The organism is Aeromonas sp. Y289-2 (assembly GCF_027705925.1).
In the GTDB taxonomy this organism is placed as follows: domain Bacteria; phylum Pseudomonadota; class Gammaproteobacteria; order Enterobacterales; family Aeromonadaceae; genus Aeromonas; species Aeromonas veronii.
In genome coordinates this window covers 1-115,343 of record NZ_JAPDCH010000013.1, presented here as the reverse complement: position 1 = coordinate 115,343, position 115,343 = coordinate 1, and the positions used below count along the sequence as shown (strand labels likewise).

At 60.6% G+C, this 115,343-nt stretch carries 96 protein-coding genes and 1 pseudogene; 54 read left to right on the top strand and 43 right to left on the bottom strand.

From position 1 onward, the window contains the following. Window positions 1-46 precede the first annotated feature (46 nt). From OKC43_RS17450 to fldA, 3 genes are read left to right on the top strand one after another with little or no spacing between them, the layout of a single operon-like run. A complete protein-coding gene (locus OKC43_RS17450; protein ID WP_005334296.1) occupies window positions 47-268 on the top strand; it encodes a DUF2788 domain-containing protein in 222 nt (73 codons plus the stop codon). Window positions 269-288: 20 nt separating this feature from the next. Beyond that, on the top strand, window positions 289-585 hold the full coding sequence (gene ybfE, locus OKC43_RS17445) for a LexA regulated protein (protein WP_005334297.1): 297 nt from the start codon (window positions 289-291) through the stop codon (window positions 583-585). Window positions 586-624: 39 nt separating this feature from the next. After that, window positions 625-1,149 (top strand): flavodoxin FldA, encoded by a 525-nt coding sequence (fldA, locus tag OKC43_RS17440; protein ID WP_005334298.1) that lies wholly within the window; start codon window positions 625-627, stop codon window positions 1,147-1,149. 91 nt (window positions 1,150-1,240) lie between these two features. On the opposite strand, the gene OKC43_RS17435 is transcribed toward fldA, so the two are convergent. After that, window positions 1,241-1,714: a DUF4442 domain-containing protein gene (locus tag OKC43_RS17435; protein WP_005334300.1), complete on the bottom strand. Its 474-nt coding sequence runs from the start codon at window positions 1,712-1,714 to the stop codon at window positions 1,241-1,243. 242 nt (window positions 1,715-1,956) lie between these two features. On the opposite strand from OKC43_RS17435, the gene fur reads away from it, so the two are divergent. Then, on the top strand, window positions 1,957-2,385 hold the full coding sequence (gene fur, locus OKC43_RS17430; protein WP_005334301.1) for a ferric iron uptake transcriptional regulator: 429 nt from the start codon (window positions 1,957-1,959) through the stop codon (window positions 2,383-2,385). A 117-nt stretch (window positions 2,386-2,502) separates the two neighbouring features. Here the strand turns inward: fur and glnS are convergent, their stop codons facing one another. The 3 genes from glnS to nagE form a co-directional block, all read right to left on the bottom strand. Continuing rightward, window positions 2,503-4,164 carry a glutamine--tRNA ligase gene (gene glnS, locus OKC43_RS17425; protein ID WP_064336856.1) on the bottom strand — a complete coding sequence of 554 codons (1,662 nt, stop codon included), beginning with the start codon at window positions 4,162-4,164 and terminating at the stop codon, window positions 2,503-2,505. Window positions 4,165-4,519: 355 nt separating this feature from the next. Continuing rightward, window positions 4,520-7,183, bottom strand: a complete 2,664-nt coding sequence (locus OKC43_RS17420; RefSeq protein WP_257124652.1) for a beta-N-acetylhexosaminidase — start codon at window positions 7,181-7,183, stop codon at window positions 4,520-4,522. Between the two features lie 121 nt (window positions 7,184-7,304). Further along, window positions 7,305-8,783 (bottom strand): N-acetylglucosamine-specific PTS transporter subunit IIBC, encoded by a 1,479-nt coding sequence (gene nagE, locus OKC43_RS17415; RefSeq protein ID WP_021231106.1) that lies wholly within the window; start codon window positions 8,781-8,783, stop codon window positions 7,305-7,307. Window positions 8,784-9,056: 273 nt separating this feature from the next. Here nagE and nagB point away from each other — a divergent pair, with 273 nt between their 5' ends. From nagB to nagC, 3 genes are read left to right on the top strand one after another with little or no spacing between them, the layout of a single operon-like run. Continuing rightward, window positions 9,057-9,857, top strand: a complete 801-nt coding sequence (nagB, locus tag OKC43_RS17410; protein WP_005334308.1) for a glucosamine-6-phosphate deaminase — start codon at window positions 9,057-9,059, stop codon at window positions 9,855-9,857. 9 nt (window positions 9,858-9,866) lie between these two features. Then, window positions 9,867-11,012 (top strand): N-acetylglucosamine-6-phosphate deacetylase, encoded by a 1,146-nt coding sequence (gene nagA, locus OKC43_RS17405; RefSeq protein WP_021231107.1) that lies wholly within the window; start codon window positions 9,867-9,869, stop codon window positions 11,010-11,012. Between the two features lie 4 nt (window positions 11,013-11,016). Then, on the top strand, window positions 11,017-12,231 hold the full coding sequence (nagC, locus tag OKC43_RS17400; RefSeq protein ID WP_257124651.1) for a DNA-binding transcriptional regulator NagC: 1,215 nt from the start codon (window positions 11,017-11,019) through the stop codon (window positions 12,229-12,231). Between the two features lie 71 nt (window positions 12,232-12,302). On the opposite strand, the gene OKC43_RS17395 is transcribed toward nagC, so the two are convergent. Continuing rightward, window positions 12,303-13,919, bottom strand: a complete 1,617-nt coding sequence (locus OKC43_RS17395) for a phosphoethanolamine transferase (RefSeq protein ID WP_270660480.1) — start codon at window positions 13,917-13,919, stop codon at window positions 12,303-12,305. A gap of 230 nt (window positions 13,920-14,149) precedes the next feature. Here OKC43_RS17395 and OKC43_RS17390 point away from each other — a divergent pair, with 230 nt between their 5' ends. The 9 genes from OKC43_RS17390 (at window position 14,150) to OKC43_RS17350 (ending at window position 25,207) form a co-directional block, all read left to right on the top strand. Beyond that, window positions 14,150-15,385: an HD-GYP domain-containing protein gene (locus OKC43_RS17390; protein WP_257124650.1), complete on the top strand. Its 1,236-nt coding sequence runs from the start codon at window positions 14,150-14,152 to the stop codon at window positions 15,383-15,385. Between the two features lie 353 nt (window positions 15,386-15,738). Then, window positions 15,739-17,409, top strand: coding sequence for a sensor histidine kinase (locus OKC43_RS17385; RefSeq protein ID WP_216954170.1), 1,671 nt, complete (start codon window positions 15,739-15,741; stop codon window positions 17,407-17,409). Continuing rightward, on the top strand, window positions 17,406-18,110 hold the full coding sequence (btsR, locus tag OKC43_RS17380) for a two-component system response regulator BtsR (protein WP_216979111.1): 705 nt from the start codon (window positions 17,406-17,408) through the stop codon (window positions 18,108-18,110). Before OKC43_RS17385 ends, btsR begins: the two co-directional genes overlap by 4 nt. A gap of 140 nt (window positions 18,111-18,250) precedes the next feature. Beyond that, on the top strand, window positions 18,251-19,672 hold the full coding sequence (locus OKC43_RS17375; RefSeq protein WP_005350521.1) for a carbon starvation CstA family protein: 1,422 nt from the start codon (window positions 18,251-18,253) through the stop codon (window positions 19,670-19,672). A 336-nt stretch (window positions 19,673-20,008) separates the two neighbouring features. Beyond that, window positions 20,009-20,347, top strand: a complete 339-nt coding sequence (locus OKC43_RS17370) for a DUF3302 domain-containing protein (RefSeq protein WP_257124649.1) — start codon at window positions 20,009-20,011, stop codon at window positions 20,345-20,347. A gap of 3 nt (window positions 20,348-20,350) precedes the next feature. Beyond that, window positions 20,351-21,388: an HlyD family secretion protein gene (locus OKC43_RS17365; protein ID WP_075115488.1), complete on the top strand. Its 1,038-nt coding sequence runs from the start codon at window positions 20,351-20,353 to the stop codon at window positions 21,386-21,388. Between the two features lie 115 nt (window positions 21,389-21,503). Then, complete coding sequence (locus OKC43_RS17360; RefSeq protein ID WP_257124648.1) at window positions 21,504-23,264, top strand: DEAD/DEAH box helicase; 1,761 nt, start codon at window positions 21,504-21,506, stop codon at window positions 23,262-23,264. Between the two features lie 112 nt (window positions 23,265-23,376). Continuing rightward, window positions 23,377-24,816, top strand: a complete 1,440-nt coding sequence (dacB, locus tag OKC43_RS17355; RefSeq protein ID WP_270660479.1) for a D-alanyl-D-alanine carboxypeptidase/D-alanyl-D-alanine endopeptidase — start codon at window positions 23,377-23,379, stop codon at window positions 24,814-24,816. 94 nt (window positions 24,817-24,910) lie between these two features. Next, the gene (locus OKC43_RS17350; protein WP_223849348.1) at window positions 24,911-25,207 is read left to right on the top strand and encodes a GrxA family glutaredoxin; all 297 of its coding nucleotides are present in this window, start codon (window positions 24,911-24,913) and stop codon (window positions 25,205-25,207) included. A 106-nt stretch (window positions 25,208-25,313) separates the two neighbouring features. Here the strand turns inward: OKC43_RS17350 and OKC43_RS17345 are convergent, their stop codons facing one another. Next, window positions 25,314-26,159: an endonuclease/exonuclease/phosphatase family protein gene (locus OKC43_RS17345; protein WP_005337873.1), complete on the bottom strand. Its 846-nt coding sequence runs from the start codon at window positions 26,157-26,159 to the stop codon at window positions 25,314-25,316. A 107-nt stretch (window positions 26,160-26,266) separates the two neighbouring features. Between OKC43_RS17345 and OKC43_RS17340 the strand changes: the two genes are divergently transcribed. Next, the gene (locus OKC43_RS17340; RefSeq protein WP_005344394.1) at window positions 26,267-26,491 is read left to right on the top strand and encodes a hypothetical protein; all 225 of its coding nucleotides are present in this window, start codon (window positions 26,267-26,269) and stop codon (window positions 26,489-26,491) included. Here the strand turns inward: OKC43_RS17340 and yciA are convergent, their stop codons facing one another. Next, window positions 26,492-26,896 (bottom strand): acyl-CoA thioester hydrolase YciA, encoded by a 405-nt coding sequence (gene yciA / locus OKC43_RS17335; RefSeq protein WP_033113469.1) that lies wholly within the window; start codon window positions 26,894-26,896, stop codon window positions 26,492-26,494. A gap of 59 nt (window positions 26,897-26,955) precedes the next feature. Further along, window positions 26,956-27,804 (bottom strand): NAD-dependent epimerase/dehydratase family protein, encoded by an 849-nt coding sequence (locus tag OKC43_RS17330; RefSeq protein WP_270660484.1) that lies wholly within the window; start codon window positions 27,802-27,804, stop codon window positions 26,956-26,958. A gap of 191 nt (window positions 27,805-27,995) precedes the next feature. Here OKC43_RS17330 and OKC43_RS17325 point away from each other — a divergent pair. After that, a pseudogene (locus OKC43_RS17325) lies at window positions 27,996-29,075 on the top strand (IS4-like element ISAs18 family transposase); the annotation flags it as partial. A 182-nt stretch (window positions 29,076-29,257) separates the two neighbouring features. Here OKC43_RS17325 and nifJ read toward each other — a convergent pair. The 3 genes from nifJ to OKC43_RS17310 all read right to left on the bottom strand — a co-directional run bounded on the left by nifJ (window position 29,258) and on the right by OKC43_RS17310 (window position 35,405). Next, window positions 29,258-32,833, bottom strand: a complete 3,576-nt coding sequence (gene nifJ / locus OKC43_RS17320; protein WP_270660478.1) for a pyruvate:ferredoxin (flavodoxin) oxidoreductase — start codon at window positions 32,831-32,833, stop codon at window positions 29,258-29,260. After that, window positions 32,830-34,476 carry an NAD(P)-binding protein gene (locus tag OKC43_RS17315; RefSeq protein ID WP_257124646.1) on the bottom strand — a complete coding sequence of 549 codons (1,647 nt, stop codon included), beginning with the start codon at window positions 34,474-34,476 and terminating at the stop codon, window positions 32,830-32,832. The genes nifJ and OKC43_RS17315 overlap by 4 nt, the downstream gene beginning before the upstream one ends. Before the next feature lie 176 nt (window positions 34,477-34,652). Then, window positions 34,653-35,405, bottom strand: coding sequence for a substrate-binding periplasmic protein (locus OKC43_RS17310; protein WP_270804040.1), 753 nt, complete (start codon window positions 35,403-35,405; stop codon window positions 34,653-34,655). Between the two features lie 76 nt (window positions 35,406-35,481). On the opposite strand from OKC43_RS17310, the gene OKC43_RS17305 reads away from it, so the two are divergent. Then, the gene (locus OKC43_RS17305; protein WP_270804039.1) at window positions 35,482-37,332 is read left to right on the top strand and encodes an MOSC N-terminal beta barrel domain-containing protein; all 1,851 of its coding nucleotides are present in this window, start codon (window positions 35,482-35,484) and stop codon (window positions 37,330-37,332) included. 222 nt (window positions 37,333-37,554) lie between these two features. Further along, on the top strand, window positions 37,555-39,267 hold the full coding sequence (locus tag OKC43_RS17300) for a methyl-accepting chemotaxis protein (protein ID WP_270804038.1): 1,713 nt from the start codon (window positions 37,555-37,557) through the stop codon (window positions 39,265-39,267). Between the two features lie 76 nt (window positions 39,268-39,343). Here OKC43_RS17300 and htpX read toward each other — a convergent pair whose 3' ends face one another. The 5 genes from htpX to bioB all read right to left on the bottom strand — a co-directional run bounded on the left by htpX (window position 39,344) and on the right by bioB (window position 44,156). Then, window positions 39,344-40,216, bottom strand: coding sequence for a protease HtpX (htpX, locus tag OKC43_RS17295; RefSeq protein WP_005337890.1), 873 nt, complete (start codon window positions 40,214-40,216; stop codon window positions 39,344-39,346). Between the two features lie 113 nt (window positions 40,217-40,329). After that, a complete protein-coding gene (gene bioD, locus OKC43_RS17290) occupies window positions 40,330-41,007 on the bottom strand; it encodes a dethiobiotin synthase (RefSeq protein ID WP_005337893.1) in 678 nt (225 codons plus the stop codon). Between the two features lie 59 nt (window positions 41,008-41,066). Continuing rightward, a complete protein-coding gene (gene bioC / locus OKC43_RS17285; protein ID WP_257124643.1) occupies window positions 41,067-41,882 on the bottom strand; it encodes a malonyl-ACP O-methyltransferase BioC in 816 nt (271 codons plus the stop codon). After that, entirely contained in the window at window positions 41,875-43,071 is a 1,197-nt protein-coding gene (bioF, locus tag OKC43_RS17280) for an 8-amino-7-oxononanoate synthase (RefSeq protein WP_270660477.1), read from the bottom strand. Before bioF ends, bioC begins: the two co-directional genes overlap by 8 nt. Next, window positions 43,068-44,156: a biotin synthase BioB gene (bioB, locus tag OKC43_RS17275; RefSeq protein ID WP_270660476.1), complete on the bottom strand. Its 1,089-nt coding sequence runs from the start codon at window positions 44,154-44,156 to the stop codon at window positions 43,068-43,070. Before bioB ends, bioF begins: the two co-directional genes overlap by 4 nt. 193 nt (window positions 44,157-44,349) lie before the next feature. Here bioB and bioA point away from each other — a divergent pair, with 193 nt between their 5' ends. Together bioA and OKC43_RS17265 are read left to right on the top strand one after the other, a co-directional pair. Further along, window positions 44,350-45,624, top strand: coding sequence for an adenosylmethionine--8-amino-7-oxononanoate transaminase (gene bioA, locus OKC43_RS17270; RefSeq protein ID WP_270660475.1), 1,275 nt, complete (start codon window positions 44,350-44,352; stop codon window positions 45,622-45,624). Between the two features lie 176 nt (window positions 45,625-45,800). Then, complete coding sequence (locus tag OKC43_RS17265) at window positions 45,801-46,613, top strand: HAMP domain-containing protein (protein WP_270660474.1); 813 nt, start codon at window positions 45,801-45,803, stop codon at window positions 46,611-46,613. A 9-nt stretch (window positions 46,614-46,622) separates the two neighbouring features. On the opposite strand, the gene OKC43_RS17260 is transcribed toward OKC43_RS17265, so the two are convergent. Further along, complete coding sequence (locus OKC43_RS17260) at window positions 46,623-46,967, bottom strand: hypothetical protein (RefSeq protein WP_005359354.1); 345 nt, start codon at window positions 46,965-46,967, stop codon at window positions 46,623-46,625. 200 nt (window positions 46,968-47,167) lie between these two features. On the opposite strand from OKC43_RS17260, the gene asnS reads away from it, so the two are divergent. From asnS to OKC43_RS17240, 4 genes are all read left to right on the top strand, one after another. Beyond that, on the top strand, window positions 47,168-48,568 hold the full coding sequence (gene asnS, locus OKC43_RS17255; RefSeq protein ID WP_043818544.1) for an asparagine--tRNA ligase: 1,401 nt from the start codon (window positions 47,168-47,170) through the stop codon (window positions 48,566-48,568). A 110-nt stretch (window positions 48,569-48,678) separates the two neighbouring features. Further along, a complete protein-coding gene (locus OKC43_RS17250) occupies window positions 48,679-49,434 on the top strand; it encodes a substrate-binding periplasmic protein (protein ID WP_270804037.1) in 756 nt (251 codons plus the stop codon). Window positions 49,435-49,808: 374 nt separating this feature from the next. Continuing rightward, window positions 49,809-51,152, top strand: a complete 1,344-nt coding sequence (locus tag OKC43_RS17245; RefSeq protein ID WP_005337916.1) for an anaerobic C4-dicarboxylate transporter — start codon at window positions 49,809-49,811, stop codon at window positions 51,150-51,152. Window positions 51,153-51,325: 173 nt separating this feature from the next. Then, window positions 51,326-51,982, top strand: coding sequence for an adenine nucleotide alpha hydrolase (locus tag OKC43_RS17240; protein WP_257124639.1), 657 nt, complete (start codon window positions 51,326-51,328; stop codon window positions 51,980-51,982). Between the two features lie 141 nt (window positions 51,983-52,123). On the opposite strand, the gene OKC43_RS17235 is transcribed toward OKC43_RS17240, so the two are convergent. Both OKC43_RS17235 and dcuC read right to left on the bottom strand, forming a co-directional pair. After that, a complete protein-coding gene (locus OKC43_RS17235; protein ID WP_270804036.1) occupies window positions 52,124-53,263 on the bottom strand; it encodes a M20 family metallopeptidase in 1,140 nt (379 codons plus the stop codon). Window positions 53,264-53,397: 134 nt separating this feature from the next. Further along, window positions 53,398-54,774 carry a C4-dicarboxylate transporter DcuC gene (gene dcuC / locus OKC43_RS17230; protein ID WP_270657327.1) on the bottom strand — a complete coding sequence of 459 codons (1,377 nt, stop codon included), beginning with the start codon at window positions 54,772-54,774 and terminating at the stop codon, window positions 53,398-53,400. Between the two features lie 285 nt (window positions 54,775-55,059). On the opposite strand from dcuC, the gene OKC43_RS17225 reads away from it, so the two are divergent. The 8 genes from OKC43_RS17225 to OKC43_RS17190 all read left to right on the top strand — a co-directional run bounded on the left by OKC43_RS17225 (window position 55,060) and on the right by OKC43_RS17190 (window position 62,417). After that, on the top strand, window positions 55,060-55,374 hold the full coding sequence (locus OKC43_RS17225; RefSeq protein WP_005337929.1) for a hypothetical protein: 315 nt from the start codon (window positions 55,060-55,062) through the stop codon (window positions 55,372-55,374). A 320-nt stretch (window positions 55,375-55,694) separates the two neighbouring features. Further along, complete coding sequence (locus tag OKC43_RS17220; RefSeq protein WP_064341502.1) at window positions 55,695-56,045, top strand: ArsC family reductase; 351 nt, start codon at window positions 55,695-55,697, stop codon at window positions 56,043-56,045. Window positions 56,046-56,064: 19 nt separating this feature from the next. Beyond that, window positions 56,065-57,192 carry a succinyl-diaminopimelate desuccinylase gene (gene dapE, locus OKC43_RS17215; RefSeq protein ID WP_270657326.1) on the top strand — a complete coding sequence of 376 codons (1,128 nt, stop codon included), beginning with the start codon at window positions 56,065-56,067 and terminating at the stop codon, window positions 57,190-57,192. Beyond that, window positions 57,189-57,878 (top strand): M15 family metallopeptidase, encoded by a 690-nt coding sequence (locus OKC43_RS17210; RefSeq protein WP_047437525.1) that lies wholly within the window; start codon window positions 57,189-57,191, stop codon window positions 57,876-57,878. Before dapE ends, OKC43_RS17210 begins: the two co-directional genes overlap by 4 nt. Further along, the gene (locus OKC43_RS17205) at window positions 57,875-58,021 is read left to right on the top strand and encodes a hypothetical protein (protein WP_005337933.1); all 147 of its coding nucleotides are present in this window, start codon (window positions 57,875-57,877) and stop codon (window positions 58,019-58,021) included. Before OKC43_RS17210 ends, OKC43_RS17205 begins: the two co-directional genes overlap by 4 nt. 279 nt (window positions 58,022-58,300) lie before the next feature. Then, window positions 58,301-60,028 (top strand): potassium/proton antiporter, encoded by a 1,728-nt coding sequence (locus tag OKC43_RS17200; protein WP_270804035.1) that lies wholly within the window; start codon window positions 58,301-58,303, stop codon window positions 60,026-60,028. Window positions 60,029-60,071: 43 nt separating this feature from the next. Next, the gene (locus OKC43_RS17195; protein ID WP_021231132.1) at window positions 60,072-61,175 is read left to right on the top strand and encodes a beta-N-acetylglucosaminidase domain-containing protein; all 1,104 of its coding nucleotides are present in this window, start codon (window positions 60,072-60,074) and stop codon (window positions 61,173-61,175) included. 33 nt (window positions 61,176-61,208) lie between these two features. Further along, window positions 61,209-62,417: a cation:proton antiporter gene (locus OKC43_RS17190; RefSeq protein WP_270657323.1), complete on the top strand. Its 1,209-nt coding sequence runs from the start codon at window positions 61,209-61,211 to the stop codon at window positions 62,415-62,417. 93 nt (window positions 62,418-62,510) lie between these two features. Here OKC43_RS17190 and OKC43_RS17185 read toward each other — a convergent pair whose 3' ends face one another. Continuing rightward, window positions 62,511-63,143: a LysE family translocator gene (locus tag OKC43_RS17185; protein ID WP_005344345.1), complete on the bottom strand. Its 633-nt coding sequence runs from the start codon at window positions 63,141-63,143 to the stop codon at window positions 62,511-62,513. Between the two features lie 232 nt (window positions 63,144-63,375). Here OKC43_RS17185 and OKC43_RS17180 point away from each other — a divergent pair, with 232 nt between their 5' ends. The 3 genes from OKC43_RS17180 (at window position 63,376) to OKC43_RS17170 (ending at window position 65,997) form a co-directional block, all read left to right on the top strand. Next, on the top strand, window positions 63,376-64,998 hold the full coding sequence (locus tag OKC43_RS17180; RefSeq protein ID WP_257124632.1) for a methyl-accepting chemotaxis protein: 1,623 nt from the start codon (window positions 63,376-63,378) through the stop codon (window positions 64,996-64,998). Between the two features lie 175 nt (window positions 64,999-65,173). Further along, window positions 65,174-65,704, top strand: a complete 531-nt coding sequence (locus tag OKC43_RS17175; RefSeq protein WP_005350438.1) for a DUF1523 family protein — start codon at window positions 65,174-65,176, stop codon at window positions 65,702-65,704. Further along, the gene (locus tag OKC43_RS17170) at window positions 65,701-65,997 is read left to right on the top strand and encodes a winged helix-turn-helix domain-containing protein (protein WP_005337957.1); all 297 of its coding nucleotides are present in this window, start codon (window positions 65,701-65,703) and stop codon (window positions 65,995-65,997) included. The genes OKC43_RS17175 and OKC43_RS17170 overlap by 4 nt, the downstream gene beginning before the upstream one ends. A gap of 185 nt (window positions 65,998-66,182) precedes the next feature. Here the strand turns inward: OKC43_RS17170 and OKC43_RS17165 are convergent, their stop codons facing one another. Then, a complete protein-coding gene (locus OKC43_RS17165; RefSeq protein WP_179903520.1) occupies window positions 66,183-66,650 on the bottom strand; it encodes a hypothetical protein in 468 nt (155 codons plus the stop codon). A 33-nt stretch (window positions 66,651-66,683) separates the two neighbouring features. After that, the gene (rihA, locus tag OKC43_RS17160; protein WP_270804034.1) at window positions 66,684-67,619 is read right to left on the bottom strand and encodes a pyrimidine-specific ribonucleoside hydrolase RihA; all 936 of its coding nucleotides are present in this window, start codon (window positions 67,617-67,619) and stop codon (window positions 66,684-66,686) included. A gap of 222 nt (window positions 67,620-67,841) precedes the next feature. Here rihA and OKC43_RS17155 point away from each other — a divergent pair, with 222 nt between their 5' ends. Beyond that, complete coding sequence (locus tag OKC43_RS17155; RefSeq protein ID WP_270804033.1) at window positions 67,842-68,570, top strand: RluA family pseudouridine synthase; 729 nt, start codon at window positions 67,842-67,844, stop codon at window positions 68,568-68,570. 140 nt (window positions 68,571-68,710) lie between these two features. Here the strand turns inward: OKC43_RS17155 and udp are convergent, their stop codons facing one another. Then, on the bottom strand, window positions 68,711-69,466 hold the full coding sequence (udp, locus tag OKC43_RS17150; protein ID WP_005337975.1) for a uridine phosphorylase: 756 nt from the start codon (window positions 69,464-69,466) through the stop codon (window positions 68,711-68,713). 382 nt (window positions 69,467-69,848) lie between these two features. Here udp and yiaY point away from each other — a divergent pair, with 382 nt between their 5' ends. From yiaY to OKC43_RS17135, 3 genes are all read left to right on the top strand, one after another. Next, window positions 69,849-71,000 carry an L-threonine dehydrogenase gene (yiaY, locus tag OKC43_RS17145; protein ID WP_270804032.1) on the top strand — a complete coding sequence of 384 codons (1,152 nt, stop codon included), beginning with the start codon at window positions 69,849-69,851 and terminating at the stop codon, window positions 70,998-71,000. 137 nt (window positions 71,001-71,137) lie between these two features. Further along, a complete protein-coding gene (bamE, locus tag OKC43_RS17140) occupies window positions 71,138-71,476 on the top strand; it encodes an outer membrane protein assembly factor BamE (RefSeq protein WP_005337980.1) in 339 nt (112 codons plus the stop codon). A gap of 171 nt (window positions 71,477-71,647) precedes the next feature. After that, window positions 71,648-72,277, top strand: a complete 630-nt coding sequence (locus tag OKC43_RS17135; RefSeq protein ID WP_270804031.1) for an NAD(P)H-binding protein — start codon at window positions 71,648-71,650, stop codon at window positions 72,275-72,277. Window positions 72,278-72,435: 158 nt separating this feature from the next. Here OKC43_RS17135 and OKC43_RS17130 read toward each other — a convergent pair whose 3' ends face one another. Both OKC43_RS17130 and OKC43_RS17125 read right to left on the bottom strand, forming a co-directional pair. Next, a complete protein-coding gene (locus OKC43_RS17130) occupies window positions 72,436-74,130 on the bottom strand; it encodes a pyridoxal phosphate-dependent decarboxylase family protein (protein WP_270804030.1) in 1,695 nt (564 codons plus the stop codon). Between the two features lie 222 nt (window positions 74,131-74,352). Beyond that, window positions 74,353-75,369, bottom strand: coding sequence for a lipoate--protein ligase A (locus OKC43_RS17125; RefSeq protein WP_113738799.1), 1,017 nt, complete (start codon window positions 75,367-75,369; stop codon window positions 74,353-74,355). A 430-nt stretch (window positions 75,370-75,799) separates the two neighbouring features. Between OKC43_RS17125 and OKC43_RS17120 the strand changes: the two genes are divergently transcribed. Then, complete coding sequence (locus tag OKC43_RS17120) at window positions 75,800-78,262, top strand: diguanylate cyclase domain-containing protein (RefSeq protein WP_442865560.1); 2,463 nt, start codon at window positions 75,800-75,802, stop codon at window positions 78,260-78,262. A 51-nt stretch (window positions 78,263-78,313) separates the two neighbouring features. Here OKC43_RS17120 and OKC43_RS17115 read toward each other — a convergent pair whose 3' ends face one another. The 9 genes from OKC43_RS17115 to OKC43_RS17075 are packed head-to-tail and all read right to left on the bottom strand — an operon-like array spanning window position 78,314 to window position 88,027. Further along, window positions 78,314-79,513 (bottom strand): ABC transporter permease, encoded by a 1,200-nt coding sequence (locus OKC43_RS17115; protein ID WP_270804029.1) that lies wholly within the window; start codon window positions 79,511-79,513, stop codon window positions 78,314-78,316. Continuing rightward, entirely contained in the window at window positions 79,513-80,727 is a 1,215-nt protein-coding gene (locus OKC43_RS17110; RefSeq protein ID WP_236370078.1) for an ABC transporter permease, read from the bottom strand. The genes OKC43_RS17115 and OKC43_RS17110 overlap by 1 nt, the downstream gene beginning before the upstream one ends. Further along, window positions 80,728-81,417 (bottom strand): ABC transporter ATP-binding protein, encoded by a 690-nt coding sequence (locus OKC43_RS17105; RefSeq protein WP_270804028.1) that lies wholly within the window; start codon window positions 81,415-81,417, stop codon window positions 80,728-80,730. Continuing rightward, the gene (locus tag OKC43_RS17100) at window positions 81,410-82,549 is read right to left on the bottom strand and encodes an efflux RND transporter periplasmic adaptor subunit (RefSeq protein ID WP_270804027.1); all 1,140 of its coding nucleotides are present in this window, start codon (window positions 82,547-82,549) and stop codon (window positions 81,410-81,412) included. Before OKC43_RS17100 ends, OKC43_RS17105 begins: the two co-directional genes overlap by 8 nt. 27 nt (window positions 82,550-82,576) lie before the next feature. Next, window positions 82,577-85,741, bottom strand: coding sequence for an efflux RND transporter permease subunit (locus OKC43_RS17095; protein ID WP_270804026.1), 3,165 nt, complete (start codon window positions 85,739-85,741; stop codon window positions 82,577-82,579). Further along, the gene (locus tag OKC43_RS17090) at window positions 85,734-86,774 is read right to left on the bottom strand and encodes an efflux RND transporter periplasmic adaptor subunit (RefSeq protein WP_270804041.1); all 1,041 of its coding nucleotides are present in this window, start codon (window positions 86,772-86,774) and stop codon (window positions 85,734-85,736) included. Before OKC43_RS17090 ends, OKC43_RS17095 begins: the two co-directional genes overlap by 8 nt. 41 nt (window positions 86,775-86,815) lie before the next feature. Beyond that, window positions 86,816-87,286, bottom strand: coding sequence for a YeeE/YedE family protein (locus tag OKC43_RS17085; protein ID WP_270804025.1), 471 nt, complete (start codon window positions 87,284-87,286; stop codon window positions 86,816-86,818). Between the two features lie 13 nt (window positions 87,287-87,299). Further along, a complete protein-coding gene (locus OKC43_RS17080; protein WP_069554757.1) occupies window positions 87,300-87,713 on the bottom strand; it encodes a YeeE/YedE family protein in 414 nt (137 codons plus the stop codon). Next, window positions 87,713-88,027 carry an ArsR/SmtB family transcription factor gene (locus tag OKC43_RS17075; protein WP_005338008.1) on the bottom strand — a complete coding sequence of 105 codons (315 nt, stop codon included), beginning with the start codon at window positions 88,025-88,027 and terminating at the stop codon, window positions 87,713-87,715. The genes OKC43_RS17080 and OKC43_RS17075 overlap by 1 nt, the downstream gene beginning before the upstream one ends. An 88-nt stretch (window positions 88,028-88,115) precedes the next feature. Here OKC43_RS17075 and OKC43_RS17070 point away from each other — a divergent pair, with 88 nt between their 5' ends. From OKC43_RS17070 to OKC43_RS17055, 4 genes are all read left to right on the top strand, one after another. After that, window positions 88,116-88,301 carry a YgaP family membrane protein gene (locus tag OKC43_RS17070; RefSeq protein ID WP_270804024.1) on the top strand — a complete coding sequence of 62 codons (186 nt, stop codon included), beginning with the start codon at window positions 88,116-88,118 and terminating at the stop codon, window positions 88,299-88,301. A gap of 55 nt (window positions 88,302-88,356) precedes the next feature. Further along, on the top strand, window positions 88,357-89,628 hold the full coding sequence (locus OKC43_RS17065) for an NAD(P)/FAD-dependent oxidoreductase (RefSeq protein ID WP_201991632.1): 1,272 nt from the start codon (window positions 88,357-88,359) through the stop codon (window positions 89,626-89,628). Between the two features lie 380 nt (window positions 89,629-90,008). Beyond that, window positions 90,009-90,413 (top strand): hypothetical protein, encoded by a 405-nt coding sequence (locus OKC43_RS17060; RefSeq protein WP_201936887.1) that lies wholly within the window; start codon window positions 90,009-90,011, stop codon window positions 90,411-90,413. Window positions 90,414-90,631: 218 nt separating this feature from the next. Beyond that, window positions 90,632-91,360 carry an MgtC/SapB family protein gene (locus OKC43_RS17055; protein WP_201936888.1) on the top strand — a complete coding sequence of 243 codons (729 nt, stop codon included), beginning with the start codon at window positions 90,632-90,634 and terminating at the stop codon, window positions 91,358-91,360. Between the two features lie 91 nt (window positions 91,361-91,451). Here the strand turns inward: OKC43_RS17055 and OKC43_RS17050 are convergent, their stop codons facing one another. The 8 genes from OKC43_RS17050 to grpE form a co-directional block, all read right to left on the bottom strand. Continuing rightward, window positions 91,452-92,462: a LacI family DNA-binding transcriptional regulator gene (locus OKC43_RS17050; RefSeq protein WP_064336901.1), complete on the bottom strand. Its 1,011-nt coding sequence runs from the start codon at window positions 92,460-92,462 to the stop codon at window positions 91,452-91,454. Between the two features lie 27 nt (window positions 92,463-92,489). Beyond that, window positions 92,490-93,905 carry a glycoside hydrolase family 32 protein gene (locus tag OKC43_RS17045; RefSeq protein WP_201936890.1) on the bottom strand — a complete coding sequence of 472 codons (1,416 nt, stop codon included), beginning with the start codon at window positions 93,903-93,905 and terminating at the stop codon, window positions 92,490-92,492. After that, window positions 93,905-95,269, bottom strand: coding sequence for a sucrose-specific PTS transporter subunit IIBC (locus OKC43_RS17040; protein ID WP_042657031.1), 1,365 nt, complete (start codon window positions 95,267-95,269; stop codon window positions 93,905-93,907). Before OKC43_RS17040 ends, OKC43_RS17045 begins: the two co-directional genes overlap by 1 nt. 83 nt (window positions 95,270-95,352) lie before the next feature. Beyond that, complete coding sequence (locus OKC43_RS17035; protein ID WP_270657313.1) at window positions 95,353-96,309, bottom strand: aminoimidazole riboside kinase; 957 nt, start codon at window positions 96,307-96,309, stop codon at window positions 95,353-95,355. 115 nt (window positions 96,310-96,424) lie between these two features. Next, window positions 96,425-97,915, bottom strand: coding sequence for a carbohydrate porin (locus OKC43_RS17030; RefSeq protein WP_270657312.1), 1,491 nt, complete (start codon window positions 97,913-97,915; stop codon window positions 96,425-96,427). A gap of 264 nt (window positions 97,916-98,179) precedes the next feature. Next, on the bottom strand, window positions 98,180-99,322 hold the full coding sequence (dnaJ, locus tag OKC43_RS17025; protein WP_005338032.1) for a molecular chaperone DnaJ: 1,143 nt from the start codon (window positions 99,320-99,322) through the stop codon (window positions 98,180-98,182). 101 nt (window positions 99,323-99,423) lie between these two features. Next, window positions 99,424-101,352, bottom strand: a complete 1,929-nt coding sequence (dnaK, locus tag OKC43_RS17020) for a molecular chaperone DnaK (RefSeq protein ID WP_005338034.1) — start codon at window positions 101,350-101,352, stop codon at window positions 99,424-99,426. A gap of 297 nt (window positions 101,353-101,649) precedes the next feature. Next, window positions 101,650-102,225 (bottom strand): nucleotide exchange factor GrpE, encoded by a 576-nt coding sequence (gene grpE, locus OKC43_RS17015; RefSeq protein ID WP_005338036.1) that lies wholly within the window; start codon window positions 102,223-102,225, stop codon window positions 101,650-101,652. Window positions 102,226-102,516: 291 nt separating this feature from the next. On the opposite strand from grpE, the gene nadK reads away from it, so the two are divergent. After that, window positions 102,517-103,401: an NAD(+) kinase gene (nadK, locus tag OKC43_RS17010; RefSeq protein WP_270657311.1), complete on the top strand. Its 885-nt coding sequence runs from the start codon at window positions 102,517-102,519 to the stop codon at window positions 103,399-103,401. Here nadK and OKC43_RS17005 read toward each other — a convergent pair. Further along, window positions 103,398-104,330 (bottom strand): LysR substrate-binding domain-containing protein, encoded by a 933-nt coding sequence (locus tag OKC43_RS17005; RefSeq protein WP_270657310.1) that lies wholly within the window; start codon window positions 104,328-104,330, stop codon window positions 103,398-103,400. The two genes, nadK and OKC43_RS17005, sit on opposite strands and share 4 nt — an antisense overlap. 162 nt (window positions 104,331-104,492) lie before the next feature. Between OKC43_RS17005 and OKC43_RS17000 the strand changes: the two genes are divergently transcribed. The 7 genes from OKC43_RS17000 (at window position 104,493) to OKC43_RS16970 (ending at window position 114,887) form a co-directional block, all read left to right on the top strand. Further along, window positions 104,493-105,806, top strand: coding sequence for a 6-phospho-beta-glucosidase (locus tag OKC43_RS17000; protein ID WP_270657309.1), 1,314 nt, complete (start codon window positions 104,493-104,495; stop codon window positions 105,804-105,806). A gap of 158 nt (window positions 105,807-105,964) precedes the next feature. Beyond that, on the top strand, window positions 105,965-107,629 hold the full coding sequence (recN, locus tag OKC43_RS16995; protein ID WP_270804023.1) for a DNA repair protein RecN: 1,665 nt from the start codon (window positions 105,965-105,967) through the stop codon (window positions 107,627-107,629). Window positions 107,630-107,943: 314 nt separating this feature from the next. Next, on the top strand, window positions 107,944-108,834 hold the full coding sequence (locus OKC43_RS16990; RefSeq protein WP_182970716.1) for a manganese-dependent inorganic pyrophosphatase: 891 nt from the start codon (window positions 107,944-107,946) through the stop codon (window positions 108,832-108,834). Between the two features lie 281 nt (window positions 108,835-109,115). Further along, window positions 109,116-110,234 (top strand): RNA-guided endonuclease InsQ/TnpB family protein, encoded by a 1,119-nt coding sequence (locus OKC43_RS16985; RefSeq protein ID WP_182939237.1) that lies wholly within the window; start codon window positions 109,116-109,118, stop codon window positions 110,232-110,234. Between the two features lie 152 nt (window positions 110,235-110,386). After that, window positions 110,387-111,550, top strand: coding sequence for a macrolide transporter subunit MacA (gene macA, locus OKC43_RS16980; protein ID WP_270804022.1), 1,164 nt, complete (start codon window positions 110,387-110,389; stop codon window positions 111,548-111,550). After that, window positions 111,547-113,520, top strand: a complete 1,974-nt coding sequence (locus tag OKC43_RS16975) for a MacB family efflux pump subunit (protein WP_270804021.1) — start codon at window positions 111,547-111,549, stop codon at window positions 113,518-113,520. Before macA ends, OKC43_RS16975 begins: the two co-directional genes overlap by 4 nt. Before the next feature lie 2 nt (window positions 113,521-113,522). Beyond that, complete coding sequence (locus OKC43_RS16970) at window positions 113,523-114,887, top strand: efflux transporter outer membrane subunit (RefSeq protein ID WP_270804020.1); 1,365 nt, start codon at window positions 113,523-113,525, stop codon at window positions 114,885-114,887. Window positions 114,888-115,343: the final 456 nt, after the last annotated feature.

The following is a 115,343-nucleotide window of genomic DNA, read 5'->3' as shown; positions in this document are numbered from 1 at the left end:
ATCCTTTGTGATATAGTGCGCCCGTCATAAGGAGTGTGCGCAATCCATGCTAAGTGAACATATCGACCTGATCGAAAGTTTGGGCCTCAAGTTATTCTTTGTGGCCATTTTCATATTGATTGGCCTGGCCATTCAGGACGTGCTCAAGCGCGGCAACGTGCCCCGTTTCGGTCGTTTTATCGTCTGGTTGGTACTGTTTCTGGGTTGTGCGGGTTTTGTCGCCAAGGGGCTGATCGAACTGGGCTGGGAAGGCTCAGGACTCGGCTAACTTATTTTCATCTGTGATGTATGGCCAAACAGCAAACTGATCGAACAACACTGGATCTGTTCGCAAATGAGAAGCGCCCCGGCAGGCCAAAGACCAATCCACTCCCCCGCGAGACCCAGCTCAAGATCAACAAGCGTAACCAGCTTAAGCGCGATCGGGAAAATGGGCTGAAGCGGGTAGAGTTAAAGGTGGAGGCCGAGTTGCTGGAGCGCCTGAACCAACTTGCGTTACAACAGAACATCAGCCGAGCCGAGCTGATCCAATCTATCCTGAAACAACAGATTGAGTCCGCCTTTGCGGTGGACATTGCAGTCTGAGCGTTGAGCATTAACACCAAATACGGGTAACTAAACACTATGGCAAGTGTAGGTCTGTTTTTTGGCAGCGATACCGGTAACACCGAAGCTGTCGCCAAGATGATCCAGAAAGAGCTGGGCAAAAACCTGATTGAAGTCCGTGACATCGCCAAGAGCAGCAAGGCCGACATCGAGAGCTTTGATCTGCTGATGTTCGGCATCCCGACTTGGTACTACGGCGAAGCCCAGGCCGACTGGGACGACTTCTTCCCCGATCTGGGCGAAATCGACTTCACCAACAAGCTGGTCGCCATCTTCGGTTGCGGTGATCAGGAAGACTATTCCGAGTACTTCCTCGACGCCATGGGCACCCTGCGTGACATCGTCGAAGCAAAAGGCGCCATCATCATCGGTCACTGGCCGACTGCCGGCTACGAGTTCGAAGCCTCCAAGGCACTGGTCGATGACAAGCACTTTGTCGGTCTGGGTATCGATGAAGATCGCCAGCCGGAGCTGACTGCTGAGCGCGTCAAGGGCTGGTGCAAGCAGCTGCACGAAGAGATGTGCCTGGGCGAGCTGGAGTAATCCACCTCCCCCTCATACCTCTGACAACAAGGGCCCCGACGGGGCCCTTGTTGTATCTGCTTGTTGCGATGCCTGCCTTTATTCTTCCCTGTTATTCACCTCTGTGCTCCGGTTTGGCCCGCACATAGAGGGTGCGCTTGACCTGCGCCACCAGCTCGCCGCTCTTGTCTTGCACCGTCACCTCGAATTCGGGGAAGTGCTTGTTGCCACCTTCGGTCGCCGCCACGATTTCGGCCAGCTTGCCCTCGGTCAGGTTGAACTCGGCCACCAGCTTGCCCTTGCCCGGCTTGATGTAGTTGATGCTGCCCGCCTTGTCCCAGACGTAGTAGCGATTCTTGAAGTAGCCCATCAGCATCAGTGGATAGATGGGGTCTGTCATGGCAAACATGCTGCCGCCAAACTGGGTGCGGTTGGCATTCTTGTTCCACCAGCGGGATTTCAGGGTCACCCGGCAATAACGAAAGTCATCGCTCAGGGTCTCTATCTTGATACCGGCACCCCAGAAAGGGGGCCAGGCGTTGAGTGCGCGGCGCACCCAGGCCGCATTGTCAAAAAGCCAATCCATGGATCTCATCCGACCAGAAATATGAAAGTTACATCTTATCAACATCTGCCATGCCAGCAAGTCGGACGACACGATTGATTATTTCAATCCAACCGGCCATTTATGACTAAACCCCTTGAATTGCTGGGTTTATTTTTAGGGAGGCTACGACCTATAATGACAGGCCAAGCGAGTTCAAGGTTGCCATTCCTGCGGCAGTCCATCAGAATAACCCCACCTTCGAGAATGCGAATAAGTAGAATATGGCAGACAACAACCAAGCGTTAAAAAAGGCCGGGCTCAAGATCACCTTGCCCCGGGTCAAAATCCTGGAAATCCTGCAACAGCCGGACTGCCAGCACACCAGCGCCGAGGATCTCTATAAACGACTGATCGACCTGGGTGAAGAGATTGGTCTCGCTACCGTCTATCGCGTTCTCAACCAGTTTGATGATGCCGGTATCGTTACCCGTCACCACTTCGAAGGTGGCAAGTCGGTATTCGAGCTGGCCACTCAGGAGCACCACGACCACCTGGTTTGCCTCGACTGCGGCAAGGTGATCGAGTTCTCCGACGAAGTGATCGAACAGCGTCAGCGCGAGATCGCCAAGAAATTCAATATCCGTCTCACCAACCACAGCCTCTACCTCTACGGTCATTGTGCTACCGGTGAGTGCAAGCACGACGAATAAGTCGCCCGCGACTTGCAGATAACGGACAATAAAAAAAGCCAGCATCAGCTGGCTTTTTTATTGTCCGGCGCAGGCCGCTGGCAGCACACAGGGCAGGGTTTCCCCTGCCCCATCGGCTTAGCCTTCTACCTTGCCCCAGGAGTCGCGCAGGGCAACGGTGCGGTTAAACACCAGATGCTCCGGGCTGGAGAGCTTGTTGTCGGCGCAGAAGTAACCTTCACGCTCGAACTGGTAAGCCTGCTCCGGCTTGGCGTCCTTCAGGGAAGCCTCGACACGGGCCCCCTCGATGATCACCAGAGATTCCGGGTTCAGCGCAGCTTCGAAGTCATCCTCGGCGCCCGGGTTCGGCACCTTGAACAGACGGTCGTAGAGACGCACTTCCGCTGGCAGGGAGTGGGTGGCGCTGACCCAGTGGATCACCCCTTTCACCTTGCGGCCATCGGCCGGATCCTTGCCCAGAGTCTCGGGATCGTAGGAGCAGTAGATGCAGGTGACTTTGCCATCGGCATCTTTCTCGATGCGCTCGGCCTTGATCACATAGGCATTGCGCAGACGCACTTCCTTGCCCAGCACCAGACGCTTGAACTGCTTGTTCGCCTCTTCTTTGAAGTCCGCTTCGTCGATGAAGATTTCACGGGTAAAGTTCAGCTCGCGGGTCCCCATCTCGGCATTGCTCGGGTGGGCCGGGGCAGTCAGCACTTCATCGGCAGCCAGGTTCTCGATGACCACTTTCACCGGATGCAGCACGGCCATGGCGCGCGGGGCATGCTCGTTGAGGTCTTCGCGGATGCAGGCTTCCAGCATGCTCATCTCGACGATGTTGTCCTGCTTGGTGACGCCGATGCGTTTGCAGAACTCGCGAATGGAGGCCGGAGTGTAACCACGACGACGCAGACCGGAGACGGTCAGCATACGCGGGTCATCCCAACCATCGACGTGCTTCTCGGTCACCAGCAGGTTCAGCTTGCGCTTGGACATGACAGTGTATTCGAGGTTCAGACGAGAGAACTCGTACTGACGGGGGTGGCAGTCGATGGTGATGTTATCCAGCACCCAGTCGTACAGACGACGGTTGTCCTGGAACTCCAGGGTGCAGATGGAGTGGGTGATCCCTTCCAGCGCGTCCGAGATGCAGTGGGTGAAGTCATACATCGGGTAGATGCACCACTTGTCACCGGTCTGGTGGTGGTGGGCAAACTTGATGCGGTAGATAACCGGATCACGCATCACCATGAAGGGGGATGCCATGTCGATCTTGGCGCGCAGGCAGGCGGTGCCTTCGGCGAACTCGCCATTCTTCATCTTGGCAAACAGCGCCAGGTTCTCTTCCACGCTGCGATCGCGGAACGGGCTGTTCTTGCCAGCTTCAGTCAGAGTGCCACGGTACTCGCGCATCTGCTCGGGCGTCAGCTCGTCCACATAGGCCAGACCCTTTTCAATCAGCTCGATGGCGTAGCCGTGCAGCTTGTCGAAATAGTCGGAGGAGTAGCAGATCTCGCCGTTCCACTGGAAGCCGAGCCACTGTACGTCCTGCTTGATGGACTCTACGTACTCGATATCTTCCTTCACCGGGTTGGTGTCATCGAAACGCAGGTTGCACTGGCCCTGATAGTCGCGGGCGATGCCGAAGTTCAGGCAGATGGATTTGGCGTGGCCGATATGGAGATAACCGTTCGGCTCGGGCGGAAAACGGGTATGCACGCTGCTGTGCTTACCGCTGGCCAGATCTTCATCAATGATCTGACGAATAAAGTTAGTTGGGCTGTTCGCCTGACTCATGGCTCACCTCAAAAAAGCGTCACTGGCGGAAGTTGTGCCGGCTGGCACCCTCATCCCCCCGCCGTCAAGCCGGATATGATCCCTTATTACGGGCGCTGTCTCAACCTGAATTTGGCACTTCCGGGCCATTTCCCGGCCATTGCGCCACTAAAAACGGCGTGGCTTGGCACATTGCACACCAAATGCATAAAAAAGCCCCGCACTAGGCGGGGCTGAAAGTGATGAAAAACACAAAACAGACAATTACACACAACAAAGGCTCACACGCACAGTCAACCTTTCCCAAACCCGATACGCCATCGCCCTTGGGAAAGGCGGGTCTTGCGACCCACCTCATGTTAACGGTTGACTGCTATCAGTTCAGTTCGGTGACGCGGCTGGTGCGTTTGCCATCGAAGCTAGTGGTACGCAGGTAGACCTTGCCATTCACGCTCGGCTTGGCCGCGGCGTCATAGGCACTCCAGTTGGTACCGTCCAGGCTGTACTGGATGGGCAGACCCGGCAGATCCACGTTCGCTTCCAGCACACCGTTCACTACCTTGGCACCCGGTACGGAGAGGCGGTATTCAACACCGGCCTGATCCAGTTTCGGCAGCACGCGCTGACCCAATACGTTGGCAAACTGGTTCCACTCTTTGTTGAGGGTGGCCTTGTTGACGAACTTGGTCTCGCCGGAGAACTCGCGACCCTTCACATAGTTCAGCTCGAAGCCACCTTTGTGCCAGGCACGCTCGGCCACGGAGAAGATACGCGGGTAGACCATGTACTCATACTGAGCATCGGTACGCACGGTTTCACTCCACTGCTGACCGGAGATCCCCTTGAACTTGACCGGATCCTGGTCACCTTTGGCCACGAAGGCGTTGCCGTCGCGGTCAACCGAGGTCTCGGCGTTCTGTGGCAGGTTTTCCGGGGCGAAGGCAAACACCTTGCGCGTGTCGTTGAAACGGGTTGCCCAGTAGTAGCCACGCTCGGCCGGGTGTACTTCGTTCGGGAAGTCGAAGTAGAGGTAATCCGGGTTGGACAGCACCACTTGGTAACCCTTGTGGGCCCACTTCATCGCTTCGTTGAAGCCACCCCAGTAGAGGGTTTCCCAGAAGTTGACACGGGTGTTGTCGGTGGCGAAGTCCTTGGCACCGCTGGCGTACTTCAGGCCATCTTCCCACGCCTGCAGGGTAGAGAAGCCGCGGTCTTTGACCATCTGGCCCACTTCCTTGGCGAAGTAAACCGGCAGCTCGCCCACTTCCTTGATCTTGCCTTCGTCGATCATCTTCTGGCACATCGGGGACTTGCCAAACGGCTTGTCCTGCTTGCTGGAGTCGACGTTACCTTTCCAGGCGACCAGCTCTTCTTTCTTGGTAACGGCCGGATCCTGATAGCCACCGCCCTGCATGATGTTCTTCGCCTCATCACCACCGTAATGCCATGCGGTCAGCGGCTGACCGGCGGCCTGGTGCATCTGGGCAACTTCATCCATTACCTTGGCCACGAAGGTGGCAGCACCCGGCTGGCAAGGGTTGATGAAGGACATCTTGTCGTAGAACTGGACCGAGGTGACGTTGGAGGTGTCAGCCGGATCAGTCAGACGGAACTGGTTGGCTTCCGCTTCTTTGCCTTCCGCCATCAGACGCTTGTAGCGCGCTTCCATGGAGATCACGGCAGCACGAGCGTGGGCCGGCATGTTGATCTCGGGGATCACGGTCACACCGCGGGCCTTGGCATAACGCACCAGATCCACGTAGTCAGACTTGCTGTAGAAACCGGAACCCTGGTTGTCGCTGGTCGGGCCGGAACCCAGTTGCGGCATCAGGCACTTGGTTTCGGACTCGTCGTGGCAACGCTGGCTACCGACCTGAGTCAGCTCCGGCAGACCCGGGATCTCCAGACGCCAGCCTTCATCGTTGGTCAGGCCAAGGTGCAGCACGTTGAGCTTCATGGCAGACATCTGGTCAACCAGCTTCTTCATGGTATCCAGACTGCGGAAGTGACGGGCCACGTCGGTCTGCATGCCACGGTATTCAAAGCGCGGCGCATCCTCGACGGTCATCGGGCTCACCAGCTTGTCATCAACACCCAGCAGGGAGATCAGGGATTGTGCACCCCAGAATGCCCCGTCGATGTCGCGACCCTGGATCACGGTGCCCTTCTGACCGATGGTCATGTCATAGCCTTCAGCCTGCTTGAGCTTGCTGCCGAGCTTGATGGTCACCGGGTAGCCGGTGTCGGAGAGGGTAACACCCAGCTTGGTCAGTTGAGCCTTCAGGGCCTCGGCGCGATCGCTCGGCAAGTCCAGGGCATTGAGTTTGATGGTAGAGAAGTCAACCTGCGGGCCAGCTTTGACTACCTGCTTCATCGGGGTCGGCAGGATCTGGTTGTCAATCTTGCCAGCCGGCAGCAGGGTGCTGGTCTGGTTGGCCGCGAAGCGGGTCTCGCTGTTCATCAGGATGTTCTTGTCATCCTTGGTACGCTTCCAGCCATCGGCCGGCATCGGCTTCTCGTAGGTGCTGGCATCATTGATGTTGCTCATGCTGGCCAGTACTTTCGGCTCGGCACCTTCGCTGGCGACATACCAGTTCGGCATGATGTCAGATTCGAACAGTACCCAGTATTCCACCACCAGCGGCACTTCGACCGTGGCATCCTTGGCAAAGCCCTGGAACTTCTCGGTTGGCGTCAAACGATAGAGATCGCCGGTCAGGTGAGTGATGGTGAACTGGTCGTTATCCACACGCTGGATACGACGAATGGAAGAGACGTAGATGCTCCAGTCTTTGGAGGTGACGTCCGCACCGGTATTGGTCAGGTGCAGCTTGGCAACGCCACAGCTCGCCCACTCGGAACCGAGCGCCTGGCAATCGAGGCCGGCACCGGCGCCGTCGTTGGTGACCACTTCATACTTGACCACCAGGTTGTTGGCGAGGGAGTCGACCACAGCCTGCTTGGCGGCATCGGCTGCCTGGACCTGGCTGACAAAAACGGTAGACATGGCAATGGCTAACAGAGAATGTTTCAAGTTCATAACTGCTGCTCTCATTTGAAGTAAAGGTTGGATTTTCTTGGCTTTTTTATATGGGGCCCCTGAGCGGGGCCCTTAGTTATGTCAACAATGGACTTAGACTTGAGGTGAGCGAGTCGCTCGATTAACGCAGGGCTTTCATCTCACCGGCGATGATTTCGGCCAATGGACCCAGAATCACCTGCAGGTTCTGCTCACCGAGTTTGACCACACCGGCCGCACCCAGGGCTTTCAGCTTGCGCTCATCGACGATGCTGCGGTCTTTCAGAGTCAGACGCAGACGGGTGATGCAGGCATCGATGGAGACCAGGTTCTCTTGACCACCCAGCACTTCCAGGTATTGCTTGGCCAGCTCGGTACGGTTGGTAGATTGAGCGGCAGCCGGAGCAGTATCTTCGTCATCTTCACGACCCGGGGTTTTCAGGTTCAGCTTGGCAATCACTACGCGGAACACGGTGTAGTAGAGGCCGAAGAAGACCAGACCCTGAGGGATCAGCATGTACCAGTTGGTCGCCAGCGGGTTACGGCTGGAGAGCACCATATCCACCAGACCGGCACTGAAACCGAAACCGGCCATCCACTGCATGGAGGCAGCGATGAACACGGAGATACCGGTCAGCACAGCGTGAATGACATACAGTACCGGCGCCACGAACATGAAGGAGAACTCGAGCGGCTCGGTTACACCGGTGAAGAAGGAGGCAAAGGCAGCTGCGATCATGATAGAGGCAACTTTCTCTTTGTTCTCTTTCTTGGCGGAGTGGTAGATGGCCAGAGCGGCACCCGGCAGACCGAACATCATGATGGGGAAGAAGCCAGCCTGGTACATACCGACCACGCCTTTCACCTGCTCCAGGCTCTTGCCAGCGGCCAGAGCGGCATCGATGGTAGCCTGACCACCCAGGAAGTTCGGGATGTCGTTGATACCGGCCACGTTGAACCAGAACACGGAGTTCAGGGCGTGGTGCAGACCGATCGGGATCAGCAGACGGTTGAAGAAGGCGTAGATACCGGCACCGGTAGAACCCAGGCTCACGATGGACTCACCGAAGGAGACCAGACCACCGTAGATTGCCGGCCATACGGCCATCAGGATGAAAGATACGACGATCATCACTACGGAGGTTACGATCGGTACCAGACGACGACCGGAGAAGAAGGAGAGTGCCTTGTGCAGCTCGACGCTGCTGAAGCGGTTGTACAGCTCAGCGGCGATAACACCACACAGGATACCCACGAACTGGTTGCTGATCTTGGCAAACGCGGCAGGAACCTGCTCCACCGGGATGCTCTTGATCTGGGCCACAGCGCCCGGGCTCAGCAGGGTGGTAACGACCAGGAAGCCGACCAAACCTGCCAGAGCAGCAGAACCGTCTTTATCCTTGGACATACCGTAAGCGACACCGACTGCGAACAGTACGGACATGTTATCGATAATGGCTGCGCCCGCTTTAATCAGGAAGGCAGCCAGCGCACTGTCACCACCCCAACCATTCGGGTCAATCCAGTAGCCAACCCCCATCAGGATCGCTGCGGCAGGCAATACCGCTACCGGCACCATCAGGGCACGGCCGATCTTTTGCAAATAACCGAGAATGTTCACGGTTCCTCTCCTTAGTTAATGTTTTTCTAGAAATTAAGTGCTTATCACGTTTGACGCATAAGCCATCAAGGCTTGATTGGCAGTCTAGGGCTTTTATTTCGCTGCGCAAATTAATAAACCGATAATCGTGATCGTTATCACCCAAACAAGATAAAGGTGGTGGATAGATGTGGCTTAGTTCGCAATCTTTATTTACGCTATAAAACAACTTGAATCCGTCTTAGCCAATTGCCACCGCCAAACCGGTCGCAACCCGACACAGAGGTATCCCATATGCGCCTGATCCCGTTGAAATCTGCCAGCCAAGTAGGCCTGTGGTCTGCTCGTTACATCGTTGACCGCATCAACGCGTTCAAGCCGACCAGCGATCGCCCTTTCGTACTGGGCCTGCCCACCGGTGGCACCCCGCTCAACACCTACAAGCGCCTGATCGAGTTGCACAAAGCCGGTGAAGTGAGCTTCCAGAATGTGGTCACCTTCAACATGGACGAGTACGTTGGCCTGCCGGAAGATCACCCGGAGAGCTACCACAGCTTCATGCACAACAACTTCTTCAGCCACATCGACATTCGTCCCGAGAACATCAACATCCTCAACGGCAATGCCGAGGATCTGGTGGCCGAGTGCAAGCGCTACGAAGACAAAATCAAGTCCTACGGCAAGATCCACCTGTTCATGGGTGGCGTGGGTAACGACGGCCACATCGCGTTCAACGAACCGGCCTCTTCCCTCTCCTCCCGCACCCGGGTCAAGACCCTGACCGAAGACACCCGCATCGCCAACTCCCGCTTCTTCGGTGGCGACATGGAGCAGGTGCCCAAGCTGGCCCTGACCGTGGGTGTCGGCACCCTGATGGATGCGGAAGAGATCATGATCCTGGTCACCGGTCACGGCAAGGCACTGGCCCTGCAGGCCGCCGTGGAAGGCAGCGTCAACCACATGTGGACCATCTCCACCCTGCAACTGCATCCGAAGGGAATGATGGTGTGCGACGAGCCCTCCACCATGGAGCTCAAGGTCAAGACCGTTCGCTACTTCCAGCAACTGGAAGCCGCCAACATCGGCCGTCTGTAAGGAGTCGCCATGTACGCATTGACCAACTGTACCCTCTACACCGGCAGCTGCGTGCTGACCGGCTACGGGGTGCTTATCGAGGGCGACAAGATTGTCGCCATCTCTCACCTGGCCGAACTGCCTGCAGGCATCGAGCAAATTGACCTCAAAGGCGCCAACCTGACCGCCGGTTTTATCGATGTGCAGCTCAACGGCTGCGGCGGGGTGATGTTCAACACCGACATCACGGTCGAGACCCTGGCAACCATGCAGGCGGCCAACCTCAAATCCGGTACCACCAGCTTCCTGCCGACCCTGATCACCAGTCCGGATGCCGACATGAAGCAGGCCGTTGCGGTGACCCGTGACTACATGGCTGCACACCCCAACGAGGTGCTGGGCGTCCATCTGGAAGGGCCTTATACCAACCTCAAGCGCAAGGGGATCCACCCTGCCGCGCAAATTCGTCAGCCAGCGGACGAGATGATCGACTTCTTCTGCGCCAACGCGGATGCCATCACCAAGATCACCCTGGCACCGGAACGCAACGAGCCGGCCCATATCCGCCGTCTGGTGGAAGCGGGCATTCTGGTCTCGGCCGGTCACACTGCCGCCAGTTACGATCAGGCCATGGCCGGGTTTGATAACGGTATTCGCTTTGCGACCCACCTCTACAACGCCATGACGCCGACCCTCAACGGTCGCGAGCCGGGCGTCGTGGGCGCCATCTACGATCGCAAGGATGTCTATGCGGGCATCATCGTCGATGGCCACCACGTGCACTGGGCCAACGTGCGTCTGGCTCACAAGGCGCTGGGGGAGCGACTGGTGCTGGTCACCGATGCCACCGCGGCAGCCGGAGCGCCGGAAGGCTTTGAGAAATTTGATTTTTGTGGCACCACCGTCTTTTTACGCGATGGTCAGTGTGTCGACGAGAATGGTACACTCGGCGGTTCCTCCCTTACCATGATTGAGGGGGTGGAAAATCTGGTCAAGCAGGTCGGATTACCGCTCGATGAAGCACTGAGAATGGCCAGCCTCTACCCCGCTCGCGCCATTGGATGGGACTCACGTCTCGGTAGTATCCAGGTCGGTAAAGTAGCCAACCTCACTGTCTTCGATCAGGACTTCACGGTCCGTGGGACCGTGGTTAACGGACACTACACACAACAGTGACATCATGACTGGCGGACAAATAGCAAACGTAGATCTTATCAAGCAGGTCAACAGTGCAGCCGTGTATCGGCTCATCGACCTGCAAGGCCCCATCTCCCGGGTCAAGATTGCCGAGTTGAGTCAGCTGGCCCCGGCCAGCGTGACCAAAATAACCCGGCAACTGATCGAGCATGGCCTGATCAAGGAGACCTCTCCGCAAGCCTCAACCGGCGGGCGGCGTGCCATCTCCCTGACCACCATCAAACATCGCTTTCAGTTTGTCTCTGCCAAGCTGGGCCGCGGCTACCTGCAACTGAGTCTCTATGACCTCGATGGCAAGGAGCTCGACCAGCACGTCATTCAGGTGACCGAGATCGACCAGCAACCCGTGGTCGACATGCTGCTGCGTGAGATTGGCGCCTTTATCGATGCCAACCGCGAACGTTGTCGCAACCTCATCAGCATCGCGCTGACCATGCCGGGTCTGGTCAACCCGGAATCCGGCATGGTCATCTACACCCCCAAGTACCACATCCGCAATCTGGGACTGGCGAAGCTGCTTGAGAACCACTTCAACCTCCCCTGCTACGTGGGCAACGACACCCGCTCGCTGGCGTTAGCCGAACACTTCTTCGGCGAGTCCCGCGACTGCATGGACTCCATTCTGGTGAGCGTCCACCAGGGGACGGGCTCGGGGATCATCACCAAGGGTCAGGTGTTCCTCGGCCAGAACCGCAACGTCGGCGAGATCGGCCATATCCAGGTCGAGCCGCTCGGCAAGCGCTGTCACTGTGGCAACTTCGGCTGCCTCGAAACCATCGCCTCCAACGAAGCGATCATCGACAAGGTGAAGGAGCTCATCAGCCGCGGTCATCAGAGCGCGCTGCAGGAGAAGCACATCACCATTCAGGAGGTGTGCAAGGCGGCGCTGGCGGGCGATGAACTGGCCCGCAGCGTCATCGAGAACGTGGGTGAGCATCTGGGACGGGCGGTGGCTATTACGGTCAACCTGTTCAACCCGCAGAAGGTGCTGATCGCCGGTGAAATCACCGCCGCCGAAGAGATCCTCTTCCCGGCCATCCGTCGCTGCGTCGAGCATCAATCCCTGCCGAGCTTCCACCGTGGCCTGCCCATCGTGAAAGCCCGCTTCCAGAACCAGCCGACCTATGGCGGCTTTGCACTGGTCAAGCGCGCCCTGCTGGAGGGAGATCTGCTGCAGATCATCATGGAGCAGAAGTAAGACACTGATCTTGCGAGATAACCAAACGGCAGCCACTGGCTGCCGTTTTCTATTGTGTGCTTGCTGGCGATTTAGCCCGCACGACATGGCTTGAACAGATCCAGCTTGTTGTCGTAAACACTCGTCTGCACATCCATGATCCCCAGCATGGAGTGAAAGAGGTTGTCATGGGAGAAGCGCTGGCTGCTCGCCTCCGCCGCCAGGCAACCCATATCAAGCTGGCGATCGGCCTGTAACTGAGGCGAGAACCAGGTCAGCAGCGGCACCCGTGTCTGATCATCCGGCGCAAACTTGTATGGCGTGCCATGCAGATAGAGCCCCATGGCCCCGAGGGATTCACCGTGATCGGAGAGATAGACCAGTCCCACATCATACTGGCTCTCCAGCGACTTGAGCTTGTCGATCAGCAGCCCCACCACTTTGTCGGTGTAGCGGATGGTGTTGTCATAGGTATTGACCAGCTCTTCGTTGCTGCAGTTTTCAATGTCGCTGCGCGGGCAGTCCGGCATAAAGACGCGCTCGCTGGCAGGGTAACGACGGAAATAGGTCGGGCCATGGCTGCCCATCAGGTGAAAAGCCACCAGCTTGTTGCCCTTCATCTCGGCAATCTGCTGATCCAGCCCCTCCAGCAGCACCTCGTCATAGCAAGACTCCCCCTGACAGAGCGCAGGATAGGACTTGGGAAGGATCTCGATGGTCGGCACATTGCGGCACACCCCTTTGCAGCCGCCATCGTTCTCTTTCCACAATACCGAGACTCCGGCATGTTGCAGCACATCGAGCAGGCCGTCACGGGAGCTGGCAAGCTGGTCATCGTAGCCACGGCGCGTGAGGTTGGAGAACATGCAGGGCACCGAAACGGCGGTTGCTGTACCGCAGGAGCGCACATCCCTGAACGACACCACTCCCTGCTCTTTTGCCGTAAAGCTGTTGGTCGCCTTGCCATACCCGTTAAGGGAGTAGTTCTGGCTGCGCGCCGTCTCCCCCACCACCAGGAACATCAAAGTCGGCTTGCTTCCCCGGGCCACCACCCTGGCATCGGTCCCCAGATGCTGGTAGGGGAGCGGCGTGGCAAACAGCACATCCCGCCCATATTTGTAGAGGCCGTGCACATAGTTGGCAGGCACAATCTCTTTGGCCAGCGACTTGTTGTTGCGACCGACCGAGGCGTAATCCTGATAGTAAAGTGCCGCGACGCCCCCGATAAACAGCAGAGAGATAGCCAATACACCTGCCCGCAACGCCAACCCCTGATACCAGCGAGCCGGATAGCGGATCCGCAGTGACCAGAGCACCAGAACAGGCAGCAGCCCGGTCAGCAGAAACCAGAGCGCAACCGAGCCATTCAAATAGGCCCCCGCCTCACCACTGTTGGTCTCCACTATGTTCTGGATCATGCCGGCATCGAAGATGACGCCGTATTTGAGCATGGCGTAACTTACGATGGAGCCAGTCAGAATGAGCACAGTAAAAAAGGGCTTGAGCACAAACCGGAACGTGAAGGGAATAAACACGGCATTGAGCGCCGCGATCAGCACCAGCGGGATCGAGATGGCAAATCCGGCTTTGACATGGGTCAGGGCGCTGAGCACCGTATAGAAATGCAAAAAGATTGGCCAGTTCAGTACCAGGGCGAAAAAGAGCACCAGCAACAGATTGGTTTGCAGTACACCGAGAGTTACACGCATAAACAACTCCTACATACCGGCCTGCAGTGCAGCGGGCCGGCCAAGCCAACAAAAACGACGGGGCCAGCGTAGGAAGTAAAACTTAAGCGCGAATTAAGAAGAGAAGCACGGCGCTCGTGCGCCCCATCACAGCACGGGGTGCTCCGCTGCCCCGAAATGGATTTTTAGTTGTCTATCCATCGGATTTTGCTAGCTTGTTGAGTAGGCATTCATGAAATGCAGGTTAACCGATGGCACTGATCCAAGCCTCGATAGAGCAATTGAGAGTAGGCCACTATATCCATCTCCCCACGGGATGGACTAACCACCCGTTTATGTTCAATACCTTCAAGATCAAGGATCAGCAGCAACTCGACATTCTCCGTCATCTTGATCTCACCCTGCTGATGGTCGACCCCGACAAGAGCGATCTGCCTATCGAGCCACTGTTGCGTGGCGATATCCCCGATGCCGGGCCCGATCTCGAAGAGCTGGAGTCCCTGATTGATGCCGGCCCGCCCCCCTTTGACGAAAAGGCCTTTCGCCGCTCCATGCGCGCCGCCGACAAGGCCTTTGGCCAATCCATGAGCGAGCTACGCGATGCGCTCGGGGCACTCAACCTCAAACCGGATGAAGGGCTGGCCAACACCGCACAGATCGTCCGCAATGCCGCCTTCACCCTCAGTCAGCACGAGGGCCCCCTCGGGCTCCACCTGATCCGCAGTCCCCACACCGATGTCCTGCTGCAGCACAGTCTCAATGTGGCTTTCATTGCCATGTTGATGGCGCGCGAACTGGGGATGAATCCCATCGAGCTGGAAGAGACCGGGCTTGCGGGACTTATCCACGACATCGGCGAACTGAAAATTCCCAGCCAGATCACCCAAAAGCGTGGTGAGCTAAACAAGGCCGAGCAGAACTTCCTCAAGATGCATCCCCAGTACGGATTTGACATGCTGAACCAACTCAATGCCTTTGAGCCCAAAATTCGTCAGGTAGCCCATCTGCACCACGAACGGCTCGACGGTAGCGGTTATCCGCTGGGGATCAAGGGGGGGGAGATCCCGCCGCTGGCGCGGCTGATCGGACTGGTCGACTTCTACGACGAGCTGCTTCATCCCCGCAACAGCGGCACGCCGGCGGCACCGAGTCAGGCCATCAGCCAGCTCTACAAGTTATCCCAGAAGAAGTTCGACCAGAATCTGGTCAAGTTGCTGGTCAAGGTGCTGGGGGTCTACCCGCCGGGATCCCTGGTGAAACTCTCCGACGAGAGCATTGCGCTGGTACTCTCTACCGAACCCACCATGCCCCTCAAGCCGAAGATCCTGCCCTATATCAAGGCCCAGCGGCCGGAAGCGGTCGCCATGATCGATCTGCGGGAAGATGAACGCACCATCAGTGCCTTTATCAAACAGGAGGAGCTGGATGAGGGACAGCGGCAGTTCTTCAATCTGACCCGCCGCTTCTGTTACTACTTTGCATTCTGAGTTATCCCCAGAAGCTGGGGATAACTCATTGGACAAACCGGAATAATTGCACGAATCCCCACCAACAGGTTGCCATCTGATCATGTATAAAAAACGCCCAGCCAGGGGGCCGGGCGGAGCATGCCACTTCCATGTGGCGTATCCGACGGATACATTCATGCTCTATCCATCAATAGCAATCTGTCGCCTCTTACACAAATATCAATTTAACATGCTGATTTAATGTAGTTTTATCCATTTGTTCTGGCAAACTGGCGGTCCGTTGCGACCCGCAGGGCCAACCGAACAAGATCTTGATCACACTTATTCACGGGCTGGTTGTTTTTTAGGCTGGCTGATGAGGCGCGTTTTTTATGCAGTTGGTTCTCTCTTTGTTACAGCAGATGAGCGTCAGCCTGGTGATCGCCTATCTCTTCTCGAAAAGCCCGCTGCTTCGCCCGCTTGCCAACTATTCAGTGAGGATTCCTCACAAGGTACTGATATACATAATATTTTCATGTTTTTGCATCCTCGGAACCTATGTGGGCCTCGATATCGACGATGCCATCGCCAACACCCGGGCGGTCGGCGCCGTCTTGGGGGGATTATTGGGGGGACCGCTGGTGGGCTTTCTGGTGGGGCTGACCGGCGGTCTGCACCGCTATACGCTGGGGGGATTTACCGATCTCGCCTGCGCCATCTCCACCACCTGCGAGGGGTTGCTCGGGGGCATAGTGCACTGGCGACTGATGCGCTCGGGGCGAACGGATGCCCTGTTTGAACCACGCATCGCCTTCTTTACCACTCTCTATGCCGAGATCATGCAGATGGTCATCATCCTGCTGGTGGCGACCCCGTTCGACAAATCCCTGCTGTTGGTACGCACCATCGCCACCCCGATGATTCTGGCCAACTCCTGTGGCGCGGCGCTCTTTATCAGCATGATCCGCGACCAGCAGCGGATGTATGAGAAGTTCTCCCGGGTCTTCTCCGCCAAGGCGCTCAATATCGCCAACCGTACAGTGGGGATCATGAGTCAGGGCTTTACCCCACAGGCAAGCAACAAGATTGCCCGCATCATTCAGGAGGAGACCGGCGTTGGGGCGGTCGCCATCACGGACACCGAGCAGATCCTCGCCTTTATCGGCACCGGCGAAGATCACCATCTGCCGGGCACCCCCATCGCGTCAGCCATCACCATGCAGGCCATCGCCCAGAACAAGGTGCTGTTTGCCGATGGCAACAGCCAGCCCTATCGGTGCAGCCTCTCCTCCGCCTGCCAGCTGGGCTCGGTGCTGGTGATCCCGCTGCAGGGGGACAAGGGGGTGATCGGCACCATCAAGCTCTACGAGCCGAAGAAGCGGCTGTTTCTCAAGATCAACCACACCCTGGGGGAAGGGATTGCCAACCTGCTGTCACAGCAGTTGCTGGCCGGTCGGCTGGAGCAGCATCAGCGGCTGCTGGTGCAGTCCGAACTCAAGCTGATCCAAGCCCAGATCAACCCCCACTTTCTGTTCAACACCCTCAACACCATCAGTGCCATCACCCGGCGCGATCCGGACAAGGCGCGGGATCTGCTGCTGCATCTGTCGCTGTTCTTTCGCAAGAACCTCAAACGCCAGAGCGGCCTTGCGACTCTGCAGGAGGAGCAGGAGCACTGCCAATCCTATCTGGAGATCGAGCTGGCCCGTTTTGGCGATCGGCTGACGGTGATAAACGAGATCCCGCCCCATCTGGCCACACTGCGACTGCCCAGCTTCACCCTGCAACCGTTGATCGAGAATGCCATCAAGCACGGCATCTCGACTCTGCTGGAGCAGGGGCGTATTCGCCTCTGGACCGATGAGCATCCCACCAGCGTCACCATCCATGTGGAAGATAATGCAGGCACCTGGCAAGCACATCCCGCTGGCGACGGTCTGGGCATGACCATCGTAGACCGGCGACTGAAAAGCGCCTTTGGCGAGCGCTATGGCGTGACTATTGCGTGCGAGCCGGAACAGTGGACCCGGGTGTCGTTCACCATCCCCAAGGAGCAACCATGATCCGCACTCTGATAGTCGATGACGAACACTATGCCCGCGAAGAGCTGAGGCAGCAGCTGGCCTGCGATCCTGCCATCGAGATCGTGGGGGAAGCGGCCAACGCCATCGAGGCGCTGCCGCTTATTCAGCGCCTCAAGCCCGACGTGGTGTTCCTCGATATCCAGATGCCCAAGCTGAGCGGCATGGAGCTGGTCGCCATGCTCGACCCCCTGCCCCGCATCGTCTTTGTCACCGCCTTTGACGAATATGCCATTCAGGCCTTTGAAGAGAACGCCTTCGACTACCTGCTCAAGCCGGTGGAGCCCGCCCGGCTCGCCAAGACCCTCGCTCGCCTCAAGCAGGATATCTCCCCGCAGCCCATCGAGCGGCTGGCCCCGACTATCGAACATATTCCGGGCTATCTGCACAATCGGGTCAGGCTGCTGCCCATCGCGCAGGTGGAGTATGCCTTCTCCGATCTGGGCGGGGTCCATGTGGCCTGTCAGGGCGAGCTGTTCCACACCCAGCTCACCCTCAAATCGCTGGAAGAAAAGAGCCCGCTGCTGCGCTGCCACCGCCAGTATCTGGTCTCCCCCAACGCCATCTTCGAGATCCAGCTGCTGGATAACCAGCTGGCAGAGATTGTCACCCCGAGCGGCGCCCGGGTGCCGGTCAGTCGTCGCTATCTCAAGGAGCTCAAAGATCAGCTGGGGCTGGACTGAGCCGCGGAGTGTGCGCCTGATCACAGCCGCCGACCGCTCGGCGCGCCAAAGCGCCGCTCGGGGAATTTCACCTGCCAGTCAGGCGCAACCGTTTTAGACTCGCTCTGCACACTAAAAAATAACAATGCAGGAGCGTAGCAATGATCTGGTTCTTCCTCTGTGTCGGCTTACTTGTGGCCGGCTACTTCATATACGGCAAATTCATCGAACGGATATTCAGCCCGAAACCCGAGCTGAAAACCCCCGCCATCACCATGGCTGACGGGGTGGACTATGTCCCCATGTCGGACAAGAAAGTCTATCTGGTTCAACTGCTCAACATCGCAGGCGTCGGCCCCATCTTCGGCCCGATCCTGGGTGCCCTCTACGGCCCGGTCGCCATGCTGTGGATCGTCTTTGGCTGCATCTTCGCCGGTGCGGTACATGACTACTTCTCCGGCATGCTGTCGGTACGCGCCAAGGGGGCCTCGGTGCCAACCGTGGTCGGTGAGCATCTGGGCACCGCCGCCAAGCACTTCATGAACCTGTTTGCCGTGGTGCTGCTGATGCTGGTGGGCGTGGTATTCGTGCTGAGCCCGGCGGGCCTCTTGGCCAACCTCACCTCCACCGATCTGGTCTACTGGATTGTGGCAATCTTTGCCTACTACATCCTCGCGACCATTGTCCCCATCGACAAGATCATCGGTCGCTTCTATCCCATCTTCGGCGCCCTGCTGGTCTTCATGTCGGTCGGCCTCATCGTTGGCCTGATCGCCTCCGGCAAAGGCTTCTACAACACCGGGATGGACTTCTCCAACCTGCACCCGACCGAACTGCCGCTCTGGCCGCTGCTCTTCATCACCATCGCCTGTGGCGCGGTATCCGGCTTCCACGCCACCCAGTCACCACTGATGGCGCGCTGCATGCAGAACGAAAAATCCGGCCGCTTCATTTTCTACGGTGCAATGATCGGTGAAGGGATCATCGCCCTTATCTGGTGCACCCTGGGTCTCTCCTTCTACGACAGCACCGAAGCGCTCAACGCTACTATGGCCAACGGCGGCCCGGCAGCCGTGGTACACGAAGTCTCCACCAGCCTGCTCGGCACCGTGGGCGGCATTCTGGCCATTCTCGGTGTGGTGATCCTGCCTATCACCTCGGGCGACACCGCATTTCGCAGTGCTCGCCTGATCGTGGCGGACTTCCTGAAGATGACCCAGAAACCGCTGGCCAAGCGTCTGCTGATTGCCATCCCCATGTTTATCCTTGGTTTTATCATCTCCAAGGCTGAATTCGGGGTGATCTGGCGCTACTTCGGCTGGGCCAACCAGACCACCGCCGTCATCATGCTGTGGGCTGCGGCTGCCTACCTCATCAAAGAGGGCAAGCTGCACTGGATCTGCACCATTCCCGCCATGTTCATGACTGCTGTGGTGATCACCTATCTGGCCAACGCCCCCATCGGATTCGGGCTGGAGATGGGGACCTCCACCATCATCGGCCTGACTGCAACGGCGGCCATTACCGTGGCCTTCCTGATGAAGTTCCGCCAGCCGCTGGTCAGCAGTACCAGCGAAGGGTAAAAACAGCAAAAAATGCAGCGAAAGCAGCACAAAAAAGGCGCCTGATGGCGCCTTTTTTAATGACAAAAAGACTAATAAGACAACTGTCGAACGGCTTCAGCTTCAATACAGCGAATAGCTTTAAGGAAAGTGCGAACAAGTATCCCACGAACAAAAAATGAAAATTTTAGTCATTTAATATCAATGGGTTACCAGTAAATGCTCTCGTGCCATATGACTTATTCGCACCTTCCTTAAGATTCCGGGCAAACTGACGATAAATGTGTGATTCTTAATTGCTTTAGTGCTTGTTGGAACCCATGATTAAGCTGTGCGTCATGCCAGTGGAGGTTATAAATGGCCCTTGATTATTTTGCCCTTGGTCTGCTCGTCTTTGTCGGGCTGGTCATTTTTTATGGCGTCATCGTTATCCACGATATTCCTTACGAGATTGCCAAACATCGGAATCACCCTCATCAGGATGCCATTCATGTGGCAGGTTGGGTCAGCCTGTTTACCCTGCACGTGCTGTGGCCCTTCCTCTGGATCTGGGCAACCCTCTATCGGCCGGATCGCGGCTGGGGCTTTAGCCAGCGGCTGCAAGAAGATGAAGAGGAGCTGGCGGCCCTCAAGCAGGAGTTGGCGGATCTGAAGAGCCGTATCAACACTATCGAACAGAGTGAGCAACAGGGATAAACCATGGACCTGCTACTGATCCTGACCTACACGGCACTGTGTGTCGCCATCTTCAAAATCTTCCGCATCCCGCTCAACAAGTGGACCGTCCCCACAGCAGCACTGGGCGGCGTGCTGCTCATCGGCACCCTGATCATGCTGATGAACTACAACCACCCCTACTCCGAGATGGCGCGCAACTACTACGTCTCCACCCCCATAGTGCCGCTGGTCAAGGGCCGGGTGGTTGAGGTGCCGGTACAGGCCAACCAGCCGGTGAAAAAAGGGGATGTGCTGTTTCGCATCGATGACGAGCCGTTCCGCCTGAAAGTGGAGAGCCTCACCGCACGGGTCGAATCCAACCGCGAACACCTCAAGTCCATCGAGGCGAGACTGCGCTCCGCCAGGCTGGATCGGGATCGCGCCAGCGACCTGATGCGCCGTGGCGTGGGCAAGCAGCGCGACCTCGACGTCACCCAAGCCAACGTGGACGACATCGTGGCCCAGATTGACCAGCAGAAAGCCACCCTGAACGATCTGCAGGCCCAGCTGATGGAAGCCAAGTACCAGCAGTCACAAACCGTGGTCTATGCCCCGAGCGATGGTCATGTGGTGCAATTGGCCCTACGCCCCGGCATGATCGCCACCCCCTTCATGTATCGTCCGGTGATGACCTTCATCCACAAGGATGACACCGCCTACGTCGGCTGGTTCTGGCAGAACAGCATGCAGAGACTGGCGGTGGGCGATGAGGCCGAAGTGGTGATCGATGGCGTACCCGGCAAGATCTTCAAAGGCAAGGTGACAGCCGTGGTTCCGGCCATTGCCGCCGGTAACGTGCAGGCCAACGCCGGTCTGCTGGATCAAACCACTGCGGTGCGCCCGGGTCGTCTGCCGGTGGTTATCTCCATCACCGACCCCGAGTGGGCCAAGTATCAGGTAATTGCAGGCTCCAGCGGGCAGGCTGCCATCTATACCCACTACTTCCACCATGTATCTGTGATGCGCAAAGTGCTGCTGCGCATGGCAAGCTGGATGAACTACATCTTCCCGTTCCATTGATCAGCACCCAAGCACCCTGCGGGCCGGCATCATGCCGGCCCGCTGTTTTTGTGACGGCAAGCACCCTATAATGGCGCCATCTTGCACCACCCCACATCGACATACCCAAGCCTGCATGTTCGTTCTCAGACCCTATCAGACCGACGCCGTCAACGCCGTTATCAGCCACTTTCGCAAACACCCGGATCCCGCCGTGGTGGTGCTGCCCACCGGGGCCGGCAAGAGTCTGGTGATCGCCGAGCTGGCCCGCAAAGCGCGCGGTCGGGTGCTGGTGCTGGCCCACGTCAAGGAGCTGGTGGAGCAGAACCACGCTAAATACGAGGCGTGGGGGCTCAAGGCCGATATTTTCGCTGCCGGCCTGGATCGCAAGGAGGCGAGCGCCCAGGTGGTGTTCGGCTCGGTGCAGTCGGTTGCCCGCAATCTGGATGCCTTTGACGGAGCGTTTTCGCTGCTGATCATCGATGAGTGCCATCGGGTCTCGCTCGATGATGACAGCCAGTACCATCAGGTGATCGACCACCTCAAGGCCGCCAATCCGGCCCTCAAGATCCTCGGCCTCACCGCCACTCCCTATCGGCTCGGGCTGGGCTGGATCTACCGGCGCCACTATCACGGCATGGTCAAGAGCCACGGCGAACGGCTGTTTGGCGACTGCGTGTTCGAGCTGCCCTTGCGTTTTATGGTCAAAAACGGCTACCTGACGCCGCCGCGCATGGTGGATGCCCCCATAGTCCACTACGACTTCAGCAAGCTGGTGGCGAGGGAGAACGGCCTCTTCAGCGAGGCGGATCTCAACGGCGAGCTCAAGCGCCAGGAGCGGGTTACCCCCCATATCCTGAGCCAGGTGCTGGAGTATGCCGCCGACCGGCAGGGGGTGATGATCTTCGCCGCCACCGTCGAACACGCCCGTGAAATTCACGGCCTGCTTGGCGCCCGAGGCCAGCAGGCAGCCCTTATCACCGGCGAAACGCCGGGGCCGGAGCGCGATGCCCTCATCAGCGCCTTCAAGGCGCGGGAGCTCAAGTTTCTGGTCAACGTGGCGGTGCTCACCACCGGCTTCGATGCCCCCCATGTCGATCTTATCGTAATGCTCAGGCCCACCGAGTCGGTCTCCCTCTATCAGCAGATTGTGGGGCGGGGCCTGCGTCTCTCGCCGGGCAAGAGCGATTGTCTGGTACTCGACTATGCGGGCAACAACTTCAACCTGTTCGCCCCCGAAGTGGGGGAGCCTCGCCCCCACGCCGGTACCGAGCCGGTACAGGTGCCCTGCCCCGCCTGCGGTTTTGCCAACACCTTCTGGGGCAAGACCGACGAGGATGGCAAGGTGATCGAGCACTACGGCCGCCGCTGTCAGGGGCTGTTTGAAGATGATGAGGGCAACCGCGAAGAGTGTGACTACCGCTTTCGCGCCAAGATCTGCCCCGGCTGCGGTGCGGAGAACGACATCGCCGCCCGCAGCTGCCAGAGCTGCGATCAGCTGCTGGTGGACCCTGACGACAAGCTTAAAGAGGCGCTCAATCTCAAGGATTGCATGGTGATCCGCTGCGCGGGGCTAACCCTCACAGCCGGGCGCGGCAAACAGGGGGAGCGGCTGGAGGTGACCTATCACGATGAGGATGGGTTGACCCTCAGCGAATACTTCGGATTTCACTCCCCGGGCGCACGGCGCTTGTTTCAACAGCACTTTGTGCGTCATCATTGGCCCGCCCCGGGGCTGGAGCCCGAATTTGCCACCCTGGCGAGCGTGCTGGCCGCGCAAAGCCAGTTCCGTCATCCGGATTTTGTCATCGCCCGCAAATCGGGTCGCTTCTGGCAGATAAAAGAGAAAATTTTTGATTATGAGGGTCGCTATCGTACCGCCAACTCGCTGGCATGATGGCGACCGGCATACATGGCATGAATTGCGTTATCCCGTCGATCCCGCATCGGCTGGTTGAATTATCAGGGTCGGCACCACTGCCGGGCCCTTCGTCACGTTAGAGGATGTTATGCAGCGGCTGTTGATTGGTTTTTGTGCTCTCTTTTCTTCTCTGGCGGCTCATGCCGCCCCGCTGACGCCCCCTCAGGGTGGCCAGTACGCCATCATGGTGCAGGGCAATAACGGCGTCGAGTTTGCCCGCCACGCGGATCAGATGATCGCCCCCGCCTCCACCATGAAGGTGCTCACCGCGCTGGCGGCCCGCCTCGAGCTGGGTGCCGACTTCCGCTTCGCCACCGACATTCAGGCCCAACCCGGTGCCAAACAGGGTGACACCATCAACGGCGATATCTGGATCAACTTCGTCGGCGACCCCACCCTCTCCCGCATGGATCTGCTGGCCCTGTTCAAGCAGCTCGGCGTCACCAGCATCAAGGGCAATGTCTACGTCAACACCGGCGCCTACAACGGCTACGAGCGCGGCAACGGCTGGTCGTGGGGGGATCAGCCCCTCTGCTTCGCCGCTCCTGTCTCCTCGGTCATCATCGACAAGAACTGCGCCTACGGCACCATCACTGCCACCCAGATTGGCAAACCGGCGGTCGGCAACGTGGCCACCGGCGTCCCCATCGGCATCGGTGCCGACAACGTGGAGGTGATGAGCTATGGCGACATAGCGCGCCAGTTCTGCGCACTGGAAGTGGACATGGCCAAGGGCAACTTCTACGAGCTCAAGGGCTGTATCACCCCGAACAAGGAGCCGCAGGGGCTGCGTTTCGCCATCCACGACGTGGAAGCCTGGGGCTGGGACAACATCCGCTGGGCGATGAACCGGGCCGGTATCAAGCATGATGGCCTGCTGCGGGTCACCCACAAGGCCCCTGAAGGGGCAGAGACCCTCGGCACCCACTACTCGGTCTCCCTGCCGGTGATGCTCGCCAAGATGCTGAAGAAATCGGACAACCTCTACGCCGATACCTTCCTCAAAACCGTGGGCCGTCACTACTACAACAAGCCGGGCAGCTATCGCAGCGGCACCATGGCGGTGCGCGCCATCCTGACCAAGAACGGCATCGATCTGGGCAATGCCACTCTGGCAGACGGCTCCGGTCTTTCCGCTCACAATCTCATCAGCGCCCGTCAGATGATGTCGGTGCTGAACTTCATCCAGAAAAATGATGCCGAGCTTGGCCTGATCAAGCTGCTGCCAAGCTCTCAGGTGGATGGCACCCTGGCGTGGCGCCGCAGCGTCACCGCCCCCATGATGAAGAACAAGGTCCACGCCAAGACCGGCACCATCACCGGCACTTCCAACCTGGTGGGCTTTATCGACACTGCGGGCGGCCAGCGCAAGGCGTTTGTGATGTTCCAGCGTGGCCTGTCCCAAGATCCGGCCACCCATGAGCGCTACCGTGCCAGCAAGGCGCCGTGGCCCTGGACTGTGTTCGAGAAGGGGGTGCTGGAGAGCATCTATCAGCAGCAGCCGATCCAGATCGCCGATGAGAGCTGATCCAATAGGCCCACTCGAATCAGGGTATCGATAATTTCGGCTTCAAGTCGCCACGAGGCAGGGCTATGCTGTTGCCTGCCTCATATCAACGGCCATACATAAACGGCTTAAAAAACGGAGAGAAAATATGTTTGCAGTGATTTTTGGTCGCCCGGGTTGCCCCTACTGTGTCCGTGCCGTACAGATCGCCGAGCAGCTGACCGAACAGCGCGATGACTTCAAATTCCGCTACGTGGATATCCATGCCGAAGGCATCACCAAAGAAGATCTGGCCAAGAGCGCCGGCAAGCCGGTCAATACCGTGCCGCAGATCTTCCTGGACGAGCAGCACATCGGTGGCTGCACCGATTTCGAAGCCTATGCCAAAGCGAATCTGGGTCTCTACCAGTAATGCCAGCGGGTCATCCCGAGCGGGTTGACCGCCAGATCGTATAAAAAAATCCGGCGCTATCAGGCGCCGGATTTTTTTATGGGCAACACGCGCACATCATCCCCGATCAGGGGGTCACCGACTGGGCGGCAAAGCGCGCAATGATGGGGTTGTGATCCGAGCTGTCGGTGGCCGGTGAACTCACCTCGACCAGATCCAGATTGCGGTAGTAGAGGTGATCCAGCGGGCGACCGAAGGCGGTGCGGCGCAGATCAGGCACCGGCACGGCCTCTTGCAGACCCAGCTCGTCCACCAGTTTGTTCAGCCAGAACTGGCGCTTGTCGCTCCAGGTATTGAAATCACCGGCCAGGATCACCGGCCCCTGATGGCGGCGCACCAAGGCAGTCAGATCGTTGAGCTGCTCGCGGAAGGTGGCCATCCCCAGCTCGAAATTGACCGCATGGATATTGATGACCATCACGCCGTCGGGATCGCCCTGCAGTGGATAGAGGCTCACCAGCCCGGATTTGGGGATGCGCAGCAAAGGTTCGGGGGAGCGCACGCCACATACGAACGCCTGCGGGGTCTTGGCCACCGTCATCACCCCGAACGACACGCCGCCCTGGGTGAAGGCTTGCAGCTGTTGCCACTGGAAATCACCGGCGCGCAGCCAGTCGAGCATATCGGGACGGGTGGCCGACTCTTGCAGCAGCACCAGATCCTGCCCCTTGGCATAACTGTCCATCCCTTCGCGCCAGTTCTTGCGCTGGCCCTTGTAGAGATTCCACACCGTCACCCCGAATTCACGGGGCAGCGCCGTGGTCGCCAACGCTACCAGCGGCGGACGCTGGCAGTCGAGTCCCGGCACAATCCCTTGAGCTGTGACCAGATGGTTCTGATCCGGCACCTCAAAACAGCCTACCAACCCCAGGGTCAGCAGGGAGGTGCCAAGAATGCGATAACTATTTTTCATTGGCTAACAACCGCCCGCCTTTGCTTTTTGTTGCGACCATCACAAACGTCATCCACGCCGACTAAGCTGATAGTCCCTGTTCCACCCAACCAGAAGGAACTTGTCTCATGGCGAAAGAACTTCGGTACAACGTGACGTTTTATGATCAACAAGGAAATTGTCATCAAGTGGAGCTGTCCACCGTCTATCAGATAAGACGGGACCCTCAATGCGATCTCTGCCTGTTCGACACCCTGCAATATGTGGGCTCGGAAGAGATGCTGGAACGCATGATACGGCAAAAAACCGGGCTTGAGCAGGAAATATCCATCATCAATGCCCGGCTGATTTAATCAGGCACTCACCGGAACCGGGCGGGATTTGCCATGTTCGTCGATGGCGACATAGGTGAAGATCCCCTCGGTCACGCAGTAACGCTGGGCATCGTTTTCCCGCAGTACCGGCTTGACCCACACCTCCAGCTTGAGCTTCATGGAACTGCGGCCGATCTTCATGCAGCGGCCGTAGCAGCAGACCACATCGCCCACCTTGACCGGACTGTGAAACGTCATGCCTTCGACGGATACGGTACAAATACGTCCTTTTGCCAGCTCCTTGGCCATAATGCCCCCACCTATATCCATCTGGGACATGATCCAGCCACCAAAAATGTCGCCATTGGGGTTGGTATCGGCTGGCATTGCCAGGGTTCTCAGCAACAACTCCCCATCGGGGTGACGTTTTGTATCTACCATCATTACCGCCTCTCTCTCATGGATGGCGGCATGATAGGGGGCGATCACCCCCTTGGCAAACCTCAATTGCCCGAGGCGGCGAGCTCGGCAAACCAGTGGGCCGGATCGGGCCAGCGATAGTTGAATCCCATCTGCTGGCAAATCAGCTGACCGTCGATGGGCTGAAATTCACCGGCAGGCTCGATAAAAACCGGCACAGGCAACCCCTGCTGGCGCGCCGCAAAGGGGTAAAACTGCTCGCGGCGCGGATGCACAGGCGCGCTCAGGTTGAAAACATCCCCTTCCTTGCCCCGTTCCAGCAGCAACATGCAAGCCGCCACCACATCGTCCAGATGGACCAGATTGACCGACTGGGCGCCGCCATCCAGGGTCTTGCCCGCGAGGAAACGGCCGGGATGGCGATCCGGGCCATAAAGGCCGGAGGGGCGCACTATCATCACCGTCTCGAAACCGGCCGCCAGCACCGCCTGCTCCGCCGCCAGCATCCGCTCGCCACGGGCATGGCGCGGTTGGGGCTCTTCACCCTCCTGCTGCCCCGCGCCCCATACCGAGGTAGCGCTGACAAACAGCACCCGCCGGGTGCCATTCGCTTTGGCCAACGCGCAGGCCTTTGCCACCGCCTGCGGGTAGTCATCGGTCTTGCTGGGCGGTACGCAGATAACCAACGATTCGCAGGGGATGGGCCACGACTCTTGTTGATCAGCAACGGACATCTCGGCAGAGCCCATGTTGGCAGAGATGGTCAGCGGATAGGCGTTGATCCCCTCCCCCTGCAGACGGGCCGCTTTTTCGGCGCTGCTGACCGTCACCGCCACCTGCTTGCCAGCCGCCAACAGGGCTCGCGCCAGCGGCAGCCCCAGCCACCCCGCCCCCAGAATGCCGATCGTCCCGGCGATATGTTGTTCTGTCATCATCCCTTCTCCTGCTTGACGCTATTTGCCCCGCAGCTTACCTGCCTTGGCATAAAAAGAAAGCTTTGGCCTGCAGATAGGGAAGGTGCGAATAAGTCACCAAGTACAAAAATACGCCTTTGTAAGCATTTGAATTAAATCGACTAAAATTTTCAGTTTTGTTGTGGAGGGTACTTGTTCTCACCCTCCCTAAGCGTGTTCTTTCCCTCGCCAATGCTACCCTCGGGGTTATCGAGTCAGGTTCACTGGCCATCCACGCCATCGGTAGTGGCCTCTCCTTGGCCAACGGTCTCGAACGTAAACATGCGGTTAAACAGGTGGATCGCCTGCTCACTAACACCAAGCTCAATGTCTGGAGCCTCTTTGACGATTGGGTGCCCTATGTGGTCGGTGAACGTACCGAGATCGTAGTCTCCATGGACTGGACCGAATTCGATGCCGATGATCACAGTACCTTGGTTATCAGCCTGCAAACCAACCACGGTCGCAGTACTCCGCTGCTGTGGAAAACCCATCGGAAATCGTTGCTCAAAGGGCAACGCAATGCCCATGAGAAAGAGCTGCTCACCAAGCTCAAGCAGACGTTGCCAGAGGGTATCTTCGTGACGGTAGTAGCTGACCGCGGCTTTGGTTACATGGAGCTGTTCGAACGCCTGGAGCAAGAGCTAGGCTTTGCTTATCTCATTAGATTTAAAGGAAATGTTTTGGTTGGTTACCCTGGTGTAGAGCAGGTTCCAGCTCGGGACTGGCTAACGCCGACCGGGCGCACCCGAACCCTCAAAGCGGTGGAGCTAACTGGGCAGCGACAGCCTGTCGAACGGGTCTATTGTTGTCATAAGAGTGGCATGAAAGACGCGTGGTTTCTGGCCAGTAACCGGACCGACCTGAGCGCCGCCAAGGCGTTGCAACTATACGGCCAGCGCTGGGGTATCGAGACCAGTTTTCGTGATATCAAAGATTACAAATTCGGCATGGGTATGGGAGATGTGCACATCAGTAATCCGGTCCGGCGCGACCGACTGTTTTTATTCAGTGCCCTGGCCATCGTCTTGCTGACGCTGCTGGGTAAGGCTGGAGACAGTGTCGGTCTAGAGAGAACGATCAAGGTCAATACCAGCAAGAGCCGAACCTATTCGTTCTTTCGGCAAGGGGTCATCTATTACCAGTTGCTACCTAAAATGAAAGAAGCCAATGCGGTCTTGTTGATGGATAAATTTATCTACTACCTGAAGCAACACCGCTTATATACCCGCACACTTGGAATTATTTGAGTCTCTAAAAATGAGGGGGTCTCTGAGATGCTGCCCCGTTTTTTCTCACATATCAACGCATCATTATCAACACAATAACTGATGCGCTTGTGATGAGACTCCAGCGATAAACACGCCATTTCCTAACAGCAAAACAAGCGGGCCAGTGGCCCGCTTCGTTTTATGCAGAGTTAACCCAATCCTCACACCGGCGGATGGAAATGGCTGGCCTCGCGGGTAGCCATCTCCTCGTAGGTGGCCCACTTCTGCCACGCCACTTGTTGCGCCACCTGCATCAGCCGGTCGGCCTCCTCCGGATGGCTCTGGGCCAGCACCCGATAACGGGTCTCCTCCTGCCGGTATTCAGCAAGGGGAATGGAGGGGCGCAAGCTGTCGAGACTGAAGGGGTTCTGCCCCGCGCTGCGCAATACCGGGTTGTAGCGCATCAGCGGCCAGTGACCGGAGGCGACGGCGCGTTTTTGCTGGGTCAGGCCAAACTCCATATCGATACCGTGGGCGATGCAGTGGCTGTAGGCGATGATAAGCGACGGGCCCGGATAGGCCTCCGCCTCACGCAAGGCCTGCAGCGCCTGCTGCGGGTTGGCACCAAAGGCGATACGGGCAACATAGACATTGCCGTAGGAGATGGCCTGCAAGGCTACATCCTTCTTGGCCAGCGTCTTGCCCCCCGCCGCAAACTTGGCGACGGCACCGAGCGGGGTCGATTTCGACATCTGACCGCCGGTGTTGGAGTAGACCTCGGTATCCATCACCAGCACGTTCACATCGCGGCCGGAGGCGAGCACATGATCGAGCCCCGCCGAGCCGATGTCATAGGCCCAGCCATCGCCGCCGATAATCCAGACCGAGCGGCGCACCAGCTGATCGATGAGTGACAGCAGCTCGCGGGCCTTGCCGGATTTCACCTCTTCCAGCCGCTCCCGCACTTGCGCGACCCGGTTGCGCTGGGCGCGGATCTCCGACTCCAGCCGCTGCGGGGCGTTGATAAGCGACTCGACCAGCGCCTCCCCCAGCTCCCCCTTCATCGCTTCAAGGGCCGCCACCGCCTGACCGTGATGCTGATCGGCGGTGAGACGAAAACCAAAGCCAAACTCGGCGTTGTCCTCAAACAGGGAGTTGGACCAGGCCGGCCCCTTCCCTTCGCCATTCTTGGCCCACGGGGTGGTCGGCAGGTTGCCGCCATAGATGGAGGAGCAACCGGTGGCGTTGGCCACCAGCATGCGATCGCCAAACAGCTGGGTCAGCAGCTTGAGATAGGGGGTCTCGCCACAGCCGGCGCAAGCGCCGGAGAACTCGAACAGGGGTTCGAGGAACTGGGCACCACGCACCGTGGAGAAGTCCACCCGTTCGCGGGCAGGCCACGGCAGACTCTCGAACCAGCGCAGTGCCTGCTTCTGACCAGCCAGATGCGGAGCCTTGTCCATCATGGCGATGGCGCGCTCACCTTCATGGCTCTCATCCGCTCCGGCCCGCACCGGACAGGCCTGCACGCACTGACCGCAGCCGGTGCAATCTTCCGGATAGAGTTGCAGGGTGTAGCGGCTGTCGGGGAAGCCCTTGGCGGTGACGGGCACCGACTGCGCTGCCTCGGGGGCGGTCGCCAGCCAATCCTGATGGTAGAACTTGGCCCGCAGCGCCGCGTGGGGGCAGACAAAGACGCAGTTGCCGCACTGGATGCAGATATCGGAGTGCCAGATCGGGATCTCGCGGGCGATATCCCGTTTCTCGAAGCGGCTGGTGGCGGTGGGGTAAGTGCCATCCACCGGCAGCATGGAGACGGGGATCAGATCGCCGCGCCCTGCCAGCATCTCGCCGGTCACCCGCTGGACAAACTCGCTGCCACCCGGCGCCAATGGCAGCGGATAGTCGCTGATCTGCTCCTCACCGGCCGGGATGGCCACCTGATGGAGGTGGGCCAGGGTGTCGTCCACCGCCGCGAAGTTGCGCTCGACCACTTCGGGCCCCTTGCGGGCATAGCTCTTCTCGATGCTCTCCTTGATCAGCGCAATCGCTTCGTCCCGCGGCAAGATGCCAGCCAACGCGAAGAAGCAGGTCTGCATGATGGTGTTGATGCGATTGCCCATACCGTTGCGTTCGGCCACCCGATCCCCATCAATGCAGTAGAGGCGGATATCGAGGGCACGGATGCGGGCACGCAGTCGCTCGGGCAGCTCGGCCCAGACACGGTCAGGCTCATAGGGAGCATTGAGCAGCAGGGTCGCCCCTTCGGCGGCGTGCTCCAGCAGATCGACCGATTCGACAAAACCCCACTGGTGGCAACCGATAAAGCTCGCCTGCTCGATAAGCCAGGGGGCGTCGATGGGCTCGGGGCCAAAGCGCAGGTGGGAGACGGTGCGCGAGCCCGACTTTTTGGAGTCGTAGACGAAGTAGCCCTGGGCGTGGAACCCCTCCAACTCGCCGATGATCTTGATGCTGTTCTTGTTGGCACCGACAGTGCCGTCGGCACCAAGGCCGAAGAAGAGCGCCCGCACCCGGCTGGCGGGCTCCAGATCGCCGATGGGGTGCCAGGCCAGACTGAGGCCCGACACATCATCGACAATCCCCACGGTAAAGCGGGGGCGCGGCGCATCGGATGCCAGCTCCTCGAACACCGCCGCGCACATGGCGGGGGTGAACTCTTTGGAGGAGAGGCCGTAACGGCCGCCACTGAGCCACGGCAACCGCTTGATAAGGCCGCGCTGCAAGCCGTCGATCAGCGCGCTCTGCACATCCAGCAGCAGCGGCTCGCCACCGGCGCCCGGCTCCTTGGTGCGATCCAGCACCGCCATGCGCCGCACGCTCTCGGGCAACGCATCGAGCAGCGCCTGTACCGGGAAGGGGCGATAGAGGCGAATGACCAGTACCCCGGTCTTGCGATCCTGCCGGTTGAGCCAATCCACTGTGGTGCGGGCGGTGGCCGCCCCCGAGCCCATCAGCACGATGACATCGGTGGCATCGGGCGCGCCGTGATACTCCACCAGCCGGTAGTGGCGGCCAGTCAGCTCGCCGAGATTGTCCATGCACTGCTGCACCCGCGCCGGTACCGCCTCGTAGAAGGGGTTGACGCTTTCGCGGGACTGGAAATAGGTATCCGGGTTCTGGGCGGTGCCACGCATCACCGGATGATCCGGGTTGAGGGCCCGCGCACGGTGGGCCCGCACCCAGTCGTTGTCGATCAGCGCGCGAATTTCATCTTTATGCAGCGCGATGATCTTGTTCACCTCGTGGGAGGTGCGAAAGCCGTCGAAGAAGTGGATAAAGGGCACCCGGCACTGTAGGGTGACGCTATGGGCAACCAAGGCCAGGTCCTGCGCCTCCTGCACCGAGCCGGAGGCAAGCATGGCAAAGCCGGTGCTGCGCGCCGCCATCACGTCCTGATGGTCGCCAAAAATCGACAGCCCCTGCGCCGCCAGCGAACGGGCCGCCACATGGAACACCGCCGAGGTCAGCTCACCGGCGATCTTGTACATGTTGGGCAGCATCAGCATCAACCCCTGGCTGGCGGTGAAGGTGGTGGCGAGCGCCCCCGCCTGCAGGGCGCCGTGTACCGTGCCGGCCGCCCCCCCTTCACTCTGCATCTCCACCACTGTGGGGATGTTGCCCCACAGGTTGGTCTGCCCCTCTGCCGCCCAAGCATCGGCCAGTTCGGCCATAGTCGAGCTCGGGGTAATGGGGTAGATGGCACACACTTCACTCAGCTGGTAGGCCACCCGGGCCGCGGCTTCGTTACCGTCGACCATGATCAGTTCATGTTTCATAGGGACTCCTCCGGTTGGCGCAGCTCGATGGCGTGACAAGGGCACTGATCATGACAGGCACCGCAGCCGGTGCAGCGCTCGGCATCCACCTGATAGCCTTTGCCCGGCCCCAGCTTGGCTATGGCCTGCTCGGGGCAACTGCCATAGCAGCCGTCGCACTCGAAGCAGTTGCCGCAGGAGTAGCAGCGCGCCGCCTCGTAGCGGGCGGCCACCTCATCCAGCCCGCCGATGATCTCGCCAAAGTCATCCCGCGCCCACGCCGGTTTGACCGGCTGACTGCTGGCGGGCGCGTAGGTCTGGAACCAGAGTTGCAACTGCTCCGGCCCCACCAGCGGGTAGGAGAGCGGTTTGTGGTAGTGGCGACCGCGCAGCCAGGCATCCATATGGCGTGCCGCCTTCTTGCCGTGGCCGGTGGCAATGGTAACGGTGCGCTCGGAGGGCACCATGTCGCCGCCCGCAAATAGCCCCGGCACATCCGTCATCAGGTTGCCCGCCACCTGTACGACCCCCTCCTTGTTGACCCGCACGCCGGGAATACTCTCCAGCACGCTCAAGTCCACCTCTTGGCCCAGCGCCAGAATAAGGGAGTCCGCTTCGAGGGTTTCAAACTTGCCGGTGGGCACCGGCTTGCCCTCGGCATCCAGCGCCATCACCTCCACTTCGATATTGGTGCTATCGAGCTGGCGGATAGTGCGCAGCCAGTTGATCTTGATCCCCTCCTCCTCGGCCTCGTCGGCTTCAAAGGCGTGGGCCGGCATATGGTCCCGGTCGCGGCGGTAGATGATCATTGCCTCTTCAACGCCCAAACGGCGGGCGGTACGGGCCGCATCCATAGCGGTATTGCCACCCCCATAAATCGCTACCCGCCGTCCCAGTTTGGGGGGCGGCAAGCCCTGCTCTTCGGCCAGACTGGCCTGCTCTAGGAAACTCACCGCATCGAGGATCTTGCCCGCTTCCCGGGCCGGAATATCGACCCGCTTGGCCAGATGGGCGCCGATGGCCATAAAGACGGCGTCAAAGCCCCCCTCGTCGCGCTCGCGCAGCACATCCTCCACCTTGTGGTTGAGGGTCAGCGTCACTCCGGCCGCCACGATACGGGCTACCTCCCGATCCAGCACATCGCGGGGCAAACGGTAGGCGGGAATACCGAAACGCAGCATGCCGCCAGCAAGCGGCCCCGCTTCGCGGATCTCCACCTGATGGCCGAGCCGGTTGAGGTGCCAGGCGCAGGAGAGACCGGAGGGGCCAGCGCCAATTACCAGCACCTTCTTGCCGCTGGCAGGGGCAGGTGGCGCAGGCTGCCAGCCACGGGCCAGCGCCTCGTCGCCGAGGAAACGCTCGATGGCATGGATGGAGACGGATTCATCCACCTGCCCGCGATTGCAGGCGCTCTCGCAGGGGTGATAACAGACCCGGCCATGAATGGCGGGCAAAGGGTTCTCTTCGATCAGGGTCTGCCAGGCCGCCTCAAAACGGCCGGCCTGCGCCAAAGAGAGCCAGGCCTGGATATTTTCTCCAGCCGGGCAGGCGTGATTGCAGGGTGGCAGGGCCGGCCGCCAGACGGGTAGCCGGGTACGCACCGGGCCTGTTCCCGTTTTCAGGGAGAGATCCGGCAATGGGGTCATGTCCAGTTGTTTGCTCATACATTGCTTTCTTCTTTTTGTGTGACAGGCCCCACCCGATGGCGCTTGATACCGTGTAGCCGAAGCGGACGGTGGCCGGATGGGGAAGAAGCGAAAGCGTTAGAAACTGGGAACTGAGTCGATAATGGCCGCTTTTTTGTACTGATTAGCGAATCAGGATCAAAAAATGTTGCATTTTATGGTTCATAGAGACCAGAACGTGACTCAAGTAACATCTTCTCCAGCTGACCGCTGGCTTTCAGTTTGGCGAGCCCCCGATTGAAGGTTTTGATCAGCTCGTCAGCGTTGGCACGCTTGCGGCTGATCAGCAGGTGACCCTCAACTTTCATCACGGGTTTTGAATGGGTTGCAAAGAGATCGACCGTGCTGGCCGGGTAGAACTGACGCAGGGAGTAGTAGCCGACATCGATGTTCTCCAGGGTCAGGTCGGCGCGGCCGGAAAGCAGCAGATCAAAGCTCTGGCGCAGCCGGGTGACGAACTGCACCTGCAGCGGCACCTGCGCGATGGCTGCAAAAAAATCTGCATTGTAGGTATAGCCACTGACCGCAGCCAACTTGCGATCCGCCAGATCCTGATAGCCACGCCATTCCAGCGGATCTGACTTGAGATAGAACCAGACGTAGGTCTCGCTCAGGATGGGATCGCTGTAGAGATGGGTTTTGTGCCGCTCGCTCGACTCATACCAGTGGACAGTGCCATCCACCACCCCCTCCTCCGACAAGCGAAAGGCCCGCTTCCAGGGAAGAAACTGGAACTTGACGCTCACCCCTTCACTCTTGAATGCCTCGCTCACTATATGGGGGATCAGCCCCTGATATTTCAGCGTCTCGGAGCAGTAAGGGGGATACTCTCCCGTGGTCAGGGTCAGCTCCTGCGCCCAGAGCCCTTGGCAAAAAAGGCTCCCCGCCAGCAACCAGCTTATGTTCATCCCGATGCCCTCTTGTTCTGTTTTCCCAACTATAGACCGCCCCTTGAAAGGATTGCCGGATCGCCGGGGAACCGTTATGTTCCCCTTTTTCCAGGCGATCGCGCCGCGTCACAAGGATATGAAGATGCCCAGGCTAGACAGCATTCACCTCTACCCCATCAAATCGACTGCAGGTATGCCGCTGGCTCGCGCCCGGGTGACCGAAGAGGGACTGGCAGGGGATCGCCGCTACATGGTGGTCAAACCGGACGGCACCTTTATCACCGCCCGAACCCATCCCCAACTGCAACAGGTCGTGGCTACCCCCATCGAAGGTAGCTTGCAACTGCGCTATCCGGGCTTTGAACCGCTCACCCTGCAAGAGACTGACTTCAGCCGCACCCCGCAAGCTACCGGAGTCTGGAGCGACCGTTTCACCGCCCTGCACACCGACCCCAAAGCCGGTGGGTGGCTAAGCCGGGTGGCAGGGGAGACGGTGCAACTGCTCTGGCTGGGTGAAACCTCTGATCGCTTTCGTGAAAAGACCGGCACCCGGGTCAGCTTTGCCGACGGTTATCCGCTACTGCTGATAAGCCAGGCTTCCCTTGAGGATCTCAATCTGCGCTCCGATGCGCTGCACCAGATGAGTCAATTTCGCACCAATCTGGTGGCAAGCGGCACCCGCCCCTTCGAAGAGGACAACTGGGTGCGCATCCGCATCGGCGAGGTGGAGTTTCAGGTGGTCAAGCCCTGCAGCCGCTGCATCATGACCACAGTGGAAGCGGGCACCGATCGTTTCAACGCCCTGAAAGAGCCGCTGGCGACCCTCACCCGCTACCGCCGTGGCGAGGATGGCGAGGTCTACTTCGGCCAGAATCTGGTGGCGCTGAACGAAGGGTGGATTGAGGCGGGCAGCGAGATCGAGGTGCTGGAGACGACGCGACCACCTGTCTACCCCAACGCCGCACCGAAGAAGCGGGAGCTGGTCTGCGTGGCCCGCGAACCGCTGGCGCGGGATCTGGAGACCTTCTGGTTCGAAGCCGCCGATGGCGAGCCCCTGCCCGACTACCTGCCGGGCCAGCATCTGCCCATCAGCCTCGATATCAAAAACGAGCGGGTTCAGCGGCGCTATACTCTGAGTTCTACGCCGGATCACCCGGAGCGTTATGGCATCAGCGTCAAGAAGGTGGAGGGTGGCCGCATCTCCCACTGGCTGCACCAGCAACTGCAGGTGGGCGACCGGCTGCTGTCCGCCAACCCCGCTGGCGAGTTTCACTTAGGGTCCGAGCGCAACCTCCTGTTGCTCTCCGCAGGCTCCGGCGTCACCCCCATGCTGGCGATAGCCCGCACCCTGGCGCTACGCGAGGAGCTGGAAGAGGTTCACTTTATGCACCTGTGCCGCAGCGAAGCGGACATTCCCGCCGCCAGCGAACTGCACGCCATGGCGCAGCAGGGCATGACCCTCACCATTATCCTGAGCCAGCCGGACAATCACTGGCAGGGGCTGCAAGGGCGGCTCAATGATGAGCATCTGCAACTGGTCAAAGGGTTGGCCGAAAAAGAGGTCTTTATCTGCGGCCCCCACGGCTTTATGGCCGATGCAGCCGCCAAAGTGGCAGCCCTCGGCGTTCCGGCCGCGCGTATTAAACAGGAGAGTTTTGGCGGCGCGATTCTCTCGGTGGCTCGCCCCCATCAGGCAGTACAACTGCGTATCGGCGCTCAAGCCTTTACCGGCAACAATCAGGGCACAGTGCTGGATCAGGCCAACAAGCAAGGTGTAGAGCTGCCATGGAGCTGCCGCGCTGGCATCTGCGGCAGTTGCAAACAGACACTGATCTCGGGCGAGGTGGATCACCCCGACGCCCCCGCCATCACCGCCGCCGAGCTGGCCGAGGGCAAGATCCTTGCCTGCTGCGCCGTGCCGCTCACCGACCTTGAAATCCTATGATCGGGTGATCGGGCCGCATTAACTCACGCCACCCCAGATGACCGGGGAATTGACCCCGGTCATCTTTATCCACACTTGTTCACCTGATCCGCCCTTAATTTGTCCCTACCGCCTTCATCTGTAAGTTTCCCTTCCTATACTCTCAGAGCAAAAAGCCTTGCCAGCCATTGACTTGGCGATGCTCCATACGACACTCAGCCATAGGGAAAGAACGCCCATACCATGGAACAGAACAAGCCCGCCTTTCAGCTCAACCTGCTGCTATCCGTCATCACCCTGATCCTGCTGTCACTGGTGTTTTTCGCCTACAGCTGGGCGGGTAAACAACTGGAAGAGAGTTATCGACAACAATATGTCTCCTACCTGCTGGCCGACGAACTGCGCCAATCCTCCGATGATCTGACCCGACTCGGTCGCACCTATGTCATCACCAAGGATCCAGCCTACGAACAGCAGTACATGCGGATCCTGGCCATTCGCAACGGCGAACAGCCGAGACCGGATGGCTACAACCGTATCTACTGGGACTTTGTCGCCGCCAACGGCCAGAATCCCCGCCCCGACAGCAATGTTCGCCGTGGCCTGATCGACCTGATGAAGGATGCCGGTTTCACCGACAGTGAGCTCGCCAAACTGAACGAGGCCAAAAACAACTCGGATGCCCTGGTCAACACCGAGGTCGCCGCCTTCAAGCTGGTGCAGCAGACCGATGGCGATCCGGTTGCCAACCAGCAAAAAGCCATCGCCATGATGCATGACAAGGCCTATCACCAGAACAAGGGGCGCATCATGTCCCCCATCGATGACTTCTACGTGATGATGGAGCAGCGCAACCACGAGGCAGTCGAGAGCGCCATCGCCAATACCGACATGCTGCGCTATCTCTTTATCGCCCTCGGTCTGGTGTTGATGTTCTTCCTCTGGCGCACCTATCGCTCCCTGCTCGATCTGGTGGGCACCTCGGTCGAGCAGCTCAAGACCGATCTCCATATGATGGCGGAAGGGGACTTCTCGCGCCCCATCAAGGTGCCGCCAGGATCGAAAGAGAGCCTGATCGGTCTACTCGGCGGTATGCAGACCACCCTCAAGGGGATCATCGCCAAGGTCTCCCACTCCACCGAGGAGCTGTCCCACTCTGCCGACAGCATCGCCCAAATTGCCGAGCAGACCGCCCAGTTTGCTACCGATCAGCAAACCAGCACCCAGACCATGGCCGCCGCCATCGAGGAGCTGGTGGTGAGCATCAGTCACCTCTCCGACAACGCCACTCATGCCGACGAGCTGAGCAAGGTCTCAGCCAATACCCTGGAGGAGGGGTCAGGGGTCATTAAAGAGACGCTCGGCAGCATCGAGAATATCTCCACCACAGTGGGGGATGCGGCCAGCACCATCTCCGAGCTCAACGGCCATACCCAGCAGATTTCGGAGATCATCGGGGTGATCCGCGGCATCGCCGATCAGACCAACCTGCTGGCCCTCAACGCGGCCATCGAGGCGGCGCGGGCCGGTGAACAGGGTCGCGGCTTTGCGGTGGTGGCCGACGAGGTGCGCAATCTGGCCAGCCGCTCGGCGGCCTCAACCCAGCAGATCACCGGGATGATCAGCAAGATCCAGAGCGGGGCGGATGCCTCCATCCGCAGCATGGAGAACACGGTCAACAACGTCTCTCGCGGGGTCACGCTGGCTAACCAGACCGGCGAGGCGATCGCCAGCATCCAGAGCCACGCCTCCAACCTCACCGGCCTGATGGGGGAGATCAGCCACACCCTGCGCGAGCAGTCCACCGCCGCCAACGAGGTAGTCTCCACCGTCGGCAACATCACCTCTCTCTCCGAGCAATCGGGGGATGCCGCCCGTCACGTATCTCAAGAGGCGGCCAAGCTCAAGCAGCTGTCACGGGTGCTGCGCCAGGAGATGGGGCACTTCAAACTTTAAAAATGCTGCAAAGCAAAACGGCTGCCCGAAGGCAGCCGTTTTTTATGCGGGGTTATCCCCCGTCATTCAGCATCTATCAACCACGCAGGGCGGCGATGCGCTGCTCGATGGGCGGGTGGCTCATGAACAGCTCGCTCATGGAGCGCTTGCCGTTGATACCAAAGGCCATCATGGAGCCTTCCAGCTGCGGCTCGGCACCGCGGGAGAGGCGCTCAAGGGCGGCAATCATCTTGTCGCGACCGGCCAGCTTGGCGGCACCGGCATCGGCACGGAACTCACGCTGACGGCTGAACCACATGACGATGATGGAGGCCAGAATGCCGAACAGCATCTCCAGCACGAACACGGTGATCATGTAGGCAAAACCGCCGGTACTGCTGCTCTCTTCCTCGTTGTTGGAGCTGAAGAAGTTGCTGATGACGCCAGCCACGATCCGGGCGAAGAACATCACGAAGGTGTTCACTACCCCCTGGATCAGGGTCAGGGTCACCATGTCGCCATTGGCCACGTGGCTCACCTCGTGGGCCAGTACCGCTTCCGCCTCGTCACGGCTCATGCTGTAGAGCAGGCCGGAGGAGACCGCCACCAGCGAATCATCGCGGCGGGCGCCGGTTGCAAAGGCGTTCATCTCGGGAGAGTCGTAGATCCCCACTTCCGGCATCTTGATACCCGCTTCGCGGGCCTGACGGGCCACAGTGCTCACCAGCCAGTGCTCGGTCTCGTTACGGGGTTGCTCGATGACCTGGACGCCATAGCTGCGCTTGGCCATCCACTTGGACATCAGCAAGGAGATAAAGGAACCCCCAAAACCGAACACGGCACAGAACACCAACAGCCCGGAAATGCTGGACTTGTTGATCCCCAGAACCGAGAACAGGATATTGAGTACCACCCCCAGCACCAGCATGACGGCCAGGTTGGTCACCAGGAATAGCATAATTCGCTTCATATAGACTCCTTGTGAAGATAAGGGACATGACCGGGGATCACTCGGGATCCCCACCTGATCATGTTAATGTCGACATTCTAGGGAGATTCGATGAATGTTCGCTGAATATGCCGTCAAAGTAGCGGCGAGATATCGAGACGCCCCTGCAAATCGGCTTCAAGTGGATTGTTTATAAACGGAATTTCGCCGAGGAAGGGAGCTGGCAGCAAGCCTCTCAGGGTGTCCAGATTTTCCTGATAATGGCTCATGGAACCATGGAGCCGATTAATTACCCACCCCGCCACCGGCAGCTGATCATTGCGAATGGCGGCAAAGGTGAGCAACGCATGGTTGAGGCAACCCAGCTTGGCCCCCACTACCATGATCACCGCCATGTTCTCCTGCTTGACCCAGTCCGACAGCAGATGCTTGCGATCGAGCGGCAAATACCAGCCCCCCGCCCCTTCCACTACCGCCAGTTCGGCCCCAGCCTGTTCAATCTTGCGTAGCCCCTCGCTCAACCCCTGCATGGTGATAGGCTGGCGCGCCTCGCTGGCGGCGATGTGGGGCGCAATCGGCGGCTCATAGGCGAACGGATTGACCACCTCATAGGGCAGCGGCAGACTCGCCGCCTCCTGCAACAGAACGGCATCCAGGTTGCGCAGCCCGTCCGGAGTGCGAGCACATCCGGCCGAGACCGGCTTGTAACCCGCGCACTTGATTCCCTGTGCGCTGAATTCGCGCAGCAGGGTGCGCGCCACCAGCGTCTTGCCCACATCGGTATCGGTGCCGGTGATAAAGAATGATTTCATACGGTTCTCTCCTTGGCAGGGCCCGTTGACTACCCTGCACACAATGCGATTCCCGGCGCTCAGCGAGGCTTGCTGAGGCGGCCGAGGCACACCCGATAACTGGCGACCAGCCTGCCATCGGGCTGGCGAAACACCTCATACGCCTGCGCCAGCTGCTGCAATCTGGCGCGACCACTCAGACCGGCCGGGGCGGCACTCCCCTGATTGTCATTGATCTGATTGGCCCCAATCCCCTTGAGATCGCGCAACAACTGCGGCAATTCAAGATAGGCGAGATCCCAGGTGATACAACGCAGCTCGGGAGCAGATACCCCGGCGCTAGCCAGCGCCTGCTCCAATTGTGGCAGGCTGAGGAAGCGATTGACATGGGCGCGACCATCAAGCTGCTGCCAAGCGGCTCGCAACTGCCAGAGCGACTCATCGAGCAGGGTCGAGAAAAAGATCTGGCCGCCCGGTTTGACCACCCGCAGCAACTCGCCAAAAGCCTGGGCCGGACGCTCGCACCACTGCAACGCCAGACTGGAGAAAACCCAGTCGAACGCGCTGTCGGCGAAAGGAAGCTGCTCCGCATCACCGCAGAGCAGGCGGGCGCCGCTGCCACGCAAGGCGGCCTGCGCCAGCATGCCGGGGGCGAGATCCAGCCCCACCAGCTGGTGACAACGGTTCGCCAGCTGGGGTAAGAAAAAGCCGGTGCCGCAGCCCAGATCCAGCCCGCTCACCGTCAGATCAGTGCCAACCAGCCTGTCTGGCATCCATTCCAACAGCGCCTGACCCACCTCCTGTTGAAAGCGGGCGTGGGCATCGTAATGACGAGCGGCGGCGCCAAAACGGCGAGCAAGCTGCGCCTTGTCGACCGTTTGAAAACGCTCAGCCATAGTGAGCCTCCCCAAGCGTTGTAACTGCAGGGCAGACCCCCAAGGCATCGAGCAGGCGCTCCACATCCTGCTCGCGGTGAGCCGCGCTCAGGGTAATGCGCAGCCGGGCCGTACCGACTGGCACCGTTGGCGGGCGGATGGCGCTCACCCAGACGCCGCGTTCCCGCAGCCGTTCTGCCAGTTGCAGGGCAACACTGCTCTCCCCCACCAGCAGCGGCTGGATCGGGGTATCGCTCGCGCCAAGCTGCCAACCCTGATCCTTTGCCCCTTGCCGGAAGCGAGCGATCAGCTGGCCAAGATGGGCGCGGGACTCATCAGCCGCGCGCACCAGTTCGATGCTCTTGCTCACCGCGCAAGCCTGCGCGGCGGGCATATGGGTGCTGTAGACATAGTGGCGAGCGAAGTTGACCAGATACTCCACCAGCTCGCGGCTGCCGCCGACAAAGGCGCCAGCGACGCCAAGCGCCTTGCCAAAGGTGCCCATCTGGATATGCACGTTGGCAGGATTTACTCCCTGCGCCGCCAGGGTGCCGCGCCCCTCAGGCCCCAGCACACCGAGGCCGTGGGCATCGTCGATCATCAGCCAGTTGCCGCTCCGGGCGGCGAGGATTGCGAGCTCACCCCAGGGGGCCTGATCCCCGTCCATGCTGAACACCCCTTCCGAAACAATCAGTCCGCGATTTGGCTCAAGCTGCCGTTCAAGGGCCGCCATATCGTTGTGGGCAAAGCGCTTCATCTTGCAGGGGAGCTGGCTGCCCATCTCCTGCAAAGAGGCGTGGTTGAGTTTGTCCTGCCACAGCAGATGCTCCTTGCCAAGCAGCGCTTTGAGCACCGCCTGATTGGCCGAAAAGCCGCAGTTGAACAGCAGTACCGCCTCCACCCCGAGCCACTCGGCCAGGGTCTCCTCAAGCTGTTGGTGGGCACGACTGTAACCGGTCACCAGCGGTGAGGCGCCGGAGCCCGTGCCATAGCACTCAACCCCCGCGTTGAAGGCGGCCTTGATGGCGGGATGATCAGCCAGGCCCAGATAGTCGTTGGCGGAAAAGTTGAGGTAGTCGCGCCCTGCAACCCTGAGCCGCCCGCCACTCGCCCCGTCGGTCGCGATGCGGTTGCGCAGCAGACCCACCTGCTCGCGCTCGGCCAGCGCCGTGCCCAACACAAAGGGGCCCGTTACTGCAGGGCCGTTCATGGCTGCGCGGCCCCGGCTCGGGGACGGGTGGCGTCATAAAACATCTCGGTGGGCTCGCTCTGGCGACTCACCTCGGCCAGCAGCTCCTCTTCTTGAACCTGATCAGGTTTCTGGGCCCGCTGGGCGGGGCGAATACCGAGCCGCTTGAACAGCTGCATGTCGCTGTTCTCGTCCGGGTTGGGGGTGGTCAGCAACTTGCAGCCATAGAAAATGGAGTTGGCTCCCGCCATAAAGCACATGGCCTGCATCTGCTCGTTCATCTTCTCCCGCCCGGCGGAGAGGCGCACATGGGAGGCGGGCATCATGATCCGTGCCACCGCGATGGTGCGGATAAATTCGAACGGATCGAGGTTCTCCTGATCCTCCAGCGGCGTGCCCTTCACCTTGACCAGCATATTGATTGGCACGCTCTCCGGGTGGCGCGGCAGGTTGGCGAGCGCCATCAGCAGGCCCGCCCGGTCTTTCGCCTGTTCGCCCATGCCGACGATGCCGCCGGAGCAGACCTTCATGCCCGCGCCACGCACATGATCCAGCGTATCGAGCCGATCCTGATAGGTGCGGGTAGAGATGATCTCGCCGTAAAACTCCGGCGAGGTGTCGAGGTTGTGGTTGTAGTAATCAAGCCCCGCAGCCCCCAGACGCGCCGCCTGATCGGCGGTGAGCATCCCCAGCGTCATGCAGGTCTCCATCCCTAGTCCCCGCACCTCCTCGATCATCCGGATGATGTAGGGCATGTCCTTCTCTTTGGGATTGCGCCAGGCGGCCCCCATGCAGAAACGGGACGAGCCGTTGGCCTTGGCTTCGCGGGCCCGCTCCAGCACCTTCTCCACCTCCATCAGCCGCTCGGCTTCGAGCCCGGTGTGGTAACGGGCGCTCTGGGGGCAGTATTTGCAATCCTCCGGGCAGGCGCCGGTCTTGATGGAGAGCAAAGTACTCACCTGCACTTCATTCGGGTCAAAGTGAGCGCGGTGGACAGTCTGAGCCTGAAACAGCAGATCGTTGAACGGCAGGGCAAACAGAGCCTGAACCTCGGCGAGGGTCCAGTCATTGCGAAGGGCGTGACCGCCCGCGGTGAGAGCATTCATACATGGCTTCCGGTTGTTATTAGTGGGATCCTGCGCCCGCCATCTTGGGATGGACAGCCACAAAACCCGTCGCCAGGCCCGCGCGCTCAGGGTGATGCGCAGTGCCAAGTGGCTGAAATTGTTGGCTAGTGTAGAGAGCCCGCGTAGACTGTCAACACCGACCAGATCAAACCAATTGACAACAGAACAATAAATGACCAACCAAGAATTTGACCTGCACCATGTGTGGCACCCCTACACCTCTCTCACTCACCCCCTGCCCTGCTATGAAGTGGCCAGCGCCAAAGGGGTGAAGATCAGCCTCAGCGATGGCCGTGAACTGGTGGATGGCATGAGCTCCTGGTGGGCTTGCGTGCACGGCTATCAGGTGCCGGAGTTGGACGCCGCCGCCACCGCCCAGCTCGGCAAGATGTCCCACGTGATGTTTGGCGGCCTCACCCACGCCCCGGCGGTCGAGCTCTGCCGCAAGCTGGTGGAGATCACTCCAAAGGGGCTTGATCGGGTATTTCTGGCCGATTCCGGCTCGGTGGCAGTGGAAGTGGCGCTCAAGATGGCGCAGCAGTACTGGCACGCCAAAGGGACGCCCAGAGCCAAATTTGTCGCCCTGCGCAGCGGCTATCACGGCGACACCTTTGGCGCCATGAGCGTCTGCGATCCCGATGGCGGCATGCACGAGCTCTACAAGGGGTTTCTGCCGGAACACTATTTTGTCGATGCGCCGAGCTGTCGCTTCCACGCCGAGTGGGACGAGCAGTGCGTGGTGGAGCTGGCGACACTCATGGCCGATCATCACGAGGAGATTGCCGCCATTGTGCTCGAACCCATAGTGCAGGGCGCTGGCGGCATGCGTTTCTATCACCCCCGCTACTTACAGTGGGTACGCGCCATGTGCGACGAGTTCGGCGTGCTGCTGATTGCCGACGAGATTGCCACCGGCTTTGGCCGCACCGGCCAGCTGTTTGCCTGCGACTGGGCGGGGATCAGCCCCGACATCATGTGTCTGGGCAAGGCGCTCACCGGCGGCTACCTCACCCTCTCGGCGACCCTGACCACCGAGCATGTCGCCCGTACCATCTGTGACGGCAAGGCGGGGGTCTTTATGCACGGCCCCACCTTTATGGGCAATCCCCTCGCCTGCGCGGTGGCCAACGCCTCCATCGATCTGCTGCTGGCCTCACCGTGGCAGGAGCGGGTGCGAGCCATCGAGCATCAGCTGCGTACCGAGCTGGTAGAGCTGACCCAGCACCCGGCGGTCACGGATGTGCGGGTGCTCGGTGCCATCGGGGTGGTGGAGATGAAGGAACGGGTGGATGTGGCGCGCATCCAGCGCAAGTTTGTCGAACTGGGCGCCTGGATCCGCCCCTTTGGCAAGCTGGTCTACCTGATGCCCCCCTTCGTCATCACCCCTGAAGAGCTGCGGGTATTGACCGGCGCCATCCGTCAGGCCATCACCGAGGGCGAGTTTTAATGCATGCAGCGGGCGGCCATCGCAGCCGCCCGTTTGACTACCGGCATTTGATATATAAAAAGGGCAACTTTATCCACTTCAGTGCAGTTTCACTTGCCGTAATGTGAGCAAAACACCAGACCTGAGGCCCCAAGAGGGGTAAACTGCTGCGGTTTTACCATCAAGAAAGACTGCTCATGCGCCTCTCCATTGCTGCCAAAATCAACTTTTTCCTGCTCTTCATCTTCTCCATGGTACTGGTCTTCTCCGCAGCCTATCAGGCGGTGCGCGAGCGCGATCTCATCCTGACCCTCATCAAGGAGCAGAGCCGCGAGCAGACCGAAGCCTATTTCGACGGCCTCAACATGCTGATGCTGACCGGCAAGATGGATGCCCGCGATACCCTGCGCGGCAAATTTCTCGACCATGCCCATGTGGAGGATGCCCGCATCGTCCGTGGCGACGCGGTGAGCAAACAGTTCGGGCCGGGACGAGAGACAGAGCAGGTAAAAGATGAGTTTGATGAGCTGGCTCTGGCGGGCAAAGGGAGCCTGGTGGTGGTGCACAACGGCATGCACAGCCGTCTGGTGGTCACTCGACCGCTGCTGGCCAAGAAGGATTTTCGCGGCACCGACTGCACCAGCTGTCATCTGGTACCGGAGAACACCGTGCTTGGTGCGGTGCGCTTTGACTACTCCCTCGATTCGCTGTTTACCCGGGTCGAGCAGAATATCCTCACCTCGGCGCTGATCCTCACCGGCATCTTCGGGGTGGGACTGCTGCTGACCCTCTGGGTCATCCGCACCTGGATCGTGCGCCCCCTCAACCAGTTGACCCGTTCCATGGAAGAGGCCACCGACCTGCACGACTTCGGCCACCGGCTGGAGGGGGATGACGGCGACGAGATTGGCCGGGTGGCGGTGGCCTACAACCAGATGCTCGACAGTGTGGAGCGACAGCTCGGCAAGCGCACCAAGGCCAGCAGGCAGGAACCGGATCAGCCCCGCTGAGGCGGGCGCTTAACCGACGTAGTAAAAGAGCAAGCTGGCGATCAGCACCAATAGCAGGATGGCCAGATTGACATGCCGGGAGTCATCCTGACGGCGGCTGCGCTTGCGCTCCAGCAGCAACACCGCCAGCGTCAGGGCGCAGCAGCTCCAGAGCCCGTAGACCAGCCAGGGGGTAAGGGCCGGGTCCCAATAATCGCGCACCTCGATCCCGCCATAGACCAGAAAACCGTAGGCAATTTCAGGGCGGGCATAGTGGTAAAGGGAGAGCAGCACGATAAAGCCACCCCAGCAGAGCATCACCAGCCCCTGCAACACCCGTGTCAGCCAATCTGGCCCATGCCGCCGATCTTTCACCCACCTCTCCTGCGCCCGTGACACTCTTGTTGAGTGAACCATGCCGAAAACCCCACCAGAGTCCGACATTTTTGCTTGTTTATCAAACCCGCGCGGGTAAGATTGACGGCTTAGTCTGCCATGGTGGGCCATCTGTGCCCGGGCCAGACTCCCTAGTGTTGCAAATAGCGCTGCAAGAACAAGCTGGAGACAATATTTCGATGACGCACGCATCCGTAGTAGATGTGCTGGCCGGTAAGTATCCGGTCGGCACCACCCAAACTGTCAAAGGGTGGATCCGGACTCGCCGTGATTCCAAGGCGGGGATCTCATTTTTGGCCATTTCCGATGGCTCCTGTTTCCATCCGGTACAGGCAGTTGTCCCCAATACCCTGGCCAATTACGAGAATGAAGTGCTGCGTCTGACCACTGCCTGCTCCGTGGAAGTGACCGGCGTGGTTGCCGCCTCTCAGGGCAGCGGCCAGGCTTTCGAACTGCAGGCGACCGAGGTGAAGGTAGTCGGCTGGGTCGAAGATCCGGATACCTACCCGATGGCCGCCAAGCGCCACAGCATCGAATACCTGCGTGAACAGGCCCACCTGCGCCCGCGCACCAACATCGTTGGCGCCGTGACCCGCGTTCGTCACTGCCTGGCGCAAGCCATCCACCGCTTCTTCCACGAAGAGGGTTTCCTCTGGGTTGCGACCCCGCTCATCACCGCCTCTGACACCGAAGGTGCCGGCGAGATGTTCCGCGTCTCCACTCTGGACATGGAAAACCTGCCGCGCACCGACGCCGGCAAGGTGGACTACAACGAAGATTTCTTCGGCAAAGAAGCTTTCCTGACCGTATCCGGCCAGCTGAACGCCGAAACCTATGCCTGCGCACTCTCCAAGGTCTACACCTTCGGCCCGACCTTCCGCGCTGAAAACTCCAACACCAGCCGCCACCTGGCCGAGTTCTGGATGGTTGAGCCGGAAGTGGCCTTCAACGATCTGGAAGATAACGCCGCACTGGCCGAAGCCATGCTGAAGTATGTCTTCAACGCCGTACTGACCGAGCGTCGCGACGATCTGGAGTTCTTCGCCCAGCACGTGGACAAGGATGCCATCGGCCGTCTGGAGCGTTTCGTCTCCTCCGACTTCGCCCAGATCGACTACACCGACGCCATCGAAGTGCTGAAAAACTGCGGCAAGAAGTTCGAATTCCCGGTCTCCTGGGGTATCGATCTCTCCTCCGAACACGAGCGCTATCTGGCCGAGGAGCACTTCAAGTCTCCGGTGGTGGTGAAGAACTACCCGAAAGATATCAAAGCCTTCTACATGCGCCTCAACGACGACGGCAAGACCGTTGCCGCGATGGACGTACTGGCACCGGGCATCGGCGAGATTATCGGTGGTTCCCAGCGTGAAGAGCGTCTGGACGTGCTGGATGCCCGTCTGGCCGAGATGGGCCTGAACAAGGAAGATTACTGGTGGTACCGCGACCTGCGTCGCTTCGGTACCGTGCCGCACTCCGGCTTCGGTCTGGGCTTCGAGCGTCTGGTGGTATACGTGACCGGCATGGGCAACGTCCGCGACGTGATCCCGTTCCCGCGTACTCCGCGTACCGCCGAGTTCTGATCAGCGGCATCTTGCCACTGCATTGCAAAAGCCGACCTGTGGGTCGGCTTTTTTATTGTCACCGTTATGGGTGATACTCAGGATCAATCGGCACAAGGAACTCGTCGCCTATGGGATATCGCCTGCTGCTCTCGCTCCTGCTGTCCTGCATGCCTGTTCAACTGTGGGCCGAGCCTGTTCGTCTGACCACCCTGGAGTGGCCCCCCTACACCAGCCAGAGCCTGCCCGATGGCGGCCTCACCGGCCATATCGTCAAACGCGCCTTTGCCGAAGCAGGACTGGAGGTGACGTTCGACTTCTATCCTTGGCAGCGGGCGGTACGGCTGGCGGCCGACCCGACCCAGCCTTATAGCGGCTATTTTCCCGAGTACCTCTCCGACACCCTGCCGACCCTGTGGCGCAGCTCAGCCAGCGTAGGCGACAGTGTGCTGGGTATGGCGCAGCGCTCAGGCCCCCCCATCCCCTGGCAGCAGCTCACGGATCTCGCCCCCTATCGGATCGGCGTGGTGGAAGGGTACGTCAACACCCGTGAATTCGATGCCCTGATGGCCAACAAGCGCCTCAACACTGCCGCCGTCGATTCCGACCTGCTCAACCTGCGCAAATTGCAGCGCGACCGGCTCGATCTGGCGGTGATCGACCGGGATGTCTTTCACTGGCTCATCAACCATGATCGCAAGCTGAGCAGCGCCAGATTGCAATTTCACCCGAAGATCCTCGAACACAAGAGCCTGCACATCATGTTTCGTCCCGATCAGCAGGCGTTGCAGCAACAGTTGGCACAGGCCATTGCCAGACTCGATATTGCCAAGCTGAGCGAGGATTATCAGCGCCGCCATCTGCAACAAGCACCCGCGGCCAAGTGAGCAGACCCGACGAAGTCTGCCCTTGCTGGCAAAAATAGCCTGAGCGCTGGCTTTTTCACCCTCTTCTGCTGCAATCGAGCCCTTTTTATGCCCCTCCCCTGCAGCCCTGTTGCCGCTCTGTTCTACCGCCATGACCACCCGATGGCTTGGCCCCGAGTGATACCACTTGGTGACAGAAATGATGTTTTTGTTAGTACGTGGTTTTTAAGTGGTTTAATCAAAAATTCATCGAGTTATTGAAGTAACTCAATTTTTTCACTTTTTCAGGGGAGCAGAATAGCAACTAACCCTTTTGGGCTAAATAAAACAGACAATGACAATTCATGGTTCAGGCTACCCGCGGCAATATGGGTTGAATCACACGAGGTAACGGAATGATCTTGATGGAATTTTTGGTGGTACTCGGCTGCTTGCTGCTGGGTACCCGCTTTGGGGGCATGGGACTCGGTCTCATCAGTGGTATCGGTCTCTTCCTGCTGACCTTCGTCTTCGGCCTGGTGCCGGGCGAACCGCCTGTTCAGGTAATGCTGACCATTCTGGCGGTGATCGGCTGTGCCGCCACCCTGCAGACTGCCGGTGGCCTCAACCTGATGATGCAGGTAGCCGAGCGTCTGCTGCGCCGTCACCCGCAATACATCACTATCCTAGCGCCGCTCACCACCTGGACCCTCACCTTCCTGTGCGGTACCGGCCACGTGGTCTACACCATGTTCCCCATCATCGCTGACATCGCGCTGCAAAAGAACATCCGTCCCGAGCGCCCGATGGCCGTAGCCTCCGTTGCCTCCCAGATGGCCATCTGCGCCTCCCCGGTCTCCGTTGCCGTGGTCTCCATGGTCTCCATTCTGGCGGCCGGTCACGGTATCGGTCAGGCTTATGGCCTGCTCGACATCCTGATGATCGCCATCCCCTCCTCCCTGACCGGTGTCATCGTGGCGGCCCTGTGGAGCCTGCGTCGCGGCAAGGATCTGGACAAGGACGAAGAGTTCCAGGCCAAGATCAAAGACCCGGAGCAGCGCGCCTTCATCTACGGCGGTGGTGAAACCCTGCTCAACACCAAGTTCCCGAAAGAGGCCTACTGGTCTACTTGGATCTTCTTCGCCGCCATCGCTGCCGTGGTATTGCTCGGCGCCAACGAAGGTCTGCGTCCGGTGTTCACCATCAAGGACAAGACCGGCCCGCTCTCCATGAACCTGGTGATCCAGATGATGATGCTGATCGCCGGTGCCATCATCCTGATGCGCTGCAAGGTCAAGCCGGGCGAGATCGCCAACGGTGCCGTCTTCAAGGCAGGCATGGTCGCCATCTTCTCCGTATTCGGGGTGGCATGGATGAGTGAGACCTTCTTCCAGGCTCACATGCCCCTGCTCAAAGAGACTCTGGCCCATGTGGTACAGGCCCAACCCTGGACCTACGCCCTGGTGCTTTTCCTCATCTCCAAGCTGGTAAACAGCCAGGCCGCCGCCCTCACCGCCATCGCCCCCATGGGGCTGGCGTTGGGTGTGGAGCCGAAGCTGCTGATCGCCTTCCTGCCGGCGAGCTACGGCTACTTCGTACTGCCAACCTACCCGAGCGATCTGGCCTGTATCGGTTTCGACCGCTCCGGCACCACCCGTATCGGCAAGTTCATCATCAACCACAGCTTCATCATTCCGGGGCTGATCGGGGTGGTGACCTCCTGCTCGCTGGGCTTTATCCTCACCAGCATCCTGCTCTAATCGCAGCGGCGTTTACCACGCCATTGCAATACAGGCCCCCGCTTCGGGGGCCTGCTTTTTTCCCGCTCTGTTACCCCAACCCTTTCCCCGCCGCCATTTCCGGACACCATGCCTTTACCTCTGCCCCCGCCGCTGGGTAGCATGCCCCCTCGTTCACCACCGGAATCTCATCCATGTCTCGCGTCATCCTGCTCTGGAGCGGTGGCAAAGATGCCATGCTGGCCCTCTGTCATGCTCGCCAAGCGGGCCATCAGGTGATGGCACTGGCCACCTTTGCGCCGCCAGAACCCCGATTTCTCGCTCACCCCTTGCCGCTGGTGCGCCGTCAGGCGGAAGCCCTCGGGCTGCCACATCTGCTGGTCACCATAGAAGCACCGTTCGATCTCGGTTATGAGCGGGCACTGGCACGGCTCAAGGAGGAGTGGCAACTCGATGGCGTAGTCACCGGCGATATCGACAGCGTGGGGGGCGCACCAAACTGGATCCGCGAACGCTGCCAGCCGCTGGGTCTCACCGTCCATACCCCGCTCTGGCAGCAATCTCGTCAAGCCTTGCTGGCGGATATGCTGGCCCGCGGCATCGTCGCCCACCTCTCCTGCGTCAATACCCGGGTGCTGGCTCCCGAGTGGACTGGACGCACCCTCGATACCGCCACCCTCGTGGAATTGCAACAACTGGCCGAGCGCGAGGGCTTCGATGCCTGCGGCGAGCAGGGGGAGTACCACACCATGGTGACCGATGGCCCGGGCTTTGCCGCCCCACTGCGCCTCGATGGCTGGCAGGTGGCGCGGCAGGATCATCTGGCCTACCTGGCCGAGCCACTGGGGTAACGGCCTCAAACCATCTGGCGCGCTCGTTCAGGGACATGCGCAAAATCGAGATAAAAAAACGGGAGGCAACAGCCTCCCGTTTGGATTTGAGCGGACCAGTTTTGAGCAGGCCATGACGACCCGAACAAGGGATAAACCGGCTTATTTCGCCAGCTTGCCCAGCACCCGCTGCAGCAGGCGGATGAGCGGCTCGATGCTCTCCAGCAGCAGGAACTCCGCTTCCGAGTGGAAACCGCCCCCCATGGGGCCGAAGCCATCCAGCGACGGCACACCTGCGGCGGCGGTGAAGTTGGCATCCGAGCCGCCACCGGCCTCCAGCCAGTTGAAGGGGATCCCCTCCTCCTTGGCTGCCGCCTCTACCAGCGCCATCAGCGCCTCGGTGTCACCGCTCGGGCGCATCGCCGGCTTGAAGCTCTGGCGATCCACCTCGACCCGACAACCCGCGAGGAAGGGGTTGTTGGCCATAAAGGTGAGCCGGTCGTGTACCGCAGCGGCCTCTTCGTTGCTCCAGAAGCGCAAATCCACGATCGCCTCGGCAAAGTCCGGCACCACGTTGACGCCGGTGCCGCCCTGTACCACGCCGACGTTCATGGTGGTGCCCGTGGTCATGTTGACCTGCTCGTTGATGGCCAGCACCCAATGCGCCAGCTCGGTGATGGCAGAGACACCTTCGGTCAGGGCCGAACCGGCGTGGGACGCCTTGCCGTGGAAGGTGATGCGGTACTTGGCATTGCCCTTGCGGGCGCTGATGAGATCCCCGTTGGGACGGGCTGCCTCGGCCACCAGCACGCAGCCACTCTGTTTGGCTTTTTTCACCAGCCAATCCTTAGACCAGGGGGAGCCAATCTCTTCGTCGCAGTTGTAGCAGACCAGCACCTTGAGCTTGGCAAGCAATGCCGGATCCATCTCTTTGAGTGCATACCAGATAGAGAGCAGGCCGCTCTTCATGTCCGAGACGCCGGGGCCAAAGGCTTGATTGCCTTCGATTTTCAGCGGGCGCTTGGCCGCCGTCCCCTCGGGGAAGACGGTATCCATGTGGCCGCACAGCATCACGTCGTAGTGATCGGCACCCGGCGCATTGGTGATCTCGAGGCAGGGGCCGCACTCGGCAGCAAACTGGTGGCGAGTCACCTGCCAGCCGATGGCCTCATATTTCTCGGTCATGATGTCGGCCACTTTCGCTACCCCGGCCGGGGTGCGAGTACCGCAATCGAGGTTGATGAGCGGGGCCAAATCGGCCAGATAGTTATCGAGGGAAAACGGGCTCTTTACAACTGTCATTATCTTCTCCATGCAACAATCAGCGTTGATGGCCGATCGTCTATTGCAACAAAGCGACACAGTGAGAAAAAGGCGGGCAGCCATGCCACCCGCCCGACCGGTAAATTCCAAACACCACTACATAACCCACATCACTACATAAACAGCAGATAGTTGAGGGTCAGCGCCGTCACCAGCGCCCCCGCCATCGGCACGCTGGTGCGTTTGACCACGGTAAAGGGCGATACCTTGGCAATCCCCGCACAGGCGATCAGTACCGCTGCGATGGGGGAGACGGTGCGGCCGATACTGGAAGCGAGCTGCATCGGCAGCAGCATGGTCACCGCAGGTACGCCAAACTTGGCCGCCACCGCCGGTGCCAGGGTCGAGAAACTGAGGAACGCCGCGTTGCCGGAGCCCATGATGACCGCCGCTACCATGATCAGCGCCACCATCACCAGGGTCATCAGACCGCTGCCGATACCGGCATTGCTGGCAGAGTGCAGCAGGGTATCGATGGCGCCGATGGCCTTGAGAGATTCGGCAAACAGCTCGGCACAGACGATGAGCGCCACCACGGGGCCAAACACCTTGCCCATGCCATCGAGGAAGCTCGACAGCCCGGCAAACGCGTTACGCACCGAGCGGCTACGCAGCAGCTCGCACAGCATGCCGATAAAGACCGACAGCAGCATGGCCACCTCCACGCTCATCTTGATGTCGCTCACCAGAAGCTTGGAGAAGGTCATCATCAGCACGAAGGGGATGATCGGCAGCAGGGCATACCAGGTAGGCGCCTGCACGCTCTCGGTGCCCTGTTCGTCCAGCTCGGCATGATCGCCGCGATGGAGCGCAGGATCCCAGCCATCCTTGCGATCGCAGTGACGCTGCCAGAAGAAGTGCAGCACCATGGTCACCAGCAGCATGGGGGCCACCAGCCAGATCTGGTAGTCAACAAAATAGCTGGTCGGATCCATGCCGGATTGACCGGCGGAGAAGATGGCGTTGGTCTGGGTCGGGCCAATTTCAAACGCCTGGGAGGTGGCGATGACACCACAGGCGGAGGCCGGGCTGATGCCGAGGTTGCGCATCACCGGATACATGGTGACCATCAACAGCAGGCCAAGGCCGGTAGCGGAGGTAACGAACAGGGAGACGAATACCGCCACCAGATAACAGATGGAGAGCATCAGGTAGCTGGACTGGATGCCTGCCACCGGTTTGACCGCCACTCGCACCAGCGCCTGGGAGGCCCCGATATGGGACATGTAAGTGGCAAAACCCGCCACCGCCATGATGGTGAGGCCGAGGCCCGCCGCGCGGTAGGAGAAGATCCCCTTGAACACTTCGAACAGGTCGAACAGGGCGAAGCCGGTGCTCTTGTCAGCGGGGAGAATGGGGTGCAGCCCCAGCCAGTAGGCCACCGCAAAAATGGCCATGCCCGCCAGCGCCAGCACCGCCTGCGGGTTGTAATCCTTGATAATGCCGTAAACCACGGCCACCAGAACGAGCAAGACGAATAAAAGTTCCAATATTCACTCCTGATAAATTTATCGAAGAGCGAAATCTAGTGATCTGACCACTGTTTGCCTTTGATCCCTATCAATAAAGGTGCCGTCACCGTGATTCATTAGCATAATATGTCGGCCATGTAACAATTTTTCGTTATTTCAACTGCCGGAAAACCTTTATCACCCCATATCCGGGAATTGTGTGACGCGACTCCCCTCTTTTTTGCGTTGGATCAACATATGACGGCGCCGAACTGGCGAAGATGCGCTTCGACATATAGCGACCATTTCGCGCCGGAGAGAGTTATGACAAGCCAAGCCACCGCAGGTGCTTCGACCTGCGACTACAAGCTGTGGGACATCCTCGTCGAGTCTGCAAAGGAACGCACTACCATTCGTTACTCCAAACTGGCCAAGCAGGCCGGGCTGGAGCAGTGCCAGGATGAACTGCGCACCCTGCTGCAACGCATCCGCATGTACTGCACCGAAAACAACCTGCCGATCCTCTCCGCCATCGTGGTGGACGACGTGGGCAAATACACTGGCCTCTCTTCCAGCCTGCCTGATGCTCCCTGGGAACGGGCCCGGGTCTTTGACCATGAGTGGACCACCCTGCACTGATTGAGGTGCTTGATGATGCCGACCAAAACGCGCCCGCTGGCGCGTTTTGGTTATCTGGCGTTTGCCCCCTTCTCTTTTTCTCCTGCAATAGTCGATCTTCTCCCGCAATACCCAACCCCATCGGGCATGCCAGCCCCACTGCTTCTGACCTTGTGCTCAAAATCGCCGTTCAGGTGTGACCAGTTCCGGTAAAACCCGCGAGCCGGACCATCGGCGTTGCCATGGGATTGCCACAATGCCAGAATCGGGCCCTTGCACTCTGTTGATTCGGATTTTCGGGACGCGGCCCACGGCCAGCGCCCACAAGAGAAGGACTCCCCATGGCCATCACCCTCTATGGCATCAAGAACTGCGACACCATCAAGAAAACCCGCAAGTGGCTGGATGAGGCCGGTATCGACTACCGCTTTCACGACCACCGCGCCGACGGCCTGAACCCGGACGATCTGGACAGCTGGTTGGCAAAACTCGGCTGGGAAGCCCTGCTCAATAGTCGCGGCACCACCTTCCGCGCCCTGCCGGATGAGGCCAAACAGGGCCTCGACACCGCCAAGGCGCGCGCCCTGCTGCTGGAGCACCCGGCCATGATCAAGCGCCCGCTGCTCGACCGTGACGGCGAACTGACTCTGGGTTTCAAGGCTGATCACTATCAATCCCTCTTCTCCCGTTAAGGACAACTAAGGACAACTGATGTCGGATGTCATCGCACTGGCCAAGGATCTGATCCGCCGCCCCTCCGTTACCCCCCTCGATGAAGGGTGCCAGACCCTGATGGCGGAGCGCCTCGCCAAGCTCGGGTTTGTCATCGAGCCCATGGTGTTTGAGGACACCACCAACCTCTGGGCCCGTCGTGGCAGCGAGGGGCCGCTGTTCTGCTTCGCCGGTCACACCGACGTGGTGCCCGCCGGGCCGCTGGACAAATGGCACACCCCGCCGTTCGAGCCGACCATCAAGGATGGCGTGCTCTACGGCCGTGGCGCCGCCGACATGAAGGGCTCGCTGGCTGCCATGGTGGTGGCGGTCGAGCGCTTCGTGGCCGAGCATCCGGATCACTCCGGGTCGATCGCCTTTCTCATCACCTCCGATGAGGAGGGGCCCTTTATCAATGGCACCACCCGGGTGATCGACACCCTGGAGGCCCGCAACGAGAAGATCCGCTGGTGCATCGTCGGCGAGCCCTCCTCTACCGCCGTGGTCGGAGATGTAGTGAAAAACGGCCGCCGCGGCTCCATCACCGGCGATCTGCTGGTACGCGGGGTGCAGGGCCATGTCGCCTATCCCCATCTGGCTGACAACCCGATCCACAAGGCGGCGCCAGCGCTGGCGGAACTCGCTGCCACCGTGTGGGATGAGGGCAACGCCTACTTCCCCCCCACCAGCTTCCAGATCGCCAACATCTCGGCCGGCACCGGCGCCTCCAACGTCATTCCGGGCGAGCTGCAGGTGCAGTTCAACTTCCGCTTCAGCACCGAATTGACCGACATGGATATCCGCGAGCGGGTCGAAGCGTTGCTGGATAGACATGGCCTCGATTATCAGCTGAGCTGGACCCTCTCCGGCCAGCCGTTCCTCACCGACACAGGCAAACTGCTGGCGGCGGCAGTCTCTGCCATCGAGGCGGTCAATGGCCAGCAGCCAGCCCTGCTCACCACTGGTGGCACCTCCGACGGGCGCTTTATCGCCCCCACCGGCGCCGAGGTGATTGAGCTCGGTCCCGTCAACGCCACCATTCACAAGGTGAACGAGTGCGTGAAGGCGGACGATCTGGATCTGCTGGCGGACATGTACCAAGGGGTGCTCGAGAGATTGCTGGCATGACGCAGGAACAACTGCTGGGGCTCGACGAGAGCCACCTTATTCTGGTGGGGCGCGGCCCCCATCGTCTAACTGCCGCCACCGCGGCGGCCTTCAACGACATGCAGGTGGCGGCCGCCTATGAGGGGTTCAACCTGCAGGCGGCCTCCAGCTGGCGCAGCTTCGAGCGCCAGCTCGCCATCTGGAATGGCAAGTGGCGCGGCGAACGGCCGCTGCTCGATGCCAGCAGCCAACCCATCGATGCCCTGCAACTGAGTGAGGTGGAGCGGCTGCACGCCATCCTGCGCTGGAGCGCCCTGCCCGGCACCAGCCGCCACCACTGGGGGACCGATCTCGATATCTACGACCCGGACTGCCTGCCCGCCGATACCAAACTGGCACTGGAGCCGTGGGAGTATGAAGCCGGGGGCTGGTTTGCAGATCTCAGCGAGTGGCTCAGCGATCATATGAGCGACTTCGGCTTCTTCCTCCCTTATGCCAAGCCGGTCGGGGCAGAGAGCGGGGTCGCCTACGAGCCCTGGCATATCAGCTTCTCGCTGGAGTCCGATGAGCAGCGGCTCGATCCCGCGGCACTGGCGCTTTGTCTGCAACAGGCGGATATTGAAGGCAAGTCGACCATATTGGCCAACCTTGATGAAATTTTGGCCCGTTATGTCACCACCTGTCCTGACGAAAGGAAAATCCCATGAATCTCTGGCTGTGGATAGGGTTGCCGCTGCTGTTCCTGCTCGGGCTGTTTCTCAATGCCATCAAAGACATGAAACGGCTGGAGAAGCAGTTGCCCAACTACAAGGACAAGATCCGCGAAGTGAAGGATGACGAGGACGACTGAATCCCGCCCCATCCCGTGGGGAGCGCCCTTGTGCTCCCCTCTCCCTCTGCTGTGCCGTTTCACTTTTACCCGCCCTCTCCTCCCTGCGCATCCTGAAATCGACGCTCCTTTGACTCCGCTTTCGATAACCCCGTCACTGTCAGAATATGGCGCGGCCATGCTGAAAAAAGGGATGAAAAATGTAAGAAAGTGCAAATTGATGCACAAATAAGCCACACAAGGGGGGCCTAACTGCATATAATGTGCCTACTTTGCACATTACCAGGAAGGAGTTCGCCCTTGGATGCCGCTACCATCAACAGTTTCTTTTTTGTCGCTGCCCTGTTGGTGGGAGCCAGCGTACTGTTGAGCGCCCTCTCTTCCCGCCTCGGTATTCCCATTTTGGTTATCTTCCTCGCCGTCGGCATGCTGGCCGGTGAGGATGGCCCAGGTGGCATCCACTTCGCTGACTACTCCATCGCCTATCTGGTAGGCAACCTGGCGCTTGCCATCATCCTGCTCGACGGCGGCATGCGCACCCGGGTCTCCTCGTTCCGGGTGGCGCTCTGGCCTGCCTTGTCGCTGGCGACGGTCGGGGTGGCTATCACCACCGGCCTGACGGGGCTCGCCGCTGCCTGGCTGTTTGACCTCAACCTGATGCAGGGGATGCTGATCGGCGCCATCGTCGGCTCCACCGATGCGGCGGCGGTCTTCTCCCTGCTTGGCGGGCGCAGCCTCAACGAGCGGGTGAGCGCGACGCTGGAGATAGAGTCAGGCAGCAACGACCCCATGGCGGTGTTTCTCACCGTCACCCTGATCGAGGTGCTCGCCACCGCCCAGCAAGGGCTGGATGGGGGCTTCCTGCTGCTGCAACTGGTCAAGCAGTTTGGTCTTGGCGCCGGGATTGGCCTTGGCGGCGGCTGGCTGCTGTGGCGCCTTATCAACACAGCCCGCCTGGCGCCGGGACTCTATCCGCTGCTCACTGTCAGCGGCGGCCTGCTGATCTTCGCCCTCACCACGGCGGTCGGTGGCAGTGGCATTCTAGCCATCTATCTCACCGGTCTGTTGCTCGGTAACCTCGCCCTGCGCAGCCGCAGCACCACATTGTCGGTGCTGGACGGTCTGACCTGGCTCAGCCAAATCGGCATGTTTCTGGTGCTGGGGCTGCTCGCCTCCCCCCACAAGCTGCTGCCCATCGCCCTGCCCGCGCTGGCGCTGGCGATGTGGATGATCCTGTTTGCCCGCCCGGTGTCGGTCTGGATCGGGCTGCTGCCGTTCAAGAACTTCGCCCCCCGCGAGCGCTGGTTTATCTCCTGGGTCGGCCTGCGCGGCGCCGTGCCCATCATTCTGGCGGTGTTCCCCATGATGGCGGGACTGCCCAACGCCCAGCTCTACTTCAACGTCGCCTTCTTCGTAGTGCTGGTTTCGCTGATTTTGCAGGGCAGCTCGCTACCGCTGGCCTCAAAACTGGCGCGGGTGGAGGTACCGGCACCGCCGTCGCCCATCAACCGCTCCGGGCTCGAGATCGATCTCGACAGCCAGTGGGAGACCTTCGTCTACCAGCTGGGGGAGGAGAAGTGGTGCATCGGCTCGCCACTGCGGGATCTGCAGATGCCCGCCGGCACCCGGATCTGCGCCCTGTTTCGCGGCCGCGAGCTGCTCCACCCCTCAGGTAGTACCTGTCTGCAGGCCGATGACATCCTCTGCGTGATCGGTCACGAACGTGACCTCCCCGCCCTCGGCCAGCTCTTTAGCCAGGCGCCGGAGCAGGATCTCGGCCCCCGCTTCTTCGGTGACTTCCTGCTGGAAGCAGCCGCGCTGCTGGTAGACCTCGCCCCTCTCTACGGGCTGGATGTGAGCGAGGTGGCGGATCAGACACTGGGTGATTTTATTGCCAGCCAGTTGGGCGATAATCTGGTGGTCGGTGACAACATCGAATGGCAGGGCCTGATCTGGACCGTGGCCGAAATGGACGAGAGCGTACCAAGCAAGATCGGGGTGCGCTTTCAGGAAGAGGACCCGGTCTGACCGACCGTCCCGTATCAAGTCCCCAGCAAGAAGGGAGAGAGTTATGCCATATCAAAGTTTGCTGTCCGGCCCCCTGCCCCCCGCTGCCAATCTGGGGGTGATTGAAGGCTTTTTTGGCAAGGGATGGAGCTGGCAGGCCCGCGCCCGCTACGCCCAGTGGCTGCCACGCCACGGCTACGGCTTCTATATCTATGCACCGAAAGAGGATGGCTATCTGCGCAAGCACTGGGCCCTCCCCTGGCCCGAGCAGCAGCTGGCGGATCTCGCCGAGCTGGCGCGCCAGTGCCGCGCCAACGGACTCGCCTTCGGGGTGGGCTTGAGCCCCATGGGGGCGCACCACGACTACGATCGCAAACGCTCGGCGCTGCTTGAGAAAGTGCGCCTCATCGACGAGATGCTCCAACCCGATATTCTGGCGGTACTGTTTGACGATATGAAGGGGGATACCCCGGATCTGGCGCACCATCAGCTCACCATCGCCCACGACATCGCGGCCCACAGCAAGGCGACCCGCCTCATCTTCTGCCCCAGCTACTACTCGACCGATCCGGTGCTGGAGAAGGTGTTTGGCGCCATGCCTCCCCGCTATCTGGAGGAGCTTGGCGAACAGCTCGACCGCCGTTTCGAGATCTTCTGGACCGGCCCCAAGGTCTGCTCCAGCGAATATCCGGCCAGTCACCTCAAGCAGGTGACCGAACTGCTCGGCCGCAAGCCCTTCCTGTGGGACAACTACCCGGTTAACGATGGCAGCAAGGCGAGCAGCTACCTGCACCTGCGCGCCTTCGAGAACCGCCCCGCCGAGCTGGCGGATCTGCTCGCTGGCCATGCGGTCAACCCGATGAAGCAGGCAGCGCTCTCCGCCCTGCCCCTCGCTACCCTGCCGATGAGCTACCGACTCGGCAAGCAGTACGACCCCGACAAGGCGCTGCATGCCGCCCTCAACGCCACCTGTGGCCCGCAGATCTCGGCGATGATCGAGGCCGACCTGCCGCTGTTTCAGGATCTGGGGCTGGCACAGCTCACCTCCGAGCAGATTGCCGCTCTCAAGGCGCGCTATCTGCCGTTTCGTGACCAATCCTGCGTCGACGAAATCGTGCGCTGGCTGGACGGGGAGTATGTGTTCGACCCCGACTGCCTGACCGATTAAACCACCCCCGCAGGGGGGCAGAAGGGAGGTTGTATGGATGCACACCTGCTTTACCAGAATCTGGCGGTGATCGCCGCCTTCTTGCTGATCTACAGCCTGATCGCGGGGCGCTTCGAATCAAAGCTGGTCAACGGCCCCCTGCTCTTTCTGCTGACCGGCTGGCTACTGGGGCCGGGCGGGCTTGAGCTGCTCTCCCTCTCTATCGACAGCGCCGGCATCAAGCTGCTGGCCGAGCTGACGCTGGTCATCGTGCTGTTCAACGATGCCGCCAACACCAACTGGCAGGTATTGCTGGCCAACCGCCAACTCCCCATCCGGCTGCTGCTGATTGGCCTGCCCCTCACCCTGCTCTGTGGCGCCCTGTTTGGCCACTGGATCTTCCCCGACTTGCCACTGCTGGAGATGGCCATCCTCTCCACCATTCTTGCTCCCACCGATGCGGCGCTCGGCAAAGCGGTGGTGAGCAACCCCGCGGTGCCTGCACCGGTGCGTGAAGGGCTCAATCAGGAGAGCGGCCTCAACGACGGCATCTGCGTACCGGTGCTGCTTCTGCTGCTGGCCCTTATCGCCCCCACAGAGCAGCACGCAGGCACCGCCACTCTGGCTATCACCCTGATGCTGGAGGAGATCGGCATTGGCCTGCTGGTCGCCTTTGTGCTGACCAACCTCACCATCCGGCTGTTGAAAATCTCCTATCTCAATGGCTGGCAACTGCCACTCTGGCGTCAGCTCACCATGCCAGGGCTGGCCCTGCTCTGCTTTGCGCTGGCCCAGACTCTGGGGGGCAGCGGCTTTATCGCCGCCTTTGTCGGTGGCCTCTTTATCGGCCACCGCCTCGGCGAGCACAAGCACGCCTATATGGACAGCTGCGAAGGCTACGGCGACCTGCTCTCCGTGGTGATCTGGATGGTGTTTGGCGCGACCCTGATGCCCATTCTGCCGGAGCTGCTGCACTGGCAATACTGGCTCTATGCCATTGCCAGCCTCACCCTGCTGCGGATGGTGCCGGTTTGGCTGAGCCTCATCGGTACCGGCCTCAAGCCGGAGCTCAAGCTCTTTATCGGCTGGTTCGGGCCGCGGGGCCTTGCCAGTATCGTCTTTGCGGTGATGGTGCTGCAAAACGAGCCAGCCCTGATTGGCCAGCGTCCCATCATCGCCACCGTGCTCTGCACCATCATATTGAGCGTCATCCTGCACGGCCTCACCGCCAACCCCTGGGTCGAGCGTTTCAAGCCTCGCTGAGCCACCCTGCGCCACCCTGCGCCACCCGGCGCCCATTAAAAATGCCACCGACCGGTGGCATTTTTCTTGTCTGGTGCGGGTCACTGACAGCTCTTACCCGAGCGCCAGCCAGACTCCCACCCCCAGCATCAGAGTACCGGCGATGCGGTTCATCAGGGTGACGTTGCCGCTCTTGGCGAGGAAGTGGCGCAGGGTGCGGCCACCGCTGGCGTAGAGCAGCAGGCAGGAGAACTCGATGACCAGGATCAGCGCCACCAGCGCGCTGATCTGCGGCGCCATCGGCTTGTCGGCAGAGATAAAGGGGGGCAGCAAGGAGATCATGAAGGCCCACCCTTTGGGGTTGGCGATGGCGGTGACGAAACCCTGCAGCGCCAGCCCCATGGCGCTGGTCTGTTGACCGGCCGAGAGATCCGCCGGAATGGCCATCTTCCCCTTGGCCTGCCACATCTGGATGCCAAGCCACACCAGATAGGCGCCCCCCACATATTTGAAGGCGGCGAAGATCCCCGGATAGTTGAGCATGATAGCTGCCACCCCGATCACCGACAACACCGAGACCAGCCCGACCCCGATCAGCTCCCCCCACATCATATGCAGGGTTCGGCGCACCCCCAGGCTCATCCCCAGCGTCATCGACAGGGTCATGCACATGCCGGGGGTCACCGAGACAAAGAAAAAGGTCGGGATAAACAGAGCCAGAATGGCCGGATCGATCCAGCTGGACACAACACACCTCCATATGACGAGAGCGGGAAATCACGAAAACGGGACAGGATTGACACAACCCAGCCAGTTGTACCACATATTCAGGGGATAAAGCGCCCAACCATCCCCAAATGGCTCCCTTTTCACAAGAAAAAACCTTTTCTTCAGCACATTTCAGCAATAAAAGCCTGTGACAGCTCCTGACGTGCATGTGTAATATGTCGGCTCCTCCAATTCCGGATTAGAGCCATTTATGTCATTGAATAATCTATCAATACGTGTCCAGGTCTTGATACCTTTGCTGCTGGCCAGCCTGCTGATGATGGTGATGATCACCATCAGCAAACAGGGTCTGGATGAAGCCATCAATGACATAGATGAGACGACCCAGACCGTGGTCCAGCACAAGGACGATATTGCCAAACTGATCCACGCCACCTACCGGCTGCGCACCAGCGCCATCTATGGCCTCTACGATGCCAAGCTGTTTGCCGCTCTGCCCGCAAACCTCAACAGCGCCGAGCAGGAGATCAACGCCATCCTCGGCCGTCTGGTGCTCCCCGGTGCCGAGCAGGATAACCGTCAGGTCGCTGCCGCCCTGCAGGCCTACCTCAGCCATACCCGCAGCAACATGCTGCCGCTGCTGGCGCAAAAACATCAGGGTGGCGGCGATCCGGTCGCCTACGAGGCGGCTCGCCTCCATTTCCGCGAGCTGGGTGAACAGCTGATCAAGCAGATCGACAGCATGTCCGCCCACATCAACCAGCTGATCCAGCAAGAGCTGGCCGAAGAGCAGGCCCACTACGACGCCACCCTGCTGCGTACCCTGTTGCTCACCGCCGGTACCCTGCTGGCGGCGCTGATCTGTGGCTGGGTCCTCTCCGGGCGCATCGTCAGCCCCATCGGTCAGTTGCAAGAGGTGATGCACGCCGTGGCGCAAGGGCGCTTCAACGTGCGCGCCAAAGCGGAGGGCAACAACGAGCTGACCCGTCTGGCCAAAGATATCAACCTCACCCTTACCCAGCTCGGCAACACCATCGAGAACCTGACCGGGATCAGCAACAGCGTCGCCTCCGCAGCCACCGAGCTGGCCGCCGTGATGACCCAGTCCGAGGCCAATGCAAAGCAGCAGCACAGCGAGATCGAACAGGTCGCCTCCGCCGTGACCGAACTCTCCAGCACCGCTGACAACGTCAACCACAACGCCGCCATCGCCGATGAGCTGGCGCGGGATGCCAACGGCCGGGTCGAACAGGGGCTCGCCCTCTTTACCGAAAGCATCGCCGCCAACAGCCGGATGGCGGGCAGTCTGGAAGATGCCGCCGCCATCGTGGCTCAGCTCAAATCCCAGTCCGAGCAGATCGGCAAGGTAATTGAAGTGATCCAAGGGATCTCCGAGCAGACCAACCTGCTGGCGCTCAATGCCGCCATCGAAGCGGCCCGTGCCGGTGAAACGGGTCGTGGCTTTGCGGTGGTGGCCGACGAGGTAAGAATGCTGGCGGCCCGTACCCAGGACTCCACCAAGGAGATCCAGGCCATCATCGAGCGGCTGCAGAGCCAGTCCCAATCCGCCAACAACGGCGTACAGGAGACTCTGGAGATCCTCAGCCATAACCAGCGCTTGTCCGCTCAGGTGCAGGATCTGCTAAGCGGCATTACCGGTGCCGTGCGCCAGATCAACGACGCCAACGCCCAGGTCGCCACCGCCGCCGAGGAGCAGTCCTGCGTTACCGCCGACATCAACCGCAACATCACCAATATTCACGAGATCGTGAGCCAGAGCTCCGCCGGCATCAGCCAGAGCGCCAGTGCCAGCAACGAGCTCTCCCAGCTCGCCGAGCAGCAACGCAAGCAGCTGGCCCAATTCCAGCTGTAAGCGCACAAAGTGAACCAGACAAAAAGGCCCGCAAGAGCCTTTCTTGTTGATGGAGCAATGGCTTTGTCTCTGTTTTAAACGCCATTTTTTGGCCGTTGGTGCCATAAGGGGCTGGGCTGAGGGGGCAAATGTGAGTATGGTAGAGGCACGTTACTCCCCCTCACGTGAGCACACCATGAGCCTGAGATTCAAGAAACCCGCTTTTATCGCCTTGGGGCTCATCGCCCTCATTTCCGCCGCCTGGCTCGACTACTACCTGCCGGAGCACACCATCGCTACCATCACCGGGGTCGAGGTGAAGCGCACCGACAAGGATGGCCCCATCAGCCAGAAGAACCCGGCTGACGGCCCCACCACCGATGTCTACTACATCTACACCGAGCGCCCCGGCGAGAAGATCCGGGTGTTTCGCAATGAAGATACCGAGTGGGGCTGGCCCTTCTACTTCAAATTCAACGCCGCCGACGTCCAGGCCAAGGCCAAGTCGATGGAGTTCGAGAAACGCCTGGCCATCATCACCTCCTACGGCTGGCGCGTGAACATGTTCTCCATGTTCCCCAACGTCACCAAGATCGAGAGCACAGAGCCTGACGCCTCCACCTGGAGCTTCTTCCGCTGGTTCTGGTTCGGCCTCTGGGCGCTGGTGATGGGCAAGGCAGCCATTGCGACCTGGCGCTACTTCGATCGTCTTGAGGACGAGCTATGAGTGAGCCGAGCAAGACCCGCACCAGCTTCTACCGGCGGCTCTACGTGGCCTGGCTGATCAGTCAGGGCACAGATACGGTGCCTGCCATCATGGAGGCAACCGGCATGCCGCGCCGCACCGCGCAGGATACCCTGACGGCGCTGGCCGAACTCGATATCAGCTGCGCCTTCGAGCAGACCGAGGGGGCTCGCCACCTGCAGGGGCACTACCGCATCAGCGACTGGGGGCCCATCAATCCGGCGTGGATCAAGGCTCAACTGCCGCTTATCAAAGAGACGTTGAGCTATCCCTGAAATGATGTCGAGTCAGGCCTGCGACTGGGGAACCTATTGCAATCCGGCATGGATCAAGGCTCAACTGCCGCTTATCAAGAAGACGCTGAGCTATCCCTGATCAGGGCGCTAAGCAACAATAAAAAGAGGGGCCAGCCGGCAAGGCTGGCCCCTCTTTTTTCAGGCCAATGGCGTGACAGGTGGCCCTACTCGGGCATGGCCGAATCCTCAAGCTCCCCGTCAGACTCGCCGCGGGTGCAGTCGATGATGGAGCGCTTGGGGTTGTTGGGATCGCGCAAAAGCAGAGGGGCTGAGCCCTCGTCATGCTTCTGCTCGTCGCCAAACTCGCTGCCGTAGGCGTTGTGGGTCAACCGGCGGGCATTGGCGATGGGGGTATCGACAAAGAGAGCATGCACTTCGAAGCTGGAAGCGGGCACGATAAAGCCGACCACCGGCAAGCCGTGTAGCTCCTCGTGCACCTTGTACCAGGCAAAGCCGTCGCTCACCTTGTAGGGGGTGTAGTTGGCCAGTTGTAGATTGGCGGCCCTGCCCGTCTCATCCACATAGAGATCGGTAAATTCACAGGTCGCCAGCCCCTGCCACATCCGCTCGAATGGCGTCGCACAGCCTGTCAGTTGCAACCCGGCCAGCAGCACCAAGCCTCTCTTCCACATTCCCCGCCCCTTCTTGCAAAAATGAACCGGCGCTCAGTCAAACGCCCGCAGCCGCGTCACCAGCAGATCGATAAAGCCCGGACGATCCAGCCCCAACAATACCAGCGCATTGGCTGGCTTGCCGGTCAGACCATAACGATCCACCACCGTCATCCCCACGGAATGCACCCCGCTGGTCTCGATATCGACCCGGCACTCAACCCCGTGGAACAGCTCGGGAGCCAGCAACCAGGCAATGGTACAGGGGTCGTGGAGCGGTGCACCAGCAAATCCCCACTTGGGATCCCGATGGTAGATCATGAAAAAGTCGAGCAGCCCGGCCACACACTGGGCTACCGGGTTGGTGATGGCGCGCACCCGCTCGATATCCTCATCCATCACCTGCGCCTCATGGGTCACATCAAGGCCGCACATGGTGATGGGAATGCCCGACTTGAACACCATATCGGCCGCTTCCGGGTCCACATAAATATTGAATTCCGCCGCAGGCGTCCAGTTGCCGGCCCCTGCGGCGCCCCCCATCAATACGATGCGAGCGATCTTGGGTTTGAGCTCGGGGTGAGCCGCCAGCAGCAGGGCGATATTGGTGAGTGGGCCGGTCGGCACCAGAGTCACGGGCTCCGCACTCTCGCGCAGACATTTGGCCATCAGCTCGATCCCCGTCATCCCCTGCGGTGCAAAGGCGGGATCCGGCAGTTTGGGGCCATCGAGACCCGATTCGCCATGGACGTTGTCGGCGATGATCAGCTCGCGGGCCAGCGGTTTCGGTGCCCCGGCCGCCACCGGAATATCGTCACGCCCCAGCAGGGTGAGGATGCGCAGGGCATTGTTAAGGGTCTTGTCCGGCGTCTGGTTGCCCGCGCTGGTGGTAACTGCCAGCACGTTCAGTTCAGGGCTGGCCAGCGCCAGAATAAGGGCGATGGCGTCGTCGTGGCCGGGATCACAATCGAGAATAACGGGGAGTGCCATGGGATGAGTCCTTACAACATAACAGGGAGCCATACCTTAACAAGCAAGCCTCGGATGAACTCGGGAAGGAGTCACAAAACGGGGCCTTGTTGGTGACCAGGGCGGTTTGCACGGCACAGCTCCTCGCTCAAAGCGGCTCATTATCAAGAGGTTGCATGGCGCCATCCCGTTCCTTTCCCGAGACAGCACACCGCCCATTCGCCCGGCCGCGCCGGTTCGGGTATGATCGCACCCCGTTTCCAGCCTGTGCCACCTATGTCCGTTATCCTCGACACCTTTATCGCCCCGCCCTGCAGTGCCGCCATCGAGACCCTGTTTGAGGATGAGCATCTGCTGCTCATCAACAAGCCGAGCGGCCTGCTGAGTCTGTCGGGCAAAAATCCGCAAAACCTCGACTCGGTTCACTATCGCTTGGTGCAGGATTACCCCGGCTGCACCCTGGTGCATCGCCTCGATTTTGGCACCTCAGGCATCATGGTGGTGGCCAGAAACAAGGCCATCAATGCCCTGCTCTGCCAGCAGTTCAGTCAGCGGGCGGTGAGCAAGGCCTACAGCGCCCTGCTGTGCGGTCATCTGATTGACGACGAAGGAGTTATCGACGCCCCCATCGCCAAGGATCCGGCCATGTTCCCGCTGATGAAGATCTGCGCCGTCAGTGGCAAACCCGCCCGCTCCCGCTATCGGGTGATTGAGCGGCTGGAGCAACAGATGCAGGGACAAACCGTGCCTTTGACCCGGGTACGACTGGTGCCGGAGACCGGCCGCACCCATCAGCTACGGATCCACAGCCAGCTGCTGGGCCACCCCATCCTCGGCTGCGATCTCTATGGTGGCCTGCTGCCCCCCGGCTGCGAACAGGCACCGCGGCTGATGCTGCATGCCAGCGAGCTGGATTTTGTTCATCCGGTGAGCGGCGAGCCGATGCAAATCCGCTGTGCGCCTGCGTTTTAGAAGCAACGGGTAGAGACAACAAGTGCGAGTGCGACGGGAGCAGTGAAAGGGGTGACGGGAGAGGAAAAGCGATAAACGGCGAATAAAGATAGGGGCCGCGCTTTCGCAACGGCCCCCACCCCCCACTCTTTGTGGAGCTATCAGATCAGCTTGCGGGCAGCGCCCAGTACGATCTTGATGGCATCAGATTCGGTCTTCGCCATGGTCTCGGCGTTCGGGATCTCTTGCTGGGTACGGTTGACGATAACGCCAGCCACCATACCGGCACGCAGACCCTGGCTGGAGCACATGGTCAGCAGGGTTGCAGACTCCATCTCATAGTTCAGCACGCCCATGGCTTGCCACTCTTTCATGGAACCCTGGAAACGGCTCACTACGCGGCCGGATACGGTGTCGTAACGCTCCTGACCCGGGTAGAAGGTGTCAGAGGAGGCAGTCACACCGATGTGCAGCTTGGAGCCCATCTCTTTGGCGGTGTTGACCAGCGCGGTGGTGCAGTCGAAGTCGGCAACAGCCGGGAACTCCATCGGTGCGAAGTGCAGGCTGGCACCGTCGAGGCGCACGGAGCCGGTGGTCACGATCACGTCACCCACGTTCAGGTGCGGCTGGATGGCGCCAGTGGTACCGATGCGCAGGAAGGTGCGGATACCCAGCTGGGCCAGCTCTTCTACCGCGATGGAGGTGGACGGGCCACCGATACCGGTAGAGCAGATGATCACGGCCTTGCCGTCCATCTCGCCGCGCCAGGTAGTGAATTCACGATGGCTGGCCAGGTGCACCGGGTTATCCAACAGCTCTGCGATACGCTTCACGCGCTCGGGGTCACCGGGGACGATCGCCAGGGTGGCGCCTTGCAGATCCGCTTTCTTCAAACCCAAGTGAAATACATCAGACATAGTGGACTCCTGGTTGCCCCCTGCCAGCATGGTCAGGGCACAAGTTAAGATGATTCTTTATGATACTTTCAAGCCTTTACCCCCCTCTTCGGGGAGGCGCCAACTATGGTCGAAAGCGCTTTCCAATTCCTTGAAGCGCCTCACACTTCCACGCATTGACAGTGACAAACATTGCGCAAAACGTTTGCTAACTCAATGAAATAATTGACAAACGTTTTTCTGTCAATCGAGTCAGATGCAGGAAAGTCAAGCCTGGTTCAGTGCTTAATTAACGACTCGTGATCGACCCCGTAAAGTTGTAAACAAGATGCTTTTGTATCCCTTTCTAGATGGTAGCGTAGCTCTTAACTACCACTTAATGGCTAACTATAGGAAGTCCATCATGGCTACATTCAAGTTCTATATTCCCGCTATCAACCTGATGGGTGCCGGCTGTCTGCAAGAGGCTGCCGCCGATATCAAGGGTTACGGCTATCGCAAGGCGCTGATCGTCACCGACAAAATCCTCAACCAGATCGGCGTGGTCGCCAAGCTCACCACCCTGCTGGCTGAACATGGCATTGAAAGCGCAGTTTTCGATGAGACCAAACCCAACCCCACTACCAGCAACGTTGAAGCGGGTCTGGCGATGATCAAGGCCAACGGCTGCGACTGCGTCATCTCGCTGGGGGGCGGCTCGCCCCACGACTGCGCCAAGGGCATTGCGCTGGTCGCCGCCAACGGTGGCAGCATCAAGGATTACGAAGGGGTGGATCGCTCCGCCAAGCCGCAACTGCCGCTTATCGCCATCAACACCACCGCCGGTACCGCCTCCGAGATGACCCGCTTCTGCATCATCACCGACGAAGCGCGCCACGTGAAAATGGCCATCATCGACAAGCACGTTACCCCGCTGATGTCGGTCAACGATCCCGAGCTGATGCTGGCCAAGCCGGCCGGTCTCACCGCCGCCACCGGCATGGATGCCCTGACCCACGCCATCGAGGCCTATGTCTCCACCATCGCCACCCCGGTAACCGATGCCAGCGCCGTGATGGCCATCGAGCTGATTGCCAAGCACCTGCACACCGCCGTTCATCACGGCGATGACCTGCATGCCCGCGAGCAGATGGCTTATGCCCAGTTCCTGGCCGGCATGGCCTTCAACAACGCAAGCCTGGGCTATGTGCACGCCATGGCCCACCAGCTGGGCGGTTTCTATGACCTGCCCCACGGTGTCTGCAACGCCGTGCTGCTGCCCCACGTTCAGGCGTTCAACGCCCAGGTCAGCGCGGCTCGTCTGAAGGATGTGGCCCGCTACATGGGTGTAGATGTGAGCACCATGAACGACGAGCAGGGTGCCGCCGCTGCCATTGCCGCCATCAAGCAGCTGGCGCTGGATGTAAAGATCCCGGCGGGTCTGGAGCAACTCGGCGTCAAGGCAGATGACTTCGATACCCTGGCCAGCAACGCCCTGAAAGATGCCTGCGGCTTCACCAACCCGAAACAGGCGAGCCACGAAGAGATCGTCGCCATCTTCCGCGCGGCGATGTAACAGCAGCCGGATTGCCAGAAAGGGTCGCAGTGCGACCCTTTTTATTGGCTGATGGATCAATGGCTTTTTACTTCCGTGGAGGGAGTCGGTATGATTTGCCGAGCCAAAAAGACTTGAATGGATGATCTGAACTCGATATGCGGATGAAACACCTGATTGCCGCGGCTTTGACCGCCCTCACCCTCTCCGGTTGCAGCCTGGTCTATCGTATCGATATTCCCCAGGGCAACTATGTGGAACAAAAACAGGTCGACAAACTGCGCCAGGGGATGACCCGCGAGCAGGTCAGCTATGTACTGGGGACCCCCATGCTGCGTGACGGCTTTGACCCCAACACCTGGTACTACCTCTATGAATTCCAGCCGGGCCACGGCGACAAGGAGCGCAAAGAGCTCACTGTCACCTTCGCCAACGACAGGCTGACCACAGTGACGGGTGACTTCCCGCTGCCAGCAGCCTTCAATACCCCGCTCTGATATCCCGCAAAACCGGCCTCGCGCCGGTTTTGTTTTATCCAGCCCCGCGTAATTCATCCTGCCCGACAACACTGAGTCATTTCTCCCCATTGCAGCTGCTCGCAAATTGCCTGATGCTGATGAACAGCCACCATGGCATCAATGCCATCGAATGACACAGGGAGAATCCCCATGAGCCGGATCCTGATTGCCGGAGCCAGCGGCCTGATCGGTCGCGAACTGGTGCAGCAACTGCCTGCCGAACATGAACTGACCCTGCTCTGTCGCAAGCCGGGCAAGGAGGCGCACCACTGGCTGCCGGTCAATTTTGATGATCTGGCCAGCGTCACCCTCTCCCGCCCGGTCGATATCGCCTTCTGTGCCCTCGGTACCACCCGCAAGGAGGCGGGCTCTGCCGAGGCGTTTCGCCGGGTCGATCTCGACTATGTGGTCGCCTTTGCCGAACTGGCCCACCGCCACGGCTGTCAACGGCTCATCGTGGTCTCGAGCATGGGAGCCAGCGCATCGTCCCCGGCGCTCTATCCGCGTACCAAGGGGGAGATGGAGCAGGCCCTGCTGGCCCAATCCTGGCCACGGCTCGCCATCGTGCGGCCCGCCATGCTGCTCGGGGAGCGCCAGCCACCGCGCCTCTCCGAGCAGATCTTTCAGACCATCTACCCGCTGTTTCGGCCGCTGCTGGTGGGCAAGCTCGCCCGCTGGCGTGCCATCGAGGCCAGTCAGGTGGCCCATGCCATGATTACCCTCTCCCGGCAACCCGCTGGGTGCGAGATTGTCGAGAACGAGCAGTTGCTGACCCTCTGAACCCGGCCTTCCCCACTACTTACGCACAGTGCTGCAAAAACAGAGCCGCAAAAACAGCAGGGCAAGCCAATTGGCTTGCCCTTTGTTTATCTGTTGGCGAGGTACCCTGACCGCCTCTTGCCATCACAGGCCGCGCTCGGCAGTCAGGGCAACCGCCCTCAACCGCGAATATGGTCGATAAAGGCGTCGATCTGCTCGCGGGTGCAGGCGGGGTTCATAAAGACAGCCTTCTCTCCGGCGATATAGGAGTACTTGCCGCGGGCGTCATAGTCGGAATGGGCCACCGCCTCCACCCAGTTGGTGTAGAGCCCCACCTTGCCGCGCCCCTTGAACAGGCTGCGGTGGTAGTCGGTGTTGCGCTGCAGCCGCGCCTTGTAGGCAGGATCGCCGGAGCGGGCCAGCTCGAAGGCGAACTCGGCCTCCGGATCGCTCACCCACTCGGGGTTGTAGATCTTGAAGCCGACACTCGGCCCCTGATTCTCCTGCGCCACCAGCTTGACGTTGCCAAGCTGACTCAGGCGATAGCGGAAGTAGTTGGCATTTTGCAGGCAGTGGGCCAGCACGGTGCGATACCCCTCGACCCCCATATAGTTGAGCGCCGCATAGGCACCAAACAGACCGCTCGCGCCGCGGGAACACTCGATGGTGGATTGCAGGTGGGTCTGGCCCTGAATGTCCCGCTCGAAGTAGGAGAAGTTCTCCGGGTCATTCTCCATCGCCTTGAGGTCATCCTGCTCTTTAATCATCACCAGACTGGAGGTGTAGGGTACATAGCCCCACTTCTGGAAATCGACGGTGAAGGAGTCGGCATATTTCAGCTCGGCAAAGCGTGTCACGTTGCGCTCGATCCCCGCCAGGGTGGCGCTGTTGATGGCGAGCGGGTTGGCGGCAAAGTCGTAACCCAGGAAGAAGATCATCGACCAGCCGATGGCCGCATCGACGTGGATATGGGGCTTGACCGTCACCTCGAACTGCTCGCAGAGGCGATTGCGCAGCTCGAACACGGGTTTCACCTGATCCACCCCGAAGGTGTCGGTGGTGCCCATGGTGAGCATGATGGTGGGCACCACGTGTTTCAGGGCAAAACAGGCGGTCAGGGTGCGTTCGAGGTGGTCGAGATCGATGTCGTTGTTCTCGCCGACCTGAATGCGGATAGTCTTGTTCTCGATATCGACCCCAAGCAGGGAGAGGTTGGTGATGTTGGAGTAGTGACCGCCCTGGGAGTTGATGATGCGGTAATCCTGATAGTGGCCGAGCCCCTTGTGCTTGGCCTCCGGCAAGGTTTTGCGAATGCCGAGCAAGTAGCCATAGAGGTTACAGAAGGTCCCCCCCTGGGTGAAGATGCCGGTGGCCCGAGCCGGGTCGTAACCCGCCAGCAGCGCAATCTGGCGCACCACCTTCTTCTCCAGCTCCTCGGCCACCCCGGCGTATTCGGAGTAGACCAGATTGGGGTTGGCAAGAATGCCCAGCTGGGCGCCGTAGATGGCGGGATCCGCCGACATGGTGATGACGTTCTCGACGCTGGAGGGGTTCTCCCAATCCTTCGACAGCGCGGCGGCAAACAGCAGCTCGGCCATCGGCTCGTCCGAGGTGCGCATGGTGGCGGGCACCGGCATGGTCTCGCAGAGGTCGGCCAGGCGGGCACGGCCATCAGGCCAGGCATTCAAACGGGTATCGGGGGCCAGGCCACGGGCCCGAAATTCGTTGAGAGTGGCAAATCCGGGTTCGCGAAAAACGGGCCAGAGATCGGGATTGCGCGAGAAAAAGTTGGCTTTGACGGTGGCGAAACGGGCGGAGAAATCGGGGTGGACGGCATTGACGCTTTCGTCTTTCAGATAAACTAAGTCACTCATTTTTATACCATTAGTACAGCAAATGTGCGGCCGTTATACCCCTGAGCCAGCGGGGCCGACAGTGACAATATCTAATGGCCTACCCTACTTTTTGTCATGTATCAGTCATCACAAGGGCTGGCAAAAAGGCGCCTTTGAGGCGCCTCTTTATATTTCGTGATCTTGCTCCCATCCTGGCTGACAGCGCCCTCACTAACGGACCGCCATCAGCACAGCGCCCCCTCAACGCAGGGAGGCCAACAGCCACCGGGCAAACTCCGCCAGCTCGCTCTGCTGCTGCGGGAAGGCCGCCAACCAGGGCTGCAGACGCGCGGCGACAGCGTCCGGTCGATAGCCGCAACCCGCCAGTTCGGCCGCCAGCAGATCAAACGGGGCCGGCTCCAGAGTATCGCTAAAGAGCTGTGCCCGGGTGATGACCCCTTTCGCCACATCAAAGTGCAGCTCCACCCCGCCCCAGCTGAACCGCTCCTCCAGCAGATGGCTGAACGCCGGGGCATGGCCATAGTTCCACTCCCAACTGCGCTGACGGGCGAAGGTCTCGGCAAAGCCCGGCAGATCCGGCATCTGCTCGGGGGAGATATGCTCGGGCTCAACTCGCGCGCCGTAATGGTGGAAAAAGGCCTCCTGCAGCGCCTTGCTCACCTGTTGATGGTCGATCCCCGGCAGCAGTTCGCACAGATTGGCCACCCGGCTGCGCACCGAGGTGATCCCTTTGGCCGCCAGCTTCTTGGGGTCGGGGTTGAGGTAGTTGGCAAGGCGGCCGAGATCGGCATCCAGCAGCAGGGTGCCGTGGTGGAACCCGCGATCCAGAGTCTCCCGATAGGCCGACCCCGATACCTTGCGCTCCCCGTCCGGGGTGGCCACCAGCAGATCGTTGCGACCGGAGGCAAACGCCTCGATCCCCAATCGCTTGAGCCCGTCCAGCACGATGGCGGTGGAGACGCTCTTGTCATACTCCGGCTTGCCCGCCATGAAGGTGAAGCAGCTGTTGCCAAGGTCGTGGAACACGGCGCCGCCACCGCTGCTGCGACGCGCCAGGGTCACCCCGTCCTCTTCCATCCGGCGGGTATTGCACTCCTTCCACGGGTTCTGGGCACGGCCGATCACCACGGTATTGGCGTTGCGCCAGAGGAACAGCACCCGCTGACCGGGGTCCATCTGGCGGAAGATGCACTCCTCAACGGCCAGATTGAACAGGGGATCGTGAGAGTCGGAGAGAAGCAGACGCAAGCGGGACATAAAAAGACCTTATCCGGAACTGGGGGCAGCATGATAACACTGACGGGGTACCATCACTGAGCCGTTGCACATTAACCGGTGCGCAGCAGCCGCGATACATTTGCGTCACACCTGACTGCCCTATAAAAGTATCTATTGATATAACGACACAGCTTGACGTGCAACCACGGAAAAAATGCAGTCAAGCCACAATGACAACGATAAAAACGGGAAAAAGTGGCTAGAATGCGACCACTTCGATAGGCCATATGACTCTCTTATTGGTCACATAACTTGCAAAAAAACGGCATGTATCCATCCCGTGTGATGAACGACACAAAAATGACTTCCCAACCCCCCTATACCCCATTGCAAAAGCCTTTTCTCCCCTTGCAGGTGACACAAAATTGCTTGAATCTAGCCTAGACACCGCTCCCGAGAGAAACGTTGTATGACGGAGAACGCAGCCCCCCGCCAGCCCCTCAGCTGGTTTCTGCCAATGCTGGTCGGTATGGTCATCGCGACCCTGACCTCTCCCCCGGTGCGAGCCGGCGAGCAGGTCATCGTCCAGTTGCCGTGGCAACACCAGTTCCAGTTTGCCGGTTACTACGCGGCCATCGCCAAAGGGTTTTATCGGGAGGCCGGTCTGCATGTCACCCTGCGCGAAGCGGACTCCCGCACCGATGTGGTCAGCGAGGTGATCTCGGGAAAGGCCCAGTTTGGCATCAGCGGCAGTGATCTGCTGCTGGATCGGGCTGCCGGTCGTCCTGTGGTGGTGCTCGCCGCCCTGCTGCAGCACTCGCCGCTGATCCTGCTCACGCTGGATCGGCCAGATATTCGCAACCCGGCCGATCTGGCCAACAAGCGACTGATGCTGGAGCCGGGCTCCAACGAGCTGCTGACCTACCTTTCCCACCATACCCGCAGCCGCGACTGGGTCACCCTTCCCTACAAACAGGGGATTCAGGCACTGCTGGCGGGCAAGGTGGATGCCATCAGCGCCTACAGCACTACCGAGCCCTTCTATCTGCAACAAAAAGGGATCCCCTATCGGGTCTTCAGTCCGCGCACCATCGACTTCGACTTCTACGGCGACAACCTGTTTACCTCCGAGCGGGAGCTGCTCACCCGACAGGATCGGGTCTACGCCTTCCAGCAGGCCAGCCTCAAGGGGTGGCGCTATGCGATGGACCACCCCGAAGAGATGATCAACCTGATCATGGAGCAGTACCCGACCGGGGCTGGCCGTGAACAGCTGGAGTTCGAGGCGCGCGAAACCAGAGAGCTGATGCAACCGGATCCGATCGAACCAGGCTACATGCAGCAGGAGCGCTGGCTGCAGATCGCCAAAACCTATCTGGAGGCGGGCATGCTCACGGTATTGCCCAACCTCGACCGCTTTATCTACGACCCGGCGCAGGAGCGGCTGCGCCAGCAACGGCAACTGCTCGACAAGAGCGTGGCGGTGGCCATGCTCATCACCTTTACCCTGATGACCCTGCTCGGCATCTTCTTGCACCTCTATCTGCGCCTGCGAGAGGAGGCGCGGGATCGCCAGCGGCTGACCCGTGAACTGGCCCAGAGCGAACAGCACTATCGCTTCGTGGCGGAGAACAGTGCCGATGTGATCTGGACCATGGATGCCGCCAGCTTGCGCTTTCGCTATGTCAGCCCGGCCATCACTCCTCTAAGCGGCTACGAGGCTCCAGAGCTGTTTGCCCTCCCTCTCAAACAGCTGCTGCCGGATGCCTCAAGGCAACTGCTGCGCGAGGAGATCTCCGCCACCCTGGAGGCCTGGCAGCGGGGGGAACATGACCAGACCCGCCGGGTCATTCGCACCCAGCTGCGCCACAAGGATGGCCATCTGGTGGCGACCGAGACCATCACCACCCTCCATGGCAACCACAATGCCCAGCCGGAGGCGATCCTAGGGGTCACCCGGGATATCACCGAGCGGGCAGCGCGAGAGGAGATGATGCGCCGCCTCGCCTTCTACGACCCCCTCACCGGGCTGCCCAATCGCCGCTTGCTGCAGCAACGGCTCAAGGAGCTGATGGAGCAGGAGACGCCCCGTCCGCTGGCATTGATGTTTATCGATCTCGATCACTTCAAGCCGATCAACGACACCTTCGGTCATGAGACCGGGGATATTCTGCTCAATATGGTGGCCGAGCGGATGAGCCACTGCGTGCGCAAACAGGATCTGGTGGCACGGCTGGGGGGCGACGAGTTCGTTATCTTGCTGCCGGAGAGTGGCGACGAAGTGCTGGCGGTGGCCGACACGCTGCACCAGCAGCTGCGCCATCCGTTCCAGCTGGAGGGGCAGGAGCTGCGCATCTCCAGCAGTATCGGGATCGCTCTCTATCCGGAGCACGGCGAGGATGCCAAAACCCTGATGCACCACGCCGATCAGGCCATGTATCAGGCGAAGAATCGCGGCCGCGGCCGGGTCTGCCTCTATACCGAAGGCCTTGATCCCGAGCAGGGCGCCCTGCTGTGGCAACCCGGCCACGAGTGCGGTCACCCGCGCATCGATGCCGAGCATCGCCAGCTCTTCGTATTGACCAACCGGCTGCTGGAGCGGATGAAAGATCAGCACGAGGATCCGGCCCCGTTTCTGGAGAGTCTGGAGAGCCTGTTCGACATGGCTCGTCACCACTTCGCCTTTGAAGAGCAGATGCTGGCGGAGATCGACTATCGGGAACTCGTCAGCCACCGTCAGGATCACCAGCGCCTGCTCAACAAAGCAGGCCAGCTGCTGCACGCTGCCAAAGCGGGGACTCTGGGCAACGACGAGTTGCTCAACTTCATCATTCAGGAGCTGGTGGTCGGCCACATGAGTCAGGCCGATCGCCGCTACTTTCCCCTGTTCAGATCAGAGCGCAGCCTGTCGGTTGCGGAGGTGGTCGCCTAGTCCCCCTCTGCTCAGACCCGAGCGTAACGCGCCTCTTGCGAAAGGAGCGACCTAGTCACCGCGCAGGGCAACTACTGGGTCAAGACGCACTGCCCGCAGCGCAGGAGCGACCCCGGCCAGCAGGCCAACCAGGGCGCTGCAACCAAGCGCCAGCAGCAGATAGAGAGGATGGAGGGTGAGCGGCAAGCCAGCCGCCAGCAGGGTGAGCAGCAGCTTGAGCCCGCCGAGCAGGGCCAGCCCCATGGCTCCGCCCAGCAGCGCCAGCACCACGGCTTCGAGCAGGAACAGCAATAGAATGCGCCGCCGTGGACAACCCAACGCCATCAGCAAGCCCACTTCGGGGATCCGCTCCTGCTGGGCGATGCTCATGATGCTGAAGATGCCGACCGCCCCGATCAGCAGAGAGATAATGCCGAGCCCGCCAACCGCCAGCTTGATGATGGAGAGGATCTTGTCGAGGCTGGTCAGCATGTCCTGCTGGGAGGTGAGGGTGAAATCCTCGGCGCCGTGGCGGGCGATCAACACTCGCCGGATCTGGGCGGTGATGTCGGCCTCCGTCTGCCCGGCGCGATAGATGACGTCGATCTCCTGCAGCCCTTCCTTGTTGAACAGCGCCTGGGCGTGAGCGGCGGGCAGATAGATCATGTCATCCAGATCAAAGCCGAGAAATTGCCCCTTGGACGCCAGCACCCCGGCCACCCGAAAACGGCGATCACCAGCGCGCAATAGACTCCCAGGCGCATCGCCACCGGGAAACAGCTCAGCCGCCACCTTGGCCCCCAGCACCGCATAGGCGCGGGGCATGGCACTGTCATCCGCAGGCAGAAAACGCCCCTGCTCTAGGGTGAGCCGCCAGCCTGAGAGCGCAGCCGGACCGGTGCCCAGAATGGCGGTGCTGCGGGTCAATCCGCGGCTGCGCACCTCCCCTTGCCCCTGCACCACAGGGAGCGCCGCCTCTACCCCTGCCAATCTGGCGAGGGCATCGGCATCCTCCAGCAGCAGGGGACGGCTGCTGGAGAGGATGCCGGGCGGGCCGCCTGCGGTTTCGGTCTTGCCCGGGGTCACGGCGATCAACCGGGTGCCAAATTGGGAGAAGCTGTCGAGCAGATAGAGCCTGAGCCCCTCGCCGATGCCGGTGAGCAGGGTCACCGAAGCGATCCCGATGGCGATGCCGAGCGCCGACAGCAGGCTGCGACTGCGCCCCGCCAGCAAGGCGCGCCAGAGCCAGAACAGCAGATCCGCGGCGCGCATCAGCCACCGCTCCACTGCCCGCTGCGCAGGCTGCTGACCGGATCTTGCCGTGCCGCCCGGGAGGCGGGCAGCCAGCTAAAAAACAGCCCGGTCAGCAGGGCCGCCGGTATGGTGCAGAAAGTAGCAAGCAAGGGGACCGCCGCCGGAAATCCGGGCCAAATCACTCCGGCGAGGCCAACCAGGGCATAGCCCAACACTGTGCCAAACAGCGCGCCACTGCCGCTCAACAGCAGCGCCTCCCACAAAAACAGCTGGCGGATCTGGCGACTGTCGGCCCCCAGCGCCTTGAGCAGGCCGATTTCGCCGGTGCGCTGGCGGGTGCTGATCAGCGCCAGATTCATCATCATGATGCCAGAGACCAGCAGGCTGATGGCGCCGATACCGGCAACTGCCAGAGTAAGGGTCGAGAGAATGGTGGAGAAGGTGGCCAGCATGGCGTCACGGCGCACCACGGTCACATCGAGTACCCCGTGGCGCCCCTGCATCAGCTGCTCCAGTCGCTTGACCAGCGGAGGCACCGCTTGCCCCGCCAGCGGCTGGATCAGCAGGCGAAACAGCCCCTCGGTATTGAACAGCCGCATGGCGCTACCGACCGGGATCAGCGCGGCCTCGGCCATATCCATCCCCAGATTGCTGCTCTGGCTGGTGAAGACCCCCACAACCCGAAAGCGGCGATTGTCAAAACGCAGCCACTGTCCGACCGGATCGACCTGACCGAACAGCTCACGGGCCACCTTGGCCCCGAGCAGAACGGCCGAGCGATCCTCTGCGGCATCCCCCGGCAGCCAGCGGCCGGAGAGCAGCTCCAGCCCGTGGGTATCGCGCAGCCCGTTGCTGCTGCCAAGCAGCATGGTCTGACGCAACCGCGCCCCCTGTTTGGCCTCGGCAAAGCCCATCACCAGCGGCACCAGCCGCACGTTTGGCTGATGCTGGCCAAGGTAGTGCATATCATCGAGAGTGATCTGCCGCAGACTGTTGCCGGTGACCGGCGGCAGCCCGCCGGTGGTCTCCTTGCGGCCCGGGAACATCACCAGCAGATCCTTGCCAAGGGAGCTGAACTGGTCGGCCACATAGCGCCTCGCCCCCTCCCCCAGCGCGGTGAGCAGCAGCACCGAGGTGACGCTCAGACTCACCGCCAGGATCAAGACCAGCGCCCGTGAACGCTGACGCAATAACGCCACGGCGGCAAAGCGGATCACATCGGGCCGCCGCATTCAGCCACCGCCGCTATCAATGTTGATGCGGCCATCGTTCATCAGGATCCGCCTGCCCGCCCGCTCACCGAGGCGCGGATCGTGGGTTACCACCACCAGCGTAATCCCCTGCTCTCGGTTGAGCCCCTCAAGCAGGGTAATCACCTCCTCCCCGGAGCGGGAGTCGAGATTACCGGTGGGCTCGTCGGCCAGGATCAGTCGCGGCGCCATCGCCATGGCCCGGGCGATGGCCACCCGCTGACGCTGACCGCCGGAGAGTTCGGCTGGGCGATGTCCGGCCCGGTTCTCCAACCCCAGCTCCCCCAGCAACTGCTGACTGCGGCGATGGCGCTCGGCGGGGGCGATCCCGCACAGCATCAGCGGCAGCTCGACGTTTTCACGGGCGGTGAGGCGGGAGATGAGGTGAAACGACTGGAACACGAAACCGATGCGATGGCCGCGCAGCTGGGCCAGCGCCGGCTCTGACAGGGTGGCGGTATCCTCCCCTCCCAGGCAGTAGCGCCCCTCGTCGGGCCGATCCAGCAGCCCCAGCACATTGAGCAGGGTCGATTTGCCGGAGCCCGAGGGGCCCATCACCGCCAGATACTCCCCCTCGGCAACCCGCAGGGAGACGCGATCGAGGGCGGCCACTTCGCTCCCCCCCAGAGTGAAACGACGGCTGACGACATCAAGGCGAATGAGATCACTCATCCGTCTGCTCCGTATCGGCGCTGAAAGGGCCCTCCCCGACAATCTGTCCGGGCTGGGCTGCCAGCCGATCACCGGCGGCGAGCCCCTCGGCCACCTCAATCCAGTTCCAGTTCTCCACACCCCAGCGGGGTACCACCCGCACCAGCTTATCCCCTTCCAGCCGCAGCACGCTGCCATCGTCAGCCCGGCTGCTGGCCGCTACCCGCAGCACATCGGTGGCGCGGGTCACCTCGACCTCAAGGTCGGCACTGTAGCCAATAAGCAGGGGCACATCGGTGGGCAGGGCAGTGAGCGCTGCCTCCACCTCGACGGTGCGGGCCTGTTTCTCCAGCTCCTTCACATAGGGGGCGATACGGGTGACAGTGGCGGCAAAATCGCGCCCGGGCATGGCGTCAAGCAGTACCCGGGCAGACTGGCCCACCTTGAGGCGGGCGGCATCCACCTCATCGATGGGGGCTGAGACATAGAGACAGCGATCGTCGATGAGATCGATCACCGGAGGCATGGCCACTCCGGGCGGTGAGGGAGTCATGTATTCGCCCAGCTTGCTGTTGACCTCCGCCACCACCCCGGCAAACGGCGCCAGCAGGCGGCGCTCGCTCAAGCGGGCCTCCACCTGGGCGACCTGCGCCTCGTCAACCCGCTCCTGCTGACGGGATGCGCGGCAGACATAGCGGCGGGTATCGGCCAGATTCTGGGCCTGCTCGGCGAGGGTGCGGGAGGTGAGGTTTTTGGCCAGCAAGGTGGCCAGCCGGTTGGCCTCCCGCTCGTAGTAGGCCGCCTCGCTGCAACGCTCCTCGCGCTGGGTCTTGCCGAGCGCCTGCTGGGCGCGGGCGCGGGCGAGATCAGCGCGGATATCGTCACTCCAGAGGGTCAGCAGCAGATCTCCTCGGGCTACCCGCTCCCCGGCCTTGACGGCGATCTGCTCCACCACGCCGCCACCGGGCAGACTGAGTCCGGCCCGCTGACACGACTTGATGGTGCCGGCCCGGGTGTTGACCACAGTGACCAGCACATCCCCCCGCCCGACCTCAGCCAGCCTGATCGGCGTCGGCTGCGGTCGCCACCACCATGCTGCCGCAGCCACCGCCACCACGGCGCCACTTCCCCACCACAACCAACCTCTCTTCATCGCGCATCCTTTCGCTAGTGACTCCCGTCATGTGCGTCGGGAGAGCAGGGCATAATAGAGCAAGGGTATCACCACCAGGGTGAGCAAAGTGGAGACCAGGATCCCGAAAATCAGGCTGATGGCCAGTCCGTTGAAGATGGGATCATCGAGGATAAACAGAGCCCCGATCATCGCCGCCAGCGCCGTCAGCATGATGGGTTTGGCCCGCACCTGCGCCGCTTCGATCACCGCCTGCTCGAACGCCACCCCGGCGCTGCGCTGCTGCTCGATAAAGTCCACCAGCAGGATGCTGTTGCGTACGATGATCCCGGCCAGGGCGATCATCCCTATCATCGAGGTGGCGGTAAACTGGGCTCCCAGCAGGGCGTGGCCCGGCATCACCCCTATGATGGTGAGCGGAATGGGAGCCATGATGATGAGCGGCACCAGATAGGAGCGGAACTGGGCCACCACCAGCAGATAGATGAGGATCATCCCCACTCCGTAGGCTAGCCCCATGTCGCGGAAGGTCTCGTAGGTGATCTTCCACTCCCCGTCCCACAACAGCGCCACCTCTCCCAGTTTATCCGGCTGCTGTACGTAATATTGGGGCAGGTCGATATTGGCACCGGCGGCAAACATGCCGTAGAGCGGGCTGTCGGTATGGCCACCCATGTCGGCCACCACCATCACCATGGGCTGCATGTTCTTGTGCATGATATAGCTGGGGGCCACCTCATCACGGCGACTCACCAGCTCGGAGACCCGCACCAGCTGGCCGCTCTGGCTGCGCACCTTGAGGGCCAGTACGCCCGCCAGATCCCGTTTGTCACCGGGAGCCAATTCGATACGGATCGGCACCGGATACTTGGCGCCGTGACCCTGCAGCCAGCTGGCATCCTGATAACCCACCCCGCCATTGAGGGTGTTCACCAGATCCCCGAGATCGACCCCGAGCAGGGCCGCCTTGCTGCGATCCACCACCAGCCGCCACTTGGGCTGCGGGTCGGTCAGATAGATATCCACATCCACCAGATCCGCCGTGGCCACAAAACGGGCCTGTACGGCGCGAGCGGCCGCTTCGCGGGCGGCATGAGTCGGGCCATAGATTTCAGCAACGATAGGTGACCAGACCGGCGGGCCGGGCGGCACCTCAACGACTTTCAGGTTGCCCCCTGCCGCACTGGCGATGGCCTGTAGCGGCTCCCGAACCGACTGGGCAATCTGGTGACTGCTGCGATCCCGCTCATGCTTGTCCACCAGATTGACCTGAATATCCCCCACGTTGGCGCCGCTGCGGATAAAGTAGTGGCGCACCAGGCCGTTGAAATTGATGGGGGCGGCGGTGCCGGCGTAGACCTGGTAATCCTTCACCTCCTCCACCTTGGCAAGCTCCCGCCCGACCGCCAGCAGGGTGCGCTCGGTCTGCTCCAGGGTCGCCCCCTCCGGCATATCGAGCACCAGCTGAAATTCCGACTTGTTGTCAAAGGGGAGCATCTTGAGCACCACCCACTGCACCACCGGCATGGCTGTGGCGGCCCCGACCAGCAGCAACACCCCCAGCCAGAGTTTGCGTCTGGCGCGCTTGGCGCCATCACCGATCAGGAAAGGGGTCATCAGCCGGTGAAAAAGACCCGCCTTGGCCTCGCCGTGGGCAGCGTGCACCTCACCTTTGAGCAAATGGCTCGCCAGCCAGGGGGAGAAGATAAAGGCCACCAGCAGGGAGATAAGCATCCCCATGCTGGCATTGATGGGGATGGGGCTCATGTAAGGACCCATCAGCCCGCTGACAAAGGCCATCGGCAGCAGAGCCGCAATGACGGTCAGGGTCGCCAGTATGGTCGGCCCCCCCACCTCGTCTACCGCCCCCGGAATAAGCTCCTTGAGCGACCCCTTGCCCAAACCGCGATGGCGGTGGATGTTCTCCACCACGACTATGGCGTCATCCACCAGAATGCCGATGGAGAAGATCAGCGCAAACAGCGACACCCGGTTGAGGGTAAAGCCCCAGGCCCAGCTGGCGAAGAGAGTCAGCGCCAGGGTGATGACGATGGCAACGCCAACTACCAGCGCCTCGCGCCAACCCATGCTCACCAGTACCAGCAGCACCACCGCCGTGGTGGCAAAAATCAGCTTGCCGATCAGGGTGTTGGATTTGGTCTCGGCGGTAACGCCGTAGTCCCGGGTCACCGTCACCTCGACCCCGGCAGGGATGAGTCGGTTCTGCAAACTTTCGACCCGCGCCTCTACCCGCTTGGCCACATCGACCGCGTTCTGGCCCGGCTGCTTGCCGATGGCCAGGGTCACCGCCGGATAACTGGCTTGCCCCAGCCCCATCCAGCTGCGTTTGGTCGGAGTCTCCTGACCCAGAGAGACCTTGGCCACATCCCCCAGATAGACCGGCTTGCCGTCGTGCAGCCCCACCACCAGCTCTCTAGCCTCCTGCTCATTTTGCAGGAACTGCCCCACCTGTACCTTAATCTCACTGTTGTTCTGCTCGATAGCCTGTGTGGTGCCTACCTGATTGGCGGCCGCCAGTCGCTGACTCAGCTCGCCCCAGCTGATGCCGTGGGCGCTGAGGGCCGCCGGATCCGGCATCACCCGCAACACGGCGCTCTGGCTGCCCAGCGTGTAAATATCGCGGGTACCGGGAATGCGCTTGAGTTCGGTCTCCAGCTCATGGGCGACCCGGGTCAACTCGGGAGCCCCCAGTTGCTTGCTCCCCTCTTTGCTCCATAAGGTCAAACTGACGATAGGGACATCATCGATCCCCCGGGGTTTCACCAGCGGCTGACCGACTCCGATCCCCTGTGGCAACCAATCGCGGTTGGAGTCGAGCTGGTTGTTGAGATCGACGATGGCCTGCTCGCGGCTCACCCCCACCTTGAACACCACCACCAGCAGGGCGCCATCAGGTTGGGAAAAAGAGTAAAGGGTATCAATACCCTTTATCTGGGAAACCACCTGCTCGGCAGGGGTGGTGACGAGAGAGGCCACTTCAGCCGGGCTGGCTCCCGGGAAGGGAATGTAGACATCGGCGAAGGTGACATCGATCTGCGGCTCCTCCTCCTTGGGGGTCACCAGCACTGCAAACAGACCTAGCAACAGCCCCACCAGCGCCAGCAGCGGAGTGATGGCCGAGCCTTGGAACAGCGCAGCCAGCCGACCGGCAGGCCCCAGCCTCTCCTTGTTGCCGTTCAGCTCGCTACTCATGGGCCACCTCCTGCTGCTGCGCCCAGGCATCGGGAGCCAGCTTGTCACCGGCTTGCAGCCCGGCCAGGATCTCGCACTGCCCTTCAAAGCAATGGCCGACCCGCACCGGCGTCAGGGCCCAGCCAGCAGGCTGCTGCAGATAGACGCCATTGAACTCCCCTTGCCGCAGCAGGGCGCGCTCCGGCACTTGCAACACCTGACGCTCACCCTGCTTGAGCTGCACCTTGAGCCACATGCCGGGCAATACCCCGGCGGTTTGCGGCGGCAAGTCGAGGCGCAACCTGAAGGCGTGGCTCTGGCTGTCGGCATAATTGAAGCGGGTCAGTTTGACCGGGGTAACAGACTTGCCATCGGGCAGCAGCACCTGCACATCCGCAGGCTCACGAGCCAGCGTCAGGGCGGATTGGGGCAACTCCACCTCCACCCGCAAGGTGTCGAGAGAGAAGCCGGAGAGCAGCGGGGTACCAGGGGCAACTGTCTCCCCCAGCTCGACCAACCGCTTGGTCACCACCCCAGCGTAGGGGGCCAGAATGCGGGTATAACCGTAGGCCTCACGGGCCTGAGTGAGAGCCGCATCGGCAGCGTTCACCTCGGCGCGGGCGGCGCGATCCGTCGCCTGGGCATTATCGAGCTGGGCGCGGGTGATCACCCCCTTGGCAATCAGCGCCTGAAAGCGGGCGAGCTGGCGCTCGGCTTCCACTTGCTGAGCCTGCGCCCGCGCCAGCCGCGCCTCGGCACCCGTGACGGCGGCAAACTGCTCCTTGCCGCTGATCTCCAGCAGCGGTTGCCCCGCCTGCACCTGATCGTTCACATCCACCAGCATGCGGGAGACCCGGCCGCTGGTCTGGGCCGCCACCGTCCCCTGATTGATGGCACTGACGGTGCCATCCAGCGTCAGCCAGTCGGTCACCGCCTGTGGCGCCACTGTCAACAAGGGCTCTGGCTCCCCTTCAGCGGCAAGGGCCCGGGGGGATGTCATGGCCTGCGATGTCATCACCAACAAGGTGATCCCCAGCAACCGGATCTTTTCCATCATCACTCTCCTTCCCTGGCATCATCAATCACTTCACGGGATCAGGCGGTATGGGACTGGCGCACCTTATCCACTCCCCGAGCTGGCGCCTTGGTCAGCAACCTGGCCAGCCCTCTGTCAAACAGCAAGATCCCGGCCACCATGGCCGCTATAAACAACATTATCATGGGCTGCCCGCTGGAAATGAGACTCAGAGCAGGCCCCGGACAGATGCCCACCAATCCCCAGCCGATGCCAAACAGCGCGGCCCCGCCGATCAGCCGGCGCTCCAGCCTGGGGGCTGGTACGGCAACGATGGGCTCCCCCAGCACACTCTGGCGACGGGGTTTCACCAGCAGAAAATAACCCGGCATAAAGACCAGCAGAGCCCCTCCCATCACGAAGGCGAGACTGGGATCCCAGGCCCCGGCCAGATCGAGAAAACCGGTGACCCGGGCGGGATCCATCATGCCGGAGATGGCCATCCCCAGCCCGAACAACACACCCGCAAACAAACTTGTCAGCAACTTCATGGCGATCAGCCCCTTACAGCAGATGATGAGTGACGAAGACGGTGATAAAGCCTGCCGCCATAAAGGTCAGGGTGGCGACGATGGAGCGCAGGGAGAGCCGCCCCATGCCACAGATGCCGTGGCCGCTGGTGCAGCCATTGCCAAGACGGGTACCGACCCCAACCAGCAGACCGGCCAGTAGCACAACGGGCCAGCCGGGCAAGGTGGTGAATGCAGGCATGGTGGCCCAGCCCAGGGTCAGCGCCAACCAGGCGCCCGCCCCCAGCCCCAGCAGAAACAGCACCCGCCAAGGTGCACGGTGTTGCAGCGCACCGGCCAAAATGCCGCTGATCCCGGCCACCCGGCCGTTGAACAACATCAGGATCAGGGCCGACAGCCCCGCCAGCATGCCACCGCCCAAAGAGAGCAGCCATTGGCTTTCCATCATCAAGATTCCTTATTTTCCGAGTGACAAAAATGGGTTTGCAACGCTCCCAGTACATCGGCCGCCGCCTCGCTCACCAGCGAGTAGTAGATCTGCTGGGAGACCTTGCGCGAACGGATCAGGCCGTAGCGCTTGAGCACCGACAACTGCTGGGAAAACGCCGACTGCCCGAGTTGGCTATGGGCCAGCAGCTCCCCGACCCCCTTCTCCCCCTCCACCAGCTGGCAGAGCACCATCAGGCGTTCGGGATGAGCCAACGCCTTGAGCAGGGAGGCGGCGGCTGTCGCATGTCTGTTCATCTCGTCGAATTGGCTCATAAGAGTAAATTAGCAATTGCTGATATTTGTTCTATTGTATAAAACAACACTAAATTAGCAACATCTAAAGTAGATGAGGAGAAAGACCATGACAGTAGATAACGGAGTCAGAATCGTCGCGGGTTGCATGTTGCTGCTCTCGCTTATCCTTACCACCTGGGTTCATCCGGGCTTTGTCTGGTTGAGTGCCTTTGTCGGGTTCAACCTGATCCAGAGCGCATTCACCGGTTTCTGCCCGGCAGCGATGATCCTCAAACGGATAGGATTTAAATAACAGGGTCGGATGACCTAGGCTCATATGAGCGTGTAATAAACGCAGGAGGCTGAACATGGCAACGGTAATCGTCATCGGCGCGGGTCTCGGGGGCATGTCTGCCGCCTACGAACTCAAGGCCGAACTGGGCAAGCAGCATGAGGTGATCCTCATCAATGACAAACCGGACTTTGAATTTACCCCCTCCAACCCCTGGATTGCCGTCCAGTGGCGGGAGCGCAAGGAGACCTCGATCCCCATCGAACCCCATGTGAAGAAAAAGGGGATCCGCTTTATCCATGCCGCCCTGACCGAGCTGCAACCGGCGGCGCAGCAGCTCACCCTCTCCGATGGCCAGACCCTGCGTTACGACTTTCTGGCGATCTGCACCGGCCCGGCCCTCGCCTTTGACGAGGTGACGGGGGCTGGCCCCGAATCCGGTGGCACCACCAGCGTCTGTACCCTCTCCCACGCCGAAGAGTGCCGCCACAGTGTCAGCGCACTGGTCGATGAGCCCGGCCCTGTGATTGTCGGCGCCATGCCGGGCGCCTCCTGCTTCGGTCCCGCCTACGAGTATGCGTTCATCCTCGATCGCCACCTGCGCGACAAGAAGGTGAGAAAAAATGTGCCCATGACCTTTGTCACCAGCGAGCCCTACATCGGCCATCTGGGTCTAAACGGTGTGGGCGACTCCAAGGGGATGCTGGAGAGCGAATTGCGGATGCGCGACGTGCAGTGGATCTGCAATGCCCGCACCGTGGCGGCGCAAGATGGCCAGATGAAGGTGGAGGAGCTGGACGATGAGGGCAACATCAAACGCACTCACACCCTGCCCTACAAACACGCCATGATGCTGCCCGCCTTTGTCGGCATTGCGCCGCTGCGGGGCATCGAGGGGCTGGTCAATCCCCGCGGTTTTGTCATCGTCGACGAGCACCAGCGCAACCCCGCCTTCCCGCAGATTTACGCCGCCGGTGTCTGCATCGCCATTGCACCGCCGCACAAGACGCCGGTACCAACCGGGGTGCCCAAGACCGGCTATATGATTGAGGCGATGGTGCGCACCCTGAGCCACAACATCAAGGCGGAGCTCAGCGGCCAGCCGCCGGTGACCAAGGCAGTATGGAATGCCATCTGTCTGGCAGACATGGGGGACACAGGCGCCGCCTTCGTCGCCATGCCGCAGATCCCGCCGCGCAACGTCGCCTGGTTCAAGAAAGGAAAGTGGGTCCATCTGGCCAAGATCGCCTTTGAGAAGTACTTCCTGCACAAGATGCAGGTGGGGGATACCGAGCCCATCTACGAGAAACTGATGCTCAAATACCTCGGCATCGACAAGACCGAATGACCCCGCAGACCCGGCCCTCGCCGGGTCTGCTTTTGGCGGCCCTGCGCGGCAAAACGGGGCTTTCGATTATGTTTCAAGATGTTGCTGCGGGCAGCGCGGGGTTTACCCTGCCTGCCGCCTCGGCTATCATTCGAGCCTCTTATCAATAGCGGAGACCATCAGTGGGCAACTCATCAAGTGACAGTTGTAGACCGACCCTCATCGTCGGTACCAAGGTCGCGAGCTAGCCGCAGGTCTTTCTCTGCCGCAACTCGCAACCCTGCGAGAAGCGGAAATCCACTCCCCTCTTCTCCCTTTTTACACTTGACGTCTGGCAACCAGAGGCCAATCGCCACGGTCGCCATGCCTGCATAGTTTCTGCTTCCCACAAGGAGGCTGCTATGCGTTTTATCTCAATCAAACCGGCTGCGGATCGCGCGGTCGCAACAGGTTCTGTTGCTACCCAGGCTCACCCCCTGTTGAGCCGGCTCGGCCGTGGCATGCTGCCACGCTGGCTGGGCGGCAAACAGCGTCAGCACCACTACCGGCTGCAGATCCGCTGTGAGGATCGCGCCGATATGGAGCAGGTGCTGGATATGGTGAACCACACGTTGCAACCGGCCGGGCTGCAACCGATGCAATCAATGAAGCCGGGTCGCGGCGGCGGGCGTGAGCTGGTGCTCAACCTGCAGTGCACCCCGCCCCAGCGACGCTATCTGGTGCAGTTCGTTCATCAGGTCGGATTAGCACATCCGGTACGCTGGCAACTGCGCCCGCGCATCGACTGCGCTCCCGAACTCAACTGACCGCACACCTGCGTTAACCACTGTGAAAGGGGCCAGCCACGCTGGCCCCGCTTGTTGCGTCCTCTCCGAGCGTCAGGGCATCTGATGATGCTCGCGCCCCGGGACGCCGCGTTTTTGTTTTTCTGCTGGCCATCCGCGCAATCATCTCCTGATCCATCCGCCTCCCGGCGTTTCATCATGGATTGCGCCAAGCCAGCGCTTATCAGAAGGAGTACGCCATGAAGATGTGGCAACAAATTGACATGATCTCCCTGCTCGACACCCTGGCCAGCCTGTTGCTCGCCTTTGTGCTTGGCAGTCTGGTCGGGCTGGAGCGCCAATACCGCCAACGTACCGCGGGCCTGCGCACCAACGTGCTGGTCGCCGTGGGGGCCGCCCTGTTCGTCAGTCTGGCCCAGCGCATCTATGACCTGCACGGCGGCAACTACAACGTGGTCCATGTGGTGGCCTATATCGTCTCCGGCATCGGCTTTCTCGGCGCTGGCGTCATCATGCGCGAATCGGGCAATATCCGCGGCATCAACACCGCCGCCACTCTCTGGGGAGTGGCCGCCGTCGGCGCCGCCTGTGGTGCAGGACTGGCCATGGAGGCAATTCTGGGCGCCCTGTTCGTGCTGGCCGCCAACACTCTGCTGCGACCGCTGGTCAATCAGATCAACCGTCGCCCGGTGGACAATCTGGATACCGAAGTGACCTACAAGGTGACGGCCCTGACCCCGCGCGAGCATCAAAAAGAGGTGCTGCACTGGCTGGAAGAGATGCTGGAGCAGGCCAACTACCCCTTGAGCGAACTCGATATCGAGCCGTTTGGCGCGGGGGATCTGGAGATCTCGGCGGTGCTGCTGGCTACCTCCATCGATGGCGACGAGCTGGATGCCCTGATGCAAAAGCTGGCCATCCACCCTCATATCAAGCAGGTGTTCTGGCGCACCAGTACCACCGATTGAGCCGTTGGTCAGAGGAACGAACCATCCGCCCGCAGCAAAAAGCCCCGCCAGCAATGGCGGGGCTTTCTCATATGGGATGGGCGAAGAGTGGCTAGCGGCGGCTGCGCCAGCGCACCCTGGGGGTGATCACCTGGGCAGTCTGCGCCGGGGGATTGCCCGCAATCAGTTGCTGCATCAGCTCGAAAGCGGCGAGAGCCAGCGCCGGACAATCCTGCGCCACCGAGTCGATGCGCATGGGAATGCAGTCGAGCAGGTCATGATCATCGAAGGTACACAGGCGCATCCCTGTCTCCATCAGCCCCGCCTCATTGAGGTAGCGCAGTACCCCTTCCAGCAGTGTAAAAGAGGCGGTAAAGAGCCCCCTGGGAGGCGCTCCCAGCTCGGCCACCAGCTCGGCCATCAGCTGATAACCGGAGCTCGGCTGATAGTCGCGATGACGCACCCGGGCTACATCGGCTTCAAAACCGGCGCGATGGAGCCCCAGCTCATAGCCCGCCAGCCGGTGACGACTGGGGGAGAGATCCAGCAGGCCGCCGAAGTAGTAGATCTCCTCGCCGCACTCGCTGGCCATGTCCCGCACCAGCTCGGCGGTGGCCTTGCAGGCATCGGAGATCACCATGGGCAGGCGCGACTCGCCAATATGGCGGTCGAGCTGCACCACCGGCAGGCGGTCGTGAATGCGGGCATAGATGTCATCGCTGTGGCCGCTGGAGGCGACAATCAGCCCATCCACCTGGCGGCTGATGAGGTTATCCACCACCCGCTGCTCGAGGGCGGGATCATCCTCGGAGCAGGCGATCAGCAGCTGGATGCCCGCCTCCCGGCAGTGCGCCTCGAGGGCACGGGCAATGCGGGCAAAACCGAAGTTGGTGAGATCGGGGATCACCAGCCCCCAGGTGTAGCTGCGGGTCTCGCGCAGGGAGCGGGCATGAAAGCTCGGCAGGTAGTGACACTCCTCCGCCACCGCCTGAATGCGCTTGCGGGTATCGTCGGCAATCCGGTACTCCGCACTCTTCCCGTTGAGCACCAGACTGGCGGTCGCCTTGGACACCCCCGCCAGTTCGGCGATCTGGGCAATCGTGATCCGTTTCTTCTTCTCCACCTGGCCTCCCGGCTGACTAGAACCGGGCTATTGTACTAAGCACGCCGACAGCGGCCAGTGATTGAGGCAAATTTTGCAGCCATCATCGCCGTTACCTGATGAAAGTTGCGGCTTCTCCCCGGGGAAGTAGCGCGCCGACAGGGTGTGGCGACCCTCATCGATGAAACACTCCAGACTGGAGCGATCGCACAGCACGGTGATCCGCCCGCCAGCCCATGGGCTGCTGCGGGTCTCCCACGCCCCGCTCTGCCAGTTCTGGCGCCGCAAGGTGATGCGCCCCGGCTGCCACACCAGCTCGGCCACGGCGCCGAACCAGAGACTCCCCTCACCGCAGAGCCCCATATCGAGCCAGGCCGAGTCGATGGCCAGCCCCGGAAACTCGCCAAGCGTCCCCTCGAAGCGGGTCTGCTCTCCCTTCAATGCCGCCAGCTCCGCCACCGGCCGCTGGCAGAGCCACTCATCCTGCCAGAACAGCTCCCGCGGGCAGCTCATCTGGTGGATCCAGCCATAGGGGATGGTGGGCTGGCTCATCTCGTTCGCCTCCGGCAGACCCAGCCAGCCAAACAGCAAGCGCCGACCCTGGCTATCCAGAGTGGTCTGGGGGGCATAGAACTCAAAGCCCCGGTCCAGCTCGTGGAAAGCCCCGTGCTCGAAGCGCTCGCCGTCGAAATCTCCCGCCAGCCAGCCGCACTGGTAGAGGTTGCGATAATCCTCGCCCACCGGGGCAATCCCCTGCGGGCAGCTGATCAGCACATGGCGATCGACCAGCGGGAAGAGATCCGGGCACTCCCACATATAGCCAAACTCACCCAGCCCCCCTCGCCCGCTACCGGCGATGGGACCCACCCACTGCCAGCTTTGCAGGGTTTCGCCGCGATAGAGCAGCACTTCCCCCTTGTCGCCCAGAGTGCGAGCCCCCAGCACCATCAGCCACTGCTGGCCGTCGTGCCACACCTTGGGATCGCGCACATGGCCGCTGTAGCCTGCGGGCAGATCCAGCACAGGCCCCAGCTTGGCAAAACCGGCCTCACCGTCGGCGCGGGCCAGACACTGATAAGCGGTACGACTGCCATCCGGGTATTTGACATTGCCGGTGTAGATAAGAGTCAGGCGCCCCTGCTCGTCGCTCACCGCCGAGCCCGAATAGCAGCCGTGGCTCTCATAGGCTTCGGTGGGCAACAGCGCCACCGGCTCGTGCTGCCAATGCAGCAGATCGGTGGAGGTGACATGGCCCCAGCCCTTGTTGCGGTGCTCGCAGCCGAGCGGATTCCACTGGTAGAAGAGGTGGTAGCGCCCGTCGTGCTCGATAAAACCGTTGGGATCGTTAAGCAGCCCCACCGGGGCTGCCAGATGCCAGCGGGGCCGATGGGGATCGGCCGCCGCCTTGAGCTGTCCGGCCAGCAGCGACCGGACAATCTGGTTGAGAAGATCGCTTTCCTTCATCACTCCACCTTGTACTTGAGCAGGTAGGAAGCGGCGAAAGCGGCGCCAAAGGCGATCACCAGCCCGATGATGTAATGAATAAGGCTCATGGGCTGGACGATGGCCATGCCGGGAATACCGGTCAGCCCCACCGCCGTCATCCCCACCTTGGCCGCCACCACGTAGGCACCGCCGCAGGCCCCGCCAAACAGACCGGCGAGGAAGGGTTTGATGTAACGCAGGTTCACCCCGAAGATCGCCGCTTCCGTGATACCCAGCAGGCAGGACATGGCAGCCGGCACGGTAATCGCCTTGATCTTCACGTCGCGGGTCTTGAAGTAGACCGCGAGGCAAGCCCCACCCTGTGCCACGTTGGCCATGGCCCAGATGGGCAGCAGGAAATTGACGCCAATTTGCGGATTGGCCAACAACCCCGCCTCGATGGCGTGGAAGCTATGATGGATGCCGGTGATGACGATCAGCGAGTAAGTGCCGCCAAATACCAGCCCCGCCAGCCAGCCAGCCTGCTCATAGAGGGCGCTCAGACCGAACGAGATGCCATCCCCCAGCACCCGACCCGCCGGGCCGATAAAAAGCAGCGCTACAAAGCCGGTGATGATGACGGTGAGAAACGGCGTGAGGATCAGATCCAGCGCATCCGGAATGCGCTTGCGCAGCTGTTTCTCCAGATGGGACATAAACCAGACCGCCAGCAGCACCGGGAAGACGGTGCCCTGATAGCCGATCATCGCCACATCCAGCCCGAAGAAGTCCATGGTCTTGAAACCACCGGCCACGCCCCAGGCGTTGGTCAGCGCCGGGTGGGTGAGGATGCCGCCGAGGGTCGCCCCGAGGTACGGATTGCCGCCAAACTCCCGCGCCGCCGTAAAGCCGATGAGGATCGGCAATATGATAAAGGCCGCCGAGCTGAACATGTCGAGCATCACAAACAGGGCGCTGTCGGCATTGACCCAACCGTAGGTGCGCACCATGCCGAGCAGCCCCATCAGCAGGCCCGAGGCGACGATGGCCGGAATGATCGGCACGAAGATGTTGGAGAGGGTTCGCGCCAACCGCTGGGCCACGTTGAGCTTGGCCGCCGCCATGTCGGTCAGCTCCGCCTTGCTGGCGGTGCCGGTACCGGTCAGCGCCACGAACTCCGCATAGACCTTGTTGACCAGACCGGTGCCGAAGATCACCTGAATTTGGCCCGCGTTGCTAAAGCACCCCTTGACCCCCTCCAGCTTGTCGATGGCGGCCTTGTTTACCTTGCTGTCATCGGCCAGCACCAACCGCAGCCGGGTGGCGCAGTGGGCTGCGCTGACGATATTCTCCTTGCCCCCGAGCAGGGGCACCAGATCCTTGGCTATCGCACTGATATTCATATTCTTCCTCTTATGACCCGCCACGCTGGCGGGCCCTTGTCACATGAGAGTAGGGGCTGTCGAGCCGAGCTTCTAGCCTCAGCTCAACAGCCGCTTGCGCTTGATCGCAAAAAGGCATCCAGTTCGGAGCGGGTCGGCAGCGCCGTCATCGCCCCCTTGGCGGTGGTGGCGAGCGCCCCGCAACCGTGGGCCTGAGCCAGGATGGCGGGTAGCTCGGCCAGAGTCGGCAGCGACGAGCGCCCGGCCAGCGCCGCCAGCAGACCGGCGACGAAGGCATCCCCCGCCCCCGTGGTGTCGATGGGCGTTACTTTCTGCCCCACCCACTCCAGCAACTCGCCATCAAGGCGAGCCACCACCCCGGCCGCCCCTCTGGTCACCAGCACCAGCGCCGGGCCAGAGAGAGTGGCGAGCCCGGCGGCCAGTTCATCCTCGCCACTCAGCAGTTGCAGCTCCTCGATGGAGAGCTTGACCACATCCGCCTGTGTAATTGCCTGACGCACCAGCGGCAGCATCTCGGCCGGGTTGCCCCACACCTCGGGGCGCAGGTTGGGGTCGAAGCAGACCCGCCCGCCTGCCGCCTTGATGTCCGCCATGGCCTGCAGGCAGCTGGTGCGCACCGGCTCGTTGGCGAGCGCGATGGAGCAGGTCAGCAACCACTGACCGGCATCGAAGTGGGGCAACTCATCTGGGGTGAGGAACTGGTCGGCACTGGGGCGCACCATAAAGGTGAAGCTGCGCTCCCCCTCATCATCCAGTGCCACCAGCACGGTAGAGGTGCGATGGTCAGGATCGAGCCGTAGCGCACCGATATCCACCCCCTCCCCGCTCAGGGTGTCGGCCATAAAGCGGCCGAACGGGTCAGCACCAACCCGGCCGATAAAGGCCGCATCGCCACCCAGCCGTGCCACACCAACCGCCACATTGGCGGGCGCACCACCCGGACACTTGAGGTAGTTCAACGCCCCTTCCGGGATCAAGTCCACCACCGCATCCCCCATTACCCACACTCGATTCGTCACCTTGCTACTCCACTGCTGCATCGGATCCACGGTCAAACCCGAACTCTGTTCTGTTGGCTGGCATTATCAGCTAAACCGTTTTAGCCAACCAACAGATCTCGGCACCGGCTGCCATTTTTGTGATCGGGATAACGAACTAGAACCAGGTTTCCATCTGTAAGCCAAAGTTCCACTCGCCACCGGCGGTGAAGTTGCTCTGGCCCATGGCATCGTCGCTGGCGTAGTTGTCGAGCTCGGAGGACCAGTCCATCCAGCTGGCGAACACCCGCAGCTCGGGACGTTCGAAGAAACCGGCGGTCTGCGCCTTGAAGGTGGGGGCGAAGGTGAGCTTGGTGAAGTTGCCGTTCACCGCCTGGCGTCCCTTGTAACCCTTGGGGTCGAGATCCATGTACTGCCAGGCCGCCTCGTAGACCAGCTCGACGTTCTGGCTCAGCACCTGCGCCACCCGGGTATTGAAGGTGAGCCAGCGGTACTCGTCCCCTTTCACGTAGCGATCCTGACTCTGCTCGGCTAGCAGGGCCGGGGCAAAACGCCAGCGCGAGTTGAGATCGGTGGCGCCAAACACGGCGACCCGCACTGCATCGGCGTCCGGCAACAGCTCGCTGTCAGAGCCCAGCCCCTTGACCTCGGCCCCCAGCCCATGACCGTACAGCACCGCCGCCTTGGCAAAACCGGGGTTGATGCCAAAGAAGCTCTCGCCGTGGTAGGCCAGCAGGGTGTGTGCCCCCTTGTCCGCCGCCTCGCTGCCCGCCCCCTTGTCATTGATGCGGGCATCATTGTCCTTGGCCGAGAGACCGTTCACCATCCATTGCCAGTTGCCGACGCGGTTGTTCATGGTGAGGATGTAGCTCTCGATATCGGAAAGACCGCTGGCGCTGATGTCGCCGTAATCGCGGCCATAGAGGGAGAAGTTGGCCTTCCAGCTATCGGCCAGCTGCACGTCGTAGACACCGCCGCCGGTACCGGCCAGGAACACCACGTCGGAATCGAGCCAGTGGATGTCGAAGTTGTCCCGATCAAAGCGCTTACCCGCCCACAGCACCGCATTCTTGAAGGGGCCGTCGAAGCTCGCCAGATTGCCGATCTCGGCAAACACCTGACGGGTATTGAGGCTCGAATCGCTGGCGGTCCAGTCGTTGCTGGTCTCCACCCCGTCAGCCAGCATCAGCTTGTAGCGGGCCCAGCTGCCATCCTCGAAGGTCTGGGTTTTCAGCAGGTTGGCCTCCATGTAGGTGTCATCCTCGTTGCCAAGACGACCGACAGCCCCGCCCACCGAACCGGCTGGCGTGATGTAGGGGCCGCCGCGCCCACCGTTGCCATTGCTGTTGACCAACAGGCCCGAGCGAGCGTAAGCGTGAAACTCGAAACCTTGGGCACCGGCGGTCTTCTCATCCACCTTCTGGCTGCGGTTGTCGGCCACCTGCGCCTGCTCACTCGCCGCGCTCGCCTTCACTTCCGCCTGACTGGCACGGCTCTCTGCTGCCTCGGCTCTCGCTTCAGCCGCCTGTACCCGCGCCTCCAGCGCCGCCAGACGGGCCTCGATACCGCCATCCGCCGCCCACAGCGGGTTGCTCATCCCCAATCCCAGCGCTACCGCCAGCGCCAACTTGCTCTTGAACATCATCATCTTCCTCACCTGTCATCTGTAGCCCGAACGGGCGCTGTTGTTATCGACAGCCAGAGCATAGCTAAACCGCTTTAGCCAACTCAATACAGCAACTAAACCGTTTCAGCAATAGTGTGAGCGGGATAACATTTGTACAGCAGGAATTGGCGGGAGTTGTGAGGAGGATCCCTCATCAGGATCCACTCAATAGGGCGGACCCTGGCTAAACGGCGGGCAAAAAAAGAGCCGGCACAAGGCCGGCTCTGTTTATTCGGGTCGCTGAAATCAGCTGGTCAGATCGTCGAAGAAGCGTTTCACCCCTTCGAAAAAGCCTTCCGATTTCGGCTTGTGGGTCTTGGCAGCGGCGCCGCTGAAGGATTCGTCCAGCTGGCGCAGCAGCTCTTTCTGCTGCTCGGTGAGGTTGACCGGCGTCTCGATCACCACCTTGCACATCAGGTCCCCTACCTGGCCGGAGCGTACTGACTTCACGCCCTTGCCGCGCATGCGGAACATCTTGCCGGTCTGGGTCTCCGGAGTGACCTTGAGCTTGACGCGGCCATCCAGGGTCGGTACTTCAATCTCGCCACCCAGCGCAGCTGCGGTGAAGCTGATGGGCACTTCGCAGTAGAGGTTGTTGCCGTCACGCACGAAGATCTCGTGCTCTTTGACGTGCACCTGTACGTAGAGATCCCCTGCCGGTGCCCCTGCTTCCCCCGCTTCCCCTTCGCCGGAGAGACGGATGCGATCGCCGGTATCGACGCCCGCCGGAATTTTCACCGACAGGGTCTTGGTGCGCTGGTAGCGACCTTCACCGTGGCACTTGCGGCACGGATCCTTGATGATCTTGCCGCGACCGTGACAGTGCGGACATGCCTGCTGCACCGCGAAGAAGCCCTGACGCATCTGCACCTGGCCGGAGCCGTGGCAGGTCGGGCAGGTCTGGGCACTGCTGCCGGTGTGGGCACCGGAGCCGTTACAGACTTCACAGTGAACCAGGGTCGGCACCTTGATCTCCTTGGAGACCCCGCGTACCGCCTCTTCCAGCGTCAGCTCCATGGTGTAACGCAGGTCGGAGCCACGGGCCGGGCCACGACGGGCACCACCACGGCCACCGCCGAAGATGTCACCGAATACGTCACCAAACATGTCGGCGAAGTCGGCACCGCCGCCAAAGCCACCGTGGCCACCGCCACCCTGGCTCGGGTCGACACCGGCATGGCCGTACTGGTCGTAACGGGCACGCAGGTTGGCATCGGTCAGGACCTCGTAGGCTTCCTTGACCTCTTTGAACTTCTCTTCGGATGCGGCATCACCCTGGTTACGATCCGGGTGATACTTCATGGCCAGGCGCTTGTACGCCTTCTTGATCTCGCGATCGTCGGCATCTTTCGCCACACCCAGTACTTCGTAGAAATCGCGCTTCGACATACTCATCCTGTGGTTACGCAGACGGGCGTTGGTTACCCAACGCCCGTGAATTCATTGACCAAGCCGATGGGCGAAGCGGACTTCGCCCATCTGGGTAGGGCTTACTTCTTGTCGTCTTTCACTTCTTCGAACTCGGCGTCGACTACGTCGTCGTCAGCCTTGGCAGAAGAGGAGGACTGACCGGCATCAGCACCGGCTGCACCCTGGGCCTGAGCCTGCTGCTGGGCAATTTCCATCAGCTTCTGGGACGCTTCCAGCAGAGCCTGCTGTTTGGCTTCGATAGCAGCCTTGTCGTCACCCTTGATGGCCGCTTCCAGCTCGCTCAGAGCAGCTTCGATCTTGGTCTTGTCGTCGGCAGGCAGGGCTTCACCGGCTTCGGTGATCTGCTTGCGTACGGAGTGGACCAGACCATCAGCCTGGTTGCGAGCCTGTACCAGCTCTTCAAACTTCTTGTCCTCGGCCGCGTTGGCTTCGGCTTCGCGTACCATGCGCTCGATCTCGTCATCAGACAGACCAGAGGAGGCCTGGATGGTGATCTTCTGCTCTTTGTTGGTCTCTTTGTCTTTTGCAGAGACGTGCAGGATACCGTTGGCATCGATGTCGAAGGTCACTTCGATCTGCGGCAGACCGCGCGGTGCCGGACGGATGCCTTCCAGGTTGAACTGGCCCAGAGACTTGTTGTCGCTGGCGCGCTTGCGCTCACCCTGCAGCACGTGAATGGTCACGGCAGACTGGTTGTCTTCGGCAGTCGAGAACACCTGGGACTTCTTGGTCGGGATGGTGGTGTTCTTCTCGATCAGCGCAGTCATCACGCTACCCATGGTTTCGATACCCAGGGAGAGCGGGGTGACGTCCAGCAGCAGTACGTCGGTCTTGTCACCGGACAGTACGGCGCCCTGGATGGCAGCACCCATGGCCACGGCTTCGTCCGGGTTGACGTCTTTACGCGGCTCTTTGCCAAAGAACTCGGCAACGGTCTTCTGAACCAGCGGCATACGGGTCTGACCACCAACCAAAATTACGTCGTCGATCTCGCCAACAGCCAGACCGGAGTCTTTCAGGGCGACACGAACCGGCTCCAGAGAGTCCTTCACCATGTCTTCTACCAGGGATTCCAGCTTGGCGCGGGTCACCTTGATGTTCATGTGCTTCGGACCGGTGGCATCTGCAGTGATGTACGGCAGGTTGACGTCGGTCTGCTGGGCAGAAGAGAGCTCGATCTTGGCTTTCTCGGCGGCATCTTTCAGACGCTGCAGAGCCAGCTGGTCGTTACGCAGGTCGATGCCTTGCTCACGCTTGAACTCGTCTACCAGATAGTTGATGACGCGGTTATCGAAGTCTTCACCACCCAGGTGGGTGTTACCGTTGGTCGCCAGTACTTCGAAGGTGGTTTCGCCTTCAACTTCGTCGATCTCGATGATGGAGATATCGAAAGTACCGCCCCCCAGGTCATATACGGCAACCTTGCGCTCGCCTTTGACCTTGTTCACGCCGTAAGCGAATGCAGCAGCAGTCGGTTCGTTGATGATGCGTTTTACATCCAGACCGGCGATGCGACCGGCATCCTTGGTAGCCTGACGCTGGGCGTCGTTGAAGTAGGCTGGAACAGTGATAACGGCTTCGGTTACCGGCTCGCCCAGGTAGTCTTCGGCGGTCTTCTTCATCTTTTTCAGCACTTCGGCAGAGATCTGCGGCGGTGCCATTTTCTTGCCCTTCACTTCAACCCAGGCGTCGCCGTTGTCAGCTTTGGCGATGGCGTACGGCATGATTTTCAGGTCACGCTGCACTTCTTCATCTTCAAAACGACGACCGATCAGACGCTTGATGGCGAACAGGGTGTTTTTCGGGTTGGTGATGGCCTGACGCTTGGCCGGCTGACCAACCAGGATCTCGCCATCATCGGCATAGGCAATGATGGACGGAGTAGTACGATCGCCTTCTGCGTTCTCGATCACGCGAGCAGTGTCGCCATCCAGAATAGCGACGCAGGAGTTGGTAGTACCCAGGTCAATACCGATGATTTTACCCATTTGACGAATCTCCAAATACTTTGAATAAACTGGCGAGGAACTCGCCTTAATGCGTTAACGGCTAGGTGGGGGCTGCCAATCTGGCTTTCAAGCTCCCGGCATCAAATTTTTTGTGCCGCCGCGGCCTTGCTACCTATATGGGGTCGCCAGACGCAGCTTCAAGCCCCAACCCTAAAAAACCACACCCTTTGTCATGGTTGCGCGGTCACGTTGAGCCGTAAACCGGGCAAGATGAACAGGTGCTGCACTGCGAAACAAAAAGCCCGCCACAGGGCGGGCTCGGGCACCCACAGCCAATCAGTCGACCGCTTTGGCGATCATCACCATGGCCGGACGGATCACCCGACCGTTGAGGTCATAGCCCTTCTGCATCACTGCAATGACGGTGTTCGGGGCCACATCGGCACTCGGCACCATGCTCATCGCCTGATGGGCGTTGGGGTCAAACGGCTGGTTGATCGGGTCGAGCGCCACCAGACCAAACTTGGCCACACCGCTCTGCATGGATTTCAGGGTCAGCTCGACACCTTCGATCATCGGCTTGAGGGCTTCGTTCTCCTTGTCGGCCAGTTCGATGGCACGCTCAAGGTTGTCCAGCACCGGCAGCAGTTCGTTGGCGAACTTCTCCAAAGCAAACTTGTGCGCCTTCTCCACATCCAGCTCGGTACGACGGCGCAGGTTCTCCATCTCGGCGGCGGTACGCAGGGCGCGTTCACGCTCTTCCGCCGCTTTTTGGATGGCGGTTTCCAGCTGCGCTTCCAGTTCGGCAATGCGGGCCTGCTCGGCTGTCACTTCACTGTCTACATCGGTCGGCTCGACTGGCTGGGCTTCCACTTGCTCCATCGCTTCAACCTTTTGCTCTTCGTGGTTCATGACATCTCCAATTCCGGGGTTACTTATGAGGGCCCTGACGTCTGGTTGAGCGACCGGACGACAACAGACCGACTATGTTGGCGCTATTATGGGGATGCATCCCCGGCTTTCAAGGGGTAAAGGGCAATCAGGGTTGCTGAATAGCAGCAACCGTCGGTTTATCCGGGTTACCGCTCACCGTTTAACCAGTAGCCTCAAGGGGATAGCCAGCCCCGTCACACGGGAGAGCGTCACAAGCGGAGCAAAGCACTGTATACTGGCCCGCAATACCCATCCCAGATCTGACTGACTATGGATTCTCCGTTCAAAACCATCGCCCTGATTGGCAAACCCCACCATGAGGGGGCCAACCAGACGCTGACCGGCCTGCATCAATACCTGACCGCCCGCGGCTTTAGGGTACTGGTGGAGAGCCGGGTCGCCCAGACCCTGAGCATCCTCGATGAAAACGTGATGGATCTGGTACAACTGGGCCAGCAGGCCGATCTCGCCATCGTGGTCGGCGGTGACGGCAACATGCTGGGGGCGGCACGGGTGCTGTCGCGCTTCGATGTGGCAGTGATCGGGGTCAACCGGGGTAACCTCGGCTTTCTGACCGACCTCTCGCCGCAAGATTATCTATTGCCACTGGAGCAGGTGCTCTCCGGTCACTACAAGAGCGAACACCGCTTCCTGCTGGAAGCCTCGGTCTATCGCCACGGCGAGCGCAAATCGAGCAATCTGGCGGTCAACGAAGCCGTACTGCACCCGGGCAAGATCGCCCACATGATCGAGTTCGAGGTCTATATCGATGGCAGCTTTATGTATAGCCAGCGCTCGGACGGCATCATAGTGGCCACCCCGACCGGCTCCACCGCCTATTCATTGTCGGCCGGTGGTCCCATCCTCACCCCCAAGCTCAACGCCATCACGCTGGTGCCCATGTTCCCGCACACCCTGAGCAGCCGTCCCATCGTGCTGGATGCCGACAGTGAAGTGCGACTGCTGGTCTCGCCAGAGAATCAGGATGACGCCATGCAGGTGAGCTGTGACGGTCAGGTGACGCTGGCGGTACACCCGGGGGACGAGATCCTCATCAAAAAGAGCCACCACCAGCTCCATCTGGTGCATCCCCTCGACTACAGCTACTTCCATGTGCTGCGCAACAAGCTCGGCTGGGGTAGCAAGCTGTTTTAAAGAACCGGTTCAGGGCCTGACTGGCTGAGCGCCACCTCGCTGCGCAGCCAGTCGCTAAAGGCGCGAAAGCGCGGTCGCTCGCGGTTCTCCCGCGGCGAAATCAGCTCGTAATTGCGCCCGGCTGGCACCCGCGGGCCACCCACTGCCACCAGCGAGCCCTGCGCCAGCAAGCTGCACACCAGCACCTCCCGCCCCATTGCGACGCCCATGCCGCCCTGCGCCGCCTGCAGCGCCATCTGATAGTGATTGAAGCCGTAGTGACGCTGTTCATAGGGCAGAGCCATGGCCGCGCCCTCGCACCAGTGGCGCCACTCCGAGAAGAGCTGCTGCACATCAGTCGATTCGGAGGCGTGGATAAAACAGGCCTCCGCCAGCCGGGCCGGATCCGCCAGCAATCCCAGCCGCTCGGCATATTCGGGAGAACAGACGGGCACCAGTTGCTCTTCCATCAACAGCTCCCGGTGCAGATCACTGCAACGGGTGGCGCCGTAGTAGATGGCCAGATCCACCCGCTCCTCGTTGAAATCCACTGCCCCCGCCCGTACCCGCATCATGACGTTCAGCCCGGGCCAGCGCTGCTGGAAACGGGGCAACCTTGGCATCAGCCAGTTGAGCCCCAGGGTAGGCGCAACCCCCACGTGGAGCGTCCCCCGCAGATCCTGAGCCCGGATATCCTCGATCTCCTCGTTGATCTGGCGCAGGGAGTGGCTCAGGGTCGCCAACAGTCTCGCCCCCTCCTCCGTCAACGCCAGCTTGCGGGTCAGGCGAATAAACAGGCGAAACCCCAGTAGCCCTTCCAGATGACGAATACGGTGGCTGATGGCCCCCTGGGTGAGGTTCATCTCCTCGGCGGCGCGGGTGAAACTGAGATGACGGGCCGTGCTCTCGAAGGTGTGCAGCAGGGCTAGGGTGTTCTGTTGTACCAGCATGGATAACCTCGTGATCACGATCGTTACGGTGCAGGGCATTAGTATGCCACTTCCACTTATGGATGAAACTGGCTAATCCATAGTGCCCCTTATTTCGTTTGTCTGGCCATCCACGCCCCTCTTTAATAGGTGCAACCCCTATCCCTGTTCATGAGGTGGACAATGAAAAACGGACTCAAGATTGTGGTCATCGGTGCTGGCTCCAGCTATACCCCGGAGCTGATTGAAGGGCTGATCCAGCGTCAGCACGAGTTGCCAATGCGCGAACTCTGGTTGGTCGACATCGACGATGGCCGCGAGAAGATGGCGATCATCGCTGCCCTCACCCGCCGCATGCTGGCCAAAGCCGGGCTGGCGGTACGGGTTGAAACCCGGCTCGATCGGGAAGAGGCACTGCAAGGCGCCGACTACGTCTGCTCCCAGTTTCGCGCCGGCTGTCTGGAAGCCCGCATCAGCGATGAGCGGATCTCGTTGAAATATGGTCTGATCGGTCAGGAGACCAATGGACTGGGCGGCTTTGCCAACGCTTGCCGAACCATCCCCATCGCCTTGCAGATCGCCGCCGACATGGAACGCCTCTGCCCCGATGCCTGGCTGCTCAACTTCACCAATCCGTCAGGCATGGTGACCGAAGCGGTATTGCGTCACAGCAAGATCAAAGCGGTAGGGCTGTGCAACGTGCCGGTGATCATGCAAAAAGGGGTCGCTACCCTGCTGGAGACCCAGAATGAGCAGGAGTTCATCATGCAGGTGGCCGGGCTCAACCACTTCATCTTCGTACGCCAGATCCAGCATCAGGGCCAGGACCGACTCGGCGACGTGATTGCCCGGCTCGCGCAAGGGCAGGATCCGCTGGTGCCGCGCAATATTCCCCCCTTTGCCTGGCCCAAGGACCTGCTGGCCAATCTGGGCATGATCCCCTGTGCCTATCTGCGCTACTACTACATGAGCGACGACATCCTCAAGCAGGAGCTCGGTGAGGCCAATGGCGAAGGTACCCGGGGCGAGGTGGTCAAGGTCATCGAGCAACAGCTGTTCGATCTCTATCGCAACCCGGATCTCGCCGAGAAGCCCAAGGCGCTGGAAGGACGCGGCGGCCAATACTATTCGGAAGCCGCATGCGAGCTGATGAGCGCCATCCACAACGACAAGCGCATCATCATGCACGTCAACACCCGCAACAATGGCGCCATCAACGGTCTGCCGGATGAGTGCGCGGTGGAGGTCAGCTCCCTTATCACCAAGTCAGGCCCGCTGCCGCTCAACGTGGCCCCCTTCCCGCAAGACACCCTGCGCCTGCTGCAGTTGATGAAAGAGTTCGAGCAGCTCACCATCGAGGCCGCCATCACCGGCAACCGCCACGCAGCCTGGCGTGCCCTGGTGCTCAACCCGCTCATCACCAGTGGCAGTCGGCTGGAGCAGGCACTGGACGAGGTGATCGCCGCCCATCCGGATCTGATGTCAGCCTTCCACTGAGCGGCGTCACGCCTCTCATCGCCCCCTCTCGGTCCTGTACGGGTCACCACTCTGGTGGCCCGTTTTCGCTTAAAAATGGTGGCCACCTCTTTACTGTATATAAGACCAGTATATACTGGATGCATACACAGTAATGTTGACCTATACAGGATGAGACCATGCTGACCCAGCTGACCGTCAACAACTTCGCCATCGTCAAGTTTCTCGAACTCGATCTGCAAGCGGGCATGACCTGCATTACCGGGGAGACCGGTGCCGGTAAATCCATCGCCATCGACGCCCTCGGCCTCTGTCTTGGAGAGCGGGCCGAAGCAGGCATGGTGCGACCCGATAGCGATAAAAGCGAGGTCAGCGCCCGCTTCCTGCTCGACAACAACCCGGCCGCCCGCGCCTGGCTCGCCACCAACGAGCTGGAAAACGAAGGTGAGTGTATCGTCCGGCGAGTCATCTCCGCCGAGGGGCGTTCACGCAGCTATATCAACGGCGTGCCTGTCCCCCTCACCCAGCTCAAGAATCTGGGCCAGCTGCTGGTCAACGTGCACGGTCAACATGCCCACCAGATGCTGCTAAAACCCGACTACCAGCTCGCCCTGCTCGACGGCTATGCCGGTCACCATCTGCTGCTCGACGAGGTGCGCCAGCACTATCAGCAGTGGCGCCAACTGCAAAACGAGTTGAACCGGCTCAAGGCCGAGCAGCAGCAGCGGGAAGCCCGCCGCCAGCTGATCGAGTACCAGGTGCAGGAGCTGGACGAATTTGCCCTGCAACCAGGGGAGTTCGAAGAGATAGAAGAGGAGCACCAGCGTCTCGCCAACGGCACAGAACTGATGCAAGAGTGCGGGGCTTGCCTCGATCTGCTCTATGACAACGAAGAGACCACTATCGCAGGGCTGCTGCAATCAGCCGTCGATCGAGCCGAGGGGCTGGTCAGCATGGACAGCCGCCTCACTCCGGTACTAGAGATGTTGAACGAAGCCCTGATCGGGGTGCAGGAGAGTCACAGCGAACTGCGCAGCTATCTCGATCGGCTGGAGCTGGATCCCGAACGTTTCAACGAGCTGGAGGCCCGCCTCTCCAAGGCGATCAATCTGGCCCGCAAGCACCATGTCAAACCGGCAGATCTGGCTCAGTACCATCAGGAGTTGGCCTCTGATCTCGCCCGCCTCAACTCCGATGAGGAGCGATTAGAGGGGATGGAAGATGAGCTGGCCGAGGCCCGTCAGGCGTTTGTCCAGGCCGCCGAAGCCCTGAGTCAGAGCCGTCAGCGTTATGCCGAGGAGCTGGGCGCCAAGGTGACCAGCAGCATGCACGAACTGGCGATGCCTGATGGCCGTTTCGCCATCGAGGTGCGCCCCGACGCCCAGAGCAGCCTCTCTCCGCTGGGTATAGATCGGGTGGAGTTTATGGTCACCACCAACCCGGGCCAACCGATCCAACCGCTTGGCAAGGTGGCCTCAGGCGGTGAACTGTCACGCATCAGCCTCGCCATCGTGGTGATCAGTGCTCGCAAGATCTCAACCCCGACCCTGATTTTCGACGAAGTGGATGTGGGGATCAGCGGCCCGACTGCCGCCGTGGTGGGTCGCCTGCTGCGCCAGCTCGGCGAGTCCACTCAGGTGATGGTGGTCACTCACTTGCCTCAGGTGGCAGGCAACGGACACCAGCATATGGTGGTGAGCAAGCATACCGATGGCAAAACCACCGAAACCCGGATGGATGCACTCGACCAGAATGCCCGCCTCAATGAGCTGGCACGCCTGCTCGGTGGCGACCAGATCACCGACAACACCCTGGCCAATGCTCGCGAGCTGCTGCGCCGTTGAATCAGGCCAAAACGCCGATTTGCAGCGATGGCGACTGACAGGGCTGACCGAACATGCTGACTTCGCAGGCACAGGCGAGCGCCATAGCCTCCACAGTCAGCAATAGCCAATAGCCAATAGCCAATAGCCAATAGCCAATAGCCAATAGCCAACTGTGAGCACCGAACTCGCGTCAGGATTACCGACCCAGATCAATAAAATGGCGAGTTAGGCGAAGCTGGCAGCAACATGGGCGTGGATCCGGTTGCCTTCATGTAGCGGATTTCGCATAGTGTTGCCCCCCTTTATGGGTATCCAATTGTGAGGCTTTGTCTATGATCCACGTTTTTGGTCACAAGAATCCTGATAGCGACAGTATCTGCAGTGCGCTGGTTATCACCGACTGGCTCAATGGCCAGGGCCATCAGGCCACCCCATGGCGTCTGGGTGACCTGCGCACCGAAACCCGTTTTATTCTGGAGCAGGCTGGCGTCAGCGAACCCGAGCTGCTGACCAAAGATCTGACCGGTGAAGATGTCTGGCTGGTGGATTTCAGTGATCTGGAACAGGGCCCTGCCACACTGGCACAAGCCAATGTACTGGGTCTGGTGGATCATCACCGTCTCGGCACTCTGGTCACCCAGTCTCCGCTGGATGCCTGGATCCGTGCCGTCGGCTGCACCTGCACCATCGCCTTCGATCTGCTGAGTCAGCAAGGTACCGTGACCCGCAGCCAGGCTCGCCTGATGCTGGGTGCCATCATGAGCGACACACTCTGTCTCACCTCGCCGACCACCACCGAGCATGACAAGATCGCTTGTGAGCGTCTGGCTCCGCTGGCCGAAGTATCACTGGCCGAGTTCGGCCAACAGCTGCTGATGGCAAAAACCGACCTGAGCGGTCTGACTCCGGCTCAACTGCTGCAGCAGGACGAGAAAGCGTTCCAGGCGGAAGGTTGCAACTTCATCATGAGCCAGATCGAAGTGGGCAGCGAGCAGCAGCTTGCCGAGCAACTGCCAGCCCTGCAGCAGGAGATGGCCCAGCGCGTGGCGAGCGAAGGGCTCGACTTCTTCGTGCTGATGGTCACTGACCTGACGGCTGCCGCCAGCCGCATCTACTTTACCGCGCACCCGAAAGTACCGGCCCAGTCCAGCTACCACCCAGGCTTTGTCAGCCGCAAGAAGCAGGGCCTGCCCTGGGTGATGGATCTGCTGGCCAAGGCCTGATCCTCCCTCACCATCACCTATGCCACAGCCCTGCCCCTGCGCAGGGCTTTTTCATCGCCACCGCCAGCCGCACTCTTGCCCTACCTTGCTGACTCTCTCGCCCACCACTGCGGTCGCTCGCTGACTCCTTTTCGGCGTATTGCCGTTAACGCCATCACTTTGCTTACATATTTGCGGCTGTTATTTATCTGAATGAGCGTAAAACCCCGTCCTTTCAGGGCGGGGATATAAGCGAGGTAAAATATCTTGATATCCCACATTAGCTGCGCAAGCATGTAAGGATGACAAAGCGCGCCTACAAATACCGTTTCTACCCCACCTCTGAACAAGCTACATTGCTTGCTCAGACGTTCGGCTGTACCCGATTTGTCTATAATCACATCCTTCGCTGGCGTACCGATGCCTTCTATCAGCATCAGGAAAAAATCGCTTACACCCAAGCCAACGCCAGATTGACCGCACTCAAGAAAGAGCCCGAATATCTTTGGCTCAATGATGTGTCCAGCGTCCCGCTCCAGCAAGCCTTGCGTCACCAACAGGCGGCATTCAAAAACTTCTTTGAAGGGCGAAACAAGTACCCAACTTTCAAAAGCAAGCACCATAAGCAATCGGCCACTTTGACCGATGCCGCATTTAAGTATCGGGAAGGTCAGCTCTACATGGCAAAGAGCAAGGAGCCGCTGGCTATCCGCTGGAGCCGCCCGCTCCCCTGCGAACCCAGCACCGTTACAATCTCCAAAGACGCAGCTGGCCGATACTTCGTCTCCTGCCTCTGTGATTTCGACCCCGAGGCGCTGCCCATCACACCCAAAATGGTCGGCATTGATCTCGGCATAAAAGACCTATTTGTAACCAGCAATGGAAATAAGGTCGACCATCCCCGTCACACGGCAAAATACGCAACCCTGCTTGCCCGCGCCCAGCGCCGCCTGAGTAAAAAGAAACTCGGCTCCGCCAATCGTGCGAAAGCCAAAGCCAAGGTTGCCCGTATTCACGCCAAAATCTCCGATTGCCGACAGGACAACTTGCACAAGCTGTCCCGCACACTGATTAACGAGAACCAAGTTGTGTGCGTTGAATCCCTCAAGGTGAAGAACATGATCCGCAACCCCAAACTGGCAAAGGCGATAGCCGATGCGTGTTGGGGTGAGTTTGTGCGCCAGCTGTCGTACAAGGGCGAATGGGTGGGGCGCTCGGTGGTTGCCATAGACCAATTTTTCCCCAGCTCAAAACGCTGCTCTTGTTGCGGATACACACTTTCAAAATTGCCGCTGTCAGTGCGTGACTGGGAGTGCCCTGAATGCGGGGAACACCACGACCGTGACCACAATGCGGCCAAGAATATTCTTGCGGCGGGGCTCGCCGTTAAAGCCTGTGGAGAGAATGTCAGTCTGGTGTAACGCATGTTACCTCAGCAGTTCTCGTTGAATCAGGAAACCCGGTTAGGTGACTAATCGGAATCCCCTCCCTTTAGGGAGAGGAGGATGTCAACAGGGCTTTGCTGCAGGATAATCGCCGCGCACAAACTTTTCCGTTTCCATTCAGGTGATCGATGAACATAACCCCCAAGCAGAGAACACTGGCCATCACCATGCTGATCGCCGTGGTGCTCCTCGGCTGGCTGCTCTGGCCCAGTCAACCACCCAAGGCGATGCTGACCGCTCAGGTGACCCGCGAGGATATTGCCCAGACCGTGCTGGCCAGTGGTGTGCTGCAGGCCGTAGAGCAGGTGGATGTGGGGGCCCAAGTCTCCGGTCAGGTTACCAAGCTGGCCGTCGAGGCCGGAGATCAGGTCAAGCAGGGAGACCTGCTGGCCGAGATCGATCCCCTGATTGCCCAGAACAACCTCAAGACGGCCGAGGCGGAGCTTGCCAGCAACCGCGCCCAGCTCAAGATCAAGCAGGCACAACTCAAACAGAACGAGCTCGCCTGGCGGCGCCAGCAGCAGATGTTCAAACAGGAGGCGAGCTCACGGGCCGATCTGGAAAGTGCCGAGGCACTGCTGGCAGTCACCCGCGCCGAACTGCAAAACAGCCAGGCCAATATCGACAACGCCCTGATCAAGGTTGATAGGGCCAAGACCGAGCTGGGCTACACCAAGATCCTGGCGCCGATGGATGGCACCGTCATCAGCATTGTGACCCGTCAGGGCCAGACCCTGGCTGCCAGCCAGACGGTGCCGACCGTGCTCAAGCTGGCCAACCTCGAGACCATGACGGTCAAGGCGCAGATCTCCGAAGCCGATGTCACCAAGGTCAAAGCCGGCATGCCGGTCTACTTCACCCTGATCGGCGATCCGGATACCCGCTATCAGGGTACGCTTCGCGCCGTGGAGTTAGCGCCTACCAACATCAACGATCAGGCCACCACTGGGACCACCACCAGCAATGCGGCTGTCTACTACTACGCCCTGTTCGATGTACCCAATCCCGACCATACCCTGCGGGTCGCAATGACCACCCAGGTGACCATTGTGCTCGGCGAGCGCAAGCAGGTGATCACTGTGCCGCAAACCGCCCTCGGCAAGTCGCTGGGTGACAACGAGTATGAAGTCACCGTGATCAAGGACGATGAGACAACCGAAACCCGTCATATCAAGACCGGTATGAAGGACGAGATCCGCATTGAGGTGATCAGCGGGCTGAGTGAGAAGGAGGAGGTGCAGCTCAATCACGGAGCCCCCGCCGACAATGATGAGAAGGCGGTGATGCTATGAGTGAGCCCCTGAACCAGCTGCCGTTGATCCAGCTGAAAGGGGTCGAGCGACGCTACCAGAGCGGCGACAGCGAAGTCACCGTGCTCCACCCTCTTGACCTCACCATCACGGCAGGAGAGATGATCGCCATTGTCGGCGCGTCCGGCTCTGGCAAGTCGACCCTGATGAACCTGCTGGGTTGTCTGGATAGCCCGAGCGGCGGCCAGTACCTGTTTCGCGGTCAGGACACAGCCAGCATGGATGCGTTGGCGCTGGCCCGACTACGCTGCCACCACTTCGGCTTTATCTTTCAGCGCTACCACCTGCTGCCCCATCTCGATGCCGCCGCCAACGTGGAGATCCCAGCTGTCTATGCCGGTACCAGCCGCCCGGATCGCCAGGCGCGTGCGCGTCAGCTGCTGGGCAGACTGGGTCTGGCCGATCGCAGCCACCATACCCCGGGCCAGCTCTCCGGCGGTCAGCAGCAGCGGGTCAGTATCGCCCGGGCGCTGGCCAATGGCGGCGAAGTGATCCTCGCCGATGAACCGACCGGCGCACTGGATAGCCAGAGCGGCAAGGAGGTGATGGCAATCCTCAAGGAGCTGCACGCTCAGGGCCACACCATCATTCTGGTCACCCACGATATGAACGTGGCCAGCCATGCCGACCGGATCATCACTCTCAAGGATGGTCGGATTGAACAAGATAGTGGCCCCAGCCAAACGGCCGTGTTGGCTCCAGCCACCGCCACACCCCCTCAAAAAATAGTGTCCACTAAAGGTGCCATGGGTCACGACTGGGATCGCTATCGGGAAGCGGGACGGATGGCGATGCATGCCATGCTCGCCCACCGGATGCGCACCTTCCTCACCATGCTCGGCATCATCATCGGCATCGCCGCCGTGGTGAGCGTGGTGGCGCTGGGGCAAGGGGCGCGCGCCAAGGTGATCGACCAGATCAATGCGATGGGCACCAACACCATCGAAATCTTCCCGGGCAAGGGATGGGGCGATGAGAAGATGGCCAGCATCCAGACCCTCAACAAGGGAGATCTCGATGCCCTGCTGGGGCAACCCTATCTTGCGGGCGCCAGCCCCGAGATCGGCAGCTCCGGCCAGTTGCGCTATCGCAACAAGACCAACAGCGGCAACGTGACCGGGGTTGGTAACGACTATTTCAAGGTGAAGGGGATGACGCTGGTCAGTGGTCGCTTACTGGAGTGGCAAGATATCCAGCAGCGTGCCGCCGTCGCCGTGGTGGACAAGAAGAGCATCACCAGCCTGCTTGGCAAGGAGGATCCTGTCGGCAAGGTAGTACTGGTCGGCACCTTGCCGGTGCGGATTGTCGGGGTGGTTTCGCAGGAGACCGGCTTTGGCCCCACCAGCCAGTCGGTCAATATCTGGCTGCCCTACAGCGCGGTGATGAGTCGCCTCATCTCGCAGCACCACTTCAGCCAGATCACCATCCGGGTCAAAGACGGGGTACAACCGGCACTGGCCGAGCAGGCGGTGATCGAGCTGATCACCAAGCGCCACGGGGTGAAGGATTTCTTCACCTTTAGCAGCGACAGCATCATCAAATCGGTAGAAAAAACCACCGCCACCATGACCCTAATGGTCTCGGCCATCGCGGTGATCTCGCTGATCGTCGGCGGGGTGGGCGTGATGAACATCATGCTGGTGTCAGTGGTCGAGCGCACCCGCGAGATCGGCATTCGCATGGCCGTGGGCGCCCGCCAGTCGGATATCCTGCAGCAATTCCTGATTGAAGCTGTGATGGTGAGCCTGCTGGGGGGGATCTTCGGCGTCGGCCTCTCGCTAGGCATTGGTGCGCTCTTTTCACTGTTGGTGGACTCCATCAAGATGCAGTTCTCGCTCTTCTCCATCCTGATGGCCTTTGGCTGCTCGTCACTCATCGGGATCCTGTTTGGTTACCTGCCGGCACGCAATGCGGCGCGGCTCGACCCTGTTGTCGCACTGGCGAGGGAATAACGATGCACAAACTCTCCTGGCTGGCTCTCTCTATGGCCCTCAGCGGCTGCAGTCAGCACAGCACCTATCAAAGACCCGAACTGGCGATCGCCCCCACATGGCAACAAGCAGAGGGCGCCCAACTGGCTGCGCAGGCAGGCCAATGGTGGCAGGAATTTCATGATCCCCAACTCGACAAATTGGTCGAGGCGGTTCTAGCCGCCAACCCGGACATGCATGTGGCGGCCCTCAAGCTCAAAAGCGCCAGACTGGGCGCCGAGCAGGCCGATACCAACCTCACCCCCTCGGTCAATGGCACTATCGCAGCCAGTGGCAACAAGGATCTGAAAACCGGCAAAGGCACCAACAGTCTGGGCCCCTCGCTGAGCCTCAGTTACGAAGTAGATTTGTGGGGCAAGCTTGCCTCGGTACGAGATCAGGCAAGCTGGGAGGCGGCGGCAAGCGAGCAGGATCTCGCCAGCACCCGACTACTGCTGATCGGCAATACCCTGGAGCAGTATTGGCAGCTCGGCTATCTCGGCTCTGCCATCACCCTTGGGGAACAGCAGCTGGCCAATCTGATCCGTACCGAGCAGCTGACCCAGACCAAATACCAGGCAGGCGCCATCACCCGGCTCGATCTGGCGCAGGCACGCCAACAGTTGGCCGGAAAACAGGCTGAGCTGGCCTCCCTCAAGGCGCAGCAGGAGCAGGCTCGCAATGCCCTGCGTCTGTTGCTGGGCCGCAGCAGCGGGCCGCTGGAGTATGCACCCGCTTCACTTGCAAAACAGACCATTCCTGAACTTGCGGTGGGTATTCCGGCCGATGTGCTGGCACGCCGCCCCGATGTCAAAGCGGCCGAATTGCGGCTGCGCAAGACGCTGGCTAAAGGTGATGAGATCCGCACCAGCTTCTACCCCAGCCTGACCCTGACCGGCAGTGCCAGCACCGCATCCGATAGATTGGCGCAGGTGCTGCAAAATCCGGTCGGTACGCTGGGAGCCAGCCTCGCCCTCCCCTTTCTTGAATACAACCGCACCCAGCTCGCCATCGAAAGCTCAGAGCTGGATTACCAGATTGCTGAAACCGAGTTTCGCAAACAGCTCTACACCGCACTGGTGGAGGTGGAAGACAATCTGGCCGCACGCCACTATGGCCAGCAGCGACTCGATTATCTGCAGGAGCAGCTGAGTTATGCCCGGGAGGCCGAACGCCTTGCCAAGGCTCGCTTCCAGGCGGGTGCGACCGGCGTGCAAGCCTGGCTCGATGAGCAGAACCGACTGTGGGATGCCCAGCAGAGCCTGTTGGCCCAGCAAAAAGAGCAGCTCACCACCACTGCCAAAATCTATCGCGCCCTGGGTGGCAGCGATAGCGTGGCGCCCCGATAACGCCTCCCCCCAATATTCCCCACTCTGCCTGTAGAGTGGGGAATACCATCGCCATCGACCGCACCGAATTCCCTCGCCCACACGGCAGACGAACGCCATTGCTCATCATCAGGGGCAGTTACGGCAGCCGATCCAATTACATGCATCGGCGACCCAGAATATCCCGGCCATACCTTGAGACCACCTCTATACCTCACGCACCCTGTGGAGATAACGATTACCGGATATTCCATCAGCAGAGAGCTCGACTCTCGCCGAGCGGCGCCCCGTGAATCGTGAGAGACATATCCGAAGCGCATATCTGCACGACGCATACAAAAAGCGATATCACGCAGTTAATTCTGCACGACAAAATTAATCGTAAACAATGAGTGATATTGCCGTCATTCCGCACCTGATTTTGCTATTTTCAGTGCTTGACGGCGATCGGCCGTTCTGATCTATTACTCTCTTTTG

Bases quoted from the DNA above. Each gene is read 5' to 3' on its own strand.
- OKC43_RS17450 (WP_005334296.1), top strand. From the start codon at position 47: ATGCTAAGTGAACATATCGACCTGATCGAAAGTTTGGGCCTCAAGTTA.
- ybfE (WP_005334297.1), top strand. From the start codon at position 289: ATGGCCAAACAGCAAACTGATCGAACAACACTGGATCTGTTCGCAAAT.
- fldA (WP_005334298.1), top strand. From the start codon at position 625: ATGGCAAGTGTAGGTCTGTTTTTTGGCAGCGATACCGGTAACACCGAA.
- OKC43_RS17435 (WP_005334300.1), bottom strand. From the start codon at position 1,714: ATGGATTGGCTTTTTGACAATGCGGCCTGGGTGCGCCGCGCACTCAAC.
- fur (WP_005334301.1), top strand. From the start codon at position 1,957: ATGGCAGACAACAACCAAGCGTTAAAAAAGGCCGGGCTCAAGATCACC.
- glnS (WP_064336856.1), bottom strand. From the start codon at position 4,164: ATGAGTCAGGCGAACAGCCCAACTAACTTTATTCGTCAGATCATTGAT.
- OKC43_RS17420 (WP_257124652.1), bottom strand. From the start codon at position 7,183: ATGAACTTGAAACATTCTCTGTTAGCCATTGCCATGTCTACCGTTTTT.
- nagB (WP_005334308.1), top strand. From the start codon at position 9,057: ATGCGCCTGATCCCGTTGAAATCTGCCAGCCAAGTAGGCCTGTGGTCT.
- nagA (WP_021231107.1), top strand. From the start codon at position 9,867: ATGTACGCATTGACCAACTGTACCCTCTACACCGGCAGCTGCGTGCTG.
- nagC (WP_257124651.1), top strand. From the start codon at position 11,017: ATGACTGGCGGACAAATAGCAAACGTAGATCTTATCAAGCAGGTCAAC.
- OKC43_RS17395 (WP_270660480.1), bottom strand. From the start codon at position 13,919: ATGCGTGTAACTCTCGGTGTACTGCAAACCAATCTGTTGCTGGTGCTC.
- OKC43_RS17390 (WP_257124650.1), top strand. From the start codon at position 14,150: ATGGCACTGATCCAAGCCTCGATAGAGCAATTGAGAGTAGGCCACTAT.
- OKC43_RS17385 (WP_216954170.1), top strand. From the start codon at position 15,739: ATGCAGTTGGTTCTCTCTTTGTTACAGCAGATGAGCGTCAGCCTGGTG.
- btsR (WP_216979111.1), top strand. From the start codon at position 17,406: ATGATCCGCACTCTGATAGTCGATGACGAACACTATGCCCGCGAAGAG.
- OKC43_RS17375 (WP_005350521.1), top strand. From the start codon at position 18,251: ATGATCTGGTTCTTCCTCTGTGTCGGCTTACTTGTGGCCGGCTACTTC.
- OKC43_RS17370 (WP_257124649.1), top strand. From the start codon at position 20,009: ATGGCCCTTGATTATTTTGCCCTTGGTCTGCTCGTCTTTGTCGGGCTG.
- OKC43_RS17365 (WP_075115488.1), top strand. From the start codon at position 20,351: ATGGACCTGCTACTGATCCTGACCTACACGGCACTGTGTGTCGCCATC.
- OKC43_RS17360 (WP_257124648.1), top strand. From the start codon at position 21,504: ATGTTCGTTCTCAGACCCTATCAGACCGACGCCGTCAACGCCGTTATC.
- dacB (WP_270660479.1), top strand. From the start codon at position 23,377: ATGCAGCGGCTGTTGATTGGTTTTTGTGCTCTCTTTTCTTCTCTGGCG.
- OKC43_RS17345 (WP_005337873.1), bottom strand. From the start codon at position 26,159: ATGAAAAATAGTTATCGCATTCTTGGCACCTCCCTGCTGACCCTGGGG.
- OKC43_RS17340 (WP_005344394.1), top strand. From the start codon at position 26,267: ATGGCGAAAGAACTTCGGTACAACGTGACGTTTTATGATCAACAAGGA.
- yciA (WP_033113469.1), bottom strand. From the start codon at position 26,896: ATGATGGTAGATACAAAACGTCACCCCGATGGGGAGTTGTTGCTGAGA.
- OKC43_RS17330 (WP_270660484.1), bottom strand. From the start codon at position 27,804: ATGACAGAACAACATATCGCCGGGACGATCGGCATTCTGGGGGCGGGG.
- nifJ (WP_270660478.1), bottom strand. From the start codon at position 32,833: ATGAAACATGAACTGATCATGGTCGACGGTAACGAAGCCGCGGCCCGG.
- OKC43_RS17315 (WP_257124646.1), bottom strand. From the start codon at position 34,476: ATGAGCAAACAACTGGACATGACCCCATTGCCGGATCTCTCCCTGAAA.
- OKC43_RS17310 (WP_270804040.1), bottom strand. From the start codon at position 35,405: ATGAACATAAGCTGGTTGCTGGCGGGGAGCCTTTTTTGCCAAGGGCTC.
- OKC43_RS17305 (WP_270804039.1), top strand. From the start codon at position 35,482: ATGTTCCCCTTTTTCCAGGCGATCGCGCCGCGTCACAAGGATATGAAG.
- OKC43_RS17300 (WP_270804038.1), top strand. From the start codon at position 37,555: ATGGAACAGAACAAGCCCGCCTTTCAGCTCAACCTGCTGCTATCCGTC.
- htpX (WP_005337890.1), bottom strand. From the start codon at position 40,216: ATGAAGCGAATTATGCTATTCCTGGTGACCAACCTGGCCGTCATGCTG.
- bioD (WP_005337893.1), bottom strand. From the start codon at position 41,007: ATGAAATCATTCTTTATCACCGGCACCGATACCGATGTGGGCAAGACG.
- bioC (WP_257124643.1), bottom strand. From the start codon at position 41,882: ATGGCTGAGCGTTTTCAAACGGTCGACAAGGCGCAGCTTGCTCGCCGT.
- bioF (WP_270660477.1), bottom strand. From the start codon at position 43,071: ATGAACGGCCCTGCAGTAACGGGCCCCTTTGTGTTGGGCACGGCGCTG.
- bioB (WP_270660476.1), bottom strand. From the start codon at position 44,156: ATGAATGCTCTCACCGCGGGCGGTCACGCCCTTCGCAATGACTGGACC.
- bioA (WP_270660475.1), top strand. From the start codon at position 44,350: ATGACCAACCAAGAATTTGACCTGCACCATGTGTGGCACCCCTACACC.
- OKC43_RS17265 (WP_270660474.1), top strand. From the start codon at position 45,801: ATGCGCCTCTCCATTGCTGCCAAAATCAACTTTTTCCTGCTCTTCATC.
- asnS (WP_043818544.1), top strand. From the start codon at position 47,168: ATGACGCACGCATCCGTAGTAGATGTGCTGGCCGGTAAGTATCCGGTC.
- OKC43_RS17250 (WP_270804037.1), top strand. From the start codon at position 48,679: ATGGGATATCGCCTGCTGCTCTCGCTCCTGCTGTCCTGCATGCCTGTT.
- OKC43_RS17245 (WP_005337916.1), top strand. From the start codon at position 49,809: ATGATCTTGATGGAATTTTTGGTGGTACTCGGCTGCTTGCTGCTGGGT.
- OKC43_RS17240 (WP_257124639.1), top strand. From the start codon at position 51,326: ATGTCTCGCGTCATCCTGCTCTGGAGCGGTGGCAAAGATGCCATGCTG.
- OKC43_RS17235 (WP_270804036.1), bottom strand. From the start codon at position 53,263: ATGACAGTTGTAAAGAGCCCGTTTTCCCTCGATAACTATCTGGCCGAT.
- OKC43_RS17225 (WP_005337929.1), top strand. From the start codon at position 55,060: ATGACAAGCCAAGCCACCGCAGGTGCTTCGACCTGCGACTACAAGCTG.
- OKC43_RS17220 (WP_064341502.1), top strand. From the start codon at position 55,695: ATGGCCATCACCCTCTATGGCATCAAGAACTGCGACACCATCAAGAAA.
- dapE (WP_270657326.1), top strand. From the start codon at position 56,065: ATGTCGGATGTCATCGCACTGGCCAAGGATCTGATCCGCCGCCCCTCC.
- OKC43_RS17210 (WP_047437525.1), top strand. From the start codon at position 57,189: ATGACGCAGGAACAACTGCTGGGGCTCGACGAGAGCCACCTTATTCTG.
- OKC43_RS17205 (WP_005337933.1), top strand. From the start codon at position 57,875: ATGAATCTCTGGCTGTGGATAGGGTTGCCGCTGCTGTTCCTGCTCGGG.
- OKC43_RS17195 (WP_021231132.1), top strand. From the start codon at position 60,072: ATGCCATATCAAAGTTTGCTGTCCGGCCCCCTGCCCCCCGCTGCCAAT.
- OKC43_RS17190 (WP_270657323.1), top strand. From the start codon at position 61,209: ATGGATGCACACCTGCTTTACCAGAATCTGGCGGTGATCGCCGCCTTC.
- OKC43_RS17180 (WP_257124632.1), top strand. From the start codon at position 63,376: ATGTCATTGAATAATCTATCAATACGTGTCCAGGTCTTGATACCTTTG.
- OKC43_RS17175 (WP_005350438.1), top strand. From the start codon at position 65,174: ATGAGCCTGAGATTCAAGAAACCCGCTTTTATCGCCTTGGGGCTCATC.
- OKC43_RS17170 (WP_005337957.1), top strand. From the start codon at position 65,701: ATGAGTGAGCCGAGCAAGACCCGCACCAGCTTCTACCGGCGGCTCTAC.
- OKC43_RS17165 (WP_179903520.1), bottom strand. From the start codon at position 66,650: ATGTGGAAGAGAGGCTTGGTGCTGCTGGCCGGGTTGCAACTGACAGGC.
- rihA (WP_270804034.1), bottom strand. From the start codon at position 67,619: ATGGCACTCCCCGTTATTCTCGATTGTGATCCCGGCCACGACGACGCC.
- OKC43_RS17155 (WP_270804033.1), top strand. From the start codon at position 67,842: ATGATCGCACCCCGTTTCCAGCCTGTGCCACCTATGTCCGTTATCCTC.
- udp (WP_005337975.1), bottom strand. From the start codon at position 69,466: ATGTCTGATGTATTTCACTTGGGTTTGAAGAAAGCGGATCTGCAAGGC.
- yiaY (WP_270804032.1), top strand. From the start codon at position 69,849: ATGGCTACATTCAAGTTCTATATTCCCGCTATCAACCTGATGGGTGCC.
- bamE (WP_005337980.1), top strand. From the start codon at position 71,138: ATGCGGATGAAACACCTGATTGCCGCGGCTTTGACCGCCCTCACCCTC.
- OKC43_RS17135 (WP_270804031.1), top strand. From the start codon at position 71,648: ATGAGCCGGATCCTGATTGCCGGAGCCAGCGGCCTGATCGGTCGCGAA.
- OKC43_RS17130 (WP_270804030.1), bottom strand. From the start codon at position 74,130: ATGAGTGACTTAGTTTATCTGAAAGACGAAAGCGTCAATGCCGTCCAC.
- OKC43_RS17125 (WP_113738799.1), bottom strand. From the start codon at position 75,369: ATGTCCCGCTTGCGTCTGCTTCTCTCCGACTCTCACGATCCCCTGTTC.
- OKC43_RS17120 (WP_442865560.1), top strand. From the start codon at position 75,800: ATGACGGAGAACGCAGCCCCCCGCCAGCCCCTCAGCTGGTTTCTGCCA.
- OKC43_RS17115 (WP_270804029.1), bottom strand. From the start codon at position 79,513: ATGCGCGCCGCGGATCTGCTGTTCTGGCTCTGGCGCGCCTTGCTGGCG.
- OKC43_RS17110 (WP_236370078.1), bottom strand. From the start codon at position 80,727: ATGCGGCGGCCCGATGTGATCCGCTTTGCCGCCGTGGCGTTATTGCGT.
- OKC43_RS17105 (WP_270804028.1), bottom strand. From the start codon at position 81,417: ATGAGTGATCTCATTCGCCTTGATGTCGTCAGCCGTCGTTTCACTCTG.
- OKC43_RS17100 (WP_270804027.1), bottom strand. From the start codon at position 82,549: ATGAAGAGAGGTTGGTTGTGGTGGGGAAGTGGCGCCGTGGTGGCGGTG.
- OKC43_RS17095 (WP_270804026.1), bottom strand. From the start codon at position 85,741: ATGAGTAGCGAGCTGAACGGCAACAAGGAGAGGCTGGGGCCTGCCGGT.
- OKC43_RS17090 (WP_270804041.1), bottom strand. From the start codon at position 86,774: ATGGAAAAGATCCGGTTGCTGGGGATCACCTTGTTGGTGATGACATCG.
- OKC43_RS17085 (WP_270804025.1), bottom strand. From the start codon at position 87,286: ATGAAGTTGCTGACAAGTTTGTTTGCGGGTGTGTTGTTCGGGCTGGGG.
- OKC43_RS17080 (WP_069554757.1), bottom strand. From the start codon at position 87,713: ATGATGGAAAGCCAATGGCTGCTCTCTTTGGGCGGTGGCATGCTGGCG.
- OKC43_RS17075 (WP_005338008.1), bottom strand. From the start codon at position 88,027: ATGAGCCAATTCGACGAGATGAACAGACATGCGACAGCCGCCGCCTCC.
- OKC43_RS17070 (WP_270804024.1), top strand. From the start codon at position 88,116: ATGACAGTAGATAACGGAGTCAGAATCGTCGCGGGTTGCATGTTGCTG.
- OKC43_RS17065 (WP_201991632.1), top strand. From the start codon at position 88,357: ATGGCAACGGTAATCGTCATCGGCGCGGGTCTCGGGGGCATGTCTGCC.
- OKC43_RS17060 (WP_201936887.1), top strand. From the start codon at position 90,009: ATGCGTTTTATCTCAATCAAACCGGCTGCGGATCGCGCGGTCGCAACA.
- OKC43_RS17055 (WP_201936888.1), top strand. From the start codon at position 90,632: ATGAAGATGTGGCAACAAATTGACATGATCTCCCTGCTCGACACCCTG.
- OKC43_RS17045 (WP_201936890.1), bottom strand. From the start codon at position 93,905: ATGAAGGAAAGCGATCTTCTCAACCAGATTGTCCGGTCGCTGCTGGCC.
- OKC43_RS17040 (WP_042657031.1), bottom strand. From the start codon at position 95,269: ATGAATATCAGTGCGATAGCCAAGGATCTGGTGCCCCTGCTCGGGGGC.
- OKC43_RS17035 (WP_270657313.1), bottom strand. From the start codon at position 96,309: ATGCAGCAGTGGAGTAGCAAGGTGACGAATCGAGTGTGGGTAATGGGG.
- OKC43_RS17030 (WP_270657312.1), bottom strand. From the start codon at position 97,915: ATGATGATGTTCAAGAGCAAGTTGGCGCTGGCGGTAGCGCTGGGATTG.
- dnaJ (WP_005338032.1), bottom strand. From the start codon at position 99,322: ATGTCGAAGCGCGATTTCTACGAAGTACTGGGTGTGGCGAAAGATGCC.
- dnaK (WP_005338034.1), bottom strand. From the start codon at position 101,352: ATGGGTAAAATCATCGGTATTGACCTGGGTACTACCAACTCCTGCGTC.
- grpE (WP_005338036.1), bottom strand. From the start codon at position 102,225: ATGAACCACGAAGAGCAAAAGGTTGAAGCGATGGAGCAAGTGGAAGCC.
- nadK (WP_270657311.1), top strand. From the start codon at position 102,517: ATGGATTCTCCGTTCAAAACCATCGCCCTGATTGGCAAACCCCACCAT.
- OKC43_RS17005 (WP_270657310.1), bottom strand. From the start codon at position 104,330: ATGCTGGTACAACAGAACACCCTAGCCCTGCTGCACACCTTCGAGAGC.
- OKC43_RS17000 (WP_270657309.1), top strand. From the start codon at position 104,493: ATGAAAAACGGACTCAAGATTGTGGTCATCGGTGCTGGCTCCAGCTAT.
- recN (WP_270804023.1), top strand. From the start codon at position 105,965: ATGCTGACCCAGCTGACCGTCAACAACTTCGCCATCGTCAAGTTTCTC.
- OKC43_RS16990 (WP_182970716.1), top strand. From the start codon at position 107,944: ATGATCCACGTTTTTGGTCACAAGAATCCTGATAGCGACAGTATCTGC.
- OKC43_RS16985 (WP_182939237.1), top strand. From the start codon at position 109,116: ATGACAAAGCGCGCCTACAAATACCGTTTCTACCCCACCTCTGAACAA.
- macA (WP_270804022.1), top strand. From the start codon at position 110,387: ATGAACATAACCCCCAAGCAGAGAACACTGGCCATCACCATGCTGATC.
- OKC43_RS16975 (WP_270804021.1), top strand. From the start codon at position 111,547: ATGAGTGAGCCCCTGAACCAGCTGCCGTTGATCCAGCTGAAAGGGGTC.
- OKC43_RS16970 (WP_270804020.1), top strand. From the start codon at position 113,523: ATGCACAAACTCTCCTGGCTGGCTCTCTCTATGGCCCTCAGCGGCTGC.